Raw genomic sequence first — 90,020 nt, 5'->3', positions numbered from 1 at the left:
ATCTACACCACGAATCCAGGGGGCTGGCCCCCATCGATTTATCGTGAAAGAATGCTGTCACAAGCAGCCTAGCAACAGGATTTCTTCATGAGTGTGTTTTCAAACTGCACTTTTCTTGACAACTCCAACCTATGCCAATTCATTAGCCCACTTCAGCCCCCCCAAGCCGCGCTAACCTATGCCAACTTACAAGTCCACGACAGCCATCAACCCATGCTAACCTATGCCAATTCACCAACCTACTCCAGCCCTCTCCAACCCCCGCCAACACACTCCCACCCGTGCCAACACACGCCAACCCCGCCATCACACTCCTACCCGTGCCAACACACGCCACCCCGCTAACGTAACGGTTGCCAGCGCGGCTAATCGTGCCGTTTTCGCAGTACGGAGTTTGTAACGGTTGCAGCAGCGGCTATTTCAGCCGAAAACGTGCCGTTTCGCTCGATACTCCCAAAATAAGCGCGGTGGCAACCGTTAGCTTTTTCTTTTTCGGGAAAACGATCGATTAAGCGCCACTGCAACCGTTAGACGTTGGGCAGGATGCGCCCACCGATCGCATACCACCGATCGCATACGACAACGGCGTAACCTGACAACATGGGAGGGACCGACCTGCTCGGAGACTTACGAAAACCAAGAGGCGATGGCAATAGGAGCCTCCGGCGGAGTCCCTGACGGTCGTTGCGAACAAAGGCCAGACTCGCGTCACCCCACGCCAACTTGCGTCAACTCGATCCAACCTACGCCAGTCCAGGCCAACCCCGCCAACCCCGCCAACCCCGCCAACCCCGCCAACCCCGCCAACCCCGCCAACCCCGCTAACCTAACGGTTGCCAGCGCCGCTAATCGTGCCATTTTCGCAATATAGAAATTGTAACGGTTGCAGCAGCGGCTATTTCAGCTGAAAACGCGCCGTTTCGCTCGATACTCCCAAAATAAGCGCGGTGGCAACCGTTAGCTTTTCCTTTTTCGGGAAAACGATCGATTAAGCGCCACTGCAACCGTTAGACGTTGCCGGCAGGATACACGCCATTGATCGCATACCGTCGATCGCACACCGTCGATCGAACACCGTCAGTCGCACACCGTCGGTCGCACACCGTCGATCACACACCGCGATCGCATACGACAACGGCTTAGCCTGAGTTGAAGAGGATGATTCCGGAGGGTTGACAGAAGGATCGGGAGATGTTAACTTTAATTCATACTATTTTAATCGGGATATATGGAAATGGAGTTGGCGCATCATGCAAAAGCCGATTACGATCTACCACGACAATCTCGCCTTAACGGCTGCGATCCATTATCCGGACCGGGACGGAGCTTGCCCGGAGAAGAAAATGCCGCTCGTCGTCATCTGCCACGGCTTCATTGGCAGCCGGGTCGGCGTAGACCGGCTGTTCCTGCTGGCGGCACGGCTGCTTGCGAAGAGAGGCTTTCTTGTCATTCGCTTCGACTTCGCCGGGTGCGGGGAGAGCGAAGGCGTGTACGGCGAGCACGGACTCGATTCGATGATCGCGCAGACGCGCTCCGTGCTCGATTACGGGCTAAGCCTCGACTGCGTGGATCCGCTCAGAGTGACGCTGCTCGGACATAGTCTCGGAGGCGCTGTCGCTCTGCTGACGGGCACGAAGGATCGCCGCGTGAAGTCGCTGGCGCTGTGGTCGCCGGTCGCCTATCCGTTTAACGATATCGTGAAGATCGTAGGGCGTTCCGCGTACGACGAGACGATCAAGAAGGGGCAGGCGGATTACCTCGGCTATAAGCTGAAGGCCGAGTTCTTCGAATCGCTTCAGCAGCATCAGCCGTTCCAGGAGGCGTCGAAGTTCCACGGCGACGTCTTCATCGCGCACGGCACGTCGGACGACGTTATTCCGGTCGACTACAGCTTCCTGCTGGAGAAGACGTTCTGGCTGCGCGGGGAAGGACGCTGCGACAAGAACATTCTGTTCCAGGCGGACCATACGTATTCGCAGGGCGCGCATAAGAACGAGCTTTACCAGTCCACGCTCGATTGGCTGGCGAGCCACGAGCAGCGGCAGCAGGATTGGCAGCATTGGAGCATCTAGAGAAGTCAGGTTATTGGCAGCATTGGAGCATCTAGAAAAGTCAGGTTTATGTTGTCCGCAAAAAAGTTAGCGCCTGATCTGTCGCATTCGTCTTCTGACAGTTAAACTAGTCCTAGAAGACACGATGGAGGTGGGCTGCGGATGCTGATGAGATGGTGGAACGGTCTGAGCTACCAGACGAAGCTTCTGTGCGCGATCTATATGCTATGCGTCATCCCCACGGCCAGCGTGGGGTTGATCGCGTATCGGCAGTCGGTGGAATCTCTCGAAAAAAGGGTTAACGAGGATTTGCGGGTCATTATCGGACAGTTTAACAATACGCTGGTGAAGCAGGTCGAGGATTTCGACCGCTACAGCATGCTTCCTTATTCCACGGAGGAAATCTTCGAGATTATCGCCTCGCCTTATTCTCCCAGAGAGCAATGGGGGTTCAGAGAACTATCCAATCAACAGCGACTCATTCAGCTGATCACCACGTATCCCTCGGTCAACTCGATGATCGAAGGGATGCTGTTCTACGGCACGAACGGCAGCATTTACGGCTACCGGACAAGCGGGGACAAGTCGATCAACCTGGATTACGACCCGTACGAGGAGACGTGGTACAAGCAGGCGATCGAGAGGAACGGCGGACTGGTCATCTCCGGCCTTCGGGACGAGGCCCAGTTCAACGGGGAGCCGTTCAAGACGATCACCATCGCGCGGCAGCTGATCGACCGGAGCTTCCGGCCGGCCGCCGTCGTGGCCGTCGACATCAAGCCGTCGTTCATCCAGAAGACGGTTCGTTCTCTCAGCTTCAAGAACGTTCACGTTACCGTGGCCGCTTCCGACGGCTACGTCTATTCCTCGGACCCGGAAATTACGGAGAGGCTGCTCGAGTCCTTGAATTCGCCGGAGCGGAGCCCGGGAACGAGCGGCGGCATCTCCAAGTACGCGGGGACCCGCAGCGTAAGCAGGACGGTTTCCGAATCGGTGAGCGACCTGCGCCTGCAGACGATGGTGGACGGCGAACGCCGCTCCTGGAACGGCGTCGCGAAGTTCAACGACTATACGGGCTGGACCATCTATCTGCTGGTCGACCGGGAGGAGCTTCTGCAGGAGAGCGCCGCGATCAAAAATTTGACGATTCTCGTCGTATTGTTCGTCTTCGTCGGAGCGGCGGGCCTGTCCTGGCTTCTGGCCAAAGGCTTGTCCAAGCCGATTCGCAGCTTGATCCGTTCGATGAGCAAGGTGGAGATGGGCAAATTCGAGTCGATCGTATCTCTCCCTTACGAGAGAAAAGACGAGATCGGCCAGCTGCAGTCCCGTTACAACCGGATGGTGACGCATCTGGACGAGCTGGTCAATTCGATCGAGGAGTCGGAGAAACAGAAAAGAAAGGCCGAGCTGTACGCGCTCCGGGCGCGAATCAACCCCCATTTTCTGTACAATACGATCAACTCGATCCGCATGCTCGCGCTGATCCAGCGGTCCGACCATATCGCCCGGCTGCTGCAGTCTCTGAGCAGGCTGCTGCACTCCAACATGAAGATGGTTAAGGATCTCGTCTCTATGCGGGACGAAGTCGAGCTGCTCAAGGAGTATACGCTGCTGATGGAGCTGCGCTACACGAACCGCTTCTCCGTCCGGTGGAACGTCTCGGAGGCTGCGCTATCGGCGCAGGTCCCGGTCATGCTGCTGCAGCCGCTGCTGGAGAACGCGATCTTCCACGGTCCGCGAAGCATGGAGGGGCAGCTTCGCATCGAGGTGTCGGCGGGGGTCGTCGAGGAGGGACGGCTGCTGCAGATCGTCGTCTCGGATGACGGCAAAGGAATGAGCGCCGACAAGGTGAACGAACTGAACGACTCGACCGTCGACGGAGAAGAGAGCATCGGGGTGCGGAACGTCAGGGAGCGCATCCGGCTCAGATACGGACGGTCCTACGGATTAACGCTCGAAAGCGAGCCCGATGCGGGAACGAGGGCGATCTTGCGGCTTCCTTATCAGCCGGGGGAGGAGAATGGCGATGTGGCACATGCTGGTCGTTGAGGACGAACCGATCGTCCGGATCGGCCTGCGGCATCTGGTCGACTGGGAGAGCTACGGCGTCGTGTGGAAGGCGGAGGCGTCCAACGGGGAGGAAGCGCTCAGACTGATCGAGGAGCAGGACATTCATATCGTCATGACGGATATCCGCATGCCGGTCATGGACGGCATCGAGCTGACGAAGAGGATCAAGGAGCGCTACGGCTCGATTCAGGTGATCGTCATCAGCAGCTACGACGACTTCCCGTATGTGCAGGAAGCCTTGCGGCTGGGCGTGACCGATTACCTGCACAAGCCGACGATGGCGCAGGAAGAGATCGTCGCGATGCTGGAGAAGGTGCTGGACAATCTGGATCGGACGAGGACGCCTGCGCCGGAAGCGGCCGGCTCGACGGAGAAGGAGAAAAACGAGTTTCTGAAGGCTCTGCTTACGGGGGCGGCCGAGGAGGATGAGGATCGGCTCGTTCGGCAGTACGGCGAGATGGGCCTGCCGGAGCTGTCGGAGGGCGTCCGGCTCGTCGGCATTCGCTTGTCCGCAGCGTCTGCCGGCAAGGAGGACAAGCGGCATGGGGACAGCTCTCGCTACGCCGCCGCGAAGTATTTTATCGAGAAGTACGTGTCGCATGACTGGGGCGGTCCGGTTGCGGAAGACGGCCCGAACGAGCTGCTGTGGCTGGCTCCGGCGCAGGCCAGGGACGAACCGCGGGCGTGGGCGGAATACTTGGCCGAGCTGAAGAAGAACCTGGCCAAACTGCTCAATGTTTCTCTCGCCTTCTCCGGAGGCGGGCTCGCGCATGATATTTCCCAGCTGAGGGCAGCGTACGCGGAGCTGCTGCGCGAGTTCGGGGAAGCGGAAGGCCCGGTCGGACAAGCGGTTCGCATGACGATGGAATATGTCGACCGGCACTTCTGCGAGGACGTGTCCCTGGCGGCCTGCGCCGAGGTCGCCCATGTCAGCGCCGCCCATCTCAGCCGGATTTTCCTGAAGGAGACGGGAATCCATTTCAGCGACTACGTCATTCGTAAAAAAATGGAGCTGGCCAAAGAGCTGCTGCGGCAGACGAATCTGAGAGTGTACGAGGTGGCGGAGAGGGTCGGCTATACGCATTCCCATTATTTCAGCAAGCTGTTCAAGGAATATGTCGGGGTATCTCCGCTCGATTATCGGAACGGCTCATAATCGGCAGATCAAAAAGATGTACGATTTCATAATAATCGTACATTTTTTTGTCGGCTGACGTCCGGCGCAGGCGAAAATAGGCAAAACAGAGCCGGAATATCTCATAAAAGGTTCATAGCGAGCGGTTCGGGCCGCTCCTATAATGAACCTTGTAACCGTTTTTATATACTAAAGGGAGGGTTTTTGAATGAAGCATTCTCGCGTATCCGCCATACTGTTCCTCATGCTGGCTGTCGCTCTTGTCGTCTCCGCGTGCGGCGGCGGGAACAGCGCCAGCCCCGAGCCGTCGTCATCCGGAAGCGCAGGCGCAAGCCCGTCCGCAACGGCCGCCGACAAGGAGCCCGTCACTCTGAAAATATCGAGCTGGAACCCGCTTAGCCAGAAGGTCATCGACAAATTCGAAGAAACCTATCCTTACATTACGGTTGAGCCGGATCAAATCGCCGACCAATATCGCGAAGTCATTCGGACGCGGGTCGTGTCCAAAGCGGATATGGACATCGTCTGGATGTTCCCGAACCAGATGAGGGAATACGTGGACCAAGACGTGCTGATGGATATGTCGAATGAAGCCTGGAAGGGCAACTACCTCGAATCGGCCGTTCAACTGGGCACGGTGGACGGCAAGACCTACGGCGTTCCTTACAACTATTATGCCGTTGTCATCTTCTATAATCGCGACGTGTTCCGGGATCTCGGACTCGAGGTTCCGACGTCTTGGGAAGAGCTGCTCGACGTCAGCGAGAAGATCAAGGCGAGCGGACTTTCGCCGTTCGTCACCGGGGGCAAGGACGCCTGGGCGACCCAGTTTATGTCCAGCGGCCAATTCGGCGCTTACCAGCACAAGGACCCTCTCGTGTTCGACAAGCTGGCCTCCGGGGAGAAGAAGTGGACCGATCCGGAATTCGCGGATTTCTTCGGCCCTTTGAGCGAACTGGTGGACAAAGGATATTTCCTCGAAAACTCGGTCGGATTGGGCAACGCGCAAGTCGTGCAGGTGTTCAAGGAAGGCAAAGCCGCCATGTACCCGATGGGAAGCTGGGCGCTGGACGAGTTCACCGAGGAGTTCAAGGAATTCGAGGTCGGCGCGTTCCCGATCCCGCTCAATAAGGGAGGCGAGCCGCTCGTCGTCAACCTGATCTCGGACAACATCTTCACCGGCATTTCCTGGAGCAAGCGGCAAGAGGAAATCAAGCTGTTCATGGAGTTTATCGCCGATCCGGAGAACGCCAAGCTGTGGTCCGAGGATACGAAGTCGGCGGTTACGGTCGTCGGCGGCACGTCCCCGACCTATCATCCGATCGCGGCGGAGCTGACTAGCAGCATCGAATCGAACATCTCGACGATCTTCCCGAGCCTGACGCCTTCGATGGAGCCGGCGTACTTCCCGATGCTGCAGCAAATTCTGCTTAAGCAGAAGCCGGACTTGGCGAAGCTGATGGAAGAAATGCAGAAGGCGCAAGAGAAGGACTACAAGTAAGACGTCGACGCAACAGCGCCAGAAAGCTCCGACCCGGGAAATCGGCCCGGGTCTTTGCTTCTTCGCCGGCCTATATCGTGCACACGGGAGGAACCTATGAGAATTTTGAATCTGAAAACCTTTCTTCTGTTCCTGGCTCCCGCCTTTTTTCTCTATTCGTTGTTTTACGCGGGCCCGATTATCAGCGGACTGTATTACGGCTTTACCGACTGGAAAGGGATTTCCTTCAGCGCGAACTGGATCGGCCTGAAAAACTTCGTCGACGTCTTCTCCGATCCGCTGTTCACGACCGCGCTCCGCAACATGTTCATTCTGTCCGTCATCGTCATCGTCATCCAGCACGTCGTCGCCATTTTTCTCGCCGTCCTTCTCGACCAGAAGCTGCGGGGCGTCGTCTGGATGCGCGCAATCATTTTTTACCCCGCCATTCTGAATACGGTCGTCATCGGTTACATCTGGAGCTACATGTACTCTCCGTTCGTCGGCTTCCTTCCCAAGTTTTTCGAAGCGCTCGGACTGGAGACGCTCGCCGGCATCGACTGGCTGGGCCGTACGGATACGGCTATCTATGCGATCTCGTTCGTCATTATTTGGCAGTACGCCGGCTACTCGATGATGATCTACATGGCCGGTCTGCAAGGGATTCCCTCCGACATCTACGAATCGGCGAGCATCGACGGCGCCAACGCGCGGCAGAAGTTTTTCCGAATTACGCTGCCTCTGCTCGTGCCCGCTATTACGGTCAACATGGTGCTGTCGGTTATCGGCAATATGAAGCAGTTCGAGCACATCTGGGTCATGACGCAGGGGGGACCGGCGAACTCGACGCAGGTGTTCGGGACGCTGATCTACCAGTTCGCGTTCAAAACCTCGCAGCCGGGCTACGGAACCGCGATGGCGATCGTTCTGTCCATTCTGATTATGCTCGTGACGGTCTCGATTATCCGGGTGCTCGGCAGATGGGAGGTTAAGCAATGAGAGTCGCCAGAATTTCATCCTATGCGATCGTCGCGGTCTTTCTGGCCGCCATTCTCATTCCGCTGTTCGTGCTGGCGACCGTATCGCTGCAGAATTCGTCGGGCACGCTGAACCCGCTCGCTCTGCCGGAGACGTACTACTGGAGCAACTATCCGAAGGCGATCGAGGTCGGCCGTCTGGTTCTGTACTTTACCAACAGCGTGTCCGTGCTCGCCATGTCCTTGTCCGCGACGCTCGTCTGCTCCATTCTGGCAGGGTATGCGCTGCGGCACGGCAAAGCCTGGAAGTCGGACTGGTTTTTCTCCTATTTCCTGCTCGGCATGATTTTGCCCGGGTTCGCCGGAACGATCCAGTCCTTCCTGCTGCTTCGGGAGCTGTCGCTGCTGAATACGCATCTGGGTCTGTCGGTCATTCAGGTTGCCGGGGGAATGGCGCTGCCGATCTTCCTGTACTTGCAGTTCTTTAAGACCGTCCCGCTGGAGATCGAGGAGGCGGCGATGATCGACGGCTGCTCGCCGGTGCGGATCTTCTGGCAGATCGTCATTCCGTTGACGCTGCCGGTCACCTCGACCTGCATTATCGTCATCGCGATTAATTCCTGGAACGACTTCTTCGGACCGCTCGTCTATCTGTCGTCGCCGGACAGCCGGACGCTGCCGATCGGGCTGATGTTCTTCAAGACGCAATATTCGGCGAACTGGCCGCAGCTGTTCGCGGCTTCCGCGCTGGTGGCCGCGCCGATCACGCTGCTCTATATGTTCGTGCAGCGCTATATTATTAAAGGGCTGGTCGGAGGGGCGGTCAAAGGCTGACCCCTCGAGCCGCGCTTCACTTCGAAGGAGGCTTATGATGCAAGCGGAGGAATTCCCCGCATCGACTGCGGGTTACGAGGACAGCGTTCAAGCGGCGCCGCTGCTGAAGGAGTACCGCGGAGGGTATCTGGAAAACCTTCATTGCGGCCACATCGCCGGAGTGGATGCGAACGGGAGCGTCCGCTGCTCGGCGGGCGACCCCGAATGGGCGACCTTCATGAGATCGGCGGCCAAGCCGTTCCAGGCGCTTCCCTTCTTCCTGGAGGGAATGGCGGAGCGGTTCGGTTTTACGCCGGAGGAACAGACGCTTCTAATGGCGTCCCATCGCGCGATGCCCTACCATGTCGAGGCGCTGGAGAGCATGATGCGCAAGCTCGGACTGAGCGAAGAGGCGTTCGCGTGCAAGCCGACCTATCCGCTCGACGCCTCGGCGCGGGACGAGATCGCCGCCGCCCGGGGACCGGCAAGGGCGGTCTACCATAACTGCTCCGGCAAGCATCTCGGCCTGCTCGCCTATTGTCTCGGCATGGGATTGCCGTTGGAATCGTACGCGTCTCCGGATCATCCGGTGCAGGTCCGCATTGTCCGGATCTTGTCCGAGCTGGCCGGCCTCCCCGGGCGGGAAATCCGTCTCGCCACGGACGGCTGCGGCCTGCCCGTCTTCGGGATGCCCTTGCGCCATATGGCGCAGGCGTTCCTGAAGCTCGCTTGCCCGGACCTGATCGAGGATGCGGCGCTTCGGGCGGCTGCGACCCGCGTGGCGGAACGGATGAACGCCTATCCGAACATGATTTCCGCGCCGTACCTGATCTGCCCGAATCTGCTGGCAGACCCGAACATCGTGGCCAAGGGCGGAGCGAAAGGCGTCTACTGCTTCGCGCTGAAGCGGGAGCGGCTCGCCTTCGCGCTGAAGGTCATCGACGGCTCGGAGGAGGAGTGGCCGCTGATCGTCGCCTCCATACTGGAGCAGATCGGTTACGGCAATGCGGATACGATCGCGCGCATGTACCGGATCGGCGGCAGGGTCATTCGGAACGACAACGGCGCTGCCGTCGGCGAGAACAAAGCCGTTTTCTCCCTGAAGATGGGAACCTGAAAGGTTATCAATCGAACGGACACCGGAAAGGAGCGCATCGAAAATGAAGCTGGGAATGAGCACGTACTGTCTGGTCGATAAGCTGCGCGGAGGGGAGATGACCGTCCTCGACGTGCTGGAATGGGCCAAGGAGCATCGCTGCGAGCATGTCGAGCTCGTGCCTTACGGATATTCGCTCGTCGACGACGAGGAGCTGGCGGAGCGGGTGCGCCGCAAAGCCGAGCAGCTGGGGCTCGCGCTGTCGAATTACGCGCTGCCGGCCAACTTCGCTCATGATTCGGAGGAGGACTTCCAGGCCGAAGTTGAGCGCTTGAAGAGCCATGTCGACTTGCTGGCGAGAATGGGCATCCGCTCGATGCGGCACGACGTCGTGCCGTTCACGATTCCTCAGGAGGAGGCCGGCATCGCCCATTTCGAGAAGGTTCTGCCCCGGATCGTGGAGGGCAGCCGCCGGATCGCCGATTACGCCGCCGAACGCGGCATTGCGACGAACGTCGAAAACCACGGCTGGGGCGTGCAGCACAGCGATCGCGTCCAGCGGGTGATCGCCGAGGTGAATCGCCCGAATTTCCGGACGGTGCTGGACATCGGCAATTTCCTGTGCGTCGATGAGGCTCCGCTGATCGGCGTCTCCAAAAATCTGCCCCTCGCCTCCATCGTGCACGTGAAAGACTTCTATTATCGCATGGCGGACCAGGATCCCGGCGAGGGCAAATGGTTTCGCACCGCGAACGGCCACTTCCTAAGAGGCGCAATCTTCGGTCAGGGAGATCTGCCGGTTCGGAGTCTGCTGCGGCTGATCAAGCGGTCGGGCTACGACGGCTATCTAACGTTGGAGTTCGAAGGCATGGAGGAGAGCCGGGAAGGAACGGCCATCGGTCTGGCCAACGTCCGCAGGCTGTGGGACGAGGTTTGATCCGGCTTATTCGCCGGAGCGAAAATCGCGCGGTGCGCTATGGAAATGCCAGAAAGCGCGAAGGCTAGAAGAGCAGCGGCATAGAGATGGCGGATACGAAAGCAAGATTGGACGCAAGTTTGAGGGAGGCGCCCCCTCAAGCTTGCTTTTTTTGTACGAATGCCCCCCTTGCATACAGGAGCGCGCGCCTTATGGGGAATCTGTTGGAAACAATATTATTATCATATGTGAAAGAAGTGGAGTATAATGGTACGTATAAGTTGAAAATAGGAGTGAATGTTCTTGGCGCCGAAGTACGAACGGGTGAAGGAATCGATCAGGACCGATATCTTGGAAGGAAAGATTATTCCCAATCAAAAAATCGGTTCCGAAACCGATTTGATAAAACGATTCAATGTCAGCAGACAAACGATCAGGCAGGCGGTCGGGGAACTGGAAAACGAAGGCTGGTTGTACAGGGAGCAGGGAAGGGGGACTTTCTGCGCGGATCGAACGAAAACGATGAAGGACAACCAGAGTCATAAAACGATCGCCATCATTACTTCCTACATTCGAGACGGAATATTCCCTTCGATTATTCGCGGGGCTGAATCCTACCTCAGCGAAAAGGGCTACTCCATTTTGTTGGCCAGCACGAACCATAACATGGAGCAGGAGAAAAAATGTCTTCAAAATATTTTAACGAGGCGTGTGGACGGATTGATCGTCGAGCCTACCAAAAGCGCGATTACCAATCCGAACATCGGCTACTATCTAAACATTGAAAATAGCGGGATTCCTTATGTGATGATCAATGCGTTTTATCCGGAATTGAGCCCTTTAAGCCTAACCATGGACGATGAATTGGGAGGTTTCAAGGCGACCGAGCACTTAATTCAGCTAGGGCATAAACGAATTGCCGGCATCTTCAAGACGGACGAGCTTCAAGGGGGAGGCCGGATGAAGGGATTTATCAGGGCTCACAGGGAAGCCAAGCTGGAGATGAGTCCGAACATGGTCATCACCTACGTGACGAAAGAGCAATACGCCAATCCCAAAGAGGAAATCATGCGATTGCTGCTGCAGGAAGAAGCCTTGAGGCCTACGGCGATTTTCTGCTATAACGACGAAGTGGCTTTCCATGTCTACGCCGAGATCCGAAAGCTGGGGCTGCGGGTCCCCGAAGATATTTCTCTGGTCGGATTCGACGATTCGCACTTTGCCCAAATGAATGAAGTTAAATTTACGACGATCAAGCATCCGAAAGCCATGATGGGGGAGGATGCGGCGAAAATGATTATCGAACTTACGAAAGGGGGAAGGGATGTCCAATCGATGGTTTATGCTCCTGAGCTAATCGTACGAAATTCGACCGCTCCTTATCCCGTCTGATAAAGCTTGCTGCCATAGACGACTTCAGGGTTTTAGCGACTCCTGGGGTCGTTTTAACTTATACGTACAAGTTAGATTATTTTTAAAATAATATTTAAACTTGTAATAATGACTTTGATCGATTATGATGAATTTAAACATCCGGATGTATGAAAAAGCGGGGGTGGGAATGGCGGCGGAGAAATCGGAGCTCAAGCTATCGGAGAGTGCGCAGGATCGTTCAAATTTGTAATCGGTTTCATTGTTGGAACATTCGTGTAACCCCACATCAAAGGAGCTTTTGACCATGCCTAAAATCACTTTTATCGGCGCGGGAAGCGCTGTGTTCACCCGAAACTTGTTAGGAGACCTTCTGACCTATCCCGAATTGGACGGTTCCGAGGTTTGCTTGATGGACATCGACGCCAAGAGGCTGGACAAAGTTAAAAAGCTGGCCGAGAAAATGGTCAGGCAGGAAAAGTCGAATATTTCCATCGCGGCTACGACCGACCGCAGGGAAGCTCTGAACAAAGCGGACTATGTACTGATTACAATCCAAGTCGGCGGTCTGGAAGCTTATGAACTCGATATCGAGATCCCGCGGAAATACGGGGTGGAACAGTGCGTCGGCGACACCGTCGGTCCGGGCGGCGTGTTCCGGGGCATGCGCCACTTGGCGGTCATCTCCGAGATCTACAAGGAATTGGAGGAGCTCAGCCCGAACGCCTTGGTCCTGCAATATACGAATCCGATGGCGATCTTGACGGGCGCGATGAACAGGCTGTCGCCTATCCAAACCATCGGTCTATGCCATAGCGTGCAGAAAACCTCCAGGGCGCTTGCCGAGTATATTAACATTCCTTATGAAGAGGTCACGTTCTGGGTCGCCGGCATTAACCACGTTTCCTGGTTCCTGAAATTCGATTGGAACAGGAAGGATGCGTACCCGCTGCTATTCGAAAAGCTTAACGATCCTTCGATTTACGGCCAGGATCCCGTCAGATTCGACATGATGAAGAATTTCGGTTACTATCCGACCGAATCCAGCAGCCACGGCTCGGAATATTATCCTTATTTCCGCAAAAGGCCGGATCTGCTGGAGAAGCTGGTCGCGAAATTCACGGACGGCAGGGAGCAGGAATTCGATTTCGGAAGAACGGGCGGCTATCTGCGGGATTGCCAGCTTGAACTGAAAAACTACTACACCGATATCGAGAAGCAATTGCAGGAGAACGAACGTATTCCGGTAAGTCGTTCGCTCGAATACGGCGTGGAAATCATCCATTCCCTGGAGACCAACACCGTGAGAAGAATTAACGGCAATGTGATGAATCAGGGCTTGATTCCGAATCTCCCGCATAACTGCTGCGTCGAGGTGCCTTGCCTCGTCGATACGACGGGCATCCATCCTTGTCACGTCGGCGAACTGCCGGAACAGCTTGCCGCATTGATTCGCACGAACGTAAACGTACAGCAGCTGGCCATCGAGGCGCATATCCGTAAAGATCGCGATCTGATCTATCAAGCCGTGAAGATGGATCCATTGACGAGCGCTTGCTGTTCGTTGGACGAGATCGACGGCCTGGTCACCGAAATGTTCGAAGCCCAGAAACAATGGCTGCCGCAGTTTTAAGGATGTTTTAACTACAGGGGGGTTAATCTATGAAGCGTATCGCTATATCTTTCATCGTCGCGGCTCTTGTCGTGACGGCGGGGTGCAGCAAGGCGAATTCGGGCGACAACGGGGGCTCCAACGATGGGGGAAAAACCGTTAATCTGACCGTCTTGAGCCTCATGTCGAGCCAAGTCGAGAAAGACGCGTACACGGAAGTCGTTCAACAATTCGAAGCTCAGAACCCGAACATTAAAGTCGATCTCCAGTTTCCCGGGGCCGAGTACGAGAACCTTATGAAGGTCAGAATGTCTTCCGGAGACCTGCCGGATATCTTCGACACGCACGGGTGGGCTAAAGTCAGATACGGCGACTATCTGGAGGATCTGAGAAGCGAGCCGTGGGCTTCGAAATTACTGCCCTCGATCGAGCCCTACGTTACGGACGAAGAGGGGAAGGTTTACGCTTTGCCGTTGAATCAATCCAAGGACGGCATCGTGTACAACGAGGATATCTTAAAGCAATACGATATCGCCGTTCCCGAAACGCATGCAGAGTTGATGGATGCCGCGAGAGAGATCAAGGAACGAAGCGGCGGAGAAATCACTCCCTTCCATTTCGCCGGACTGGACAATTATACGTTAGGGTATTGGTTTATTTTCATGGCGAACCCGTTATTGATTTCACCCGCGGATAATTTCCAGCAGGACTTTAAGGACAAGAAGTTCGAATGGTCCAACTGGACGTTCTTGCCCGAGACGTTCGCTCAAATGCACAAGGAAGGCTTGTCGAACGTGGACCTGCTTACGGCCAAGCAATCCGATACGACGCAGCAGTTCGCCCAAGGAAAGGTAGCTTTCGTCGTCGCGCCTCCGCTTGTTCTGTCCACCGCAAGATCGATCAACCCGGAATTAAACGCGGGGCTGATGCCGATTCCGGCGATCGTCGAAGGAGACGGTCCTTCCTTCTCCGGAGGCGAGCGCAATACGATGGGAGTTTGGAAGGACACGCCCCATAAGGATGAGGCGAAGAAGCTTCTGGAATTCGTCGCCCAAACCGAAAATCTTAAAAAGTTATCCGAGGCCACAAGCCTTCTTCCGGGAATCCAGGACGTGGAGGCGGATTTATATTTAAGCCCCTATCTGGACAAGTACAAGGACGTGCGGGTATTCCCTTACTTCGATCGCGAATGGCTGCCTAACGGAATGTTCGATCCGATGTGCAAGCTGGGAGAAGATTTGATCGCGGGGGGAATCACGCCCGAGCAATACTCCGAGAAAATGGCGGAAGAATATGAAAGGCTTCTAAAGCAGGAACAATAATCTGGATGGTTTTCCCGCGATAAGTTCGACGAGCTGTCGACAGCCGTCGAACTTATCGCCTTAAACCTCGGGGAGGGAAGGTTGGGAATATCGTGAGGAATCGCAGAAATTTATTTGGCCCTAATTCTACCCTGGCCGTTAATATGATGTATGTGCCCGCGCTTATTTTGTTTGTCATCTTTATTTTTTATCCCTTTTTTAAGGGGCTCCAACTGTCTCTAACGAACTGGAATGGATTCTCGCCCCGTTTCGAGTGGATAGGCCTGGACAATTATAAGAGAATGATCCAGGACAGGAATACTTGGCTTATTATCAAGAACACGTTGATATTCGGCGCAGGGAGCACGATTCTGCAAAACGTGATCGGCTTTTTTTATGCTTTATTGCTCAATCAGGGGATTCGTACCAAAGAGTATACCAGAATGATCGTTTATCTCCCGGTCATTATCAGCCCGTTGATCATGGGATATATATGGTACTATATTTTCCGCTACAACGGCGGAGCCGCAAACGACCTGTTTTTGCTTTTTTCGGACACGAAGTTAAACTTGCTGGCAAACCCTCAATTAAATGTATGGATCATCACGCTTGTCAACACGTACCAATTTCTCGGCATTTCGATGATCATTTATTTGGCCGGATTACAATCGATATCCAAAGAGTATTACGAAGCGGCCGAAATCGACGGCGCGTCCAAATCCAAACAATTAGCGCATGTGGTCATCCCTTTGTTGACGCCCGCGATCACGATCAGCGTCATGATTAACTTAATTCTGGGGTTGAAGCTATTCGATGTCATTATCGCCTTGACGAACGGCGGTCCCGGCTATGCTTCCCAATCCTTATCGACAATGATGTACCAACTGTACTTTGCCAAACAGGATGCCGGCTACGCTTCGTCTCTGGGAATATTGCTATTCGTGCTGATTTCGGTTATCAGCTTTGCGATTCTTCGTTTCTTGAAAAGTAAGGAGGTACACGCTTGAAGACTAGAGGGCTGACCTTCCTTTCCTTGGCGATATGCATCGTTCATATTATTCCGTTCTACATTCTTATCACGAGCTCGTTTAAGAAGGCCGACGACTACAGCTCGAGCTGGTCTGTTCCGGGTTACGTGTTTCTCGACAATTTCACGAACGCATGGGAACATGCCAATCTGGGAAGGGTGTTCTTCAACAATATCGTCATAACGGCTTTAGCCGTCATCTTGTTGGTGCTTCTTGGCTCGATCGCTTCCTATCCCTTAGCGCGTTATCCGACAAAATTCAATAAGAAAATTTACGTTATTTTTGTATCCGCTTTAATTGTGCCTCCGCTGAGCATACTGGTGCCGCTTTATAACATTATGGTGGACATGGGCGGCATGAATACGTTCTGGGGGGTTATTCTGCTTCATGTCACCTTTCAGCTCCCGATAACCATCTTTTTCTATACCGGGTTTATCAGCACGATCCCTCGCGAACTGGACGAGGCGGCGATGTTGGACGGAGCCGGGCGAGCGGAGCTTTTCTTCAGAATCATCATGCCGTTATTAAAGCCGGTCACGTCTTCGAGCATTATCATTACGGGGGTTTGGATTTGGAACGATTATCAATTTTCGGTATTTTTCCTGCAGAGCTCTAAAGTGCATAATATTACCGTCGCTTTGTCCCAGTTTTTCGCCCAGTATAACAGCAATATCGGATGGGTAGCGGCTGGCGCGCTGCTCGGAATGCTGCCAATGGTCGCGGTTTTCTTGTTTTTGCAAAAGTATTTTATTCAAGGCTTGTCCTCGGGAGCTGTAAAAGGGTAATCGGCTGAAAGCCGACAGGGCGAGGGCGCTTCGCGAGCCATTTTATTCGCTTTTTTCCGCTCCTTTGTCGAAAAAGGGAAGCGCGGCTCTTTTTCCCGATGTGCTCTATATGGTTTAATGATAGAGTACATATACGCGAAAGGGAGAATGAGCATGACGCAACGAATGCGAATCGCGATAGGGCTCGCGCTGGCCGCGGCGATCGTAGGGTTGACCGCCTGCGGAGGAAGCAAGGAGACGAAAGCGCCCCCGGTCGAGACTCCGCTGCCGTCCGCAAGCGCTTCCGGTTCTCCGAGCGACTCGCCGTCCCCGACCCCCTCTTTTCTGGCCCCGCTAACGGGAATGCCGGCGGAGAGGGAAGTGACGAACCGGCCGTTCTCGGTCATGATCAACAACCTTGCGCCGGCCAGGCCGCAATCGGGCATGACCCAGGCCGACGTCGTATGGGAGCTGCTGGCCGAAGGGGGCATCACGCGCTTTGTCGCGGTATTCCAGAGCAAGGAGTTTACCGATCCGATCGGGCCGATCCGCAGCATTCGTCCTTATTATATTCAGGTTGGCGAGTTCTACGGCGGAGTGCTCGTCCATGCCGGAGCGAGCAACGACGGGTTCGCCATTCTTCAGAAGCAGAAAAAGGAGCACCTGGACGAAATTACGAATGCGGGCGCCTACTTCTACCGCGACAAGTCCCGCAAGATGCCGCACAACGTCTACTCGACGCTGGAGCAGCTTCGTCAGGGAGCGGAGAAGCGGAATTACGGCAGCGCGGCGAACGTGCCGGCCATGACGTTCAGCGACCATCCGCCGGCGTTGTCTGCGGCCGAGGCTGCTGAGAAAATCGACATCAAGTTTCTGCTGTCCAGCTACAAGGTCTCGTACGCTTACGACGGCGTCTCAGGCCTGTACAAGCGCTCGATCAACGACGAGCCTCACATGGACAAAAACAACGACGAGCAGCTGACGGCGGCGAATCTGGTCGTGCTGTCCGCCAAGCACGATATTCAGGACGACGTCGGACGGCTGGCGGTGGACCTGGACCGGGGCGGAGAAGCGATTCTGTTCCAGCAGGGCAAGGCGATTGCCTGCCAATGGGAGCGAAGGGAAGGCGACGTCATTCGGCTTGTGAAGGACGGTCAGGAGCTGCCCTTCGTCCCGGGCGTGACGTACTACCACGTCGTTCCGACCTCCAGTCCGCTGGACAAGCACGTGACCTATCAGTAATCTGCAGGACCAGAACCTCGATTTCCGTCGAAGGACGGAGACGAGGTTCTTTTTCTTTTTCCCGGGCATCATCGGCGCGCATAGAAGCGGCTCGGCTAGGGGAAGGCTAGTCAAGCCAGCTGCATACCTGCGGAACAATCGCGGCTGCTCCAGCAAAGGCTTTTACTGGAATAAAAAAAATGAAAAGTGTCGAAAGTAAGCTGTACCATGCTCGTCCGGCATGTGATAAAATAATTAGGTTAACGCAACGTTATCGCAATATTAACGGAGTGTAAACTTTTGCCAGGTACATACAGGGGAAAGAAGGGCTATCCGTGTTTCGGAAAAAGGACATTTTTTTTAAGACGCTGCAGGAAATGTCGGATATTATCGTAGAGACGGTCGAGCATTTTACAGCCGCGGTTAACGGAGATTTTCCCGACGTCACCGCGTTCGCCAGGGAAATGAAGGAGTTCGAGCATAAGGGAGACAAGTGCACGCACATTATTCTTACCGAGCTGAATAAAACCTTCATCACGCCGATCGAGCGGGAAGATATTATGGAGCTGATCAAAAAGCTGGACGACGTGCTGGACGGCATCGAAGCTTGCGCTTCCCGCTTCGAGATGTACCAGATTACGAAGGCCGATCCGTACATCCGGAAGTTCGGCGATTGTCTGAAGCGGAGCGCGAAAGAAATCCAGTCGGCCATCTATCTGCTCAGCCAGAAGAAGCTGCTGGCGATCCAGCCTCACTGCGTTAACATCAACGAGTTGGAGAACGAGGGCGACGATCTGATGCGTCAAGGGATCAAAAACTTGTTCATGAACGCCACCGATCCGATAGAGCTTATCAAGCACAAGGAAATCTACGAGCGGCTCGAGCAGACAACGGATTCCTGCGAAGACGTCGCGAACACGCTTCAATCCATCATTATGCGCAATTCTTGATCGGCGCAAGCGGGGACGGAATAGAATATCATGGATTATATTATGTGGTTGGTTGTCATTATAGTCGTTCTTGCGCTCGGCTTCGATTTTATTAACGGGTTTCACGACACAGCCAACGCGATCGCTACTTCGGTATCCACCCGGGCGTTAACGCCTCGGCGGGCGATTATTCTAGCGTCGGTCATGAACCTGGTCGGAGCGCTAAGCTTCACGGGAGTGGCCAAGACGATCGGGGGCAAGATTACCGATCCATTCCAGCTCGAGCACGGGCTTACCGTCGTAATAGCGACGCTCGTCGCGGCCATCGCCTGGAACTTGATTACCTGGTGGTTCGGGATCCCTTCCTCGTCTTCCCATGCGCTGATCGGAGCGCTGGCGGGGGCGGCCGTCGCCTCCGAAGGCTGGAGCGGCATTAACTATTCGGGATTCTCTTCCATTCTTCAAGGCCTTATATTATCTCCGCTGATCGCTTTCGCGCTGGGCTTCTGCATCATGTTTATACTGAAGCACATTTTCGCGAACACCAGTCCTCATCATGTCAATAAAGTGTTCCGGGGCGGCCAGGTGATGACGGCGGCATTCCAGGCGTTCACCCACGGCACGAACGACGCGCAGAAGGCGATGGGGATCATCACGATGGCGCTCGTGGCGGCGAATCTTCAGTCGGATCTGGAGATCGCCCTCTGGGTTAAGCTGTCCGCGGCGTTCGCGATGGCGCTCGGAACTTCGCTTGGCGGATGGAAGATTATCAAGACGATGGGAACGAAGATCTTCAAAATCGGACCGATCAACGGGTTCTCGGCCGACCTCGCTTCCGCTTCGGTCATTCTCGGCGCGACGCTGACTCACTTCCCGGTGAGCACGACCCATGCGATTACTTCGTCGATTCTGGGCGTCGGCTCCGCGAAGAAGTTTTCCAGCGTCAAGTGGAGCATGGCCGGGCGAATCGTCATGACCTGGGTCATTACGATTCCGATCGTCTCCGTGCTGGCCGCCTTGACGTATTACGTGCTTGCCCTGTTCATGCACTGAACCCCGTAATCCGCCGGAACGAGGCGCGGGATGACACCCCTGAACGCCCGAGATTGCTACAATGGAGTGAAGAAGCTGCCATCTCTGTCCAGTCAGGAGGACTCTCCATGCTTGCGTATGCGGAACAGGCGAAACCGACGATCGAATTGTTGGCGGAATTTCTCGCGGGCCAACCGGCATTCGAAGGAGAGAAGCTGGTCTTCTCGGGAGTCGGCAGCCGCGATGTGTACAATATTAGCGCTCCGTTCCTGGACCGGGGAGAGCCGGTCATCGCGGGACGGGTGGAGGATCGCGACAAGGAATCGTCGGAGGTTATGTTTTTCGTCGAACGGCAGGGCGCATGGGTGCCGCGCAGCGGCGCTCCCGTCTTCGCGCTCCAGGATCCGTTCTTCACCTTCGTGGGCGAGGAGCTGGTGTTCGGCGGCGTCGAGGTTAGCTTCGACGCGGACGATCCGCACGTCGTCACTTCATGGCGCACGGTGTTTTACCGCGGCGCTTCCGTCAACGACCTCGTTCCTTTCGCCAAGGGGCCGCTGACGATGAAGGATATTCGCCTGATCGAGCGGGATAACGGCCGGATCGGCGTGTTTACTCGCCCGATGATGGTGGACGGCGCCCGCGCGCTCATCGGGTATACCGAAATCGAGACGTTGGACGATTTGACGGAAGAGGCGATCAACGGAGCGAGGCTGCTCCGCCATCAGTTCCTGCCGGAGGAATGGGGAGGAGCGAACGAAGCCCATCTGCTGAAGGGCGGCTTGATCGGCGTGCTCGGACATATCGCCTGGATGGAGGAGTTCAACATCCGGCACTATTATCCGATGGTGTTCGTCTACAACCCGGACAATCATCGGTATACGCAGATCAAGCTGATCGCGACGCGGGCGATGTTTCCCGACGGACCGGCCAAACGGCCGGATCTGCAGGACGTCATCTTCAGCGGCGGACTTGTCCGCCACGAGGACGGGACCGCCACGCTCTACACGGGAGTCAGCGATGCGGAGGCGCACGCCATCCGCATTCCCGACCCGTTTCTGGAATACGAGCGGTAACAAGAAGAAGAGGCTAATCCCGGGGATAGCCTCTTTTTTTGAATGCGGACGCCGCCGGCTAACGCCGTTTGGCCGGGCGTCTTTTGCGCGCTTTGGCGCGGGGCGCGGGCCGTCTGTTCTTCTTTCTGCGGGCTCTCTTCGCGTTAGCTGTGACGGCCGTGCCTCCTTTGCCGAGGAACAGCTTCAGCATGGGGGTCACCTGCTGCATCGTGGACACGAATTTCTGGACCTTGCCCATCGTGGAGAGAATCCCGTCGATGCCGCCCAGGCGATCGAACATGGTTTTGAGATCGCCGAGGTTGGAGAGGTTGAAGGGGAGCGCGCTTTTGGCTGCGGGGGCGACCGGCGCCTGCATGGGCATGACCGCATCATCTATAACGGCGGGTGGCCCGGAGAACGCGCCGCCGATGCCGGGGAAATCCTGTTGTCCGAACCCCGGCCCCCAACTGTGAACGGAAGGAGATTGCGGATCGGCCATAGAATCACACCTTTCTTCTCGATAGAATATGCCGGGCGGGAGCCTTCGGAATGGACGAATGCCCGATCTCTGATAGATTTTACTTCTGTAATGCGTGAATACGGTGACGCTTGAACTGTTGTGGGCTTCGCAGTACAATGGAACCAATGCGGGATCGATGTGAGGGACGAGTCGACGGCGGCGGTTCGGCTGCCGGACGGCGCATCGGACGGGAGAAAGGATGAGAGCGCATGCAATTGAAGAAGCTGAACGATAAATCGATAGATCAACTGTTCGAGGCGATTCTGACGCTGAAGAGCGTGGAGGAATGCTATGTTTTTTTCGACGATCTGTGCACGGTCAACGAGATTCAATCGCTGTCGCAGCGTCTCGAGGTCGCGCGCATGCTCGGCAAAGGCAATACCTACAACCAGATCGAGACGGAGACGGGAGCGAGCACGGCCACGATCTCCCGCGTGAAGCGGTGTCTGAACTACGGCAACGACGGGTACAAGCTTGCGCTGGAGCGGCTGGGCCGCTTCGGCAGCGACGGCGATTCGGAGAACGGCCATTAAGCTGATTATAGAAGGAGAGGGGCTTCCCGGAAGAGAAGGCGCTCCCTCGCAGGACAGGCTTTTGCTTGTACTGCGGGGGATTCGTCCGACACCGGGAAGCCCCTTGTTTGGTTCGCGCTCGTCCGGCGGCCGATCCTGGCGCTTCCGCGTTCAGGCGTGGCGCCAGGAGGGTCCCCGGAGGTTCTTCGACGGCAGGACTACTCGGGATGATTCTCCAGCAAGACGATTCTGCCGGTAATGACGCCGTGCTCGTCGCGATGGAAGAGCAGCGCTCGATAGCGGCCGTCCTTCCCGCTGCCGGAGAACCGGTCCGAGAATCCGACCTGCCCTTCCCGGAAGAAGTCTTCGGGAGCCGCCTCGACGCTCCAATCGTCATAGGAATAACGGAAATGGCCCGAATCGTCGTAGGTTACTTCCTGGATAGAGTCGGCTATCGTCTCGCCGATCGTCCCGCCGCTGCGCATTCTGGTTCGCAGCTCGGCGATCCAGTCGACCCACGCCTCGTCTTCCGCATCGGCGATTCGTTCGCCGTTGTCCGCCGCCGGCGAGGCGGACGGATTCAGGAGAGCTTCCAAATAGGCCTCCGCCTTGGCGGGATCGGCCTTCGTCCTGTCGAGGGGAAGGTCGAACAGCGCGGACGCGCCCGGGTAATCTTCTCTCGCCCGGCTTTCCCCCGTATTCTCGTCGTAGTCGAACGCCTCGCGGCTGTAGAACGGGCTGCCGCTGCTGATCGCCAAGTAGACCCCCCTGTCCGCGAAAATTTCCACCTGATCGCACGCCAGAAGTCTGTACGCGACGCCGTCTATCACAGTCTCGCTGTAGTGGCCGTTCATCGTGATGATGTTGACCGACCACGGCTTCTGGCCTTTGATCAGCGGCGAGACGAAGAACGGATCCTGGCCGTACTCGGGATCCCGGGTATCCGGCATCGGCCGGCCGTCCTGTCTGGCGATAGAGACGACGGCATAGGTTCTGTCCGGATAGAGTTCCTCCGACGAAGATGGGAATTCGCTGAGGCCCGCTCCCGATACGAGGCCGTGCAGCGTAAACCGATAGTCTCCGGAAGCGACCGATTGGTCGAGCCGGATGGCGTTGTCGCTGTCGAACGCTTCCGCCAACAGCCGGTCTCCCAATCTCTCGGCGACCTCTCTGGCGCCGAACAGCTGAGTCGCCGCATAAGCCGATACGGACAGCACCAGCAGGAAAACGGCGGCCAACAGCGCTGCGGATAATTTTGTGACAGACTTAGGTTTCGTCTGATGCCGCATCCGCATGCGATGCAGGATGCTCATGTTCAGCTTGTCGTCGGGCTTGGCTTCGGAAGCGAGAGCCTGTCCGAGCCAACGCTCCCAGTCCGCGTCCTTCATAGGGAATCGACCTCCAATACTTGTCTCATCGTCATGCGCGCTTTATGCAGCCTGCTCTTCACCGTTCCCGGCGGAATGCTCAGTACGGAAGCAATCTCCTCGACGGTCATATTCGCGGTATAATACAGGTAAAGAGGAAGCTTCAGCTTGTCGTTCAGCCGGTGCGCGGCGGCTTCAATGCTGGCGCGAAGCTCGAGCGACAGCACGGCGTCTTCCGGCGTGGCTTCGCTTGCGAGCGGGCCGGAAGGGGTCGCCGCCTCGTCCAGTTCGGCCATAGGGGCAATTTTTCGTCTCCAGGCGAGCTTGCGGCGATGGTTGCGGTGCAGCCGAATGGCGATCGAGATCAGATACGCCTTGGGATTGCGGGAAGCGTCCATCTTGGGCAGAAGCTCCACGGCTTTCAGACAAGCTTCCTGATACAAGTCGTCCGTATCCTCTTTGTTGCCCGTCAGCCTGTAGCAGAATCCGTAAACCGACTTGCCGTGCAGCCTCACAAGCTCTATCAACTCATCGATATCCAACGAACTTCTCCTTCCTGAATGGCCATTCATCTAACTATTGTCATAACCGGAGATCCGGTTCATTCGCGGCCGGCGAAAAAGGAAGGCCATGAAATCCGATATTGCTAGCATCTGGAAGTGTAGGTTATGCTAGGGTTGGCTCCGGCCTATTCCGCATCGTCGCAATCGGGGGATCGTTATGCGCTTCTGGCAGTCCGTCCGCTTCAAGATCGTCGTCGGTTTTTTTCTGGTGCTCATGCCCATCGTCGCGTTCATTATTTATAATAACCTGTACGCGATCCGCGTCGTGAAGGAGCAGGTGTCATCGCATTACAATATTTTGCTGGCCGAATACGTGCGCAACAATGACAAGAGCATGCTGGAATACTATCACTATCTGATTAATCTGGAGAGGAACCCGGACATTCAGACGCTGCCGCTTCTCGAGCTGACGAGCGACGAGTACACGCTGTCGAAGACCAGGCTGAGAGAGCGCTTGGCGGTGGACTCGATTTTCTACAGCGCGCTCATCGACACGTTCTTCGTCTACCCGAAGAAGTCGGGAGAGCTCGTATACGCGACGCAGTACGTCTACAATTCGCTGGATAAGCTGGACCTGCTGTCGGCCTGGGCGAAGGAAAGCGCGATGAAGGGCGTCCCGGACACGGAGCGGCGGTGGGGGCTGACGAGAATCGCCGGTCAGACGTTCCTGATGAAGACGCACGACCTCGGCTATAACACGATCGCCGGAGCGCTCATTCAGGCGGAAGCGCTGCAGAGCGTCATGAACAACTTCGACGTCGGTCCGGACGGCTCGGCCTTTTTGCTTGACGGCAATGGAAGCGTTATCACCGGTGTCGAGCATCCGACGCTCAAGGACGCCGCCTTCCTGGCGAAGATCCAAAATTTGGCCGGGATCCTGACCGGGCTCGTCTACGACGGCGAATCCTATATCGTGCTATCCCAGCCATCCCAGTATGCGGATATCCGCTATACGCTCATGATGAAGGAATCGCATATTCTTAAAAATCTTCCGTTCTTCCAGAAGGTGCTCAATTTCTGGATGCCGCTCGCGCTGGCGGCCATTCTGTCGATCTATCTGCTGTTCCTGCAGCGGGTCATGTTTCAGCCGTTCGTCCGGCTGATCCGGGGCATGCGCAAGCTGGGGCAGGGCCAGTTCGGCACCCGCCTGCCGGCGCTTGCCGACAGCAGCGAATTCACCTTCCTGGCGGGCACGTTCAACAAAATGGCGGAGCAGATCGAGAGCTTGAAGATCGACGTCTACGAGGAGCAGCTTCGGCTGCAGCGGGCGGAATACAAGCATCTGCAAATCCAGATCAATCCCCATTTCTATATGAACAGCCTGAACATCATATACAACCTGGCCGCGCTGAAGGATTTCAAGACGGTGCAGAAGCTGTCGCTGCATCTGGCCGACTACTTCCGCTTCCTGATGCTCGGGCACCGGACCGTCGTTCGGCTCGAGGACGAAATTCGCCATATCGAGCATTATCTCGAAATCCAGAAGATCCGATATGTCTCGAAGCTGGAATACGACATCGACGTCCCGCCGGAGTATCTCGGCTGGGAGATATCGCCCCTGATGCTGCAGCCCTTCATCGAGAACTGCGTCATTCACGGCCTGAACAAGCGTCCCCAGGACGGGACTCCTTTCCGAATCGCCATCCGCTGCGAGAGCGATGACGAAGAGCCGGGGGAGTACGCGCGGCTCGCGATCGCGGACAACGGTCCGGGATTTCCGGAGGAGCTGCTGGCGGAGTTGAACGAGACCGCTTACGTCTCGCAATCCGTCTCCAATCATCTGGGCATCTGGAACGTCATGCGGCGGTTTAAGCTGCTGTACGGAGGCAAGGGGGATATGGCGTTCGGCAACGGAGAGAAGGGCGGAGCGCTGGTGAAGGTCAGGCTGCCGCGCGAACGGGACCGGTCGTTCGAGATCGAAGAGAAGTCCGCCGCCGCGGCGGCGAAAGAGGGGGAGGAGGAGTTCGATGCTGACGATGCTGGTCGTTGACGACGAGCTTTATGCGCTGAAAGGAATGACGGAAGGAATCGACTGGAGCGATCTGCCGATCGGCGCCGTGCTTGAAGCGGAGAGCGTCGCCGAGGCGAAGCGCCATATGGCGGAGGCAACAATCGACCTGATCATCTCCGATATCGAGATGCCGGAGGCGAGCGGGCTGGAGCTGCTCCGGTACATTCGGGAGACGAGCCCGAATACGCTGACGATTTTCCTGACCGGGCACGCCCGGTTCGAATATGCGCAGGAGGCGCTGCATATGGGCTGCTTCGACTATGTGCTCAAGCCGATCGATCACGAGGTGCTCAAGGGGATCGTCGCCCGCGCGATCGAGGAGGTTCAGCGCCGCCGGGAGCAGGCCGAGTTCGAGCGGACGCTCGACGACTACCGCAGGCAGTGGGTCCGTCAGCTTCCGGTACTGATCGACCGGTTCTGGCGCGAGCTGCTGAACGGACGGATCGGCCTGTCTCCGGAGCGGCTGGATCGGGAGTTCGAGCAGCTGGACATCCCTCTGACGGCCGAGCGGGGGCGCGTGCTGCCGATTCTGCTCAGCGTCGAGCAATGGGACGTCGAGCTGGATTCCAGAGACGAGAGCATTATGGAGTATGCTCTGCGCAAAGCGGCGGCGGAGACGATTCTCGGGGAGCAGGCCGGCGCGGTCGTCCAGGACCCGGGCGAGTTCAGCCTCGTGCTGCTGTATTTGACGGAGGAGGACGCGCCGGATCGCCAGACGCTTCTGAACCGCAGCAGGAAGTTCGTGCAGGCTTGCCGAGACTATTTTCACTGCCGCGTGTCGTGCTATCTGGGCATCCCGGTCCGCCTGATCGACCTGCCCGCCGCCGCGCAGCGGCTGCTGCAGCTCGAACGGGCGAACGTCACCGTATCGCAGACGGTCATCGACGCCGACGGCGGCTGCGAAGAGCTCCAGGGCGGCCAGCCGATCGCGCTGCCTTCGTTCCTGGAATGGGCCACGCTGCTGGACAACGGACGGACGAACGAGCTGCTCGGGGCGATCGAGGCGGCGATCGACCAGTTCCAGCGCGAGGCTGCCGGAAGGGAGACGCTGGAGCTGCTTCGATACGGCTTGCTCCATCTGCTCTATCAGGCGGCCTTCCGCGCGGGCGTGTCGATCCACGAGGCGCTGGATCCGGCCGAGCTGGCCGATCCCCAGGCGGCGAGATCGCCGCAAGCGCTGAAGGCGTGGGCGATCCGATCGGTGCGGACGTGCGCGGAGGCGTTCCAGGACAGGATGAGAGATTCGTCCGCGATCGTCGCGAAGGTTCAGGCCTTCATCCAGGACAATCTGCAGAAGGAGCTGAACCGCGACGATATCGCCCGCTCGGTGTTCCGCAATCCGGCGTACGTCTCCCGGCTGTTCCGCAAGGAGACGGGCCTGTCTCTGACCGATTATATTACGCAGTGCCGAATCGAGAGAGCCAAGCGGCTGCTGGCCGAGACGAACGACAAGATCAGCCGGATCGCCGAGGAGCTGAGCTACGCGCACTTCTCGTATTTCGCCAAGCTGTTCAAGAAGATGACGGGGCTGTCGCCCCAGGAGTACCGCAAGAAGCATCAGATTTTGCGTTGAGCGCATCCCTCGCTTCCGCCCCGGTCCGCCTTCTCCGGCGGAGGGAGGATGCGGGGGATGTTTGATTTCAAGCAGAGACAGGAGCGGATTCGCAGAGAAAGTCACAAGAGTGCTATGTAAGTCACCCCAGTAGATAGAGGCCGGACGCCGCCGCACGATAAAATAGGACCACAAGCAAAGATTGCCAATAAGCAAAAAGGATTGTGATGGGGTATGGAACAAGCCTCCGCAGCGGCGGGCGCTCCGAAACAGCCGATGGTCCGCACGAAGCCGGCCAAGTTGAAGCAGGGACATTTTCGCCGATTCGGCGCCTTCTACATCATGATGGCCCCGACGGTCGTCTTCCTGTTGATCAACAACTACATTCCGATGATCGGCTCGCTGATCGCCTTCAAGAACATCAAGTTTGCCCCCGGCGAAACCTTGTTCGAGAGCTTCCTGAACAGTCCCTGGGTCGGTTGGTTCAACTTCGAATTTCTGTTCAGAACGTCCGACGCCTGGCTGATTACGAGAAACACGGTGCTCTACAACGCGACGTTCATTTTTCTGAACACGGTCATCGGCATCGCCTTCGCCATCATGTTCCATTCGATGAGGAACCGCATGCTGGCCAAGTTCCACCAGACGACGATGTTTCTTCCGTTCTTCCTGTCGATGGTCATCGTCAGCTACCTCGTCTACGCTTTCCTCAACAACGAGCTGGGGCTGATGAACAAGGTCATTCTTCCGCTGTTCGGCGCGAATCCGGTCGAATGGTACAGCGATCCGAAATGGTGGCCGCTCATTCTGCCGCTGGTCAATACGTGGAAGGGGATCGGGTATTACGCGATTATCTTCATGGCGGCGATCATCGGCATCGACGACGAATACTACGAGGCGGCGACGATCGACGGGGCATCCAAGTGGAAGCAGATTACGGCCATCACCGTCCCGCTAATTCGTCCGGTCATTATCGTCATGGTGCTGCTGCAGGTCGGCAGAATTTTCAACGCGGACTTCGGTCTGTTCTGGCAAGTGACCCGCAACGCGGGGGCGATCTACGATACGACGAGAGTTATCGATACTTACGTCTACCAAAGCTTCATTAACGCAGGGGATATCGGGATGTCGTCGGCTGCCGGGCTGTATCAGGCCGTGGTCGGGTTCGTGCTCGTATTCACGGCCAACCTGGTCATCCGCAAAATCAGCAAAGACGACGCCCTGTTCTAGAAAGCATTAGGAGGTTCAATCATGGCACAAGCGGCCGGACAGACCCAGCTCAAGCTGGCCAAGCAAGTCTCGGGCGGCGCGAATATCGCTATCAACACGTTTTTCTGGATCTATACGTTTCTGTGCGTATTTCCTCTGATCGTCGTCATTATCGCTTCCTTCACCGACGAGAATACGATTCTGATCAACGGCTACAGCCTGTTCCCGGAAAAGTGGAGCCTGGACGCCTACGATTTTCTGCTGAAGGATTGGGGAGCGATCGTGGAGTCGTACGGCTTCTCGATTCTGCTCACCGTTCTCGGAACGACGATCAGTCTGGCGATGATGGCGCTGTACGCGTTCCCGATCGCCCGGAAGGACTTCCCGTTTCGCAACTTTTTCTCCTTCTTTATGTTCTTTACGATTTTGTTCAACGGGGGTCTGGTTCCCTTCTATCTCGTCTATACCCAGGGTCTTCACCTGCAGAACACGCTGTTCGTGCTCATGATGCCCTACTTTATTAGCGGCTTTTTCGTTCTGCTCATCCGAACGTTCTTCGCGAACTCGATTCCGAAGGAGCTGTACGAATCGGCGAAGATCGACGGAGCGGGCGAATGGCGCATCTTCTTTACGATCGTACTCCCTCTGTCGCTGCCGGTGCTGGCCACCGTCGGTCTGTTCACGACGCTTAACTATTGGAACGACTGGTTTCTGAGCCTTCTGTTCATTACCGACTCCGAAGCGGTCGTCAGCATTCAGTACCGGATGTACAAGACGCTGCTGGATATCCAATATCTCAGCGCGAACGCGGCGGCCTATTCCGCTCTCGCGGCGAACAACCCGAACTTCACGATGCCGGGCGAGACGGCCCGGATGGCGATGGCCGTCGTCGGAATCGGACCGATCATTTTCGCCTATCCGTTCTTCCAGCGCTATTTTGTAGAGGGATTAACGGTCGGCGCCGTCAAAGGCTAGCGTTAAGGAAAACGCTCAGGAGCGCCCTGGAAAGCGCTAGGAAAGCGCTCAGGAAGGGCTCAGGAAAGCTCCCAGGAGGGCTCAGGAAAGCTCTCAGGTAGGCGTTCAGGAAAGGCTTCTTCCGGTTTACCGGCCGGTTGAGCATACATTTACCATGAAGAAAAGGGAGGCAATACTATGTTCAGAAGGAACAAGTCGTGGACGCTGCTGCTCGCAGCCGTCATGACGCTCAGCGTCATTCTTGCCGGCTGCAGCGGCAGCAACAACAATCCCGCATCGCCGCCGGCTTCCTCCGCGTCTTCCGAGTCGCCGTCGGAATCCCCCGCGTCTTCCGAATCCGCGTCTCCGTCTCCGGAGGTCGACGTCAGCAAGCTGGAACCGGTGGAGCTGTCCTTATACTTGCCGGGTTCGCCGCCGAAGGACGAGAAGAAGGTCGAGGAAAAAATCAACGAGTATTTGAAAACGAAGATCAACGCCACTCTGGACATCCGCATGATCGACTGGGGCCAATACGACCAGAAGATGAATCTGTACGTGTCCGGCCGCGAGGTGATGGACGTGATCTTCACGGCGTCCTGGAACGGCCACGCCACGAACGTGGGCAAGGGAGCCTATCTGGCGCTGAACGAGGGGCTGCTCGACCAGTACGGTCAAGGGATCAAGAGCGTCGTCTCGCAGACCATTCTGGACGGGGCCCAGATCAACGGCAAAAACTACGGCGTTCCGGCGTTTAAGGAGATGGCCGAGCAAGGCGGCATCCTGTACCGCACGGACATCGCCGAGGAGCTGGGTCTGACCGAGAGAATCCAGGCGGTGAAATCGCCGGCTGACCTCATCCCGATTCTGGAAGAAGTAAAAGCCAAGAAGCCGGACTGGACTCCGCTGTACGTCAAGGACGGCGAAAACCTGAATTCGCACTACATGAACAAGTTCGACTTCTTCGGCGACACGAAGCTGGAAGGCATCGTGCTGAAGGACGGAACCGATACGGCGATCAAGCCGGGCCTGGAATTTCCAGTGTATAAGGAATATTTGAACATCGCTCGCGAGATGTTCACGAAGAAGCTGGTGAACGCGGACGCCGCGACGTCTCAGCTGTCTCCGACGGACGCCCTGAAGAAGGGCAACGTATTCATGGTCGTGTCTCCGCTCAAGCCGGGCAAGGATGCGGAGATGGCGGGATCGGCGAACCTGCCGGGCAAGATCGGCCAGGTCGGCATGACGAGCCGCACGACTTCGACAGGCGAAACGACGGGCTCCATGCTGGCGATCTCCTCGACTTCGAAAAATCCGGAGCGCGCGATGATGTTCATCGACTTGCTCTACACGGATAAGTACCTGAACAACCTGATCAACTTCGGCATCGAAGGCGATCACTTCATGTTAAACGGCGAAGTGATGTCCGACGCTCCGGGCAAGCCGAACTACATCGCCGGCGCCGCAGCGTGGATGCTCGGCAACCAGTTCCTGAACTATATCTGGGATACGGAGGCTCCGGACAAGTGGGAGCAGTTCAGACAGTTCAACGAAGGCTCGATCAACTCTCCGGCGCTCGGCTTCACGTTCGACGCGGAGCCGGTCAAGACGCAGGTCGCGGCGCTCAAGAACGTTCAGTCCCAGTACGCTCCGGGTCTGGAGACGGGCGCAGTCGATCCGGCTAAGCTTGACGAGTATTACAATAAGCTGAAGCAGAACGGTCTCGACGAGGTGATCGCCGAGAAGCAGAGACAGCTGGACGCTTATCTGGCGTCCAAATAAGCTGGCCGCCTGGAAAGCTATTCCGCCGTCAGGGGATTCCCCTGACGGTCTTTTCTATTGTCGGACGCCCGGAAGCAACAATCCCGACGCTTTTGTTTACATTTTTGAAATATTCGTTTTTATTTTCGGAACAACCGTTTGATACAGTTAGGAGGTGCTTATATAGAAGGGATAAGGGATGATCGACATCAGAGAAGGGAATCCGAGATCGAAAGGGAGAGAATGACATGATTCGTCTGACTAACGCTATGAAAATCATATCGATTGTTGCCGCCGCTTGCGCGCTGGCGGCTTGTACGGGAGGCAGCGAGCCGTCTTCCTCGCCTCCGCCGTCGACGCAAACCTCCGGCAGCGCTCCGACGTCTTCGTCCTCCCCGGGCGGCAGCGCCGCCGAGACCGCGCCGCCAGCCGAGTCTTCCTCGGCTTCGGAGCAGACCTCGCGGACGGAACGTCCGCCAACCGAAAGCTTCGAGCTGATGACGGGGGAGGGCTATCAATCCCGAACCGCCGCTCTGCACCAAGGGGAGGGGTTCTCCTTGTACGTGTTCGAGGGATTCGGCTTTGACCAGGCGTCGGGCCGGCTGACTTTGACGGCCAACAACGATTATTATGTCGACATCGAGCGGCTGCCGGAGGACGAAATCTTAAAGACGCTTCGCGAGTCCGCGGAGCAGGAATTCAAGGAGTTCGGCAAGGTTTCCGATTATAGCGGAGAGCTTGTGGAGCATCCCTTGGGCTATGCCGAGCTGTATCTTCAGTCTAGCGGCGCGGACGGAGTAAAAGACTTCATCATCTGGGAGTCGGAGGCGGGAGAACGTTATCTGTTCCGTCTTCACAGTCCGAAAGGGGAGGAAGCGCCGGATTTCGCAAGCTCGGTATGGGTTTCGTTGTCCACGGTGCGGGGCGAATAAAGCGAAGGAGCCGCGAAGATGCCTGCCGTCCGCTGCCTGTTCAGCGGCAGACAGGCAGGCGGGCATCTTGCGGGAGCGGTTATTTCCGCAAGGAATAATGGAGTTGGACGATGCCGCTTCTGTACGGCTTGGCGTTCCATTCCGTATAAGCGAGCCGCTGGCCCGAAGGGCTCCAGGAGGTGGCTGCCGGTTCGATATCGACGGCGATCCGGACGGACTCGTCGGTCAGCATATCGTACAGATAGAGGCCTTTGGCGGCGGTGCCGCTCGCATCGGCATTCAGGCCGTAGGCGATCATCCGCTGATCCGGCGACCACGAAATCCCGCTCAGCTCCGTCCCTTCGGCAATCGTTTTCCTGTTTTCTCCGTTCGCGTCGCATAGAAGGAGGCTCGTTCTGGAGCCATTGATCTGCAGCGCCAGCAGCTGGCGGCCGTCCGGCGAAGGAAGCGCTTTGATGACGCGATCGAGGTTCAAGCTCGTCTTTTCCAGGGTAACCAGGTTCAACGCCTTGAGCGACTCGTCGGCAAGGGTGTTGTAGTAGAGGATGTCCCCGACTTTTTCCACCAGAATCAAGCCCGTCTCCTCCAACTGATCGATCGCCGCGATCCGGCCTTCCGAAGTTGCGATATAAGCGCCGCCGCTGTAGGCCGCGCCGACGATCGTCTCCGAGTCGGCCCAGTTGGCGCTGACGGCGCCTCCGATCGGATCCCCGGTCAGGCGGAACGAATCCAGGGTGTCCAGGTTCATGACGGAATAGACAGGGTCGCCGAGCGAATATTCATGGTAGATCAGGCGCTTCTTGTCGGGAGACAGGACGGCGCCCCCTATATTCAAGTTTTTCCGCTGCTGCAGCAGCGTGTATTGACGGGTATCGAGGTCGTACAGATACAGGCTTCGGGGATAGGAATCCGCCAGTTCCGCCAGGGCCATCCTGCCCAGGGACTCGTTTTCCTTTGAAACTACAACCGTACTCTCGTCTACCCAATCCATAATTTCCGTACCATCCAGACGATCCATCTTTTCGACGGACACGCCTGGCTCCCCCGTCCGGCTGCCGGCATCGTCGATGACCGTTATCGTCATTCCGGGCTCTTTAATGATCGTGCGGTTCCCGGACCCTTCAGACGAGCATGCCGCGAGCGCGAACAGCAATGCCGGAACGGTCATCATCCTTGCACTGATCTTCATTCCTTCTCCTCCTCGATCGTCGCGTCATGTCGGGCTTCCGAAGCCGGCGCCCCATAGGCCGGAAAGACGATGCGGAACAGGGTGCCTTCCGAATCGGTGCTCACGAGCGCGATGGAGCCTCCTTGCGATTCCGCGTATTTCTTGGCCAGCGAGAGACCCAGTCCGGCACCGCCGGTTTCCCGCGAACGGTTTCTGTCGACGGTGTAGAACGGCTCGAAAATTTTGTGGGCGACTTCTGGCGGGATTCCGATGCCCGTATCGGCAATCTCGATGATAACTTGCCCGCCGTCCGACGCCGTCTTCAAGCGAATGCGCCCTCGAGCCTGGTTGTACTTGATGGCGTTGTCCATCAGATTCACGAGTACGATGGAGAGGCAATCCTTGTCGGCTTCCACGTAAGCTTCGGCCAAATCGGTCTCCGCCGCAATGCCGAACTTGTCCATTTTTCCCTTCAGGCTGTCCAGGACCGTCAGCACCGCTTGCCGCACGTCCACCCGTTCCTTGCGGAATTCGAATTCGTATTTCTCCAAGGCGGACAGCTGCAGCACTTTTTCGACCATCTCGTATAGCCGCTGCGTATCGCCCAGTATGTTCGCTTTGGCGGTGTCGAGCAGCTTCTCGTCGTCGGGATACATGTCCAGCAGATCGATATAGGCTTTGATCGAGGTCAGCGGGGTTTTGAACTCGTGGGTGACGTTGCCGATAAATTGCTTCTGCTGCTGATCGAGCAGGGATAATTTGCGGACGGCCAACGCCAGCTTCTCGCGCTCCTCGTCCTTGTCCTGCATCGTTTTCCGGATTTGCCGGCTCATCATGCGGATGCCTTCGCTCAGCTCCCCGATCTCGTCATTGCGCCTGAGCGCGACGGGGGCGAAGTTCCCGGCACGAATCTGGTCCACCGCCCCGTTCAGCTTGATGATTCCGCTGGCGAACGAGTTGAAATAGAAATAGGCGAGAATAAAGCTGAGGAAAAATACGCCCGCGCCGATGTAGATAAACAGTTGCTTGATCTGATTGTAGAAGGCCTGGTTCTCCGTCAGGGAATCATAGAACTGAACGACTCCCGCTTGCTCGTTGCCGATCCGCAACGGGGCCAGGTAATAGAGCGAGTCGTCTACCACCAGGTAAGCTGTGTTGTTGTGGAGCGCAAAGTCCAACGTCCGTCGGATGCCGTCCGACGCCGCAAGAGCCGAATTCGAATGAAGAACGGTCCCCTCCCGGTCATACAGCACAATGGGCTGCCCTATAATCAGTTCCAGCTGCCCGGCGAAATCACGGCCTTTTGAAGCTAGGAAGGTTTGAGGAACTTTGTGAGATTCCCCCATAAGGGTCTGGATAAAATAAATATTCGCGGTCGCGGCCTGCTGGGCGAAATACTGCTCCATCTGGGCTTGCTGATTTTTCTTGATGCCTTCCAGTACAAGCAGGCTGAGGATGAAGACGGTAAGCAGCAGCAGCATGGCCAGGAAGATGCTGAACTTAAGCTTGATGCTAATTCTCACGGTATCCTCCCAAGGCTTTATAGCCTACGCCATGAACGGTTTGGATCATTTCGCCGTGTTCTTTCCCGAGCTTTTTCCTCAGCCTTTGCACATGGATATCGACGGTTCGCGTACCGCCTATATACTCCAAGCCCCAAACCCGATCCAGAAGCTGCTCCCTCGTGTATACCCGATCCGGGCTGGACAGCAGCAGCGTCAATAAATCGTACTCCTTGGGCGTCAGCTCCAGTTTCCTGCGGCCGACAAAGGCCGTTCTTTTGTTGACTTGAAGCGCTACGCCGCCCAGAGCGATCTCGGCCGGCTCCTGCTTCTCTCCCGCGGCCTGCATCCTCCTGAGCAAGGATTTCAGCCGGGCAAGCAGCTCCCGCATATCGAAAGGCTTGGTGAGATAATCGTCCGCGCCCAGCTCGAGTCCCAGCACCTTGTGGACGATATCCTCCTTGGCGGTCAGCATAATGACGCCTATGCGTCCCTTGTCCCGGAGTCTCTTCAGAATCTCGTAACCATCCATTCCGGGAAGCATCACGTCAAGGATGAGAGCGTCCGGCCGGAAAAGAGGCAGTCTCTCGAGGGCCGCGTCTCCACGGTCGACGACTTCGACGTTATAGCCTTCTCTGCGCAGGGCATAAGCGATGGCTTCCGCGATTTTTTTCTCATCCTCGATCACCATAATTTTGTCGCTCATGAACGAATCCTTCCATTCTATAATGGATATCTGCTCCGTTTCATTTTATCATATTCGGACCTGTTATAAGGATCGCGGACCTCGTCGGGGGGAGGCCGGGGGATGGGGCGTCAGCAATCCGGGTCTACGTTGACATTGGCTTAACGTTTCGCTAGCATGGATAGAAAGCACATTGCATCGAGGGGAAAGGAGCGGGCTCTTGGGTAAACGAGGCTTGCTGGTCATCAGCCACGGTTCCAGGGAACGCGGATGGGTCGCCTTGGTCGATGAGACGATAGAGCGTGTCCGAGACGAGATCGGGAACGAGATGAGAGTGGAGGCCGTCTTTCTCGAATTGGTAGAAGGGCGGCTTATTCAGGACGGAATCGACCGGCTGCGCTCGGAGGGCGTGACGGAAGCGCTGGCTCTTCCCCTGTTCGTCTCTTCCGGCAGCACACATGTGAACGAGATCGGCTGGGCTCTGGGCGCCTACCCGGAGCCCGCTGCGGAGACCGATCTGAAGCGGTTCGAGGTTGGCTCCCTGCACATCGATTACGGCCATCCGATGGGCGAGGCTCCGGAGGTCGACGGCATCGTCCTGGACAATCTGCGGCGGCTTTCCGACGAGTCATCAAGGGAGAGCATTCTGCTGATCGGACACGGCAGCGAGGAGGCCGGTTTCCGCGAGAGCTGGGAGCGGGAGCTAAGCGGGATCGCGGAACGGGTCAGGGAAAAGGGCGGCTACCGGTCCGCAGCGGCGGCGCTGCTCCTGCCGAATCAGACAGAGGAACGAATCGCTTCGATCAGGCGCGACCGCCCCGACAATCGGATTCTGGTGGTCGGGCTTTTCTTAAGCGAGGGTTATTTCACCCGGATGGTGATTCCTCGCCATCTGGAGCGCTCCGGCGAGCTTGCGGCCTGCCGTTACGACGGCGCGGCGCTGATGCCGCATCCGAACGTCGCCGCGTGGGTCATGCGGCAGGCGAGAGAATGGCTAAGCGGCCGGAAGCGGCAGCATCAATAGAGATAACGAGAGGGGATCCCGTTGGATATTATCCGTGCACGACTCATTTATAATCCGACCTCCGGGCGGGAGGAGGCCAAGCGCAAGCTCGGCCCGATTCTGCAGCGTCTGGAGAGGGGCGGCGTGGAGACGTCCTGCCACGCCACAGAAGGTAAAGGAGACGCGACGCAGGCCGCTAAGGAAGCGGCGGAGCGCGGCTTCGACATGGTGATCTCCGCCGGCGGCGACGGCACCTTGAACGAGGTGGTGAACGGTTTGTCGGCATGCGAGACCAGGCCGGCGCTCGGCATTCTTCCGCTGGGCACGACGAACGATTTTGCGCGAGCTCACGGCATCCCGAGAAAGTGGGAGAAGGCTTGCGATCTGATTACGCGGCGGTACACGAAGCCGGTCGACGTCGGACAGGCGAACGACAGATACTTCATCAATATCGCCGGCGGCGGTTCGTTAACCGAGCTTACCTACGAGGTTCCGAGCAAGCTGAAGACGATGGTCGGACAGCTGGCCTATTATATGAAGGGATTGGAGAAGATTACGCGTCTTCATCCTACGCGAATGCACATTCGGGCGGAGGGCTACGGCGAATTCGACGAGGAGTTCATGCTGTTCCTGATCGCCAACAGCAACTCCGTGGCGGGCTTCGACCGTCTGGCGCCGAACGCCAGCACCAACGACGGCGTGTTCGACGTGCTCGCGCTGCGCAAGTGCAGCCTGGCGGAGTTTATCCGTCTGGCGACGATCGTGCTCCGCGGGGAGGAGATTACGGACGACCCGCACGTTATTCACTTCCAGACGAACCGCGTCGAGGTGAATTCGGACGACCGGGTTCAGCTTAACGTGGACGGAGAGTTCGGCGGAACGCTGCCTTGCACGTTTAATCTGCTGCCGGCTCACCTCAACATTATTATGGATGAGCATGGAGAATCCACTTACAGCAAGCACGGCGCGGGACGGGCGCTGCAGCTATGAGCGGCGGAAGAGGGCGGCATCGGCGTCCGGGAACGGCGGGACCGGGTCTGACGGGGTCGGGAACTGCGAGACCGGGAGCGACAGGAGCGGGAACGGCGAGACCGGGAGCGACAGGTGCTGTGGGATCGAGCGCGCCGGAGGTACTGAGATCGGGAGGGACAGGAGCGGGAACGGCGAGACCGGGAGTGACAGGTGCTGTGGGATCGAGCGCGCCGGAGGTACTGAGATCGGGAGGGACAGGAGCGGGAACGGCGAGACCGGGAGTGACAGGTGCAGCGGGTAGACAGCGCAGTAAGGGCAGCAGGGAGAAAGGCTCTCGGAGCGGACGGGACCGCTCGGCGACTTCGTCTATAGTCGGCGTGCCGGTTCAGGCCGGGCAGCGGATCGAGTGCGATATCGTCGGATTGACGCATGAAGGAGAAGGGGTAGGCCGCGTGGAGGGCTATACCCTATTTGTGCGCGGGGCGCTTCCCGGCGAGCGGGTGCAGGCCGAGGTGCTGAGCATCGGCAAGTCGTTCGGGCGCGCGCGGATGACGGAGTTGTTGGAGCGGGGAACAGGCGGCAGGGTCGAGCCGCCTTGTTCTCTATTCGACGTGTGCGGCGGCTGTCAGCTTCAGCATCTGGACTACCGGGAGCAGCTCAAGTGGAAACGGCAGCACGTTGTTGATAATTTGCGGCGGATCGGGAAGCTTGCGGTGGCCGGGGAAGAGGACGGTCGAGAGCGGTCGAGCGTCCCGCAATCCGGAGATGGAAAGCCGGGAGTTGAGATGGTAAGTTCGGGTCCGGAGCTTCCAAGCGATCGTCCGGCCGTTATCGTCCATCCGACGATTGGAATGGACGAGCCATGGCGCTACCGGAATAAGGCTCAGGTTCCGATCGGCAGCAGAGAAGGCGGGCTGATCGGAGGCTTCTTCGAGATGGGCAGCCACGACATCGTCGAGACGGACGTCTGCCTGATCCAACAGCAGGAGAACGAAGAGACGGTCCGCGCCGTGAAGGAGGCCGCGCGGATGCTGGGCGTGTCGGCCTACAACCGGGCGGCAGGCCGCGGCCTGCTGCGGCACGTCGTGGTGCGCCACGCCCGGACGACCGGCCAGCGGATGGTCGTCCTCGTCACGAACGGCCGCGATATCCCGCACGCTCAGGAGCTGGTTGCATTGATCAGGGAGAAGGTTCCGGGCATCGCGAGCATCTGCCAGAACGTTCAGACGGCGGAGACTCCGGTCGTCTTCGGCGAGGAGACCCGAACGCTGTGGGGCGAAGAGGCGATTTTCGACGAAATCGACGGTATCCGGTTCGCGATTTCTCCTCGTTCGTTCTTCCAGGTGAACCCGGAACAGACCGTCCGCTTGTACGGCCAAGCGGTGGAATACGCGGCGCTGACCGGGAAGGAGACCGTCATCGACGCCTACTGCGGCATCGGCACGATCTCGCTGTTCCTCGCCAGACATGCCGATCGCGTCTTCGGCGTAGAGATTGTTCCGGAAGCGATCGAGGACGCCCGCCGGAACGCTGAGATTAATGGCATAGAGAACGTCGAGTTTGCGGTCGGGCCAGCGGAGGTCGTCATGCCTCGATGGCAAGCGTCAGGCGTAACGCCGGACGTCATCGTCGTCGATCCTCCTCGCAAAGGGTGCGACCCGGCTTTAATTGCGACGATGGTGGAGCTGAAGCCGACCCGAATCGTATACGTTTCGTGCAACCCTTCAACGCTGGCTCGTGATTTGCGACTGTTGGAGGATGGGGGCTACAGGACGGTGGAGGCTCAGCCGGTGGATATGTTTCCGCATACGGGGCATGTGGAGTGCGTAATAGGGATATGTCGCGACGATACCTAGAAGTCTATAGTTATGAGTATTCGGCGAAGTATTTCACATTTGCGCAGGATGAGAGTGACTATAAAAACAAGGTGTTGCGAGATACGATTAAAGTTTCGGTTGTTTTGGATTTAAAATGGGTAGATATGACGAGTGATTTTTAGCTTGCTTTTAGTGAGAATGGCAATGCATCTAAGAGGACACTTTAGTGTTCTCTTAGAGTATGAGACTGTGCATGGGCATAATAATTCAGTATTAATTTTTACGAGGTAAACTTGAAAACGTGGGATTACCAATAAATCGGCACGAAAGGCCACCTTCTAATGCAAAACGAAGGTGGCCTTTCGTACACCAAATTATGCGAACCTTTTTTGAACCTTCAGAAATGCCTTAGACCCTTGTGCAGCAAGGGGGTTCCACATGTCCGTACTTCGTTTTTGTTGCTTTGTTTAGTGAACGTGGGCTATGTGCAGCAACGAAAGACGCAGCTGATTTGAATGTGATATACGAAGCAGATGACTAGAGCATATTAATGTTAAGAGATCAATCAAGTCTATGCCGGATCTAAACTGGTTAACATCCAATATTTTCGTCTGTGTTGTTATTTCATCATCAGAAATCACTCTAAAAATCATCATTTACTAAAGATAGAAAGTTAGGAAAATATATTTTCATAATAAGTGCTGTCGTGGGAGTTCGTGACTTCGTAAAGATCGTGCCTGTAAAAGCTACTTGTCATTCGAATCTTTGATAAAAACGATTATTAGGGGTAACCCGATTAGTGGGGGGCCGTTTGATAAAATATTCCCTGCATGTGATCAGCGGTACTACATATTAAAAGAGTTATTGAACCCGACTATTTTTGACAGCATTCGACAGCGGGATGTGATATCATAATATTAACTGTGAATAATTATGATATAGTAAACATTTGTTCCTGATCTCTTTATTAGGGCTTGAAGTAAACCAATGGTGGGAAGTGGCTGACTATGAAACAAAGTTTACAGCAAAAACTAAAAAGCTACGGAGATACATATTGGAATTTTGAGAAGATCAAGAGAGACGGAGTTCATAAAATAGCTAACTATCCTGCAATGATGGTTGCTCCCATGCAACACAAATTAATTGAGGATATTATTAATATGGAAGGTAACATATCTAATATTTTTGACCCGTTTCATGGGTCAGGTACAACATTAGTTGAAGGTAATCGTTTCGGGTTAGATTTGATAGGTATTGATATAAATCCTTTAGCAAATCTTATTACAAAGGTTAAACTTCAAGGAGTTAATAAGGACACAATATACAATAGTAACGAAGAACTTTTCTTAAGAATTAATAAATATAAGGAAATAAAGTTAGAGTCACATTATTTCGAAAAAATCGAGAAATGGTTTAGGGAAGATGTGATTCACGATCTATCAATTATTAGAAGAAGTATTATTGATGAGAAAGACAAACGAAATAGAGAGTACTACTGGACGTGCATGTCCGATTTGGTTAGGAAGTATAGTAATACCAGAAGTTCGACTTTCAAGTTACACATAAAAGAAGAAAATAAAATCAAAAATATGGAGAATAACATTATAGAGGATTTTATTTGCGCTGTTGAAAATAATGTTAATTCTTTTGATACTCATAAGTCAAATAGCAAGTTGTTAATACAAGGAGATGCTTTGGATGTAATGGATGACATGGAGGCTAATAGTATTGATTTTATTTGTACGTCGCCTCCATATGGGGATAATGGAACTACAGTTACGTATGGACAATTTTCTATTTTAAGCTTGCTCTGGATAGATCATGAAGACTTAAGTTTATCAAGTGATGAATTAATCAAGAACTTCTCTGCTATCGATTCCTCAAGTTTGGGAGGAAGAATCAATCCTGTTGTCTCTAAATCGGATGATATTCCATCAACTGTTCTTGCTGATCTTCTTAAGACTATTAGTAATGAAAAACAAAAAAAAATCAAGAATTTTTTTCATGACTATTTTAATGTTATCCAGAAGATGATTCGTGTTCTTAAACCAGGTCATATGATGGTACTAACTTTAGGCAATCGAAGAGTTGATAATAAAGAGATCAAATTAGATGAAATTACAAAGGAATTCTGTTTAAATAATGGATTAGAAATTGAAGCTGAAATCGATAGAAGTATTTCTAGGAAAAGGATGCCCAGAATGGTATCCCGCATAGGGAATATTGGTCCAGTACAGTCTATGAATTCGGAAACCGTTTTGATATTTAGGAAGGGGGAGCTTGTATGAATAGTGTGGAAGTTAAAGTAGAAGAAGAAAACATAGTTGAGGTTATTGGCAACGTAACTAGCCCATTCGTAGTTCTTTCAGAATTAATTAAAAATGGCGTGGATGCAAATGCAAAATCAGTAACAGTCCATATTGATACAATAAATAATACGATAAAAGTAATTGATAATGGTGATGGTTTCAAACTTGAAGATATATTAAATCTTGGGAATATTGCATCATCAAACAAAAAGAGAGACAACTTTATACAAAATGCGAATGGAGAGATGCTCTTAGGTAGTAAAGGGCTTGCTTTCTATTCAATGTTTTCATTAGGAACGAAAATTGAAGTTAGATCATCTAACTCTAATGGGGAGAAGTATTATTTTGAATGGTTCAAAGGACAAAAAAAATTCTATTATGACCAAGTTGCTCATGAAAATTATGCTCTAGGAACAGAAATACTAATTTCAGGTATAGAAGAAGACAATATCCTTCTTTTAAGCTCTGAGAAGGAACTCAGTAAGTTTAAACATATATCATTATACAATTTTCAAGAAAAGATAACAGTGCCAAAAGTAATAGTTATAAAGAATGGGACTAGATTTAACCTAGATGTAGATAACGTTAATAGTTTTCAAGAAGAATTTGATGCGATAGTTTCTTTTAGCTATGAAAGTAAAACAAACATCTTAAAGTACAAATATGATGTAGAAGATCCACGGGTTTTGAACTCAGAAATTGAGATTAAAATTGATAACTTAGTCACTGCTAATGAAATTATTAGAGACAGATATTCGATTAAGCCACTCAGTATGTCATTTGATGATTTCTTAACAAATGGTCTGATTGAACGAAGGGAAATATCTGTGCCGAGCTTTGAAGGAAAATGGTATATGAAAAGAGACAAGAGGAGTGCAAAGTTTCATAGGTTTGAGAGTGGTATTCGTCTATATGTTAATAAATTCGCTTTATACAACTATTTAAATAAAAATAACGATTGGCTGCAATTAACCAATGTAAGCCAGGTTAAGAAAAACAACAATTTTAGACAACACAATGTATACGGATATGTAAATTTCGATAGATTCAATGAGCATGAAGCTGGTCTTAAGATTTCTAATGAACGTGGAGGATTTATCGAAAATATTAATTATCATAAATTTATGGATATATTATATATGTATATTTTGTTTATCACTATAAATATTGATTACGCAATAAAAAATCACACCTTTATTTCATCAAATAATGCTCAAGGAGGACAAGGCCAGGGAGGACAAGGCCAGGGAGGACAAGGCCAGGGAGGACAAGGCCAAGGAGGACAAGGCCAAGGAGGACAAGGCCAAGGAGGACAAGGCCAGGGAGGACAAGGCCAAGGAGGACAAGGTCAAGGAGGACAAGGCCAGGGAGGACAAGGCCAAGGAGGACAAGGCCAGGGAGGACAAGGTCAAGGAGGACAAGGCCAGGGAGGACAAGGTCAAGGAGGACAAGGCCAGGGAGGACAAGGTCAAGGGGGGCAAACTAACTCAGATGAAGAGGAGCGAAAAATATTAAAAGTTTCTGAGATTAGCATCACAAAGGGCGAAAATTGTTACTTATTAGACCCAACAATTGTTAATAGCGACTATACAACAGCAGCTTTGAAAATAATACCTCGAAGTGCATGCAAAATTCAAAATAGTGTGTTTTTGCACGAGAATCAACACGGCGAATATCACATCGATTATTATGAAGGTAGCATGAAAGAGACATTGCTTATTAAGGTTAAAAATAGAAAAATCACTGGGATGATTAGTGAAGATGATTTCTTCACAACAAGTAATCATTTTCACGGAACTATCGATTTGAGGGATATCAGCGGGTTAGTGAAACAATTAGTGGGTCTGAAATACGATGATAAATATTTGCTTTATGTTATTTCTTTTCGCGCTATTCTTGAGGATATTGTGAAGAGATACTACTCTAAGAGACCGTTCCCTCTTAGTAGTGAATTTAAAGACAATATTACTGGAATGTTATCTGATATCCAATCAGTTATGCGTATAACTAGAAATGATCCATTAGAACATCGTAAGCAGGAAGTTAAGAAAATTTTTAAAGGGCACTATGCACTCAATAATTTTTTAGCTGGAGTGAATGTTAAATTTGCAAATGAAAACTATGACAAATTTTTGCACTCATTGACGCATAACCCTTCAAAAATTGATAAAAGTTTAGCTCTAGAGGTTGCAAATGATATTATTCTCCCACTTCATACTTTGTCAAATCAACTAAGTGATCGTGGGATAATATGAGGTTCTATCAATCTTAGCCTACAATTAGTTTATTATTATCTTTAAGCGGGGGTAGTACAAGGCTCATTCTTGAGTTTTGTACTACCATTTTAATTTAGTATGCATTCGATTTTAATTCAAGTTTGATACGGCAGGCAGAGGGAAGAAGCAACAGTGCTCTTTTGAAAATACATATCGATCTTATCCGATCGTCCCCTTATTCCAATAGTAAAGCTAATTTGCTTATGAACCGCGATCTTCTTTTCAAAGAACACTAGGGATCACTACTCCTTTAATAACTAATGATGGTGTCACGTATGCGATGAACCATGTGGTGAAATAATAATATTTCCATTGCTTATCACAAAGGGGGTGGCTTGCAGAGATCCCGAAGGGAGGCCACGCTGCCTATGAGACAGTTAACAATCAGATAATATTAAAATGAGTTGCAGCCACCACAAATTGAACATTCTTCAAAGTAAGGAAGGAGTGATAAAGTAGATGAATCTGATGCAGTTTTATAAGAATTTTAACATGGGTCGAGAAATTGATATTGCTGGAACCTTTATTTATAACGGATTTAAGAATTTTGATGCATTGAAAGGATTTAGTCAAGAATGTGATGTTTTTCATGTCTTATATTCATTTGCAGTAGGGATTGAACGTTTACAAAAAGTTTTACTTGTTTTATTAGAAGAGTTTCCGGAAATGCTCTCAGAAGAAGATATAACAAGATTTGAAAAGAGCCTCATTACTCATAGCCTTCAGCAATTGCATGAGAGAATTGCAACAAGAATTCAAATTCCATTTAATCCGCATCAGCATGCCTTTTTGCAACTACTTACTCGGTTTTATGAAACGTGTCGTTATGATAGATTTAATATTTCCCCAAACTTTCATAAAGAAAGAGATCTAATTGTTGCCTTTTTGTCTGATCGTTTAAAAATGGAAATAACGGTTGATAGAGCATATAGGGATACACCTAATGATACTCGAATTAAAAAATTCTTGGGTCGAGTTGTTGGTGGTACAGCGAGAGCGTATTATACAACTATTAAAGATCAAGCTCGTAAATTGGGGCTATATACTTATGAGTTGCGATTTGATTCACCGGCATATAAGTTATTTCAAGGCGAATTAAAGGATAATTCGTTTTATGAATTGCTGTTTGAAGAGCGCATAGCACTAGCTGAATTTCTAATCTATTTATTGAACCACGAAAGTGAAGAGGAACTTAGAGAAGCAATAGCGAACATTGAACCGCTACAATTGGATATTAATGAACTGGAGATTTATTTTAGCGAAATTTGTCACGGTAAGGTACCGGTAGGATTGGTAGATTCAGTAGTCTACTGGTATGAGGAAATTGAAGCTTCTAAAGAACGCTTACAGAAAATTGACCAAATCTCTTCTTATTTTTTATAAGCAGAACATTCTAGGAATACTGTTTTGCTTACGTGTCCTGTTGTCACAAAGAGCATAAATCAAAGTCAGTCCGGGTGAAAGGCCACCTTCGATATTAAAAGGCGAAGGTGGCCTTTCACTTTCTTGGTTTTGACTATGACTTTCAATCAATTATAAAAAAAATCTTTAATGATTATGCATTGTTCCTAAGCTGTGTTCCTTGTTAACAACCGATTTCTTCTCGTTTGATTGAATACAAACGCCTTAACTCATCAGACCAAGCCGTTCACGAAGCCCCGTGTTCACGTTCATCAAAACAAACAACCTCGATTTCAACAAACGGAATCTTGTAGCCTTCCGGCCCGTTCACAGTGATTCCGGCAGTACGCATCGCCTGTTCAACTACATCGACCCGAAGATACGTAGCTCGGAGCTCCTTAGCTAAAGCTGCGGATAATGTGGATTTGCCGGTACCCGGCAAGCCGCCAAAGATATATAACATGTTGCTTCCTTCCTCTCATCAAAGTTGAACTTTTCCTCAATTACGGATTACCCCCTCACCATTCTACCTTTTTGACCATGAATCTCCAACCGCTTCCAGTCCATTGTTGCCTGTTTTTTGGCAAACAGCAACCCGCGAGATGTCCTCGAAAAACTTTCTTCAAAATATTTTCCCTCGAACTACCCGATTTTACCCGAAAAATGAAACGGCTTATGAGGGACTAAATCCCCTCGTCACTGCTCTTTGAAAATCGAATACAAGTTTGTCCGGTACATTCCCCATGCAGCCTCAAAGGAGAGCCAGTATGCCAGCGCGCCATGACCGTATTGTTCCTGTCCGTCCGTTTAAGATGCAGGGCAAGATGAGAGCGATTCCGCGATGCATAGCGAAATGGTGGTTCCATTTACGGCGATGACCTGCATGGAGGTATCATGATACTTCCGTCCAGCCACAGCTTATCGCAATGGGGGCGGCCTGCAGCGATCCTGGAGGAAGCGCTAGCCTGCGCTTATGGAGACAGTCAACTGCTGTCCGCCGGATAAATTTTTTCAATGTCTACTTGTAACCCGACGATGCATGTTTTTCGCGTTGGATTCAATCAGATTACTCTTTCATGAAAAACCAACTCGATCCGAAAGTAGGGAGACGGAATACATGTAGTCACTCCCTTATCATTTTTCATTCCCCTAATGATGCAGCAACCAAGCAATAACGAAAACACGACAATAGATGAAAGTGAACCATTTGAAGTCGAATATCCAAGAGTTCATCCCTTTCGGGATGTTCTCTTTTTATATAGATATCTTTGAAAAGCCGGTGCTCGGCTGCTTCCAAGCAACCGGCTTCTTCTATTTGGAAGGAGACTTGAACAGATGGCCAAAGTAATCGCCCTTGCCAATCAGAAGGGCGGCGTGGGCAAAACAACTACAGCGGTCAATCTCGGAATCGGGTTGGCTACGGAAGGTAACCGGGTGCTGTTGCTGGATGCTGACGCACAAGGAAATCTGACGATTGCACTCGGCTTCAGAGAGCCGGACAATCTTCCGGTATCGTTGGCGACGATGCTGCAAAAATGTATAGCGGAAGAAGCCTATGACCCACAAGAAGGCATTTTGCAGCATTACGAAGGAATCGATCTGATGCCGGGCAATATCGAGTTGTCGGCGGTTGAAGTGGCGCTCGTAAACACGATGAGCAGGGAAACCATCTTGCGCACGTACATTGATTCTGTAACGGATAACTACGATTATATCCTGATCGACTGTATGCCAAGCATGGGCATGGTTACGATCAATGCATTGGCGGCGGCGGATAGCGTTATCATTCCCGTTCAGTCCCATTATTTGCCGGCAAAGGGCATGACGCAGCTTTTGCAGACGATTGCCCGCGTTCGCCGTCAAATTAACAAAAAGCTGGTGGTAGAAGGTGTCTTGCTGACGATGGTAGACAAACGCACCAATTTTGCCAAAGATATATCGTTTGTATTGAGACGCGATTATGGCGATAAGCTACGGGTTTACCAAACGGTAATTCCTTTTGCCATTGGCGCGGCGGAAACAAGCGCTCTCGGAAAAAGTATCTATGCACACGATCCGGGCGGACAAGTCGCCAGAGCTTATGCCTCATTAACGAAGGAGGTGCAGGATATTGGCAGCGAAAGAAGACCGACGCGCCAGCATCAAGCTGACCACAGTCGATGATTTGTTTACAACGGAAGAAACCCGAAATGTGACACAGAAGGAACAGATCAAAGAAATCCCGTTGGCGGACATCAGTGATTTTCTCGATCATCCTTTTAAAGTAAAGGCAGACGATGCGATGTTGGAAATGGCCGAAAGCGTAAAGCAATACGGGGTGCTGGTCCCTGTGCTGGTACGTCCCAAAACGGATGGCGGCTTTGAAATGGTGGCCGGGCATCGGCGTAAAAAGGCAAGTGAAATGGCGGGAATGGAATCTATTCCATGCATTGTTCGTGAGTTGGACGACGATCAGGCGACCATTATTATGGTGGACAGTAATTTGCAGCGAGAGCATGTGTCTCCGAGTGAAAAGGCGTTTGCTTATAAAATGAAGCTGGAAGCCATGAAAAGGCAAGGCCAGCGCAGTGATCTGACTTCCGCCCAAGTTGGGCGGAAGTTAGGCGGCAAGGAATCGAGAGAATTGCTGGCAGAACAAGTTGGAGAAAGTAAAAATCAAATCTCACGCTACATCCGTTTAACCGAACTCATCTCCCCCATACTCGAAATGGTGGACAATAAGGATATCGCATTTAGCCCGGCGGTTGAAATCTCTTACTTGGCCGAGAAAGATCAGCAAGCCCTGCTGGAGACGATGCAGGCCGAGGATTGTACGCCTTCGCTGGCGCAGGCGCAGCGCATGAAGAAGCTCAGCCAGGACGGCAAGCTGAACGGGGATGTCATTTTCGGCATTTTGACGGAGGAAAAGCCGAATCAGAAGGAGAAGCTGACGATTCGCAAGGAACGGCTTAGCCGCTTTTTTCCCCAGGACTATAGCGCGCAGCAAATGGAAGAGATCATTGTGCAACTGGTGGAAAATTGGTATCGCAGGAAGCAGCGGGAACGTGAACACGAGCGTTAATATCCCCTTCTTCTGATGGAGAGATTTTTTTATGCCCATTTTTGCAGAAAGGAGCCTTCCACATGGACTTTACGGCAGGAAAACGGCGACAGTATGAGCGGCTGATGAAGGAAAAGCCCGGCTTACCCGCAACGATGAATTGCCGGATGAGGATGAACGGGAGCCTCGCAAGCAGAGAAAAGGTGCTCTAAGCGGGCAAAAGAGGCCTAATCGCAAGAGGAGTCGGGAGGACTGACGATGGAGCAAGAGAAACGAATGGCTGGCGACTATGAGGTCTATCAGGCGCTGCCTATCGGCAGGGTCGAGGTTATTTTGGGCATCGACACGATGAACGCCGAGAAGCCCTATTTGGTCTGCTACTGCGACCAGAACAATTTGTTTGGCATCGATCAGTATTATGGCGCAGAAGGATACGCGGACTATCTGGAGGCGATGCGGGAGTTCACTAAACTCATGCAGTGGGAGATCGAGAAGCTACAGACGGAGCGTTCTGCCATTCCGGAGCCGATGGTCGCTATTCTATCTGCCCATTGCCTGCCCATCAAAGGGGAGGATGAACTCAGCGGCAGGCTTGTCGTGATCCGCCCGGAAAGGCTGCGACCGGAGTTTCGCACGGCGGATCATCAACTGGTTTGGGTGACGGGTGGCTTCGGCGCATCGGGACATTCGCGCGGACGAGCGGTTTACGTGAAAAGGCTCTATTCGGGCGACGAATGCCGCTATAACCGGGAAGACTTGGCGGGCTTCCTCAAACCGGAGCATACACCGGCGTGGGCAGAAGAGAAGCTGGCGCTTCTCCAAGAGGAGAAGCAGCAGAAGCCACGGTCGCGAGACGAAGCACGCTGAAATTCACTTCATCATAAAGAAAGGAGTCGTTAGCGATGTTGCCGACTTATCGAAACCGCAAGTTGTTTGTCATTGGAGCTATTGTGGTTGGGTTGGCGCTGCTCGTGGCGGCAGCCGTCTTTTTGCTGATGCAGTACAACGAGCAGCAGCACTTGCAGCAACAGATGCAAGAAAGCTATGAAAAACAGATCGAGCAACTGAATCAAGAAAAGGAGTTGAACAGCCGCGAGGTGTGGGTAGCAAGCCGAACCGTTGCGGCAGGTGTCGTGCTCACAGCCGATGATCTCCAAGCGATCCCGATGCCCGTGAACCTTCTTCCACCCGGCGTCATCACGGATCGGGAAGCGATTATCGGCAAGCATGCGAAGGTGGAGTTGGAGGTGGGCACGCCGCTGCTCGCTTCTTTGTTGTACGAAGGACAGCCGGTTCCGAAGGATGTACGGCTCAGGGAATTTCAAGTCATTCAGCTTCCCTCCAATCTGAAGGCCGAGCAGTTTATTGATGTCCGAATCGGTTTTCCGACCGGAGAGGACTTTGTTTTGCTAGCTAAAAAGAAGGTGCGGCAGTTGTCGGGCAATGTCGTGTGGCTGGAAATAAATGAGATGGACATTTTGCAAACGTCCAGTGCGATCATTGACGCGTACTTGCAGGGAGCGAGGCTATACGCGCTCCCGTATATCGAGCCGGGCTTGCAGGAGGCGGCCGTCGTCAACTATCCGGCCAATCCGAAGGTGCTGGATTTGATGGAGATTGACCCGAATCTTCTCGAAACGGCCAAAACGGAGCTGGCTCGAAGCCTGCGCCAAACGTTGGATGCCAACTTGAAAGCGGTTAGCGAATCGGACAAGCTGCGAGCGTCCAGCGGCAATGTTACGGTACAGCAGCAGTTGCAGAATGAACGGGCAACGACCCGGCAGGGCAATGCGATGTTTGAAGCGCCGTCGCTGTCAGTCAGCGGAACTTCGGAGCCAATTGCGCCAAATGACAGCGCGCCGGGGGCAGGCCAGTTACCGTCATATGAGACGACAACCGAGCAGCCAGCGGCTTCTTCGGTTCCGGCAGATTCGGTTACGCCTCCTCCGACTTCAACGGAACCAGAATCAACCACGGAAACGAATGTCCCGTCGGGAGAAGAACGCTGGGAGGACATTTTAAATCAGTAAGGGAGACGGCTATGAAAAAAATCGTATTTCTTGGCTCAACCGATAAGAGCCATACGTTATTGGCGCTCGGACGGATATTTGCGTCTATGGGACAAAAGGTGCTGCTGGTGGATTCGACGATGGGACAAGCCGTTCAAGGCTACTTGCCGCCCGCATTCACCGGCAGCGCTGTTCAGGAGTTTGAGGAGATGGATGTGGCCTACGGCTATATTACTGCGGCGCAACTGGATCGCGCGCTGGAACAGGCGGGTACATTGGGCACCTATGATGTGCTGCTACTTGACACGGATCATACGCAAATGATAACAGGACGGAATTTGCCCGACTTTGACAAGCGGATTTGGTGCTGGGACGGCAAGCGACTGTCGCTGCAAAAAAATGAGGAGCTGATGCTGCGCCTGTGTTTGCACGAGGCGGAAGCGCCGCTCTCTTTTTATGACTGGTTATCTCCGGCGTTGCCGGGCACATTGCCCGCATGGCGGGCCGAAACACGGCTGCGCCATGTGGAGTGGCTGGAGCCCTCCTTTTATTTTCCGTTGGATGAACGCGATGCCATAGCGGATTTGCATAACCAGCATCAGCACCGCATCGACCTTCGCCGCGTCAGCGGGGCGTTTCGGCAGGTTCTGCTCACCATGCTGCAACAGCTTGGGGATTGCGATACCAAGACTGCGCGGCGCGCCTGGGCATCTGCCCAAAAGCGATGGCGAGCTTGGTAGAAAGGAGAAGAACGATGGGAATGATTGTTGTGTTTTGGAGTCCGTTCCCCGGTTTGGCCGGAACGACCACCAATCTGCTGGCGGCGGCTACATGCATGGGGCTGGAATACTCGGCCCGGCTGCTGCTTCTTGGCCTTTTGCGCGAGGAGGATGAGTCGGCGCAGCGCGCCTTTTACCCGCCGGAAAAAAATCCGTCCCCCTTGCCGGATATCGGCATGGATGCGCTGCTGCGGCTGCTGCAAAACCGCAAGCTGGAAGTGAGTATGCTGCGAGATTATGCGCAGCCGCTGCTTCGGGAGCGGTTGGATGTACTGCCTGGCTCGGCGAAGCCGAACGCAGGCTTTGCCATGCTGGCGGAGCGCTGGCTGGAGCCGCTTTTGGACACCGCCCAGCGCGTCTACGATCTGGTGCTGCTCGACGGCGGCAGCGGGACCGCTCCGGGCTGGCGGGAGAAACTGCGGAATCGGGCGGATCTCCTTGTTGTTTGCCTGCCGCAAAATCGGTTGCTGCTGGAGCGTTTTTTTCAATCTTCGGAAAGCGCGAAGCTCAGTGAGCAGAAAGCGATGCTCGTGTTTGGACAGTTCGATCCGGGTTCGTCCTTGACAGTCAATAACCTCCAGCGCCGCTTTCATTGGCAGCAGCCAGCCTTTCCAGTCGTGCATAATACGGGCTGGCTGGATGCGGTTCAGCACGGGGAGGCGATTCCGTATTGGTTTCGCAATCGCAAGACCTCGCGCCAGCATGAAAATCATCGCTTTGTCCGGCAGGTACGCGCGCTTGCGCAGGTGCTTGCCGAAGGTGCAGGCATGAATCGGCTCATGTTCGGCGGCAAGGAGGATATGCCATGATGACGCTGCTGAACACCCTGATTATAGTGGCGCTACTGCTTCTGGCCGCGTTCTTTCTTTATTTGCGCATGAGCCGCCGTTTGCCCGAACGGACGGATGGAGAGACGGTCTATACGCTGGAGGCGATGACGGGATTCATCAAAGAGACCTTGCATGAAATGACGAGCAGCCATTTAAGCGACTTCGGCTTATCCGAGGAAGAGTACCGCCGTCGCAAGAACAAACGGGCGGAACTAAAGAAGGCGCTCCGCGGCTGCACCTCCGGCGATTTGCGGGATAAGGAATACGTGAAGCAGGTCATTACCGATTTGCTGATGCAGCAATACGAAATGGACGATGCGCATCTGAACCTGCTCCTGCCGTTTCAGCAACCGGAGTCCCTTTCCGCCCAGGATCAGTTTGACATCCTGCTGGATCGCTACAAGCAGCAGTTCGGGCTGCGGGCGCTGGAGCAAATGATTCAGGTGTATGAGTTGGATCGGCAACGCTTCGATGAGGACGGTCAGCTTGAGGCGTACCGGATTTCGGGGTCAGAGATTCGGGACATTTACGCGAAGGAATCCCCGAACTTACAAACCGAGGACAAGCTTCGCATCGTCGTGCAGCGCATTTACCAGCATTACAAAGGTTTTAGCGTCATCGACGAGATGCGTGATATGCGGATCGACGGCGTATCCGGCGGGGTGTCCGGTTTGCCGCCACTGATGTGGGAGGGCGAATGGGCGCTGGAGGAAGAGGTAGAGTGGCAGGCGCTGCCCCGTTCCCACGACAGCGTATGGCTGTTTTACAAGGGCAAGTCCATTCATTTGAGCTTCCTGTCGTTCGGCACGGAGCAGGAGCTGCGCCGCGTCTGTCAGATCATCTACAAGCATAATTTTCCCGGCCAGTTGTCCGAAGCGAATGGATTTAAGGTCAATGAAATGGGTGACGGCTCCCGCGTCGTCGTGCTGCGCCCCCGATTTGCGGAATCGTGGGCTTTTTTTGTGCGCAAATTTGATGTGCAAAACGCCACGCTGGAGCAGTTGATTCAGGACGAAAACGCGGAATTGCCGATCGGACTTATCCGGTATTTGGTGGCGGGCGCGCGTATTACGGCGATCACTGGCGCGCAGGGCAGCGGCAAGACGACCCTGCTGATGGCGATGGTGCGCCATATTCCGGCGGTGCTGCCGATCCGGGTGCAGGAAATGAGCTTTGAGCTTCAACTGCGCAAAATCTACCCGAACCGCAACATCGTCAGCCTGCGGGAAACGGAAACAATTACCGGCCAGCAAGGGCTGGACATTCAGAAAAAGACGGACGGTTCGGTGAACATTTTGGGCGAGGTGGCGACCGATCCGGTTGCGGCGTGGATGGTGCAAATGGCGCAAGTGGCTTCGTTGTTTACGCTGTTTACCCATCACGCCAAAACGTTCCGCGATCTCGTGCTGTCGCTGCGCAATTCGCTGCTTAAGACTGGCGTGTTTAGCAGTGAGCGCGTGGCGGAGCAGCAAGTTGTTAGCGTCGTCAACTTCGATATTCACCTGCGTCGCGATCTGGACGGACGGCGGTATATTGAACGGATTACGGAGTGCGTGCCGGTGCCGCAGGAAGCGGACTACCCGGCCGAATTTACCGGCAAAATGACCAAGGATGTCCGGCTGGCCGCTTTTATGGAAACCGCGCTGGAGTTTTTCCGGCGCTCGACGGATCGCCCGCTGTACGCGGAACGTAACCTGATCGAATACCGGGATGGACGGTATGTCGCCGTCCATCCGTTGTCCGAGCAGAGCCGCCGGGACATGGCGACTTATTTGAGCGGTCCGGATCAGGCGGTCTTTGATGCCTTTCTGTCCAGCCATTGGGGGGATGCGCCATGATGCGGGAATGGCTCTCTCCTCTGCTGGGCCTGTCAACGGTTCTGTTCCTGATGGCGGTGGCGGCGTTTCTGTGGCTGTCGCGCCGCGATTCGGACATTGCCGCCATTCGGCGCTACGAGTCGCTGCGCAAGCCGGGACAAGCCTCGCGCAGGCAAGCGATGTACAGCTTCCTGCAACAACTCTACGGTGTGTGCGAGCAAGTACCGATCCTGCGCGCCTATTTGCATCATTTGCGCAAGCGGCTCCTCATCGTTCGACTTGGCGACGAGTGGAAGCTGCGGCTGGAAACGATAAAGTCGGCCTTGCGAGTGTGGAGCCTCCTGTTCCTGCTTGTCATCCCGCTTGCCGTCATGGTGCGCGATCCATTCACCTGGGGCATGCTGCTGATTGGTCTGTGGGTAGGCCACGGCGTTCTGGCGGACATGGGTGTGCAGCGGCTGGAACTGCGCCTCCTCCGGCAACTTCGCGCCTTCTTCGGCGATATCCGCCATCACTACCATCGCCACGGCATGGTCGAGGAAGCGATCTATGAGGCGGCGGACGGCGCGCCCTATGAAATGTCGCTGCACGGGCAGGAGCTGTACGAGATGCTGACGGACAGCGATGCGGAGGACAAGCTGGCGCAATATGTGGAACTCGCCCCCAACCGCTATTTGCAAGGGCTGGCCGGATTGTCTTACCTCATTAAAGAGCATGGCGATCGGCAGACCGAAAGCGGTTCGGTGTACCTCAAAGGGTTGGAAAAGCTGTCCGGCGAGCTGAATCTGGAGCTGCTGCGTCGAGAGAAGCTTAGCTATTTGCTGCAAGGGCTGACGGTGATCGCGTTGGTGCCGTTGCTTTTTACCCGCCCGATTGAAGCATGGGCCAGCCACTTTTTCCCGTCGATGGACGCTTTCTACGCCGGGACGCTCGGCTGGCTGGCGAAGCTGAGCTTGCTTGTGGTCGTCTGGCTGTCCTATGTATTGCTTCGCGCACTGGCGGAGCTGGATGGGGCTGGCCGCTATACGAGCCGAAACCGATGGGAGAAGCGCGTATACGGTTGGCATTGGGTACACTGGCTCGTGCAGCGGCTGGGGCCGGCTTCCGATTCGCGGGAAGCGCATCGGGTGACCCGGCTGCTCAAGGACACGGCATCGCCGCTGCGGTTGGAGTGGTTTTATGTGCAGCGGCTGGTTGCTGGCGCTCTGGCATTTGTCGCTGTGCTCGGGCTATTTGTTTCCTTGCATGCAGCGGAGCGGCACCAACTGCTTCATGCGCCGGTCAAACCGGGTATGCTTTTCGGGCAGTTGTCGGCCGAAGAGGAAGTCAAGGCGCGGGAAACTGCGGCGCTGGATCGCCGCATTTTGGAACAAGTAAAGGAGGTGAGGCCGCGCAACGAACGCATCATCATGAACCTACTCCGTCAGCAGGCGGTAAACGGGGAACAGGAAGAGCAGCTTCGCCTGACCGCGCGGCGGGTGATGGACAAGCTGGAGCAATTGGATCAGCCGTGGCTGCTGTGGTGGGAGGTGTTTATGGCTCTCGCCGCAGGCTGGGGCGGGTATGCGCTGCCCGTCGGCATCCGATTGTTTGAGCGGCGTATGCGGCGAATGGAGATGAAGCACGAGGTCGACCAACTGCAAGCGGTGATCGCCATGTTATCCGGGATGGAGCGCATGTCGGTCGAACAACTGCTGATCTGGATGGAGCAGTTTGCCCGTGTGTTCAAGGAGCCGCTGCAAGCCTGCTTGCTTCACTTTGAGCAAGGTGAGGAACAAGCGCTGGCGCAGCTCAAGGAGGATGCGCCGTTTTTGCCGTTCGTGCGGACGGTGGAGAAGCTGGAGCTCGCATCACAGCATTTGACGATCCGCCAAGCGTTCGATGATCTCGAAGCGGAGCAGGCGTTTGCGCGGGAACAGCGCAAGCAGGAGTATGAGCAATTGATTGAACAAAAAGCAGGCTGGGGCGCTGGATCGGCTTTACCCCCTTGATGACGCTGATTTTCGGGTATTTGGTGATACCGCTCATTGTCGTTAGCCTGCAGCAAATGACCGCTTACTACGACCAGCTTCAACGTATTCAGTAAGCGCACGATGATCCTTCCTTTCTTCACGGGGAAGGCTTTTTGTCGATCCCAATGATAAGGAGCGAGTCCAATGTCCAATGCACAAAAAGCGCTGGTGATGGCGGCAGGTATTTTCTTGGCTATTGCCCTCATTACCTTGGCGGTGGTTTTGTTTGTTTCCGCCCAGGATTCCACCAAGGCGGCGCAAAGCAATTTCAGTAACATTCAAACCGAGCTGTCGCAAACGGCCTTTACGGTATACGACAATACGACGTTGTCCGGCAGCCAGGTCGTTAACGCGCTGCGTAAATTCCGCGATGTCGATCAGTTCGGTATTCAGATTTTCACCGGCAAAAATCCGGCCGGACAATGGTACGGCAAAACGATCAATACGAGTGTGCCGATGGATAACGTGACCTACGGTACGGTCGTTGGCGTTGCTCCCGGCCTGATCGCCCAAACGGTAGACGAGGCGGATATTAACTATGTCAATCCGAGCGGCAAGTTCCGCGCGAACCTGGTGCTGGACAGCAGCAATGTCATTCGCGGCATTGTGTTCCGGCAGCAGTAAGGCCGCATGAAGGACCGAAGGTGCCCGGAGCTTCCCGGGCGCTTTCGGCTGAAAGGAGGAGAAGCGGATGGATTACGTCCCGAGAATGATGATGGAGATGAGTGTCGCTTTTCTGGTGTTTCTGCTCGCGGTGGGAACGGGCCTGCTGCTGTTTCAAAACGGGGCTTTGCTCAACACGCTAGCCTACGTCTCAGGCCAAGTCCAGGATCGCAGCTTGCATCAAACCGCTAGCCCGATAGCCAGTGACGGCACGATCAGCGGAGCGGAGGTGCTCCACGCGATTGCGAGGCTGGAAGAAGGCGATGCGGAAATCATCGTGGACGGTGTCCGATACGCAGCGACGCTGGAACGGGGGCAGCTTCGCGTGAGCGGCATCCACCTGCAAGCGAAATATGTGCCGCAATATGAGCGGGATGAGAGCGGACGGTCGCTGCGGCTGATGTTGAGGCGAGTGCCATGAACACGCTGATCAAGCTGTTTGCGGTGCTGATTGCGCTCCTTTTGCTCTACCTGTATCCGCTCGCCGCCGCCTTTGACCAGCAGGACGATATTTCCGAGCTGGTGGCGCTGCGGGCGACGACCTCATTTGTGGATGCGGTGCGCGACAAGGGCGGCATTACGCCCGCGATGTACTACGATTTTATGGTCGCATTGGCTGCAACGGGCAATAGCTTTACGGTCGAGATGGAGCATGGCAGCAAGAAATATGTACCGGTCTACGATGACCCAACTCGACCGGAAACGTTCCGCGGCATCTATGAAATACATTTCGATTCGTACTATGACGCACAGATTTTGCCGGTACTGTTTCCTGACAATACGCTAGCCAGAGATGATCCAAGCCGCCGCTACCGCATGCGGGTTGGCGATAGCTTCTCAGTTACGGTGCGCAATACGAACCGGACGGCGGGGACGCTGATCTTTGACATGCTGAACAACACCATCAGTCCAAATGAAAAGATCGTTATTCCTTACGGAGGGATGGTGCGCCATGCGATGGATTGAGTGGGCGATTGTCGGCGCGCTGTTGTTCCTTCCCTTTGCGACCATCAATCGTATTGAGACGGATGCGCTGCGGCGGACGCTGCTGACCGAATTACGATATGACGCTGCGTTAGATGCGGCGGTGGAAGATGCGGCGAGCCAGTTAATTGGCAATGCCAGTCAGCAACGAGAAGCGCAGTACGGCTCGGAGAAACGGGTCGCACTGAATAAGGAAGATGCCATTGCGGCGTTTTATCGGACGCTTGATGCGGGCTTTGGCATCGCGGACGATCCGGTGGCGCAAGGCACGCTGCGCCGCTACATTCCCGCGATTGTCATTGTGGGGTATGACGGCTTCTATGTGTATAGCGAACACGAATGGACTGGCGCTGACGGGAAGGCGGTGATGAAGCCGGTTTGGGGTGCGAAGAAGCCGTATGCATACGCCGATGCGGCGGGCAACAGCCTGTCGTTTACGCTGGATCAGGAGGTGCTGGCCTACGATGCAGCAAGCGGAAGCTGGCACGAGGGCTTGCGGCAGGACATTCGACAGCAAACGTCAATTCCGCTCCTGCAGGATGCCGAACAATTTGAGCAGATACGGCGCAGCACGATTGTCCGGGCGATTCAGGATGAACTGGCATATCGGATCAACCAATACAATGAAACCGTCTCCCGATCCGGATTTTCGTACGTGTTCACCTTGCCGCTAATCCCGGACGAGGACTGGAGCAACAGTATCGACGATGTGGGCGTCATGGCGTTTTTGCAAGGCATTCCGATGGGCGCGAAGGTGTACAACAGCTATGCGTTGGGAGGAAGTCGGGTGCTGAAACAGGAGGCTATAATCGGCGCTCGCAAAGACGCGATGAAGGTTTATTTCCGTAGCTCTTGCGGCTACGGATATCCGCGCGAAGAGGTGTTTGCCAGCGAGCAAGCGGCTGCGCGCAAAGGGTACATGCCGCTGCCCTGTCCGCAATAGCTGGCATTATCGAAAGGAGGAAGCCGGATGTGTATGTCCGAGTAATGATCGGAATTTTGCTATGGCTTGCCGTCCATATCCCCGCCGCGCAAGCAGCCGGGCCTGTGTATACCCAGGCTTGCGGCGGCAGTGAATTTGCCATGGCGTTAAAATCGGACGGCACGGTTTGGTCGTGGGGCAGCAATCAACAACGGCAGTTGGGATACGATTCCGGCGGTACTGTCGTTTCGTTCCCTACTCGGATTCAATCTCTGCATCAGATCACGGACATCGCTTGCGGCCCCACCTCAGGCTATGCGCTGCAAGCCGATGGTTCGGTATGGGTTTGGGGGCGTGGAGCAGAGGGGCAGCTTGGTCTTGGCGACACGCAGCAGAGAAATGAACCAACGCTACTTTCATTGTCCGATGTGACGCAAGTGGAGGCCGGAGTCCATTTTGCGCTGTTTGTACGTGAGGACGGGACGTTATGGGCAGTTGGAGAGAATCAACAGGGGCAGCTTGGCGATGGGACGACCACGAGCAAGACATCGCCGGTTCAAGTGCCGGAGCTATCTTCGATTCTAACCGTCGCGGCTGGCGGCACTCATAGCCTGGCCGTCACGACGAATGGCCATGTATACGCTTGGGGGAGCAACAGCTACGGCGGCATTGGCAATGGAGGAGCCGGACCGCCGGTAACGACGCCGTACTGGCAAAGTACCTTGGCCAACATCGTCAGCGTGTCGGCAGGGAACGATTCCTCCTTTGCCTTGGATGGCAACGGTCAGGTCTGGTGCTGGGGCGTGAATACGTATGGACAACTGGGCTTTGGCGATACCGTAAGGCGCTATGAGCCGACGTTGTTTTCGGCGTTATCGAATGTAGCCTCGATTCATGCCGGTGGCGATTACACTCATGCGAAGCTGTCGAATGGCGAACTTTGGGGCTGGGGCTCGAACTGGAGCGGCAAATTGGGAGACGGGACGGGGACGGATCGCCATTCCCCGGTGCAAATACAGATGGAGGATGTTCAATTTGTAGGCAGCATCAAATCCAACTTTGTTCTGGCAGGAACAATCGACGATTTATTGTATAGCTGGGGCTATGGGGCGGGCAGTGTGCTTGGATACGGCGGCGGCTCACGAGCCTTGCCCGGCCTGGTGACCGGGACGATGACGACAGCAAAAGGTGCCGCTTCGTTTTCATCGGTAATCCTGCCGTCCTCGCTTCAAAGCTCGGCAACCTTGCCCATAACAGTATCGGACTTGCGCGGCTATAACGCGGGTTGGACGCTGAGCATATCTGCTTCTCCCTTTTACTGGTCGGGACTTGATCCCACAACGGGGAACAGCAGTCTGATCGCCGGCTTTCCAGCCTCCTACCTGATGGTAAGCGGAGCCGCGCCGATTACGGTGCGAAATGGTATGGAAATCGACGCCGTTCACGGCCCCAAGCACCTGCCGGGACAAACACTGGGGACGACCTCCGTCCCCATCATGCAGGCAGATGCCGGGTACGGCACAGGGAGATATGAGACGGCTATGTCTTTGACGCTGGCGGTGCCGTTGACCGTACAGGTATTTCAGGCTGCTCCTGCCTCTTCCTACGAGCCAGGCGACACGATTGGCCTGTTGGCCGGAACGTATACGTGTACGCTCACCGTGACACTGACCAGCGGAATTTGAACAAAAGGAGCGAATAACGCATGTGGATTCGACTGTTGCTGCTGGCAACGTTTTTTTGGGTTGGAACGGGGTTTTCGGCCCCGGCGAAGGGACAGCAATTGATCGTGAGCGGCGATCCCGAACGCATCCATCCGCAACTCGGCGCTTATGTCGAGGAAATCGTCCCCGGGGAGGAACGCGAGTATGCGGTGGAGGTGAGCAATCCGACGGAGAAGGACATCACCGCCCTGCTCTACATGGCGGATGCCATCCCGGCGCTTGGCGGCGGGAAGGATTTTACGTTGCCGAATGATCCGGATCTAAGCTCGGCAGCTTGGTATACAACGCCGGATCGACCCATTACGGTGCGGGCAGGAGAAACAGAACGCTTTACCGTGAACATGCGCATCCCCGATTCCGTTCAGCCGGGTCAATATGTCTCGGTGATCGGCGTTTACGACGATCAGGATCACACAGTGGAAGTGTCGGACGATACGCAGGCGCGGTTTGTTACCCGCGTGGTCCGCAAGACCGGCTTGCAGGTCGTCCTCAACTACAAGCTGGACGAAGCGAAGCCGCCGCAGGCGGTTCCGCATGGAGCCGTCTATGCGAAAGAAAATGAGAAAGCCTTCCTCTCCATTTTGCTCATGAACGAAGGCGGCAGTTTATCCAAACCGGAGATGACCGTGGAGGTCAAGCGGCAGGACGAAGATAAGCCCGTACTGGAACTGAAAACTCGCTTCGACTCCATTTATGCGGGGACGGTGGCGCAATATCGGGCCGAACTAAGTCGACCGCTCGCTCCGGGAGCCTATTTGGCGGAGGTCATCACGAACGTCAACGGGCAGATGGAGCAAAAGGTACTGCCCTTTGAAGTGGCGGGCGAAGAAGAACGCACCCGCTGGGGAACGGCGTCTTCGGGCGAGGTGATTCAGGTAGCGGAGGACGGCTCCCCGTTGCCTGCGCCGTGGCTTGGGTTGCACCGCATCTACCTCTATGCCGGACTATTGCTGCTGATTGTGATCGTCACGTGGCGGCGAAAACGTGCCGACAAGCGGCGTGCCAGGGAGCCGCGCTAAAATCCCATGCTGCGTCCGGGCGCAGAATGTTCATATAGATCACCCCATTTGTAAAGGAGAATTGATCCATGTTCAACTTCATTCGCAAACTGATTCCCCTTGCCTTGGCAACGGCGCTCCTGCTCCCTGCCGCCGCCCATGCCGAAACGGTGTCCATCATCGCAGGCACGAATCAATCGTCGCAGACGGCCATTTCCTTCAGCGCAGTGACGCTGGACGTCACCGCGAATCAGATCTCGACGGCCTCCAATGGGATAACCGTTCGCGACAGCCGCGGCAGCGGTGCAGGCTGGTCGGTATCTGTTTCGTCCACCGATTTTGTGAGCGGCTCCTTGCCTGACCCGACGACCTCGGGCACGTATACCGTCAAAATTCCGGCCAGCGCCGTATCCGTGATGGTTGGTACGCCGGTCGTAGCCTTGAGCGGCCAGGCTGTCGATCCGACCTATGGGCCGCTGGCCTATAACGGTACGCTGTCCTCCACGCCGCTCAAGCTGAAACAGGCAGCTCCGGGCTACGGCATGGGCGAGTATACGGCAGGCGTCTCCTACTCGCTGGCAGTGCCGAAAACCGTAACGGTGGCTTCGGTCAGCAGCGGCTCCAGCAAGTATGAGGTGAATGATGTGGTCGGCACGGTTGCGACGACCTATACGGCGACGTTGACCTTCACCCTCGGTTCGGGCGTGTAAGCATGGCGCGGCTCCCGTTCCTTCATTAAAATGGGAGCCGCTTTTCCGATTTGCAAGGTAGACAGGCTCCAGCGGTATCCCCTATCATGAAGGGACAAGAAAGTTTTTCCATACGGACGATACTGAGATGAAGGAGTGAAGCCATTGAAAAAAAGAATATTGCTGGTGTTGATCGTGGTCATGCTTGTGAATGGGTTTGCCCTGACTGCGAGCGCGGCATCCAAGCCGCCAACATTTGTCACGGTAGTGATGGATGGTACGAAGCTGTGGTTCCCCGACGCCCAGGCGTTCATTGATGAAAACCAGCGAACGTTGGTGCCGGTGCGGTTTGTAGCGGAGGCGCTCGGCGCAAAGGTCGGCTGGGAAGCGGAGAGCCGGTCGGTGCCGATCCAAAAGGACGATCAGAACATTCGCTTGACCATCGGCAGTCATGTCGCGACGGTCAATGGCGAAGAAGTGGCCTTCGATACTCAGGCGGTGATGCAAGGCGGGCGAACTTTTGTCCCGCTGCGATTTGTCAGCGAAATTCTTAGCGTTGCAGTGGAATGGGACGGCCAAACGAATACGGTGTTTTTGTCCACGACGGAACACTTGAATGGCGAGACCGATCCGTGGGGCAGGCTGATTCGCACAACCGATTTGCCGAGTAATGCAGCGGATTACCCGTACATTCTGGAGGATGTACCGAACGCGATGTACGAGATGGCGTATCCATATTCGTTTCCAGAGGATCGCAAGGTATCTTCCACGCTCTATTCGACCAGTCCAGAGTACAACAAAGGGAATGTGGACATCTGGTTGGGCAGGCTGAAAACGTTTGGCGCATTGTGGCTCAACGTGGACTACCAGACGATTGATGACGCATGGGCGCAGGCGTTGTTTGCAACCAAAATGCAAAACTCCAATGCGGAACTGAAATACATCCGCCAGTATGTGGAGTGGGTGAAGGAAAACAAGATTCAGATACAGGGGTATCTTGATCCAGAGCCATCTATGATTTTTTACGATGGTTTTGGCGGCGATTATATTCGGGTTAAATTCAGAATGAAATTTGTTGCGTTCAACAAGCATAAACGCCTGCTTTACGACGAATGGTTTCCGAAAGATTCCACATTCGAGAAGGACGTTTGGTATGAGGGATACTCGGATATTAAAATGAAAACCAGCGTTGGCGGTGATTGGGGAGATTCATTAAAGGTCTCGCCTACAGCAAGTCTATTTTTCAATCACACCATTTCAAAGGTGGAGTAGATATATGGTGCATTCAAAACTGAATCGACCGATCCTGTACATGCTGCTGGCATGTACTTTTTTTATGTCATTTTTCCCTCAACAAGCATTCGCCGCTTCACCCGGCATCAATATTAAGGACGGTGCCATCCAATTTGAGATAACCAGCACGGCGGCCACGACATCCATTCGCTACAAAACGGTGGGCTGGGTCGTCACGCGAGAACAAGTATGCTCTGTAACCACGCCCAAGCAATGCAGTGATCCGCGTGATCAACCGCATGCGCTGTTTCTCAATCAGGAGGTCAGGCAAAAAGGGCAGTATCCTGATCCGCCCATACCCGGCCAGCCACTGACGTCCTACTACGAAGTACCCGAAGAAATCGTGACTCAGCGACTTTGGGCGGCAGGCATGGACGGCATTCAGGACAATGACGACTTGTACTTTTATGCCGTCATGGTTTCCATCAACGGAGACGGCTCGGTTCGCAAAGGTCCCTTCTACACCCTGTCGGGCATCAAGCAAGCCGAGGGCTGGCGGGTTCCCGACGATCTTGACGACTATTTCGGCCTTCATATTCCCTATCGCAGTGCGGAGTTTCCGGTGGATGTCGTGGCCAAAACCGCCGATGCCCGAATCATTCAAAAGCCGGACGTGACGTTTTTGAAGGGCAAATACAAAATCGGGGAAACGATTGACCACGAATTTCCGGCGACCTTGACCGATGGCGGGAAAACGTATCGGATCGTCCGCTCCTATTTGTCCCCGAAGCAGGATACGACGCAGAAAAAGTGGTTGCAGGAAAATCCCGAAACGAACGAAAAAGTGCGTATTCGCAGCTTTACGGTAGCCCTTGGCGGTTCGGACGCGATTGCCGAATATGAGGAAGCTGCGAGTCCCGTGAAAGCTTACTATCAGAAGGAAGACGGTACGGTGTTGCAGGAGGTGGATAAGGGCGAGTTTGCGACAGGAGCGGAAACGAATCACACCTTTGAGGCGACGATCACCAAGGGCGGGCAAACGTATGAGATTATTCGCTCCTACATTACGAGCAATAGCAATCCGGCAGAGAAGCTGTTCATTCAGGAAAAAGGCGACAGCAAGCTGCGGGAACGCTCCATTCTGGTTGGCCCGAGCGGTTCCAACTTTGTGGGCATCTACAAAGTGCCTTCGCCTGTTACTGTTACTTCTCGCATTGACGCGCCGGGGCAGGCGGCTTCGACGGAAACAGCGGTCACGGGCGATTTTACGTTCGAAGCCAAGTCGCCAAGCCAGCTCAAGTCTTATCGGATTACGAGTATCGAAAACGCGCAACTGGTCAATGCCAGCCAGCAAACCGGCGAGCTGAGCGGCACATCGGCCAGCAAGTTGCTTCCGATTCGCATTCCGCTTGGCAGCAGCGATTCTGTCACTGTCAAAATCACAGTCGTGGTGACGGACAAGGCCAACCAAACGGGCGATTCGACCGCCGATCACACGGTGCAGATCAATCGCGGCGGAGAACCCCCGCAAACCGGCTCCGAGCAGCAGCGCGAGGACATGGACGCATCGGCATCAGCGGTTATTAAGGCAGATGCGCGCGGCGCGGAACGATTTGATGTGAGCAAGGGCATCCCAACATCGGAAAGCCTGTATGTGAACGCGAGTGCGAAAGCCTATTTGTACCGAAACAAATTTACGGAGATCAAGGGAACAAAACAGTATCCGGTCACGGTCAGCCGCACCTATTCGCTGCATTGGACGGAATATGTCTCCGGCCCGCCAGATAGCGGGGGCAACCCGACCACTATCCCGGTATCGCGCTCCGCTACTCAAACGGTTACGCAAAACTATACGGTGGAACGCAAGTTCAGCTACTGGCTGATTGATCGCCTGGAAGTGTACGGCTTTCAGCGCGCTGAAATATCCAACTATGCCTTGCCGGGCGGCAAGGTGACGCTGCAACCGAGTGGCTACACGCCGCCAACCGTTTCGGCCAGCCATGATGCTTCGCTATCAGCGCATGTGACCGATCCGGTGTATCGCAATGTGACCTTGCCCGGCCAATCGTTATATGGCGGCTCAAGCCGTCCTGCCTTGCCTAGTGAGAATTGGAAGAATGAAGCGGAAAAGGCGGTCGGGAAAATCAAGGTGCGGAACGATTCCCTTGTCTTTAACGGACAGACCATCATGGACAGCCGAACAACGGAGGAAACGGCTCCGGCTCCGGGGGCGATTCCGGCTTCGCCGATGATCGGGCAAAACGTGCTGTACGGCAGCGGGTTTGTCATTGATTCAGGCAAAATCAACAAGGCAGCGCAGCCAAGCAGTGGGACGCTCTCCTACTCGCTGATTAAGGGCATTGGCGGCGGAAGCAATCAAAGTTTTCCGATTTCCGGCATCAATCCGGTGACGGTGCATACGCCGGTGGTTTCTCGGGCCACTGTGTCCGACGATCAGCGCATAACCAAAAAACAGTTCCGGCATCCGGGCGTTCTGCGCTTATTTTGAATCGGCCCTTTACGGTGACCATTCCGACCAGCGGGCTGCACCGGGACATAACGGGCTATGGCAACCGGGATTACGCCAAGTACACCCGGGACAAACAAGTTCGATTCCCCTTCGATGTATACAAGGCTGACCGCACTACGCTGATCCCGAAGGAGACCTGGACTTCGATACCGGTTGGCCAGCTACAGACGACGTTTTATTTGCCGGTGTGGGTCGATGAAGGAAATTACGAGGTACTGTTTCGCTCCTTTGCCGAAAACAGCCCGGCCTCGTTTACGTCCCAGACGAGTGCCAATCTGGATGTGAACCATCATGTGGCGACGCAGGTGGTGCCGGTCGAAGTCATCGGTCGTTTGTTTGATTTCCGTATTATCGACATCGCGGATTACCAGTGGGAGACGGTATTCCGCACGTCAAAAGGCAGTGCAACGCCAACAGGCAACAGCTATTGGGTCGGGCTGAACGGGATTGACGGCGCGGCGCGGGGCAACAAGGCTCCCTTCATGTTGCCGATCCGTCCGGGCAGTCACCCGGAGAGCGGCAAGAAAAACGTGGCGATCAAGACGGGCTATCACTTCAAATTCGAGGTCAAGACGCTTGGCAATATGTTTGGTTCGGGCGACGGTATCCTGATTACGCCTACCTTCTATTTCGTGGACAAGAAGGGGCAGAACCGACAGCCGGTGGACTTGTATTACCACTCGGGCAACAAGCGGTTTATTCGCATCGGCTCCGCAGAGGACACCGAGCAGCGGCTGGTGACGCTGGATACGCGGCTGCGCAATGTTTCGCAACAAGAACTGACGAATACCGCGAGCACGCTTTGGAAGCTGAATGGGGCAACGGGCAATCAAGCGACATATGTCCAGCAATTCTTAAAGGATGCGGCGCAAAAGAAGATTTACGTAGGCGGCTATGACGGCATGCTGTTGCCGCCACAGCTTCGGACCTTCATTGGCAGCATGCAGGTTCCGAGCGGCGTCGATGCAGCGCGAGCGAATGCCGCCGTTCAGCTTTGGCGCGGAGAGTACAGCTTGCCAGCAGCGCCGTATGCGGTGCCAGCGGGCTTTAATGTGGCCGAGTACGGACGCACGCACAAGCTGGATGACCAGTCTCCGATCTTCCTGCGCGACGGCTATATTGTCGTCAATTTTAATATCGAAACGATTGGCAACCGGAACGTGAACCAGCCGCATTTGCAATACAAGAACGCGCCGTTGAACAACCAATGGCAGAAGGAGGGCTTTGGACGCAGCTTTGTCGATCCGTATGGCGTAAGGTTTTCCTTGCTGGACGGCGATGTGGCGTTTTATCATGCCGACCTGTCCAGCTACGACGATTTTGGCACGGGCGGCACGCATTAACTTCACCAGCCGGGAGGAATGGACATGTATGAGAAGCTGCAAAGCGCCGCTCCCGAGGAAGCGGCCTATTTTTATTCGGCTTCGGCCGAAAATGAGATCGGGCGCGCCTGCATCGGCCATCTGCGCGGGGATTTCGGGCGGTCCGGCGAGGAGTTTTGGGTGACCTGGTTTCCCCGGCGTTCTCCGTTTGAAACGTCAGCCTTTCAAGATGAATTGGGCAAGGTGTTTCAAGCAATTGGTGACCAAGGCGTGCTGAAAAGCCGTCAGCATATGCTTCGCTTTTGCAGCAAGCGCCCGGAGGCGCGCATCGCCGGGGCTTGGAGTACGGACGTATACGGCTTTCGCATGGAGACGCAGGAGCATCGTTATTATTTGCGCTGCTTCCCGTTTGCTGGGGATTACAACTTCTACTTGTACTGCTACGCCCGGCCGGAGCGTGTGGCCGAGCAGCAGCGGCAAGCCCCTTCCGCGCCCGCCGCGCAGAAGAAAAAAACGGAGCCGCAACGATAGGAGGACGCCATGAACGATTTGACGCGTTACCGGCTGCTGGCGGAAGCCGCGCTTCCCCCGGCGGCCAAGCTGCTGTACGGCTATTTGCTGGACTTCGCTGGCGGGCGAAACGGCACCGTGTGGCTGTCTTCCCGCCGCCTCGCGGCAGAGGTCGGACTTTCGACCTCTGCCATTCGCCGCAACCTGCATCGCCTGGAGCAAAACGGATTGATTCACCTTACCTCTCGTTATTCCGAGGAAGGCATTCGATTGACCAACAAAATTACGATCCGGTAAGGAGGTGTCCCCGTGACAGCCAAGCTGCAGCGCATGGTCGAGCTGTCCGCCCGCACAGCGCATGCGGTGGTGAACGATACCGGACAATGGGCCGACTTCTTGCGCACCGCCGCATGGAATTACAAGTATCCGTTTCAGGATCAACTATTAATCTATGCGCAACGCCCGGACGCTACCGCCTGTGCCCCGATTGAAGTATGGAACCAAAAGCTGAACCGTTGGGTCAAACGCGGCGCGAAAGGCATAGCGCTGATTGAGGATCGGGGCAGCAGCCTGGGGCTGCGCCATGTGTTTGACGTATCGGATACGCAAAGCCGCCAGTCGCGCGATGTGCCGCTCTGGCGCATGGACGAGGCGGATACGGAGGCTGTGCTTGAAACGCTGGAGAATGCTTTTGGACACGAACGGGAGCCGGCCATGGAATTGCCCGGCTCTCTGCTGGCTGCGGCGCGGAACGCGGTAGAAGATCATAGCGCCGATTATGTGCAGATGCTGCTGGCCGAGCGCGACAATAGCCTGCTCGAAGAACTGGACGCCTCGCATGTGGAGCTGCTGTTTCGGGAAGCCGCGCAGCACGCCGTTGCCTACATGGCGTTGGTTCGCTGCGGGCAGGAGCCAACTCATTACATCAGCACCGATGACTTATCCGGTGTCGAGTATTTCAACACTTTGCCCGCGCTTTCGCATTTGGGCGCGGCGATCAGCGATGTGACGGAAACGATCTTGCGGGAGATCGAGGCTACCGTGCGGGCGCAGCGCCGACAAAACAGGCGAAGTCAATCTCTGGATGCAATCCGCACCGTTGCAAAGCCACAACCGTTGCCGCACAATGAGGGTAAACCACGCGAAGGGATGATGGAGCATGGAACTGACGTACACACAGAGCGGGGATTACCTGCTGCCGGATCTAGCGCAGCCCGAACCGATGAGCATCGGGAAATACGGCCTGCTGCGCAAGACGTTTCTGAAAAACGAGCGCAAGGGCACCTACGCTCACCTGATGCTCTCGGAGCAGTTGAACCCGCATCTGGCGGAGATCGACCGGACGGCGAGGGAACAGATCGAGCAGACCATCGCGCAACTGCTGACGCAGCACCCGGCACCGGACAAAGCGAGCGATCCGTTGGGCTGGACGGGTCACATGAACAGCCTGAAGCAACAGGCGGAGGAACTGATTCTGACCGAACTGGTGTATCGCTAAAATGGCACGACCGGGGAACGGAGGACAAGCGTCTTCCGTTTTTTCATGACGGGAACCAGATCAACGATATGCTGCGAACCACGCCGCTCTCGGAGAGCAAGGCGGAGATCGCAGCTTTTTTTGATGCCCATGATGATCCGGTAGAATGCGCCGTGTACGTCAGAAGCCTGTTCCCGCAGGGGCAGACGGAGCTGGAACTGGAGCCGGATACTTGGCTCGGTGTGGAGCCTTACCAAAATGTGCTGCATATTTGGACGGGCAAGTCGGATAGCCGGACGGCCCAAGGCTTCTACGATTGGGGCGTGATTGCCGGTCATATCCGCAGCATGCTGCTGCTGAATGAATTTGGCCGGACGCAGCCGCTGGAGCCGTCCGCCGAGCAGCAAACAATGTGGCTGGAGGAGACGGCGGAGGAAAAAGCCGCTGCGTTTGTCTGGCCGCAGGAGGTCATAGATGCCGTGCTGCAAAACGGCAGCGGCTTCGAGCTTGGTAAGCTGCGGATTGCCCTTCATTTTCAGCAATCGCTGTCGGCGCAGGACAATGCCGATTTTTTGAAACGGGAATATGGGACAGGTGGCCGCGCTCCTGCTTTGATTGGTACGAATATCCATGAGCATCACGATAGCAAAGGCATTACGTTGGAGCGCGGCTTTCGAGGGGATCAGGATCAGAAGCTGGTGCTGCCCTGGATGAAGGTGCAAAAGCGGATTGGCGAATTGCTGGCCGCCGGACGTTATTTGAATCGCCGGGAAGCGGAGCAGTTGCCCGCCTATGCCGAACAATTGGAGGAGCAACGGAGGCAGCGCGAAGCCGAGATGCGAGAACGGCGGCTCCCGTTGCCGGAGCCACCGTTGGCTCCGCCGCCAGATGCCCTGCAGCGTGACCGGATGAAGCTGCGTTATGCATATACCGAAGGCAGCACGGTCTTCGTCGGCGCGGATGAATATGAAATCGTGCAGTTGGCTCCGGGCAAGATTTGGTTGCAGGACAAGCAGTTTCCGCTCTTTTCAAAGGAGTTGAGCCGCAGCGAACTGGAACGCCTCTTGCGCGACAATCCGCTTAACGATCATTTGCTCTCCAATGAACCGCTGTCCGAAGCGGAAGTAGCGTTATGGGAAAGCGATGGAACGGATGACCGTTCAGAGGAACCGGCGCAAGCCGCATCAAAGCAAACCGAACAAGACGGAACACCTGCTACGCCTATTAACGAGGCTGCTGCCCACCCACGCGAACCGGCGAGCAATTACCGCATTGCGGATTATGCCTTGGGGCACGGCGGTGCAAAAACGAAATTCAGACGAAATGTGGAAGCGATTCGGCTGCTCCAGCAGTTGGAGCAGGAAAACCGCCAAGCGAATGCGGAGGAGCAGGCGGTGCTGGCGCATTATGTGGGATGGGGCGGCATCCCACAGGCATTCGATGATGCCAACAGCCAATGGGCTGCTGAATATGCCGAACTGCAAGCGCTGCTGACCCCGGAGGAGTTTGCGTCTGCCCGGGCCTCAACCTTGAACGCCCATTATACGTCGCCAACGGTCATTCAGGCGATGTATGAGTGCCTGGAGCAAATGGGCTTTCGGCGAGGCAATATTTTGGAGCCTTCCTGCGGGATTGGCAACTTCTTTGGTTTGGTGCCGGAATCGTTTCAGGATTCACGGCTGTTTGGCGTGGAACTCGACAGCTTGACCGGGCGAATCGCCAAGCAGTTGTACCCGCAGGCTTCCATTGCGATCAGCGGATACGAGCGGACGAATCTGCCGGACAGCTTCTTTGACCTTGCCATTGGTAATGTGCCGTTCGGCGGCTATGGCGTGGTGGACAAAAAATATGACAAGCACAAGTTTTTAATTCACGATTATTTTTTTGCGAAGACGCTCGACAAGGTGCGGCCAGGCGGCATCATCGCCTTCATTACCTCCAAGGGGACGATGGACAAGCAAAATCCGGCGGTTCGCAGGTACATCGCGGAACGGGCGACCTTGCTCGGGGCTGTGCGTCTGCCGAGCAATGCGTTTCTGGCCAATGCGGGAACGGAAGTGACCGCAGACATTCTCTTTTTGCAAAAACGGGATCGCATGGTGACGGTCAACGAGAAAAGCGAGCCGTGGCTGGCGTTGGCCGAAACAGAGGATGGCGTGCCGATCAACGCCTACTTTGCCGCTCAACCGGATATGGTGCTGGGTACGATGGCGTTTGATGACAAAATGTACGGCAACCGCGAGGAAACGACATGCCGACCGTACCCGGATGCACCGCTTGATGAGCTGCTGCGCGAGGCATTGACCAATATTCACGCCGAATGGGTAGAAGGAGAGCGTGAGGAGCAGCCGGAGGAAGCGGAGGCTTCCTTGCCCGCCGATCCGAACGTGCGCAATTTCAGCTTTACGCTGGTGGAAGGTAAGGTCTATTTCCGCCAAAACAGCCAAATGCATCCGGTCGAGACCTCGGCAACGGCGACGGGACGCATCAAAGGCATGATCCAGTTGCGCAATACCGTGCGCGACCTGATCGAATACCAGACCGAGAACTACAGCGAGGAAGCGATTCGCGAACAGCAGCGCAAGCTAAACATGCAGTATGATCGCTTCACAGCGCAATATGGGCTGATCAACAGCCGCGCCAACAGTCTCGCCTTTTCGGATGACAGTTCCTACTTCCTGCTCTGCTCATTGGAAATCCTCGACGATGAAGGGCGTATGCAGCGCAAGGCCGACATGTTTACGAAACGCACCATCCGGCAACGGACGCAAGTAGAGCAGGTGGATACGGCGTCCGAAGCATTGGCGGTGTCCATCGGCGTCAAGGCTCGGGTGGATTTGGCTTATATGAGCGAACTGACCGGTATCCCCACAGAAAAGCTGGTGCAGGATTTGCGCGGCGTTATCTTTCCCAATCCCGAACAGATGGACGAGGATGGAGAGCCGCTTTACGAGACAGCGGATGCGTATTTGTCCGGCCATGTGCGCGACAAGCTGCGTATCGCAAAGCAATTTGCGGGCTATGATGCGGAGCGCTATGGCGAAAATGTCAAGGCGCTGGAGGCGGTGCAGCCGCCGGATTTGACGGCTTCCGAAATCGATGTTCGGCTGGGAGCGACCTGGCTGCCTGCCGAGGTCGTGCGGGACTTTATGTTCGAGTTGCTGGACACGCCGCCGATGTTTCGCCCTTCCATTCAGGTGCTCTATTCCGATTACACAGCCGCCTGGAACGTGCGGGGTAAAAGCGATGATCGAAGCAACAACATTAAAGCCAACGTTACCTACGGCACGGAGCGAATCAATGCATACAAAATTATGGAGGATACGCTCAATTTACGAGATGTGCGCATTTTCGAAACAGTGGTGGAAAACGGCGTAGAAAAAAGGGTGCTGAACCGGAAGGATACGGCCATTGCCCAGCAAAAGCAGGAACTGATCAAGGAAGCGTTCGGCGAATGGCTTTGGAGAGATCCGCAGCGACGTGAGCGGCTTACACGCCTGTACAATGAGCGATTTAATGCCATTCGGCCGCGGGAATATGACGGCAGCCATGTCCGGTTGAGCGGCATGAATCCGGAAATTCGGCTACGGCAGCATCAGGTGAACGCAGTTGCCCGCGCGCTCTACGGCGGCAATGCGCTCTTTGCCCATTGTGTCGGCGCGGGCAAAACATTCGCGATGACCGCCGCAGCGATGGAGAGCAAGCATTTGGGTTTGTGCAACAAAAGCATGTTTGTTGTCCCGAACCACTTGATAGAGCAGTGGGCGGCGGAGTTCTTGCAGCTTTATCCGTCGGCGAATGTGCTGGTGACAACAAAAAAGGATTTTGAGACGAAAAACCGCAAAACGTTTTGCGCCCGCATTGCGACCGGAGACTATGACGCGATCATTATCGGGCACTCACAGTTTGAGAAGATTCCGATTTCCCTGGAACGCCAGCGCCAGCAACTGGAGGAGCAGATTTACGAGATTACCGGCGGCATTCGGGAGTTGAAAGAGGCCAAGGGCGAGCGGTATGCGATCAAGCAATTGGAGAAGACGAAGAAGACGCTGCAAATCAAGCTCGAAAAATTGAACGATACGAGCCGTAAAGACGATGTAGTCACGTTTGAGGAATTGGGTGTGGATCGGCTGTTCGTGGACGAGGCGGATTCATACAAGAACTTGTTCCTGTACACCAAAATGCGCAATGTTGCGGGGCTATCGCAGACCGAAGCGCAAAAGTCGTCGGACATGTTTATGAAGTGCCGTTATCTGGATGAACTGACGGGCGGACGCGGCATTATTTTCGCAACGGGAACGCCAATCTCGAATTCTATCACGGAAATGTATACGATGCAGCGGTATTTGCAGTATGGGAGCTTGCAGAAGCAGGGCTTGCAGCATTTTGATTCGTGGGCGTCCACGTTTGGCGAAACCGTCACCGCAATTGAACTGGCTCCGGCAGGAACAGGGTATCAGGCGAAAACCCGCTTTGCCCGGTTCTACAATTTGCCGGAACTGATGAATATGTTCAAGGAAGTGGCCGACATCCAGACCGTCGATATGCTCCAGCTCCCGGTGCCGCAGGCGCATTTTCATAATGTGGCTGTCCCGCCAAGCGAGTTTCAACGGGATATGGTAGCCGACCTTGCCCGCCGCGCAGAGCAGGTTCGGGCCAAGGCGGTCGAGCCGCACGAGGACAATATGCTGCTGATCACGAATGACGGGCGCAAGCTGGCGCTCGATCAGCGGCTGGCCAATCCGCTGCTGCCGGATGATGAAGGCAGTAAGATCAGCGCCTGCGCGAATAACATTTACCGGCATTGGCAGGACGGGCAAGAGCAACGGCTCACGCAATTGGTCTTTTGCGATTTGTCTACCCCGAAAGCGGACGGAACCTTCAATGTTTATGATGAGATCAAGCGCAAATTATTGGAGAAGGGTGTTCCGGCGACGGAGATCGCCTATATTCATGAGGCCAATACAGATGCGCAGAAGAAAGAACTGTTTGGCAAGGTGCGGGCGGGACAGGTTCGCGTTCTGCTGGGATCGACGTTCAAAATGGGGGCCGGTACGAATGTGCAGACGAAGCTGGTAGCCATTCATGACCTCGATTGCCCATGGCGTCCGCGCGATTTGGAACAACGTTTAGGTCGCGTGATTCGCCAGGGCAACCAGAACAGCGAAGCGCATATTTACCGCTACGTGACGGAAAACACATTTGATGCCTACCTCTACCAGACGCTCGAAAACAAGCAGCGCTTTATCTCGCAAATCATGACGAGCAAGTCGCCGGTTCGCTCTGCCGAAGACATTGATGAAGCGGCTCTTTCTTACGCCGAAGTGAAGGCACTGGCGACCGGCAATCCGTATATTAAGGAAAAGATGGACTTGGACATTCAAGTGTCCAAGCTCAAGCTGCTCAAGGCCAACCATCTAAGCCAGCGTTATGCGCTGGAGGATCGGCTGCTCAAGCTGTTGCCGCAGCAGATCAAATCGACGGAAGAACGGATTGCCGGGTATGAGCAGGATGTGGCTTTGTATAGTCGTCAGGATACCGAAAAAATGGACGGCGAAGAAGCCGCCTTTGCCGGAATGACGATCAAGGAGTTTACGTATAAGGAACGCGCATCGGCAGGCGCGGCGCTGCTGGAAGCCTGCAAGGGGATGACATCTCCCGATCCGCAGGAGATCGGCCAATACCTGGGCTTCTCCCTATGGGTTTCGTTCGACAGCTTTCATAAGGAGTACAAAGCGACATTGCGCGGCGCGTTGGGGCATAGCATTTCGCTTGGTACCGATGCAAGCGGAAATTTAACTCGGCTGAACAATGCACTTGTTGCGCTGCCGGAGAAGCTTGCCTATTGCCGCGGTCAACTGGTCACGCTCCATAAGCAGATGGAAACGGCGAAGGAGGAGATTGAGGCTCCCTTTAAGCAGGAGCAGGAGTTGCAGGCCAAGTCGGTGCGGCTGGCGGAGCTGAATGCGCTGCTGAATATGGATAAGCGGGAGAACGAGGCGATAGACGCAGGCGTGGCTGACGAGGAACCGGAGTTGCCGGACCGCAAAAGAGCGAACCGGCAGGAGCGGTGACGGATGGTAGAAGCAGGATGATTTCCGTCAGTTACGATGACGTGCTTCGATAAAGCGAACCTTGCCCTTTTTTTGCCCTGCTCCAGAGCACTTCATCTGAAAGAGATGTTTGGATGAGTTCGACCGGCACGCCATTATCGTTAATCACGGCAACTCGATAATCGTCAATAGGTTCGTATGGTCCTAAAATCACTTCTTCTCCCTCAATGGCAGCTTCTAAATCATTCACTTTAAAGGCCACATGAGGCAAGGACTTCATCAGCGGGTGCAAGGGGGAATCCGGCTCAAAACGATGCCATTGGATTCGAAATTGGCCATCATGATCTGAAGTGTACATTTTGGCTGATGCGCTATATTTTTCATCAGGCTTGATTTCCGTCGTGGGAATACCCGTATGGTGAAACTCATAACGAATACCTTCTTTCAAGATGCAACACCTCCATTCAAAATTTGTATAACCAGATTATACGAACTCAACGTCTGTCTTGTCCAATTCCGCCGCAGTAGCGAGCCGCAATAGGGGCGAAAATCCAGATAGCAAATATCCATAAGCCCGGCGATATGTACTCTTCCAAGAGCCTGTTGCCCTTCCCCGGCGGCAGGCTTTTTCTCATGGCGTATCCAAACGAGGAGGTGTGAACCATTGGAAGCGAATCAGGACAAGGTTTATCGGGTAGGGATTTATTGTCGCGTGGGAAGAAGGGATGACGGTATTGCAGAGAGCGCCGGTATTGCCGATCAAAAAGCTCGGTTGATGGAATATGTGGTGCAGCAGGGCTGGCGATTGGTGAATGTGTATGCGGATGATGGTTACAGCGGCATCCATTTCAACCGCCCGGCGTTTCAGGCCATGCTGCGGGACATCAATGACGGAGGAATGGATTGCATCATGACCTGTGACTTGGCGAGGCTCAGTCGAAATCAATCAGAAGGGTTGTTGGTTTTGGAGCGCTTTTTTCCTGAGCGCAAGGTTCGGCTTTTGACGCTGGATGGCAGTGTGGATACGTTGAATCGGGGAGCGCTTAGTGCCTTGCCGGTGCGCCATAGGTTGCACGGGAAAGATGGAGACCGGAAGGCGATAGCTCGAAAACCGAATGAAGGAGAGAAACCGGCAAACCGCAGAAAGGGAGATTGGCCTACACGCTGATAGGTCGAAGCTCGGACGCTGCCCCATCCTATTCTTGAGGTGCATTGGTGTGGCGAAGCTTGCCTAATAGAATGATCCATAGAGATGATCAATGACAGGTTCGCGCGTTCCGGCCGGATCAGGTATGTTTGTTATGGGAGGGAGCGCGCATGGAAAAGGAATGTTGGCAGCAACTGGAGCAGGTCTTTGACGATCTGGACAATGAAGTCACCCGGCGTTTGCGCAATGAGGAAGCTTATATGATGTGGGTTCAGCGGAGGGTTGAGATTCAATTGCAGCATCCGTTTATCAAGGGCATGATGGATGGCGATGCCGGTGTTTTTCCGAGCGATCAGGACTATCAAGCCTGGCTGGAGGTTCAAAAGACGCTGGATGAAACGATACGCATGGAACGTATGGCCCTTTATTGGCAAGGTCATGCGGATTGTTATGCATACCTGAAAAAAATAGGGGCGCTATAGCCGCAGAAATCGTAAATACTGAACCCGACAAGTCTGTTGCCGACCGGTAACAGGCTTTTTTGCGTTCATCTCTGCTTGTGCATGGACAATTGAACAGGATGAAGATGATCGAAAGGAGCGAGTCGATGGCTTATGTAAGCAAAGAGCAGATCGAGCGTGCCAAAGAGTGGGACTTGCTGACGTATCTGCAGCATGTCGAGCCTTATGAATTGGTGAAATGCTCACGAAATGCCTATGCGACACGCAGTCATGGCAGCTTGAAAATATCCAACGGCAAGTGGTTTTGGTGGTCGCGCGGGTTTGGCGGACGCTCGGCACTTGATTATCTCATTAAGGTGCGGGGAATTTCCTTGCCGGAGGCGGTGCGGCATCTGAACAAGTATGCCGTACCGCCTTCGGCAACGCTAGCCGTCCCGGAGCGGAACAACGGTGACACCTTCGCACTTCCCGAACCCTATGAAAATGCTAACCGAGTGATGGCTTACTTGCGCGGACGAGGCATTGCCCGTGAGGTGCTGGAGAAGTGTCTTGAATCGGGGCATTTGTATGAAAGTCGGGATTATCACAATGCCGTGTTTGTCGGCTTTGACGGGCAAGGCGAACCTCGCTATGCGGCGATTCGCGGAACGACGAGCACGCGCTACATGGGCGAAGTGCCGGGCAGCGATAAGCGGTATGCTTTTTCGCTTCCGGCAGAACAGATCAGCACGGAGCTGCATCTGTTTGAAGGCGCGATTGATCTACTATCCTATTGCACATTGCTGATGCTGCGGGGAAAGAACCGGCGGCAAGTTCATCTGTTGTCGCTTGCGGGGATACACCGCCCCGCAGAGGATAAGGCTGAGTCGGCGGTTCCGGCTGCACTTCTTGCCTATTTGGATCGACACCCGGAAGTCAAGCGGCTGGTGTTGCATTTGGACAATGATGAACCGGGACGGTTGGCTGCACAGATGATCGAGCAGCAACTGTCTCAGAGCTATCTCTTGGCGAATGAGCCACCTGTTCAAAAGGATGTAAATGAGGACTTAATGGCGTGCAGAAAACAGCGTGAATGGCCATCACGATAATGTTTGCTGCTGTTCAGACCGGACATCAGCCATTGTTCCTGCTACAATAGATGAAAGCAGGTACTGATGGAGGTCTACGCCATGATCTATCTGAGAAGCTTTACACTTTCCTCCTATACAGATCGTAATCCTAACATTTATCCGGATCATGTCTTTAAGCATATCGCTGGAGAAACGCTGTTCATGGATCGCATCACGGTTTTGTACGGCAATAACGGCTCTGGAAAATCGACCTTACTGAATGTGATCGCGAACAAATTAGGGATGATCGGCGCTGAGAGAATGAGCAGCATGGGTTATAACAAGTATGTACAGCGATTTCTTGACGGGAGTCGGTATCAACTGGGAAGCGATGAGCGTGAGGAGGAAATTCGTCAGTTGCCGGAAGGGAGCCGTTACATCAAGTCCGAGGATATTTTGTATGAGATCAAGAAAATTCAGCAGGAGGCAGTGCTACGCGAGGATGCTCGGTTCGAACAGCAAAAAAAAGGAATGACGCAAGAACGAATCGAGCAGTACATGAATTCCTATGCGTTCAAGAAACGAATGGACATCATTAAATTCGCGCAGGAGAAATACTCCAACGGGCAAACGTCCATGCAATATTTCGAGGAGTATCTGCGGCCGGGCAAGCTGTATTTGCTTGATGAGCCTGAAACCTCGCTATCCCCGGCCAATCAAATCCGGCTGGCAGAGCAGATGAATGAATTTGCGCGATTGTTGGATAGTCAGTTCATCATCGCTTCTCACTCTCCGTTTATGTTGGGGACTCTGCAGGCCAAAATCTATAATCTGGATAGTAGTTCGTTACGGACCGCTGAATGGCACGAGCTGGATAATATGAGGACTTTCTATCAGTTTTTCGACAAGCACAGATTCTTGTTCAAGTGAGGCGGAAGGGCAGCAACGGGGCAGGTATAAGGAATAGGAGATTGCTGTTGGCTGTACGGTTCGTAAAAGCGATATGGAGGTGTTCTACATTGGAGCAACATGAATGGCGGTTGCCTTCCGTTAAATATGAACAATACGGACGATATCGTGTTCCCGATATCATCAAACGGCTGGATAAGCTGGAACAGGAGTTTGATGGAGCCATGGAAACTGCAATGGGGCTTCGTATACTGAGACAGGATATGCGCTATTACTGCACGCCGCCTGACTTTATTCCATTTGCGGCTCCCGGCGTAGATGGCATTCATTATTGCTTCGTAACCGATTTTGGCGTGGCGGACAGACTAGAGGAGGCTTGGGTCGCCGTTGTTTCTCCGATGGATGTGAATGTGATCTGGATGGTTGCCCGCAATTTGGAGCAGTTTCTGCACGTGCTCTACACGGATCGTGATGTGCTGTATAACGGCTTCGCGACATCAGAGGCCTACCGGCAGCACGTTGCAAGTCGAGAACAAGGAGCAAGGACGGCAGAGCAGCAGTCAGTGTGGAGCAGACTAAGCGATACCTTCGAACTGCAAGAAATCCCGGATATGGGCGTGTATATGGATCAAGTGAGGGAGCAACGCGCAGCAGCAGTGTGCATTCACACGCCGGACTCCGTTGGTGTAGTGCCAAAGGGATGCAACAGCACATGCCAGTATGAGACGATTACAGAAGTAAGCGACTGGATGGACGCGCTGGAAGCTCCATCCCCTGAGATTAGGTTGGCGGCTGTGCGTCATCTGCAGCACTTGCGCGAGATACCCGACAATCGGGAGGTGCTTGCTCAATGTGCAAATGTATTAGAGGCGCTGGGCTTGCATGATGAGAGCGATCGGTTGTTGAAGACTAATTTCCGTCATTTGTTCTAGTGGAAAGTCTGTGTTCGGATGAAAGGCAGCGGATAGTCAGCTATTACGTAGGTTGAGGTGAGAAATAATGGCGATTGAACAGTTGGATATGGAAGGGTTATGGCAGCATTGGGAGGAAGAACTGGCGCTGACTGGACTGCATCGCCATGCATCACGAATTCGTCAGCAATTGTCGTCAATCAATCATACAGAATATCGAATAGAACTCGAATGGTTTCCCGAAGCGGGGCAGGGTGAGGATGAGAGGAATCCTCCCGGCGCTGTCATGGTGGAACTGGATAGACGCACTCGCGCATTACGCTCCTTCCACATCGTTCGGTATGGGGATGCAAATATGATGCAAGGAACGGCATGCATAACGCAGCAGCAAGCCAAAGCCCTTGCTCTGCAATGGGTGGAGCGCTTTGCCGGATTGACGGAGGAGGCAGGCAATCTGGAGCTTGTCCATGCGAATGACAAGGAGGAAGCGGCTGTCTTTTCGTTCAGGCAGACGCTGGATGGCATACCCTTTTATCCTCCGATGCCGATTCAGGTCAAGGTGGCGTGGAATGGACAGGTGGTTGCCTTTTCCAATTACTTCGTTCACATGTCTCAAGACATTACGATACACAATTCGCCGCAATCGCCGCCGTCCGCTGAACAAGAACGCGAGGTTGCTCTGGCGGCCTTTGAACTCATCTATGCTCCGGAGTCCAGAGAGCTTCCTGCCTGGTTCTATGGAGTTGGCGAGACTTTCCTGAATACAGCCACCGGCGAAACGATGCCGTATGAGCTGCATGCTCCATTTCTGGGACAACCTCCGTTAGACAGGCGGCTTCTTTGGGAGCACAAGCCAGGGGCAAGGGAAACGAACTTGGAGCCGTTTCAGCCACCAAGCAGCATCGGGGAACGTGTGATGCAGCATGTATCGTCAAGTGAACGCTATGATGGTGTGATTGACTGGAACGCCGTGCATCCCGATGCTGTTCCCATCCGTTCGGAGGAGCTTGAACGCATCTATGAGGCCGTGTGCGAGTGGGGCAGCAGGATGTATCCCGAAGAATCCGGGCAATGGAAGATAACTCGCGTCCTGCGTAAGAGCGGGATAATCATGGCTATCCTGGAGCGTTACGACGCAGGATATACGGCCGCATTTCGAGTCAAGGTGATGGTAGATTCGGAAAGCTTCAACGTCATCAGCGATATGAGGATAGGGCACCTGCCCAAGGAAGCTCCGGATGTAATGGATAAGGAACAGGCATTTCAGCGAATCGCTGCCTCGGTGATATCCAAACCCTATCTCGTCTGGCATTCACAGAAGAGGAGCTATCAATTTATGCACATGATTGATTGCCCAAGTATGGTTGATGCTCGTAGCGGGGAAGTTGCAAGGTAGACCGCGCATTATGAAGCGTATCCTTTACATGCGAACAGGAGTACAATGGGCAGTCATGGATCGAGGGGAACCCGTCCAGGACTGCCTTTGTTTGTAAGGAAGCATACGCGAATGAGATGCTTTGAACTCGACACGCAGCCCCCCTTCTTTTTCCCGGCGGGTGCTCTGAGGGCAATTTAGGACGCTGTCCTAAATTGCAGCAAGCACTGAATTTGGTCTCCCAAATTCGCTTGTTAGGGGCTGCTCCCCTAATACCCCCGCCTGACCGCTCGTCATGCTTGTTTGTCGAATGGGTGGATTCATCAGGTACGGTCTTTTATAATGATGTCCCCTTTTTTCGGAGACAACTCCATTCAGAAAGGAGCCGACATATGCGGAAAAGGAATATTCGCATTCAGGTATGGGTCAATCAGGAGGAAGATCGAAAGCTTCAAAAGCATGCGAAACAGTCGGGACTGTCACGCGAAGCGTATCTCCGCTCTCTGATTAACGGCTATGTCCCTAAAACGTTACCGCCTTTAGATTACTACACCATGCTGCGTGAGCTTCACGCCATCGGCAATAATCTGAACCAGCTTGCAGCAAAGGCTCATGTGACCGGTCATCTGGATCGCACTTCGTTCCAGCGTGAAGCAGAGGATTTGCGGCGGGCTATTCAACAGATACAAGAAGCGGTGACTGCACCGGAGCCGCGCCAAACTCTTCTATAAGTGAGGAGAACAAGGCATGGCTACGACCGCGATATGGGATGTGAGCGACCGTCTAAAGCGCGTGTTGAACTACGCTGTCAATCCAGAAAAAACGGATCAGGGGCGCATGGAAGTGGATGGTTTGCAACAGACGCTTGCCTACACCGGCTCGAATGCGAAAACGGAGCGGCAGCTTTATGTGCGGGGCATCAACTGTGATCCCATTACCGCGCATGAACAAATGCAACGCACCAAGCGGCAATTTCAGAAAACGGGCGGTATTGTCGCTTTTCATGGCTATCAGTCCTTTGCGCCGGGGGAGACGACACCGGAGCAGGCGCATGCCATTGGTGTAAAGCTGGCTCAGGCGCTTTGGGGAGATCGGTTTGAAGTGGTCGTTGCCACCCATCTGGACAAGGATCATTTGCATAATCACTTCGTCCTCAATTCCGTCTCCTTCATGGATGGCAAGCGCTACTACGACAATAAGGCATCCTATGCGCGGATGCGGCAAACCTCCGACCAGCTATGCCGGGAACATGCCCTATCCGTCATTGAGCAACCGGAGCGCGGGGAGGCTAAGCAGTACGGGGAATGGCGAGCCGATCAGGAAAGCAAGCCGACATGGCGCGGCGTCATTCGTGAGGACGTGGATGCCGCTATTGCTGCGGCAAGAACGATGAGCCAATTCTATGCGGCTTTACAAGCAAAGGGCTACGACATCAAGGCCCATGTCAAGCATTTGGCCGTCCGTCCGCCGGGCAAAACAAGATTTGTCCGATTGCGCAGTTTAGGCGTGGCCTACTCCGAGGAAGTGATCAAGCAACGTATTCTGGATAGTACCTTGTCGAAGCGCTTGCCGCTTCCGCGGCGAAAGCGCGCCGTGTTGGTTCTGGGGAAGCACCCGGCCAAGCGTCGCAAGCTGTCCGGCCTTCAAGCGTTGTACGTTCGTTATCTATACGTCTTGGGCATTTTGCCCCGCTATCGTTCGTCCCCAAGGCGGACGTTTTTTTTGTTGCGGGAAGACCTGCATCACTTGTCGCGTATCATCGAACAGACCAAGCTGCTTTGCCGACAGGGAATTTCCAACCGGGAGCAATTGACGGACTATCAGCAACAGTTGGCAGCCGACGTCCATCAAATCTCCAGCGTCCGCAAGGTCATCTACAATAAGCTTCGTCGTTGCCGACAACCCGAGCAGATTGCGGCATACCGCGAGAAGATAGCCGCGTATTCCCGCCAACTGGCGCAGCTTCGAAAGGAGGTGAGGCTTTGCGCGGGCATTTTGGCACGCTCCGATACGATCAAGGACAAGCTGCAACATTGTGAAGAAAAATCCAGTCGCAAGGAGGTAGAAGCCCATGAGCGGAAACGAGGCGGCCGATCAGGTCGTTAGCATGAGTCTGCGCGGCATTGAAGTGATGGCGAAAATATCCGGCGAAGGCGCCAAGCATCTCGCCGTCTATTTGTTCGCTGTACTGCAAGGGCAAAAACAGACAAGGGGCCGCACGCGGTTGGAAAACTTGCTCCGCAGCGGGAAGGAATTGAAGGTATTCGCCGTGCGCAATGAGGACTTGCCTACCTTTTGCAAGGAAGCGAAGCGCTATGGCGTCCTGAACTGCGCGTTGCGGGACAAAAAGAATGTGGACGGCCTGTGCGATGTGATGGTGCGCGCTGAGGACGCCTCCAAAATCAATCGGATCGTGGAACGCTTCCAGTTGGCCACTGTGGATACGGCCAGCATCAAGCAGGAAATTGAACAAGCCCGTCAGGAAAAGCTGCCGGAAAGCCTGGAAGCCGAACGAGCGATGGAAGCCGCGACAACGGAGGAACACGAGCCGGTAACCAAGGAGCAGGAAGCTTCCTCACCGGCAATCAGCGAGGAGTTTTTGGATGAGCTGCTGGGAAAGCCGGAGCCGCCGGAGGGGGTGGAGCCGGAAAACGAGGTGCCGGAAGGCGAGCAGCCGGTGCACGAGGGGGAACCGCTGGCCGAAGCGGAGGAGCCGGAACGCCTCCCCCTGCCCCGCCAAGCCGAGAGCCAGAACCAAGTGGAACCCCTCTCTCCGTCCGAGCCTACCTCCGCGCACAACGAGGCATCCGACACGATCCGTGAACAGCCGAAGCCGAAGGTGTCTGTGCGGCAATTGCTGCGCGAAATTCGCGAAGAGAACCGCGCTGCCGAGAAGCGGCGGCAAGAGCAGCAGCAAGAACGGGAGCCGGGCTTGCCGAAGCGGAAGGATCGGGGCAAGGCTCCTGTTGCCGTGAACGCTCCGGTCGAGACGCCGAAACGCAGCGCTCGTAAGAGGGGGAAAGCCAAATGAGCCAGTGGGATGATTTGTTCCGTCAGGAAGCGCCACCGGTGACGGCCGCTTCGCAAAACCAGCCCTTCGACAAGGAAGCTTGGGTGCAGAAAAAGCAGGAGCTGCGCCAATGGACGTATGAAACTATTGATGCCACTACGGCTGCGGTCGCACAAACCGGAGAACAGCTTCAACAGTATTTGGATGTGCAAAGCCGCTTTGGTCGGTACAGTGTATCCAACGCGCTGCTCATTATGGCACAGCGGCCGGAGGCAACGCGGATTGCCGATTTTGAGGGCTGGAAGGCAATGGGCTTCCACATTCGCCGCAAAGAAACCGGCTTTTACATTCTGGAGCCCGGCGAGACGTACAAACGCGAGGATGGCAGCACAGCGGTCAGCTACAACCCGAAAAAAATGTTTGATGTTGCCCAGGTGATTGGTGAGAAGCCGGTACTGCAGCCCCTGCCGGATGAACGCACCCGCATCAAGGTGCTCATGCATCGTTCTCCGGTTCCGATTCAGATGGGCGACGCCTTGCCAGCGGACATGCATGCTCTCTATCAGCCGGATGTCCGCCAGATTGTCATACGCCGCGGGCTGTCGGCCGGTGATATTTTTCGTTCGCTAGCACAGGAGCTGGCGCATGCGGAAATGGATCAGGGCAAGGCCGACTACAGCCGCTCGGATAACCAGGTTCAAGCGTACAGCGTGGCCTATATGCTGAGCAAGCAGTTCGGCGTGGAGACAGCGGGCTTCCGCTTTAACCGGGCGGTCGAAAGGTTGAAAGGGCTGGAGCCTCAAAAGATACGTGCGGAGTTAGCCGTTATCCGGGACACGGCCCACACGATGAATAGCCGGATGTATCACATGCTGAGCCAACTACGGCAGCAGCAGCCGAGTCGCAGCGATACGGCTCGTTAACGTAATGCCTGACAAATGACCAATTCGATGACGTGGGAGGATGGCCGATGAAAGAGGACGAACGTATTCTGAGCTTGGATCATTATGAGCATGGCATTGTTATCAACGCCCTGAATACCCTACGCAATGGATTGATCGGGGAGCGGCGGCCGACAGATGCTGTGGATGACCTGTTGCTGAAAGCCATTGATGCCCCCTATCGGAAAACGAAGCATCGGAGCCAGCATGCGGCGCGCTAAATCCGTAACGAGTCAACTTATACTCGTTGCGGTTTTTTTATTTCCGGTCATCTGGCTGGCGTTACATGCCGCCCCTGCCCTATCGGACGGCTTGCCTGCCCTGTTATTGCAGCTCAGCGCGGTCATGGAGCATCCCTTCCATATCCGCTGGGTAGACGATACGCCACGTAGTCTGCTGCTCTTTACGTTGGCGTATGCCGTCTGTATCGGCGTGTATCTGTCCTCGCTGCGCAATTATCGCAGGCGCGAAGAACACGGCAGCGCCCGTTGGGGAAAGGCGAAGCAGCTCAACGTCAAATACCGAAGTAAGCAGTCGGAGCGGAACAAAATCCTGACGCAGCGTGTTCGGATTGGCCTTGACGGCCGTAAGCATCGGCGGAATTTGAATGTGTTGGTGGTCGGCGGGTCGGGAGCCGGGAAAACACGCTTTTATGCCAAGCCCAATGTTATGCAAGGCCATACTTCCCTTGTCGTTCTCGATCCGAAGGGCGAGATTTTGCGGGATACCGGCGGTTTGCTCCGGGCAGAAGGGTACGACATCAAGGTGCTGGATCTCATCAATCCGCATCTGTCGCACGGCTACAATGCGTTTGCCTACTTGCGTGACGACAAGGACGTACTCAAATTGGTGACCAATCTCATTCGCAATACAACGCCGAAGGGTAGCAATACGAACGATCCGTTTTGGGAGCGATCCGAAACGGCGTTGCTGGAGGCGCTTGTGCTGTACCTGCTCTATGAAGCGCCGCCAGAGGAGCAGAATTTCCCAATGGTGATGGAGATGATCGCGGCGGCGGAGGTTCGCGAAGAAGACGAAACATATCAAAGCCCATTAGATGAACTGTTCGAGCGACTGGCCATGCGCGAGCCTGATCATTTGGCGGTCAGGCAGTACAACATTTTTAAGCTGGCTGCAGGCAAGACGGCCAAGTCCATCCTGATCGGTCTCGGAGTGCGATTGGAAAAATTCAATCTGCCGACCATCGCAGGCATGAGCGTGGTGGATGAACTGGACTTGTCCGTCATGGGTACGAAAAAGACGGCGCTCTTCGCTGTCATTCCCGACAACGACAGCAGCTTCAACTTTATCGTCGGCATGCTGTATACTCAGTTGTTCCAGACACTGATGTACGAAGCTGACTACCGGCATGGGGGGCGCTTGCCGGTTCATGTCCATTTTGTGATGGATGAATTTGCGAACGTCGCTTTGCCAACAGAGTTTGACAAGCTGCTTTCGACGATGCGCAGCCGGGAAATATCGGTGTCCATCATCCTGCAAAATTTGGCGCAGCTCAAGGCGCTCTATAAGGATGAATGGGAATCCATTGTCGGCAACTGCGACCTGTTCCTCTATCTCGGCGGCAATGAGCAGTCTACCCACAAGTATGTGTCGGAACTGCTCGGTAAGGAGACGCTCGATACAAATACGTATGGACTGAGCAAAGGACGTAACGGGAGCTATTCAATTAACTATCAGCAGACAGGTCGGGAGCTACTGACACCGGATGAGGTTCGGCTGTTGGACAACCGTTATGCGATTTTGTTTATCCGCGGCGAACGGCCGGTGATGGATGAGAAGTATGACGTGCTTCGGCATCCCAACGTGCCGCTGACGCTGGATGGCAGCGGAGAAGCCTATCAGCACGGAAGCACAGAGCATGCGCTGAACTGGACAACGGTGGTGCTGCATGAGCAAGGCGACTATGAATTGCTGTCAGAGGGCGAGCTGGAAGAGTTGATTTTACAAGGAGATGATCGGCATTGAAGCGTAAAACGCAAGGGTTGTTGACGCTCGGCATGATGCTTGCACTCGGAACGCTTTGGGCTTCGACGGCCTATGCCGCAGGCGATCCGATGGAGACGGTCAATAACTTCTCCAATTTCATTTTTGGTCTGATCCGGGCGGTAGGCATGATTATTTTGGGCTTTGGCATCGTTCAGATCGGCTTGTCGCTCAAGTCGCATGACCCGTCCCAACGAGCCAACGGATTTTTAACCTTGGCGGGCGGAATTATCATTACGTTTACGAAGGAAATTCTAGCTTTAATCGCGGGATAACCGATCACGCCGGAGGGGAGCGCTCGCTACTCCCCTTCTGGACTAAAGGGTGAGGGCATGTCGAAAAACAGTTGGATCGAAGAAAATCTGGAGAACGCGCTGAACACCTGGAATGACAAAATGAACGAGATTTGGCAGCTTGTCACGCAGTCGCCAGCCGAGTTTAAGGGTGGCGCGATCTGGCAGGTGGTCACGGATATTCACGGTGCGCTGCAGGCGACCGGGCTTGCGCTGCTGGTGCTGTTCTTCGTGGTCGGCGTGATGAAGACGGCGGGCAATTTTGCCGAGATCAAGCGGCCCGAATTGGCCGTCAAGCTGTTTATTCGCTTTATTCTCGCCAAGGCGGTGGTGACTTATGGGCTGGAACTGATGATGGGGCTGTTCACCATTGTGCAGGGCGTCATATCGACCATCATGGGGAACTCCGGCTTTGGGGCAATGGAAGGAATCAGCCTGCCGGGCACAATTTCTCAAGCGATTGAGGATGTCGGGTTTTGGGAGAGCATTCCGCTCTGGATCGTCTCCTTGCTCGGCAGCCTGTTTATTACCGTGCTGTCGTTCATTATGATTCTGTCGGTCTATGGCCGTTTTTTCCGTATCTATTTGTACACCGCGATTGCACCGGTTCCGTTGTCGGCCTATGCCGGTGAGCCAAGCCAAAGCATCGGCACCTCCTTTCTCAAGGGATATGCGGCGGCATGCCTGGAGGGCGCCATCATCGTGCTGGCCTGCATCATTTATGCAGCCTTTGCCGAAGCGCCGCCAGCCGTTGCGGATGGAACGGGAGCCGTGACGATGATTTGGACCTACATTGGCGAGCTGATCTTTAACATGCTGGTACTGGTCGGCGTCGTCAAAATGGCAGACCGCGTAGTTCGAGAGATGATGGGTTTATAGAACGATTCAAGTTGAAAAAATAATGGCCCACTCCACCTTGTTCCTCCTCTTACTATACTCTAAATGTATAATTGGTTTCGTTTTATTATATGTTTGACTTATTAGTGATTCGTAAGTACCATTTATGTATCCTATAAAGATGATTGTACTGCTGATCCGGATCGGCTCTCAGACGGGAGGATAATCGATGAAAGAGTTGGAGCGAGAGCTGGAAGAAGAACGGAAACGCATGAACGAATTGGGATTACGTCTTATGAAACAATCCATTTCGTTAGCTGACAATCGTGAAATACAGGAACTCAGTCAGAAAGTCGATCAGCTCGTGGTTCGTTCTCAACGCAGGAAGCGTGTACAGAAGCAGCAGGAACGGTAGTAGAAGAAGGCGAGGGGGAGTGGGTATGGAGTTTCCATCATGGTTCAGGCAAATCATTCAAAAGAGATTGGACAAGGTGGCGGCGAAGGTAGCCTATCATCCCGATCTGGAGCAAATACGGAGGGAGGAAGAGAAAGCCTTTCAGGCGTTGTTTGACGGGATAGACCTGAAGCAATCACCGGCCTTTTCGGAATGGGAGGATCGGCATGGCTTGCTGCTAGCCATGATGAATGAAAAGCTGTACTTGAGAGGCATGCAGGATGGCATTCAACTCGCTGTTGCGCTGCTGTCTCCCCCGATCTGGCAGGATGAGGCGGAACCCCTGGATTGGTAAACCATTGGGAGGGTGCATATGGAAATCAAAATTAACCGGGAGATCCGGGCGTATACGGAAAGCTTATTCTTTGGACTGTCCTTGCGGCAGTTCTTTTTTTCTGTTCTGGCCATTGGTGCGGCGATTGGCCTGTACTTTGGCTTGCGTAATCATTTTGGCATCGAGACGGTAAGCTGGATGTGCATCCTGGGGGCTGCTCCCTGCGCCGCGCTCGGCTTCATCCAGTATCATGGCATGACCGCAGAGCAGTTGCTATGGGCGTATATCAAGTCGGAGTTTCTGATGCCGAAGCGGCTCGTCTTCCATTCGACCAACCATTATGTTGAAGCGCTGCGGGGGAAGCTGCGGCAGCGCGGTTTGGAGGAGCTGTGATGATTAAATCGCTCAAGCGTATCCTCAGCCAAGACAAGGAGCGGTTTATCGTTCCCAAAGGCGTTCAGCAAGCGATCCCGATTCGAGCCATTTGGCAGGACGGGATTTTTTTTGTTGGCAACAAGTTTTCTAAATCGTTTCGCTTCGAGGATATCAATTATGCCGTAGCCTCCCGCGAAGATAAAGAAGCGATGTTTCTCGCATACGGAGAGTTGCTGAACTCTCTGGACAGCGGAGCAACGACGAAAATAACGATCAACAACCGGCGATTGAATCGAGCGGATTTGGCCGACTCTATCCTGATTCCGTTGCGAGACGATGGGTTGGACAAGTATCGTGAAGAGTACAATCGCATGCTGCTTGATAAAGCCACCGGCGCTAATGATACGTATCAGGAAAAATATATCACCGTATCCGTTGTAAAAAAGAACATTGAGGAAGCACGGCAGTATTTTGCTCGAATCGGTGCCGATCTGGCCGGGCACTTTGCCCGCCTTGGCTCCAAATGTGTCGAATTGAACGCGACAGATCGGTTGCGCAGGCTGCATGATTTTTATCGCATTGGGGAGGAAGCCGACTTTCGCTTCGATTTGTCGGAAACGATGCGCAAGGGCCATGATTTTAAAGACTATATCTGTCCGGATACGCTGGAGTTTGAGAGGGATCATTTTCGGATGGGGCATTACTATGGCCGCGTGATCTTCCTGCGTGAATATGCCAGCTACATCAAGGATAGCATGGTTGCCGAGCTGTGCGACCTGAACCGAAACCTGCTGCTGTCGCTCGATGTCATCCCGATCCCGACCGATGAAGCGGTGCGTGAGGTGGAAAATCGGCTGCTCGGTGTGGAAACCAACATTACGAACTGGCAGCGCCGGCAGAACAAAAACAACAACTTTTCAGCGGTCATTCCTTATAACATGGAGCAGCAGCGCAAGGAAAGCAAGGAGTTTCTGGACGATCTGACGACGCGGGATCAGCGGATGATGTTCGGGCTGCTCACGATGGTGC

General features: G+C 54.4%; 77 protein-coding genes (1 of these 77 only partly in view). 69 read left to right on the top strand and 8 right to left on the bottom strand.

Annotation, left to right across the window (positions count from 1 at the left end):
* Positions 1–1,250: 1,250 nt before the first annotated feature.
* From ACFO3S_RS19115 to ACFO3S_RS19035, 17 genes are all read left to right on the top strand, one after another.
* Positions 1,251–2,072 carry an alpha/beta hydrolase family protein gene (locus tag ACFO3S_RS19115; RefSeq protein ID WP_378099369.1) on the top strand — a complete coding sequence of 274 codons (822 nt, stop codon included), beginning with the start codon at positions 1,251–1,253 and terminating at the stop codon, positions 2,070–2,072.
* 141 nt (positions 2,073–2,213) lie between these two features.
* Positions 2,214–4,100, top strand: a complete 1,887-nt coding sequence (locus ACFO3S_RS19110; RefSeq protein ID WP_378099367.1) for a cache domain-containing sensor histidine kinase — start codon at positions 2,214–2,216, stop codon at positions 4,098–4,100.
* On the top strand, positions 4,078–5,277 hold the full coding sequence (locus ACFO3S_RS19105; protein ID WP_378099365.1) for a response regulator: 1,200 nt from the start codon (positions 4,078–4,080) through the stop codon (positions 5,275–5,277). The genes ACFO3S_RS19110 and ACFO3S_RS19105 overlap by 23 nt, the downstream gene beginning before the upstream one ends.
* A gap of 187 nt (positions 5,278–5,464) precedes the next feature.
* Complete coding sequence (locus ACFO3S_RS19100; protein WP_378099363.1) at positions 5,465–6,757, top strand: ABC transporter substrate-binding protein; 1,293 nt, start codon at positions 5,465–5,467, stop codon at positions 6,755–6,757.
* Positions 6,758–6,853: 96 nt separating this feature from the next.
* Positions 6,854–7,735, top strand: coding sequence for a carbohydrate ABC transporter permease (locus tag ACFO3S_RS19095; protein WP_378099361.1), 882 nt, complete (start codon positions 6,854–6,856; stop codon positions 7,733–7,735).
* Positions 7,732–8,547: a carbohydrate ABC transporter permease gene (locus tag ACFO3S_RS19090; RefSeq protein ID WP_378099359.1), complete on the top strand. Its 816-nt coding sequence runs from the start codon at positions 7,732–7,734 to the stop codon at positions 8,545–8,547. Before ACFO3S_RS19095 ends, ACFO3S_RS19090 begins: the two co-directional genes overlap by 4 nt.
* 37 nt (positions 8,548–8,584) lie before the next feature.
* The gene (locus tag ACFO3S_RS19085) at positions 8,585–9,643 is read left to right on the top strand and encodes an asparaginase (RefSeq protein ID WP_378099357.1); all 1,059 of its coding nucleotides are present in this window, start codon (positions 8,585–8,587) and stop codon (positions 9,641–9,643) included.
* A 43-nt stretch (positions 9,644–9,686) separates the two neighbouring features.
* Positions 9,687–10,559: a sugar phosphate isomerase/epimerase family protein gene (locus ACFO3S_RS19080; RefSeq protein WP_378099356.1), complete on the top strand. Its 873-nt coding sequence runs from the start codon at positions 9,687–9,689 to the stop codon at positions 10,557–10,559.
* Positions 10,560–10,862: 303 nt separating this feature from the next.
* Positions 10,863–11,930 carry a GntR family transcriptional regulator gene (locus ACFO3S_RS19075; protein ID WP_378099354.1) on the top strand — a complete coding sequence of 356 codons (1,068 nt, stop codon included), beginning with the start codon at positions 10,863–10,865 and terminating at the stop codon, positions 11,928–11,930.
* A gap of 286 nt (positions 11,931–12,216) precedes the next feature.
* Positions 12,217–13,542 carry an alpha-glucosidase/alpha-galactosidase gene (gene melA / locus ACFO3S_RS19070; protein ID WP_378099352.1) on the top strand — a complete coding sequence of 442 codons (1,326 nt, stop codon included), beginning with the start codon at positions 12,217–12,219 and terminating at the stop codon, positions 13,540–13,542.
* Positions 13,543–13,571: 29 nt separating this feature from the next.
* Positions 13,572–14,843, top strand: a complete 1,272-nt coding sequence (locus tag ACFO3S_RS19065) for an ABC transporter substrate-binding protein (protein ID WP_378099350.1) — start codon at positions 13,572–13,574, stop codon at positions 14,841–14,843.
* Positions 14,844–14,986: 143 nt separating this feature from the next.
* Positions 14,987–15,829, top strand: coding sequence for a carbohydrate ABC transporter permease (locus tag ACFO3S_RS19060; RefSeq protein WP_378099378.1), 843 nt, complete (start codon positions 14,987–14,989; stop codon positions 15,827–15,829).
* A complete protein-coding gene (locus ACFO3S_RS19055) occupies positions 15,826–16,635 on the top strand; it encodes a carbohydrate ABC transporter permease (protein ID WP_378099348.1) in 810 nt (269 codons plus the stop codon). Before ACFO3S_RS19060 ends, ACFO3S_RS19055 begins: the two co-directional genes overlap by 4 nt.
* A 153-nt stretch (positions 16,636–16,788) precedes the next feature.
* Positions 16,789–17,856: a DUF3048 domain-containing protein gene (locus tag ACFO3S_RS19050; protein ID WP_378099346.1), complete on the top strand. Its 1,068-nt coding sequence runs from the start codon at positions 16,789–16,791 to the stop codon at positions 17,854–17,856.
* 314 nt (positions 17,857–18,170) lie between these two features.
* Positions 18,171–18,785: a DUF47 domain-containing protein gene (locus tag ACFO3S_RS19045; RefSeq protein WP_378099344.1), complete on the top strand. Its 615-nt coding sequence runs from the start codon at positions 18,171–18,173 to the stop codon at positions 18,783–18,785.
* A 30-nt stretch (positions 18,786–18,815) separates the two neighbouring features.
* Positions 18,816–19,817 carry an inorganic phosphate transporter gene (locus ACFO3S_RS19040; RefSeq protein ID WP_378099342.1) on the top strand — a complete coding sequence of 334 codons (1,002 nt, stop codon included), beginning with the start codon at positions 18,816–18,818 and terminating at the stop codon, positions 19,815–19,817.
* 107 nt (positions 19,818–19,924) lie between these two features.
* A complete protein-coding gene (locus tag ACFO3S_RS19035; RefSeq protein ID WP_378099340.1) occupies positions 19,925–20,869 on the top strand; it encodes a DUF1861 family protein in 945 nt (314 codons plus the stop codon).
* Between the two features lie 58 nt (positions 20,870–20,927).
* On the opposite strand, the gene ACFO3S_RS19030 is transcribed toward ACFO3S_RS19035, so the two are convergent.
* Entirely contained in the window at positions 20,928–21,347 is a 420-nt protein-coding gene (locus tag ACFO3S_RS19030) for an aminotransferase (protein WP_378099338.1), read from the bottom strand.
* A 230-nt stretch (positions 21,348–21,577) separates the two neighbouring features.
* Between ACFO3S_RS19030 and ACFO3S_RS19025 the strand changes: the two genes are divergently transcribed.
* Positions 21,578–21,901 (top strand): YerC/YecD family TrpR-related protein, encoded by a 324-nt coding sequence (locus tag ACFO3S_RS19025; protein ID WP_378099337.1) that lies wholly within the window; start codon positions 21,578–21,580, stop codon positions 21,899–21,901.
* A gap of 197 nt (positions 21,902–22,098) precedes the next feature.
* On the opposite strand, the gene ACFO3S_RS19020 is transcribed toward ACFO3S_RS19025, so the two are convergent.
* Positions 22,099–23,268, bottom strand: coding sequence for a hypothetical protein (locus ACFO3S_RS19020; protein WP_378099335.1), 1,170 nt, complete (start codon positions 23,266–23,268; stop codon positions 22,099–22,101).
* On the bottom strand, positions 23,265–23,789 hold the full coding sequence (locus ACFO3S_RS19015; RefSeq protein ID WP_378099333.1) for an RNA polymerase sigma factor: 525 nt from the start codon (positions 23,787–23,789) through the stop codon (positions 23,265–23,267). Before ACFO3S_RS19015 ends, ACFO3S_RS19020 begins: the two co-directional genes overlap by 4 nt.
* A gap of 178 nt (positions 23,790–23,967) precedes the next feature.
* Here ACFO3S_RS19015 and ACFO3S_RS19010 point away from each other — a divergent pair, with 178 nt between their 5' ends.
* From ACFO3S_RS19010 to ACFO3S_RS18985, 6 genes are all read left to right on the top strand, one after another.
* Entirely contained in the window at positions 23,968–25,800 is a 1,833-nt protein-coding gene (locus ACFO3S_RS19010; protein WP_378099332.1) for a cache domain-containing sensor histidine kinase, read from the top strand.
* Positions 25,778–27,394: a helix-turn-helix domain-containing protein gene (locus ACFO3S_RS19005; protein ID WP_378099330.1), complete on the top strand. Its 1,617-nt coding sequence runs from the start codon at positions 25,778–25,780 to the stop codon at positions 27,392–27,394. The genes ACFO3S_RS19010 and ACFO3S_RS19005 overlap by 23 nt, the downstream gene beginning before the upstream one ends.
* 213 nt (positions 27,395–27,607) lie before the next feature.
* Positions 27,608–28,603, top strand: a complete 996-nt coding sequence (locus ACFO3S_RS19000; RefSeq protein WP_378099329.1) for an ABC transporter permease — start codon at positions 27,608–27,610, stop codon at positions 28,601–28,603.
* A gap of 21 nt (positions 28,604–28,624) precedes the next feature.
* A complete protein-coding gene (locus tag ACFO3S_RS18995; protein ID WP_378099327.1) occupies positions 28,625–29,557 on the top strand; it encodes a carbohydrate ABC transporter permease in 933 nt (310 codons plus the stop codon).
* A gap of 177 nt (positions 29,558–29,734) precedes the next feature.
* Positions 29,735–31,315, top strand: a complete 1,581-nt coding sequence (locus ACFO3S_RS18990) for an ABC transporter substrate-binding protein (RefSeq protein WP_378099325.1) — start codon at positions 29,735–29,737, stop codon at positions 31,313–31,315.
* A 227-nt stretch (positions 31,316–31,542) separates the two neighbouring features.
* Positions 31,543–32,226 carry a hypothetical protein gene (locus ACFO3S_RS18985; protein WP_378099323.1) on the top strand — a complete coding sequence of 228 codons (684 nt, stop codon included), beginning with the start codon at positions 31,543–31,545 and terminating at the stop codon, positions 32,224–32,226.
* A 79-nt stretch (positions 32,227–32,305) separates the two neighbouring features.
* Here the strand turns inward: ACFO3S_RS18985 and ACFO3S_RS18980 are convergent, their stop codons facing one another.
* The 3 genes from ACFO3S_RS18980 to ACFO3S_RS18970 are packed head-to-tail and all read right to left on the bottom strand — an operon-like array spanning position 32,306 to position 35,602.
* Positions 32,306–33,415 carry a TolB family protein gene (locus tag ACFO3S_RS18980; protein WP_378099321.1) on the bottom strand — a complete coding sequence of 370 codons (1,110 nt, stop codon included), beginning with the start codon at positions 33,413–33,415 and terminating at the stop codon, positions 32,306–32,308.
* Positions 33,412–34,917, bottom strand: coding sequence for a sensor histidine kinase (locus ACFO3S_RS18975; protein ID WP_378099319.1), 1,506 nt, complete (start codon positions 34,915–34,917; stop codon positions 33,412–33,414). The genes ACFO3S_RS18980 and ACFO3S_RS18975 overlap by 4 nt, the downstream gene beginning before the upstream one ends.
* The gene (locus tag ACFO3S_RS18970; RefSeq protein ID WP_378099317.1) at positions 34,907–35,602 is read right to left on the bottom strand and encodes a response regulator transcription factor; all 696 of its coding nucleotides are present in this window, start codon (positions 35,600–35,602) and stop codon (positions 34,907–34,909) included. The genes ACFO3S_RS18975 and ACFO3S_RS18970 overlap by 11 nt, the downstream gene beginning before the upstream one ends.
* A gap of 199 nt (positions 35,603–35,801) precedes the next feature.
* On the opposite strand from ACFO3S_RS18970, the gene ACFO3S_RS18965 reads away from it, so the two are divergent.
* The 6 genes from ACFO3S_RS18965 (at position 35,802) to ACFO3S_RS18940 (ending at position 45,341) form a co-directional block, all read left to right on the top strand.
* Positions 35,802–36,605, top strand: coding sequence for a sirohydrochlorin chelatase (locus ACFO3S_RS18965; RefSeq protein WP_378099315.1), 804 nt, complete (start codon positions 35,802–35,804; stop codon positions 36,603–36,605).
* Positions 36,606–36,626: 21 nt separating this feature from the next.
* On the top strand, positions 36,627–37,574 hold the full coding sequence (locus ACFO3S_RS18960; protein WP_378099314.1) for a diacylglycerol kinase: 948 nt from the start codon (positions 36,627–36,629) through the stop codon (positions 37,572–37,574).
* Positions 37,571–39,412: a 23S rRNA (uracil(1939)-C(5))-methyltransferase RlmD gene (gene rlmD / locus ACFO3S_RS18955; protein ID WP_378099312.1), complete on the top strand. Its 1,842-nt coding sequence runs from the start codon at positions 37,571–37,573 to the stop codon at positions 39,410–39,412. Before ACFO3S_RS18960 ends, rlmD begins: the two co-directional genes overlap by 4 nt.
* Positions 39,413–40,380: 968 nt before the next feature.
* Positions 40,381–41,661, top strand: a complete 1,281-nt coding sequence (locus ACFO3S_RS18950; RefSeq protein ID WP_378099310.1) for a DNA methyltransferase — start codon at positions 40,381–40,383, stop codon at positions 41,659–41,661.
* Positions 41,658–43,937, top strand: coding sequence for an ATP-binding protein (locus ACFO3S_RS18945; RefSeq protein ID WP_378099309.1), 2,280 nt, complete (start codon positions 41,658–41,660; stop codon positions 43,935–43,937). Before ACFO3S_RS18950 ends, ACFO3S_RS18945 begins: the two co-directional genes overlap by 4 nt.
* 480 nt (positions 43,938–44,417) lie before the next feature.
* A complete protein-coding gene (locus ACFO3S_RS18940) occupies positions 44,418–45,341 on the top strand; it encodes a hypothetical protein (RefSeq protein ID WP_378099307.1) in 924 nt (307 codons plus the stop codon).
* A 265-nt stretch (positions 45,342–45,606) separates the two neighbouring features.
* On the opposite strand, the gene ACFO3S_RS18935 is transcribed toward ACFO3S_RS18940, so the two are convergent.
* Positions 45,607–45,822: a P-loop nucleotide/nucleoside kinase family protein gene (locus ACFO3S_RS18935; RefSeq protein ID WP_378099305.1), complete on the bottom strand. Its 216-nt coding sequence runs from the start codon at positions 45,820–45,822 to the stop codon at positions 45,607–45,609.
* An 872-nt stretch (positions 45,823–46,694) separates the two neighbouring features.
* Here ACFO3S_RS18935 and ACFO3S_RS18930 point away from each other — a divergent pair.
* The 21 genes from ACFO3S_RS18930 to ACFO3S_RS18820 all read left to right on the top strand — a co-directional run bounded on the left by ACFO3S_RS18930 (position 46,695) and on the right by ACFO3S_RS18820 (position 74,972).
* Entirely contained in the window at positions 46,695–47,522 is an 828-nt protein-coding gene (locus ACFO3S_RS18930) for a ParA family protein (protein WP_378099303.1), read from the top strand.
* Positions 47,470–48,420, top strand: coding sequence for a ParB/RepB/Spo0J family partition protein (locus ACFO3S_RS18925; RefSeq protein WP_378099301.1), 951 nt, complete (start codon positions 47,470–47,472; stop codon positions 48,418–48,420). Before ACFO3S_RS18930 ends, ACFO3S_RS18925 begins: the two co-directional genes overlap by 53 nt.
* 237 nt (positions 48,421–48,657) lie before the next feature.
* Positions 48,658–49,266, top strand: coding sequence for a hypothetical protein (locus tag ACFO3S_RS18920; RefSeq protein WP_378099299.1), 609 nt, complete (start codon positions 48,658–48,660; stop codon positions 49,264–49,266).
* 35 nt (positions 49,267–49,301) lie between these two features.
* On the top strand, positions 49,302–50,429 hold the full coding sequence (locus ACFO3S_RS18915) for an SAF domain-containing protein (RefSeq protein WP_378099297.1): 1,128 nt from the start codon (positions 49,302–49,304) through the stop codon (positions 50,427–50,429).
* A gap of 11 nt (positions 50,430–50,440) precedes the next feature.
* On the top strand, positions 50,441–51,148 hold the full coding sequence (locus ACFO3S_RS18910; protein ID WP_378099295.1) for a hypothetical protein: 708 nt from the start codon (positions 50,441–50,443) through the stop codon (positions 51,146–51,148).
* A gap of 53 nt (positions 51,149–51,201) precedes the next feature.
* Positions 51,202–51,996: a hypothetical protein gene (locus tag ACFO3S_RS18905; protein WP_378099293.1), complete on the top strand. Its 795-nt coding sequence runs from the start codon at positions 51,202–51,204 to the stop codon at positions 51,994–51,996.
* Positions 51,993–53,855 carry an ATPase, T2SS/T4P/T4SS family gene (locus tag ACFO3S_RS18900; RefSeq protein ID WP_378099291.1) on the top strand — a complete coding sequence of 621 codons (1,863 nt, stop codon included), beginning with the start codon at positions 51,993–51,995 and terminating at the stop codon, positions 53,853–53,855. The genes ACFO3S_RS18905 and ACFO3S_RS18900 overlap by 4 nt, the downstream gene beginning before the upstream one ends.
* A complete protein-coding gene (locus tag ACFO3S_RS18895) occupies positions 53,852–55,825 on the top strand; it encodes a hypothetical protein (RefSeq protein ID WP_378099289.1) in 1,974 nt (657 codons plus the stop codon). Before ACFO3S_RS18900 ends, ACFO3S_RS18895 begins: the two co-directional genes overlap by 4 nt.
* Before the next feature lie 165 nt (positions 55,826–55,990).
* Positions 55,991–56,470 (top strand): ABC transporter permease, encoded by a 480-nt coding sequence (locus tag ACFO3S_RS18890; protein WP_249861947.1) that lies wholly within the window; start codon positions 55,991–55,993, stop codon positions 56,468–56,470.
* Between the two features lie 67 nt (positions 56,471–56,537).
* A complete protein-coding gene (locus ACFO3S_RS18885; RefSeq protein WP_378099287.1) occupies positions 56,538–56,930 on the top strand; it encodes a hypothetical protein in 393 nt (130 codons plus the stop codon).
* Positions 56,927–57,475, top strand: coding sequence for a hypothetical protein (locus tag ACFO3S_RS18880; RefSeq protein WP_378099285.1), 549 nt, complete (start codon positions 56,927–56,929; stop codon positions 57,473–57,475). Before ACFO3S_RS18885 ends, ACFO3S_RS18880 begins: the two co-directional genes overlap by 4 nt.
* Entirely contained in the window at positions 57,462–58,436 is a 975-nt protein-coding gene (locus ACFO3S_RS18875) for a hypothetical protein (RefSeq protein ID WP_378099283.1), read from the top strand. Before ACFO3S_RS18880 ends, ACFO3S_RS18875 begins: the two co-directional genes overlap by 14 nt.
* 29 nt (positions 58,437–58,465) lie before the next feature.
* Positions 58,466–60,100 (top strand): RCC1 domain-containing protein, encoded by a 1,635-nt coding sequence (locus ACFO3S_RS18870; RefSeq protein WP_378099282.1) that lies wholly within the window; start codon positions 58,466–58,468, stop codon positions 60,098–60,100.
* 20 nt (positions 60,101–60,120) lie between these two features.
* Complete coding sequence (locus ACFO3S_RS18865; protein ID WP_378099280.1) at positions 60,121–61,158, top strand: hypothetical protein; 1,038 nt, start codon at positions 60,121–60,123, stop codon at positions 61,156–61,158.
* 104 nt (positions 61,159–61,262) lie between these two features.
* Positions 61,263–61,847, top strand: coding sequence for a WxL domain-containing protein (locus ACFO3S_RS18860; RefSeq protein ID WP_378099278.1), 585 nt, complete (start codon positions 61,263–61,265; stop codon positions 61,845–61,847).
* Positions 61,848–61,991: 144 nt separating this feature from the next.
* Entirely contained in the window at positions 61,992–63,098 is a 1,107-nt protein-coding gene (locus tag ACFO3S_RS18855) for a copper amine oxidase N-terminal domain-containing protein (protein WP_378099276.1), read from the top strand.
* Between the two features lie 4 nt (positions 63,099–63,102).
* Positions 63,103–65,568, top strand: coding sequence for a DUF5704 domain-containing protein (locus ACFO3S_RS18850; RefSeq protein WP_378099274.1), 2,466 nt, complete (start codon positions 63,103–63,105; stop codon positions 65,566–65,568).
* The gene (locus ACFO3S_RS18845; RefSeq protein ID WP_378099273.1) at positions 65,565–66,932 is read left to right on the top strand and encodes a hypothetical protein; all 1,368 of its coding nucleotides are present in this window, start codon (positions 65,565–65,567) and stop codon (positions 66,930–66,932) included. Before ACFO3S_RS18850 ends, ACFO3S_RS18845 begins: the two co-directional genes overlap by 4 nt.
* A 24-nt stretch (positions 66,933–66,956) precedes the next feature.
* Positions 66,957–67,442 carry a hypothetical protein gene (locus tag ACFO3S_RS18840; RefSeq protein ID WP_378099272.1) on the top strand — a complete coding sequence of 162 codons (486 nt, stop codon included), beginning with the start codon at positions 66,957–66,959 and terminating at the stop codon, positions 67,440–67,442.
* A 9-nt stretch (positions 67,443–67,451) separates the two neighbouring features.
* Positions 67,452–67,718, top strand: a complete 267-nt coding sequence (locus ACFO3S_RS18835) for a helix-turn-helix domain-containing protein (protein WP_378099270.1) — start codon at positions 67,452–67,454, stop codon at positions 67,716–67,718.
* A gap of 12 nt (positions 67,719–67,730) precedes the next feature.
* A complete protein-coding gene (locus tag ACFO3S_RS18820) occupies positions 67,731–74,972 on the top strand; it encodes a helicase-related protein (RefSeq protein ID WP_465251408.1) in 7,242 nt (2,413 codons plus the stop codon).
* A 31-nt stretch (positions 74,973–75,003) separates the two neighbouring features.
* Here ACFO3S_RS18820 and ACFO3S_RS18815 read toward each other — a convergent pair whose 3' ends face one another.
* Positions 75,004–75,399, bottom strand: a complete 396-nt coding sequence (locus tag ACFO3S_RS18815) for a VOC family protein (protein WP_378099262.1) — start codon at positions 75,397–75,399, stop codon at positions 75,004–75,006.
* Positions 75,400–75,615: 216 nt separating this feature from the next.
* On the opposite strand from ACFO3S_RS18815, the gene ACFO3S_RS18810 reads away from it, so the two are divergent.
* The 18 genes from ACFO3S_RS18810 to ACFO3S_RS18725 all read left to right on the top strand — a co-directional run.
* The gene (locus ACFO3S_RS18810; RefSeq protein WP_378099260.1) at positions 75,616–76,119 is read left to right on the top strand and encodes a recombinase family protein; all 504 of its coding nucleotides are present in this window, start codon (positions 75,616–75,618) and stop codon (positions 76,117–76,119) included.
* Between the two features lie 149 nt (positions 76,120–76,268).
* Positions 76,269–76,580: a DUF6664 family protein gene (locus ACFO3S_RS18805; protein WP_071223608.1), complete on the top strand. Its 312-nt coding sequence runs from the start codon at positions 76,269–76,271 to the stop codon at positions 76,578–76,580.
* Between the two features lie 125 nt (positions 76,581–76,705).
* Entirely contained in the window at positions 76,706–77,647 is a 942-nt protein-coding gene (locus tag ACFO3S_RS18800; RefSeq protein ID WP_378099258.1) for a DUF3991 domain-containing protein, read from the top strand.
* A gap of 81 nt (positions 77,648–77,728) precedes the next feature.
* A complete protein-coding gene (locus ACFO3S_RS18795; RefSeq protein WP_378099256.1) occupies positions 77,729–78,538 on the top strand; it encodes an AAA family ATPase in 810 nt (269 codons plus the stop codon).
* Between the two features lie 89 nt (positions 78,539–78,627).
* Positions 78,628–79,449: a hypothetical protein gene (locus ACFO3S_RS18790; RefSeq protein WP_378099254.1), complete on the top strand. Its 822-nt coding sequence runs from the start codon at positions 78,628–78,630 to the stop codon at positions 79,447–79,449.
* Positions 79,450–79,516: 67 nt separating this feature from the next.
* On the top strand, positions 79,517–80,824 hold the full coding sequence (locus ACFO3S_RS18785) for a YcdB/YcdC domain-containing protein (RefSeq protein ID WP_378099252.1): 1,308 nt from the start codon (positions 79,517–79,519) through the stop codon (positions 80,822–80,824).
* 371 nt (positions 80,825–81,195) lie between these two features.
* Positions 81,196–81,534 carry a plasmid mobilization protein gene (locus ACFO3S_RS18780; protein WP_378099250.1) on the top strand — a complete coding sequence of 113 codons (339 nt, stop codon included), beginning with the start codon at positions 81,196–81,198 and terminating at the stop codon, positions 81,532–81,534.
* Positions 81,535–81,550: 16 nt separating this feature from the next.
* Positions 81,551–82,909, top strand: a complete 1,359-nt coding sequence (locus tag ACFO3S_RS18775; protein ID WP_378099248.1) for a relaxase/mobilization nuclease domain-containing protein — start codon at positions 81,551–81,553, stop codon at positions 82,907–82,909.
* Positions 82,875–83,834, top strand: coding sequence for a PcfB family protein (locus ACFO3S_RS18770; protein WP_378099246.1), 960 nt, complete (start codon positions 82,875–82,877; stop codon positions 83,832–83,834). The genes ACFO3S_RS18775 and ACFO3S_RS18770 overlap by 35 nt, the downstream gene beginning before the upstream one ends.
* Positions 83,831–84,736, top strand: coding sequence for an ArdC-like ssDNA-binding domain-containing protein (locus ACFO3S_RS18765; RefSeq protein WP_378099244.1), 906 nt, complete (start codon positions 83,831–83,833; stop codon positions 84,734–84,736). Before ACFO3S_RS18770 ends, ACFO3S_RS18765 begins: the two co-directional genes overlap by 4 nt.
* Before the next feature lie 47 nt (positions 84,737–84,783).
* Complete coding sequence (locus tag ACFO3S_RS18760) at positions 84,784–84,975, top strand: hypothetical protein (RefSeq protein ID WP_378099242.1); 192 nt, start codon at positions 84,784–84,786, stop codon at positions 84,973–84,975.
* Positions 84,962–86,740, top strand: a complete 1,779-nt coding sequence (locus ACFO3S_RS18755) for a VirD4-like conjugal transfer protein, CD1115 family (protein ID WP_378099240.1) — start codon at positions 84,962–84,964, stop codon at positions 86,738–86,740. The genes ACFO3S_RS18760 and ACFO3S_RS18755 overlap by 14 nt, the downstream gene beginning before the upstream one ends.
* A complete protein-coding gene (locus ACFO3S_RS18750) occupies positions 86,737–87,033 on the top strand; it encodes a glutamyl-tRNA amidotransferase (protein WP_465251407.1) in 297 nt (98 codons plus the stop codon). The genes ACFO3S_RS18755 and ACFO3S_RS18750 overlap by 4 nt, the downstream gene beginning before the upstream one ends.
* A 57-nt stretch (positions 87,034–87,090) precedes the next feature.
* Positions 87,091–87,930: a VirB6/TrbL-like conjugal transfer protein, CD1112 family gene (locus tag ACFO3S_RS18745; RefSeq protein ID WP_378099238.1), complete on the top strand. Its 840-nt coding sequence runs from the start codon at positions 87,091–87,093 to the stop codon at positions 87,928–87,930.
* A 187-nt stretch (positions 87,931–88,117) separates the two neighbouring features.
* Positions 88,118–88,303 (top strand): aspartyl-phosphate phosphatase Spo0E family protein, encoded by a 186-nt coding sequence (locus ACFO3S_RS18740; protein WP_378099236.1) that lies wholly within the window; start codon positions 88,118–88,120, stop codon positions 88,301–88,303.
* A 25-nt stretch (positions 88,304–88,328) separates the two neighbouring features.
* Positions 88,329–88,637, top strand: coding sequence for a hypothetical protein (locus ACFO3S_RS18735; RefSeq protein WP_378099234.1), 309 nt, complete (start codon positions 88,329–88,331; stop codon positions 88,635–88,637).
* A gap of 18 nt (positions 88,638–88,655) precedes the next feature.
* The gene (locus ACFO3S_RS18730) at positions 88,656–89,009 is read left to right on the top strand and encodes a PrgI family protein (RefSeq protein WP_378099232.1); all 354 of its coding nucleotides are present in this window, start codon (positions 88,656–88,658) and stop codon (positions 89,007–89,009) included.
* On the top strand, positions 89,009–90,020 hold the start of the coding sequence (locus tag ACFO3S_RS18725; RefSeq protein ID WP_378099230.1) for a VirB4-like conjugal transfer ATPase, CD1110 family. Its footprint extends 1,313 nt past the window's final position; 1,012 of the gene's 2,325 nt are visible here — the first part of the coding sequence; it begins with the start codon at positions 89,009–89,011; its stop codon lies off the right edge, out of view. Before ACFO3S_RS18730 ends, ACFO3S_RS18725 begins: the two co-directional genes overlap by 1 nt.

This window comes from Cohnella hongkongensis (genome assembly GCF_042654645.1).
Taxonomy (GTDB): Bacteria; Bacillota; Bacilli; order Paenibacillales; family Paenibacillaceae; genus Cohnella; species Cohnella hongkongensis.
The sequence above is the reverse complement of the archived record's forward strand: the minus strand, read 5'-3'. Positions and strand labels throughout refer to the sequence as shown.

Bases quoted from the DNA above. Each gene is read 5' to 3' on its own strand.
- ACFO3S_RS18890 (WP_249861947.1), top strand. From the start codon at position 55,991: ATGTCCAATGCACAAAAAGCGCTGGTGATGGCGGCAGGTATTTTCTTG.
- ACFO3S_RS18805 (WP_071223608.1), top strand. From the start codon at position 76,269: ATGGAAAAGGAATGTTGGCAGCAACTGGAGCAGGTCTTTGACGATCTG.
- ACFO3S_RS18780 (WP_378099250.1), top strand. From the start codon at position 81,196: ATGCGGAAAAGGAATATTCGCATTCAGGTATGGGTCAATCAGGAGGAA.
- ACFO3S_RS18995 (WP_378099327.1), top strand. From the start codon at position 28,625: ATGGCACAAGCGGCCGGACAGACCCAGCTCAAGCTGGCCAAGCAAGTC.
- ACFO3S_RS18990 (WP_378099325.1), top strand. From the start codon at position 29,735: ATGTTCAGAAGGAACAAGTCGTGGACGCTGCTGCTCGCAGCCGTCATG.
- ACFO3S_RS18930 (WP_378099303.1), top strand. From the start codon at position 46,695: ATGGCCAAAGTAATCGCCCTTGCCAATCAGAAGGGCGGCGTGGGCAAA.
- ACFO3S_RS18940 (WP_378099307.1), top strand. From the start codon at position 44,418: ATGAATCTGATGCAGTTTTATAAGAATTTTAACATGGGTCGAGAAATT.
- ACFO3S_RS18865 (WP_378099280.1), top strand. From the start codon at position 60,121: ATGTGGATTCGACTGTTGCTGCTGGCAACGTTTTTTTGGGTTGGAACG.
- melA (WP_378099352.1), top strand. From the start codon at position 12,217: ATGCCTAAAATCACTTTTATCGGCGCGGGAAGCGCTGTGTTCACCCGA.
- ACFO3S_RS18970 (WP_378099317.1), bottom strand. From the start codon at position 35,602: ATGAGCGACAAAATTATGGTGATCGAGGATGAGAAAAAAATCGCGGAA.
- ACFO3S_RS19005 (WP_378099330.1), top strand. From the start codon at position 25,778: ATGCTGACGATGCTGGTCGTTGACGACGAGCTTTATGCGCTGAAAGGA.
- ACFO3S_RS18765 (WP_378099244.1), top strand. From the start codon at position 83,831: ATGAGCCAGTGGGATGATTTGTTCCGTCAGGAAGCGCCACCGGTGACG.
- ACFO3S_RS18980 (WP_378099321.1), bottom strand. From the start codon at position 33,415: ATGAAGATCAGTGCAAGGATGATGACCGTTCCGGCATTGCTGTTCGCG.
- ACFO3S_RS19065 (WP_378099350.1), top strand. From the start codon at position 13,572: ATGAAGCGTATCGCTATATCTTTCATCGTCGCGGCTCTTGTCGTGACG.
- ACFO3S_RS18745 (WP_378099238.1), top strand. From the start codon at position 87,091: ATGTCGAAAAACAGTTGGATCGAAGAAAATCTGGAGAACGCGCTGAAC.
- ACFO3S_RS19060 (WP_378099378.1), top strand. From the start codon at position 14,987: ATGATGTATGTGCCCGCGCTTATTTTGTTTGTCATCTTTATTTTTTAT.
- ACFO3S_RS19115 (WP_378099369.1), top strand. From the start codon at position 1,251: ATGCAAAAGCCGATTACGATCTACCACGACAATCTCGCCTTAACGGCT.
- ACFO3S_RS19040 (WP_378099342.1), top strand. From the start codon at position 18,816: ATGGATTATATTATGTGGTTGGTTGTCATTATAGTCGTTCTTGCGCTC.
- ACFO3S_RS19000 (WP_378099329.1), top strand. From the start codon at position 27,608: ATGGAACAAGCCTCCGCAGCGGCGGGCGCTCCGAAACAGCCGATGGTC.
- ACFO3S_RS19095 (WP_378099361.1), top strand. From the start codon at position 6,854: ATGAGAATTTTGAATCTGAAAACCTTTCTTCTGTTCCTGGCTCCCGCC.
- ACFO3S_RS18840 (WP_378099272.1), top strand. From the start codon at position 66,957: ATGTATGAGAAGCTGCAAAGCGCCGCTCCCGAGGAAGCGGCCTATTTT.
- ACFO3S_RS19080 (WP_378099356.1), top strand. From the start codon at position 9,687: ATGAAGCTGGGAATGAGCACGTACTGTCTGGTCGATAAGCTGCGCGGA.
- ACFO3S_RS19020 (WP_378099335.1), bottom strand. From the start codon at position 23,268: ATGAAGGACGCGGACTGGGAGCGTTGGCTCGGACAGGCTCTCGCTTCC.
- ACFO3S_RS19050 (WP_378099346.1), top strand. From the start codon at position 16,789: ATGACGCAACGAATGCGAATCGCGATAGGGCTCGCGCTGGCCGCGGCG.
- ACFO3S_RS19090 (WP_378099359.1), top strand. From the start codon at position 7,732: ATGAGAGTCGCCAGAATTTCATCCTATGCGATCGTCGCGGTCTTTCTG.
- ACFO3S_RS19085 (WP_378099357.1), top strand. From the start codon at position 8,585: ATGCAAGCGGAGGAATTCCCCGCATCGACTGCGGGTTACGAGGACAGC.
- ACFO3S_RS18760 (WP_378099242.1), top strand. From the start codon at position 84,784: ATGAAAGAGGACGAACGTATTCTGAGCTTGGATCATTATGAGCATGGC.
- ACFO3S_RS18910 (WP_378099295.1), top strand. From the start codon at position 50,441: ATGAAAAAAATCGTATTTCTTGGCTCAACCGATAAGAGCCATACGTTA.
- ACFO3S_RS18915 (WP_378099297.1), top strand. From the start codon at position 49,302: ATGTTGCCGACTTATCGAAACCGCAAGTTGTTTGTCATTGGAGCTATT.
- ACFO3S_RS18880 (WP_378099285.1), top strand. From the start codon at position 56,927: ATGAACACGCTGATCAAGCTGTTTGCGGTGCTGATTGCGCTCCTTTTG.
- ACFO3S_RS19035 (WP_378099340.1), top strand. From the start codon at position 19,925: ATGCTTGCGTATGCGGAACAGGCGAAACCGACGATCGAATTGTTGGCG.
- ACFO3S_RS19105 (WP_378099365.1), top strand. From the start codon at position 4,078: ATGTGGCACATGCTGGTCGTTGAGGACGAACCGATCGTCCGGATCGGC.
- ACFO3S_RS18730 (WP_378099232.1), top strand. From the start codon at position 88,656: ATGGAAATCAAAATTAACCGGGAGATCCGGGCGTATACGGAAAGCTTA.
- ACFO3S_RS19110 (WP_378099367.1), top strand. From the start codon at position 2,214: ATGCTGATGAGATGGTGGAACGGTCTGAGCTACCAGACGAAGCTTCTG.
- ACFO3S_RS19030 (WP_378099338.1), bottom strand. From the start codon at position 21,347: ATGGCCGATCCGCAATCTCCTTCCGTTCACAGTTGGGGGCCGGGGTTC.
- ACFO3S_RS18770 (WP_378099246.1), top strand. From the start codon at position 82,875: ATGAGCGGAAACGAGGCGGCCGATCAGGTCGTTAGCATGAGTCTGCGC.
- ACFO3S_RS18735 (WP_378099234.1), top strand. From the start codon at position 88,329: ATGGAGTTTCCATCATGGTTCAGGCAAATCATTCAAAAGAGATTGGAC.
- ACFO3S_RS19010 (WP_378099332.1), top strand. From the start codon at position 23,968: ATGCGCTTCTGGCAGTCCGTCCGCTTCAAGATCGTCGTCGGTTTTTTT.
- ACFO3S_RS18800 (WP_378099258.1), top strand. From the start codon at position 76,706: ATGGCTTATGTAAGCAAAGAGCAGATCGAGCGTGCCAAAGAGTGGGAC.
- ACFO3S_RS18775 (WP_378099248.1), top strand. From the start codon at position 81,551: ATGGCTACGACCGCGATATGGGATGTGAGCGACCGTCTAAAGCGCGTG.
- ACFO3S_RS18895 (WP_378099289.1), top strand. From the start codon at position 53,852: ATGATGCGGGAATGGCTCTCTCCTCTGCTGGGCCTGTCAACGGTTCTG.
- ACFO3S_RS18835 (WP_378099270.1), top strand. From the start codon at position 67,452: ATGAACGATTTGACGCGTTACCGGCTGCTGGCGGAAGCCGCGCTTCCC.
- rlmD (WP_378099312.1), top strand. From the start codon at position 37,571: ATGAGCGGCGGAAGAGGGCGGCATCGGCGTCCGGGAACGGCGGGACCG.
- ACFO3S_RS18755 (WP_378099240.1), top strand. From the start codon at position 84,962: ATGCGGCGCGCTAAATCCGTAACGAGTCAACTTATACTCGTTGCGGTT.
- ACFO3S_RS18885 (WP_378099287.1), top strand. From the start codon at position 56,538: ATGGATTACGTCCCGAGAATGATGATGGAGATGAGTGTCGCTTTTCTG.
- ACFO3S_RS18985 (WP_378099323.1), top strand. From the start codon at position 31,543: ATGATTCGTCTGACTAACGCTATGAAAATCATATCGATTGTTGCCGCC.
- ACFO3S_RS18945 (WP_378099309.1), top strand. From the start codon at position 41,658: ATGAATAGTGTGGAAGTTAAAGTAGAAGAAGAAAACATAGTTGAGGTT.
- ACFO3S_RS18935 (WP_378099305.1), bottom strand. From the start codon at position 45,822: ATGTTATATATCTTTGGCGGCTTGCCGGGTACCGGCAAATCCACATTA.
- ACFO3S_RS18850 (WP_378099274.1), top strand. From the start codon at position 63,103: ATGGTGCATTCAAAACTGAATCGACCGATCCTGTACATGCTGCTGGCA.
- ACFO3S_RS18900 (WP_378099291.1), top strand. From the start codon at position 51,993: ATGATGACGCTGCTGAACACCCTGATTATAGTGGCGCTACTGCTTCTG.
- ACFO3S_RS18740 (WP_378099236.1), top strand. From the start codon at position 88,118: ATGAAAGAGTTGGAGCGAGAGCTGGAAGAAGAACGGAAACGCATGAAC.
- ACFO3S_RS18920 (WP_378099299.1), top strand. From the start codon at position 48,658: ATGGAGCAAGAGAAACGAATGGCTGGCGACTATGAGGTCTATCAGGCG.
- ACFO3S_RS18785 (WP_378099252.1), top strand. From the start codon at position 79,517: ATGGCGATTGAACAGTTGGATATGGAAGGGTTATGGCAGCATTGGGAG.
- ACFO3S_RS18795 (WP_378099256.1), top strand. From the start codon at position 77,729: ATGATCTATCTGAGAAGCTTTACACTTTCCTCCTATACAGATCGTAAT.
- ACFO3S_RS18875 (WP_378099283.1), top strand. From the start codon at position 57,462: ATGCGATGGATTGAGTGGGCGATTGTCGGCGCGCTGTTGTTCCTTCCC.
- ACFO3S_RS18950 (WP_378099310.1), top strand. From the start codon at position 40,381: ATGAAACAAAGTTTACAGCAAAAACTAAAAAGCTACGGAGATACATAT.
- ACFO3S_RS19100 (WP_378099363.1), top strand. From the start codon at position 5,465: ATGAAGCATTCTCGCGTATCCGCCATACTGTTCCTCATGCTGGCTGTC.
- ACFO3S_RS19025 (WP_378099337.1), top strand. From the start codon at position 21,578: ATGCAATTGAAGAAGCTGAACGATAAATCGATAGATCAACTGTTCGAG.